General features: G+C 57.5%; 94 protein-coding genes, 1 other RNA gene and 12 pseudogenes (1 of these 107 running past the window's edge). 49 read left to right on the forward strand and 58 right to left on the reverse strand.

The window, feature by feature from the left end; genetic code table 11:
- Positions 1-33: 33 nt before the first annotated feature.
- Positions 34-159 carry a hypothetical protein gene (locus tag AC0L7S_RS05225; protein ID WP_473473386.1) on the forward strand — a complete coding sequence of 42 codons (126 nt, stop codon included), beginning with the start codon at positions 34-36 and terminating at the stop codon, positions 157-159.
- Between the two features lie 263 nt (positions 160-422).
- Positions 423-737, forward strand: coding sequence for a quaternary ammonium compound efflux SMR transporter SugE (sugE, locus tag AC0L7S_RS05230; RefSeq protein ID WP_473473387.1), 315 nt, complete (start codon positions 423-425; stop codon positions 735-737).
- 199 nt (positions 738-936) lie between these two features.
- On the opposite strand, the gene AC0L7S_RS05235 is transcribed toward sugE, so the two are convergent.
- Positions 937-1365 carry a DUF6481 family protein gene (locus AC0L7S_RS05235; RefSeq protein ID WP_473473388.1) on the reverse strand — a complete coding sequence of 143 codons (429 nt, stop codon included), beginning with the start codon at positions 1363-1365 and terminating at the stop codon, positions 937-939.
- 303 nt (positions 1366-1668) lie between these two features.
- On the opposite strand from AC0L7S_RS05235, the gene AC0L7S_RS05240 reads away from it, so the two are divergent.
- Both AC0L7S_RS05240 and AC0L7S_RS05245 read left to right on the forward strand, forming a co-directional pair.
- Positions 1669-2841, forward strand: a complete 1173-nt coding sequence (locus AC0L7S_RS05240) for an AI-2E family transporter (RefSeq protein WP_473473389.1) — start codon at positions 1669-1671, stop codon at positions 2839-2841.
- Positions 2842-2991: 150 nt separating this feature from the next.
- Positions 2992-3993 (forward strand): LLM class flavin-dependent oxidoreductase, encoded by a 1002-nt coding sequence (locus tag AC0L7S_RS05245; RefSeq protein WP_473473390.1) that lies wholly within the window; start codon positions 2992-2994, stop codon positions 3991-3993.
- 19 nt (positions 3994-4012) lie between these two features.
- Here the strand turns inward: AC0L7S_RS05245 and AC0L7S_RS05250 are convergent, their stop codons facing one another.
- The 5 genes from AC0L7S_RS05250 to merF form a co-directional block, all read right to left on the reverse strand.
- Positions 4013-5683, reverse strand: a complete 1671-nt coding sequence (locus AC0L7S_RS05250) for a phosphoethanolamine transferase (RefSeq protein WP_473473391.1) — start codon at positions 5681-5683, stop codon at positions 4013-4015.
- A 96-nt stretch (positions 5684-5779) separates the two neighbouring features.
- Positions 5780-7066, reverse strand: a complete 1287-nt coding sequence (locus AC0L7S_RS05255) for a lytic murein transglycosylase (protein WP_473473392.1) — start codon at positions 7064-7066, stop codon at positions 5780-5782.
- Between the two features lie 16 nt (positions 7067-7082).
- Positions 7083-7688: a recombination mediator RecR gene (recR, locus tag AC0L7S_RS05260; protein WP_473473393.1), complete on the reverse strand. Its 606-nt coding sequence runs from the start codon at positions 7686-7688 to the stop codon at positions 7083-7085.
- Positions 7689-7832: 144 nt separating this feature from the next.
- A complete protein-coding gene (locus AC0L7S_RS05265; protein WP_473473394.1) occupies positions 7833-8039 on the reverse strand; it encodes a GDCCVxC domain-containing (seleno)protein in 207 nt (68 codons plus the stop codon).
- On the reverse strand, positions 8036-8182 hold the full coding sequence (gene merF / locus AC0L7S_RS05270; protein ID WP_473473395.1) for a mercury resistance system transport protein MerF: 147 nt from the start codon (positions 8180-8182) through the stop codon (positions 8036-8038). The genes AC0L7S_RS05265 and merF overlap by 4 nt, the downstream gene beginning before the upstream one ends.
- A gap of 156 nt (positions 8183-8338) precedes the next feature.
- Between merF and AC0L7S_RS05275 the strand changes: the two genes are divergently transcribed.
- Complete coding sequence (locus AC0L7S_RS05275) at positions 8339-8731, forward strand: MerR family transcriptional regulator (RefSeq protein WP_473473396.1); 393 nt, start codon at positions 8339-8341, stop codon at positions 8729-8731.
- 69 nt (positions 8732-8800) lie between these two features.
- Here AC0L7S_RS05275 and AC0L7S_RS05280 read toward each other — a convergent pair whose 3' ends face one another.
- Entirely contained in the window at positions 8801-9823 is a 1023-nt protein-coding gene (locus AC0L7S_RS05280; protein ID WP_473473397.1) for a permease, read from the reverse strand.
- A gap of 90 nt (positions 9824-9913) precedes the next feature.
- Here AC0L7S_RS05280 and AC0L7S_RS05285 point away from each other — a divergent pair, with 90 nt between their 5' ends.
- The gene (locus AC0L7S_RS05285; protein WP_473473398.1) at positions 9914-10768 is read left to right on the forward strand and encodes a LysR family transcriptional regulator; all 855 of its coding nucleotides are present in this window, start codon (positions 9914-9916) and stop codon (positions 10766-10768) included.
- Between the two features lie 157 nt (positions 10769-10925).
- Here the strand turns inward: AC0L7S_RS05285 and AC0L7S_RS05290 are convergent, their stop codons facing one another.
- From AC0L7S_RS05290 to ffs, 4 genes are all read right to left on the reverse strand, one after another.
- On the reverse strand, positions 10926-11687 hold the full coding sequence (locus tag AC0L7S_RS05290) for a cell wall hydrolase (protein WP_473473399.1): 762 nt from the start codon (positions 11685-11687) through the stop codon (positions 10926-10928).
- A gap of 441 nt (positions 11688-12128) precedes the next feature.
- Positions 12129-12452: a YbaB/EbfC family nucleoid-associated protein gene (locus tag AC0L7S_RS05295; protein ID WP_473473400.1), complete on the reverse strand. Its 324-nt coding sequence runs from the start codon at positions 12450-12452 to the stop codon at positions 12129-12131.
- A 33-nt stretch (positions 12453-12485) separates the two neighbouring features.
- On the reverse strand, positions 12486-14297 hold the full coding sequence (locus AC0L7S_RS05300) for a DNA polymerase III subunit gamma/tau (protein WP_473473401.1): 1812 nt from the start codon (positions 14295-14297) through the stop codon (positions 12486-12488).
- Positions 14298-14505: 208 nt separating this feature from the next.
- Positions 14506-14602: signal recognition particle sRNA small type (gene ffs, locus AC0L7S_RS05305), an RNA gene on the reverse strand.
- 230 nt (positions 14603-14832) lie between these two features.
- Here ffs and AC0L7S_RS05310 point away from each other — a divergent pair.
- Positions 14833-15252 (forward strand): HIT domain-containing protein, encoded by a 420-nt coding sequence (locus tag AC0L7S_RS05310; RefSeq protein WP_473473402.1) that lies wholly within the window; start codon positions 14833-14835, stop codon positions 15250-15252.
- 36 nt (positions 15253-15288) lie between these two features.
- A complete protein-coding gene (nudC, locus tag AC0L7S_RS05315) occupies positions 15289-16230 on the forward strand; it encodes an NAD(+) diphosphatase (protein ID WP_473473403.1) in 942 nt (313 codons plus the stop codon).
- A 35-nt stretch (positions 16231-16265) separates the two neighbouring features.
- Here nudC and AC0L7S_RS05320 read toward each other — a convergent pair whose 3' ends face one another.
- Both AC0L7S_RS05320 and AC0L7S_RS05325 read right to left on the reverse strand, forming a co-directional pair.
- Complete coding sequence (locus AC0L7S_RS05320) at positions 16266-17132, reverse strand: prephenate dehydratase (protein ID WP_473473404.1); 867 nt, start codon at positions 17130-17132, stop codon at positions 16266-16268.
- Positions 17133-17146: 14 nt separating this feature from the next.
- A complete protein-coding gene (locus tag AC0L7S_RS05325; protein WP_473473405.1) occupies positions 17147-17875 on the reverse strand; it encodes a 3-deoxy-manno-octulosonate cytidylyltransferase in 729 nt (242 codons plus the stop codon).
- A gap of 189 nt (positions 17876-18064) precedes the next feature.
- On the opposite strand from AC0L7S_RS05325, the gene AC0L7S_RS05330 reads away from it, so the two are divergent.
- The 7 genes from AC0L7S_RS05330 to AC0L7S_RS05360 all read left to right on the forward strand — a co-directional run bounded on the left by AC0L7S_RS05330 (position 18065) and on the right by AC0L7S_RS05360 (position 27605).
- Positions 18065-18802, forward strand: a complete 738-nt coding sequence (locus tag AC0L7S_RS05330; protein ID WP_473473406.1) for a c-type cytochrome — start codon at positions 18065-18067, stop codon at positions 18800-18802.
- Positions 18803-18959: 157 nt separating this feature from the next.
- On the forward strand, positions 18960-20843 hold the full coding sequence (locus tag AC0L7S_RS05335; RefSeq protein ID WP_473473408.1) for an extracellular solute-binding protein: 1884 nt from the start codon (positions 18960-18962) through the stop codon (positions 20841-20843).
- Positions 20843-22711 (forward strand): extracellular solute-binding protein, encoded by a 1869-nt coding sequence (locus AC0L7S_RS05340; protein ID WP_473473409.1) that lies wholly within the window; start codon positions 20843-20845, stop codon positions 22709-22711. The genes AC0L7S_RS05335 and AC0L7S_RS05340 overlap by 1 nt, the downstream gene beginning before the upstream one ends.
- A gap of 30 nt (positions 22712-22741) precedes the next feature.
- Positions 22742-23845, forward strand: coding sequence for a microcin C ABC transporter permease YejB (locus AC0L7S_RS05345; RefSeq protein WP_473473410.1), 1104 nt, complete (start codon positions 22742-22744; stop codon positions 23843-23845).
- Positions 23845-24996, forward strand: coding sequence for an ABC transporter permease (locus tag AC0L7S_RS05350; RefSeq protein WP_473473411.1), 1152 nt, complete (start codon positions 23845-23847; stop codon positions 24994-24996). Before AC0L7S_RS05345 ends, AC0L7S_RS05350 begins: the two co-directional genes overlap by 1 nt.
- Entirely contained in the window at positions 24993-26621 is a 1629-nt protein-coding gene (locus tag AC0L7S_RS05355) for an ABC transporter ATP-binding protein (RefSeq protein ID WP_473473412.1), read from the forward strand. Before AC0L7S_RS05350 ends, AC0L7S_RS05355 begins: the two co-directional genes overlap by 4 nt.
- 42 nt (positions 26622-26663) lie before the next feature.
- Positions 26664-27605, forward strand: coding sequence for a 2-hydroxyacid dehydrogenase (locus AC0L7S_RS05360; protein ID WP_473474187.1), 942 nt, complete (start codon positions 26664-26666; stop codon positions 27603-27605).
- 2 nt (positions 27606-27607) lie between these two features.
- Here the strand turns inward: AC0L7S_RS05360 and AC0L7S_RS05365 are convergent, their stop codons facing one another.
- On the reverse strand, positions 27608-27919 hold the full coding sequence (locus AC0L7S_RS05365; protein ID WP_473473413.1) for a hypothetical protein: 312 nt from the start codon (positions 27917-27919) through the stop codon (positions 27608-27610).
- Between the two features lie 296 nt (positions 27920-28215).
- Here AC0L7S_RS05365 and rpe point away from each other — a divergent pair, with 296 nt between their 5' ends.
- Positions 28216-28896 carry a ribulose-phosphate 3-epimerase gene (gene rpe / locus AC0L7S_RS05370; RefSeq protein ID WP_473473414.1) on the forward strand — a complete coding sequence of 227 codons (681 nt, stop codon included), beginning with the start codon at positions 28216-28218 and terminating at the stop codon, positions 28894-28896.
- Positions 28897-28908: 12 nt separating this feature from the next.
- Here rpe and nagA read toward each other — a convergent pair whose 3' ends face one another.
- The 4 genes from nagA to AC0L7S_RS05390 are packed head-to-tail and all read right to left on the reverse strand — an operon-like array spanning position 28909 to position 32762.
- Complete coding sequence (gene nagA, locus AC0L7S_RS05375) at positions 28909-30072, reverse strand: N-acetylglucosamine-6-phosphate deacetylase (RefSeq protein WP_473473415.1); 1164 nt, start codon at positions 30070-30072, stop codon at positions 28909-28911.
- Positions 30069-31091 carry an SIS domain-containing protein gene (locus AC0L7S_RS05380; protein WP_473473416.1) on the reverse strand — a complete coding sequence of 341 codons (1023 nt, stop codon included), beginning with the start codon at positions 31089-31091 and terminating at the stop codon, positions 30069-30071. The genes nagA and AC0L7S_RS05380 overlap by 4 nt, the downstream gene beginning before the upstream one ends.
- Positions 31088-31885, reverse strand: coding sequence for a GntR family transcriptional regulator (locus tag AC0L7S_RS05385; protein WP_473473417.1), 798 nt, complete (start codon positions 31883-31885; stop codon positions 31088-31090). Before AC0L7S_RS05385 ends, AC0L7S_RS05380 begins: the two co-directional genes overlap by 4 nt.
- The gene (locus AC0L7S_RS05390) at positions 31878-32762 is read right to left on the reverse strand and encodes a glucosamine kinase nucleotide-binding domain-containing protein (RefSeq protein WP_473473418.1); all 885 of its coding nucleotides are present in this window, start codon (positions 32760-32762) and stop codon (positions 31878-31880) included. The genes AC0L7S_RS05385 and AC0L7S_RS05390 overlap by 8 nt, the downstream gene beginning before the upstream one ends.
- Before the next feature lie 199 nt (positions 32763-32961).
- Between AC0L7S_RS05390 and AC0L7S_RS05395 the strand changes: the two genes are divergently transcribed.
- From AC0L7S_RS05395 to AC0L7S_RS05420, 6 genes and pseudogenes are all read left to right on the forward strand, one after another.
- On the forward strand, positions 32962-33921 hold the full coding sequence (locus AC0L7S_RS05395) for an N-acetylmuramic acid 6-phosphate etherase (RefSeq protein WP_473473419.1): 960 nt from the start codon (positions 32962-32964) through the stop codon (positions 33919-33921).
- 2 nt (positions 33922-33923) lie between these two features.
- Positions 33924-35183 carry an ABC transporter substrate-binding protein gene (locus AC0L7S_RS05400; protein ID WP_473473420.1) on the forward strand — a complete coding sequence of 420 codons (1260 nt, stop codon included), beginning with the start codon at positions 33924-33926 and terminating at the stop codon, positions 35181-35183.
- 75 nt (positions 35184-35258) lie between these two features.
- Positions 35259-36187: pseudogene (locus AC0L7S_RS05405) on the forward strand (carbohydrate ABC transporter permease).
- Between the two features lie 11 nt (positions 36188-36198).
- Positions 36199-37038, forward strand: coding sequence for a carbohydrate ABC transporter permease (locus AC0L7S_RS05410; protein WP_473473421.1), 840 nt, complete (start codon positions 36199-36201; stop codon positions 37036-37038).
- Positions 37039-37048: 10 nt separating this feature from the next.
- The gene (locus tag AC0L7S_RS05415; RefSeq protein WP_473473422.1) at positions 37049-38116 is read left to right on the forward strand and encodes a Gfo/Idh/MocA family protein; all 1068 of its coding nucleotides are present in this window, start codon (positions 37049-37051) and stop codon (positions 38114-38116) included.
- A gap of 79 nt (positions 38117-38195) precedes the next feature.
- Positions 38196-39191 carry an ABC transporter ATP-binding protein gene (locus tag AC0L7S_RS05420; protein ID WP_473473423.1) on the forward strand — a complete coding sequence of 332 codons (996 nt, stop codon included), beginning with the start codon at positions 38196-38198 and terminating at the stop codon, positions 39189-39191.
- A gap of 25 nt (positions 39192-39216) precedes the next feature.
- Here the strand turns inward: AC0L7S_RS05420 and AC0L7S_RS05425 are convergent, their stop codons facing one another.
- The gene (locus AC0L7S_RS05425; RefSeq protein WP_473473424.1) at positions 39217-40044 is read right to left on the reverse strand and encodes a ferredoxin--NADP reductase; all 828 of its coding nucleotides are present in this window, start codon (positions 40042-40044) and stop codon (positions 39217-39219) included.
- 207 nt (positions 40045-40251) lie between these two features.
- On the opposite strand from AC0L7S_RS05425, the gene AC0L7S_RS05430 reads away from it, so the two are divergent.
- From AC0L7S_RS05430 to AC0L7S_RS05445, 4 genes and pseudogenes are all read left to right on the forward strand, one after another.
- Complete coding sequence (locus tag AC0L7S_RS05430) at positions 40252-42321, forward strand: hydantoinase/oxoprolinase family protein (protein WP_473473425.1); 2070 nt, start codon at positions 40252-40254, stop codon at positions 42319-42321.
- Between the two features lies 1 nt (position 42322).
- Positions 42323-44073: pseudogene (locus AC0L7S_RS05435) on the forward strand (hydantoinase B/oxoprolinase family protein).
- Positions 44074-44280: 207 nt separating this feature from the next.
- A complete protein-coding gene (locus AC0L7S_RS05440) occupies positions 44281-45753 on the forward strand; it encodes a beta-ketoacyl-ACP synthase II (protein ID WP_473473426.1) in 1473 nt (490 codons plus the stop codon).
- A gap of 45 nt (positions 45754-45798) precedes the next feature.
- A complete protein-coding gene (locus tag AC0L7S_RS05445) occupies positions 45799-46503 on the forward strand; it encodes a glutathione S-transferase family protein (protein ID WP_473473427.1) in 705 nt (234 codons plus the stop codon).
- A 114-nt stretch (positions 46504-46617) separates the two neighbouring features.
- Here AC0L7S_RS05445 and AC0L7S_RS05450 read toward each other — a convergent pair whose 3' ends face one another.
- A complete protein-coding gene (locus AC0L7S_RS05450) occupies positions 46618-47238 on the reverse strand; it encodes a nucleoside triphosphate hydrolase (RefSeq protein ID WP_473473428.1) in 621 nt (206 codons plus the stop codon).
- 217 nt (positions 47239-47455) lie between these two features.
- Here AC0L7S_RS05450 and AC0L7S_RS05455 point away from each other — a divergent pair, with 217 nt between their 5' ends.
- Positions 47456-48337: a D-alanyl-D-alanine carboxypeptidase family protein gene (locus AC0L7S_RS05455; protein ID WP_473473429.1), complete on the forward strand. Its 882-nt coding sequence runs from the start codon at positions 47456-47458 to the stop codon at positions 48335-48337.
- A gap of 112 nt (positions 48338-48449) precedes the next feature.
- Here the strand turns inward: AC0L7S_RS05455 and proC are convergent, their stop codons facing one another.
- From proC to AC0L7S_RS05470, 3 genes and pseudogenes are all read right to left on the reverse strand, one after another.
- A complete protein-coding gene (proC, locus tag AC0L7S_RS05460; RefSeq protein WP_473473430.1) occupies positions 48450-49265 on the reverse strand; it encodes a pyrroline-5-carboxylate reductase in 816 nt (271 codons plus the stop codon).
- A 74-nt stretch (positions 49266-49339) separates the two neighbouring features.
- Positions 49340-50656, reverse strand: coding sequence for an O-antigen ligase family protein (locus AC0L7S_RS05465; RefSeq protein ID WP_473473431.1), 1317 nt, complete (start codon positions 50654-50656; stop codon positions 49340-49342).
- A pseudogene (locus AC0L7S_RS05470) lies at positions 50625-51622 on the reverse strand (glycosyltransferase family 2 protein). Before AC0L7S_RS05470 ends, AC0L7S_RS05465 begins: the two are co-directional and overlap by 32 nt.
- 163 nt (positions 51623-51785) lie before the next feature.
- Between AC0L7S_RS05470 and AC0L7S_RS05475 the strand changes: the two are divergent.
- From AC0L7S_RS05475 to AC0L7S_RS05485, 3 genes are read left to right on the forward strand one after another with little or no spacing between them, the layout of a single operon-like run.
- On the forward strand, positions 51786-52958 hold the full coding sequence (locus tag AC0L7S_RS05475) for a glycosyltransferase (RefSeq protein ID WP_473473432.1): 1173 nt from the start codon (positions 51786-51788) through the stop codon (positions 52956-52958).
- A complete protein-coding gene (locus AC0L7S_RS05480) occupies positions 52955-53749 on the forward strand; it encodes a WecB/TagA/CpsF family glycosyltransferase (protein WP_473473433.1) in 795 nt (264 codons plus the stop codon). The genes AC0L7S_RS05475 and AC0L7S_RS05480 overlap by 4 nt, the downstream gene beginning before the upstream one ends.
- Positions 53746-54672, forward strand: a complete 927-nt coding sequence (locus AC0L7S_RS05485) for a DUF6492 family protein (protein WP_473473434.1) — start codon at positions 53746-53748, stop codon at positions 54670-54672. The genes AC0L7S_RS05480 and AC0L7S_RS05485 overlap by 4 nt, the downstream gene beginning before the upstream one ends.
- Before the next feature lie 27 nt (positions 54673-54699).
- On the opposite strand, the gene AC0L7S_RS05490 is transcribed toward AC0L7S_RS05485, so the two are convergent.
- On the reverse strand, positions 54700-55995 hold the full coding sequence (locus AC0L7S_RS05490) for a lipopolysaccharide biosynthesis protein (protein ID WP_473473435.1): 1296 nt from the start codon (positions 55993-55995) through the stop codon (positions 54700-54702).
- A 251-nt stretch (positions 55996-56246) separates the two neighbouring features.
- On the opposite strand from AC0L7S_RS05490, the gene AC0L7S_RS05495 reads away from it, so the two are divergent.
- From AC0L7S_RS05495 to AC0L7S_RS05510, 4 genes are all read left to right on the forward strand, one after another.
- On the forward strand, positions 56247-58421 hold the full coding sequence (locus AC0L7S_RS05495) for a GumC family protein (protein ID WP_473473436.1): 2175 nt from the start codon (positions 56247-56249) through the stop codon (positions 58419-58421).
- A gap of 113 nt (positions 58422-58534) precedes the next feature.
- A complete protein-coding gene (folD, locus tag AC0L7S_RS05500; RefSeq protein ID WP_473473437.1) occupies positions 58535-59434 on the forward strand; it encodes a bifunctional methylenetetrahydrofolate dehydrogenase/methenyltetrahydrofolate cyclohydrolase FolD in 900 nt (299 codons plus the stop codon).
- 58 nt (positions 59435-59492) lie between these two features.
- Positions 59493-60461, forward strand: coding sequence for a GlxA family transcriptional regulator (locus tag AC0L7S_RS05505; protein ID WP_473474188.1), 969 nt, complete (start codon positions 59493-59495; stop codon positions 60459-60461).
- A gap of 362 nt (positions 60462-60823) precedes the next feature.
- Entirely contained in the window at positions 60824-62485 is a 1662-nt protein-coding gene (locus AC0L7S_RS05510; protein ID WP_473473438.1) for a vWA domain-containing protein, read from the forward strand.
- Positions 62486-62569: 84 nt separating this feature from the next.
- Here the strand turns inward: AC0L7S_RS05510 and edd are convergent, their stop codons facing one another.
- The 3 genes from edd to zwf (AC0L7S_RS05525) all read right to left on the reverse strand — a co-directional run bounded on the left by edd (position 62570) and on the right by zwf (AC0L7S_RS05525) (position 66686).
- Positions 62570-64393, reverse strand: coding sequence for a phosphogluconate dehydratase (gene edd, locus AC0L7S_RS05515; RefSeq protein ID WP_473474189.1), 1824 nt, complete (start codon positions 64391-64393; stop codon positions 62570-62572).
- Positions 64394-64515: 122 nt separating this feature from the next.
- Positions 64516-65214: a 6-phosphogluconolactonase gene (gene pgl, locus AC0L7S_RS05520; RefSeq protein WP_473473439.1), complete on the reverse strand. Its 699-nt coding sequence runs from the start codon at positions 65212-65214 to the stop codon at positions 64516-64518.
- 2 nt (positions 65215-65216) lie between these two features.
- Positions 65217-66686 (reverse strand): glucose-6-phosphate dehydrogenase, encoded by a 1470-nt coding sequence (zwf, locus tag AC0L7S_RS05525; protein WP_473473440.1) that lies wholly within the window; start codon positions 66684-66686, stop codon positions 65217-65219.
- A gap of 199 nt (positions 66687-66885) precedes the next feature.
- Here zwf (AC0L7S_RS05525) and AC0L7S_RS05530 point away from each other — a divergent pair.
- Both AC0L7S_RS05530 and AC0L7S_RS05535 read left to right on the forward strand, forming a co-directional pair.
- A pseudogene (locus AC0L7S_RS05530) lies at positions 66886-68360 on the forward strand (aldehyde dehydrogenase family protein).
- 41 nt (positions 68361-68401) lie between these two features.
- Positions 68402-69148, forward strand: a complete 747-nt coding sequence (locus AC0L7S_RS05535; protein WP_473473441.1) for an SDR family oxidoreductase — start codon at positions 68402-68404, stop codon at positions 69146-69148.
- 45 nt (positions 69149-69193) lie between these two features.
- Here AC0L7S_RS05535 and AC0L7S_RS05540 read toward each other — a convergent pair whose 3' ends face one another.
- Positions 69194-69862, reverse strand: a complete 669-nt coding sequence (locus AC0L7S_RS05540; protein ID WP_473473442.1) for an SH3 domain-containing protein — start codon at positions 69860-69862, stop codon at positions 69194-69196.
- 367 nt (positions 69863-70229) lie between these two features.
- Here AC0L7S_RS05540 and AC0L7S_RS05545 point away from each other — a divergent pair, with 367 nt between their 5' ends.
- Complete coding sequence (locus AC0L7S_RS05545) at positions 70230-71027, forward strand: transporter substrate-binding domain-containing protein (protein ID WP_473474190.1); 798 nt, start codon at positions 70230-70232, stop codon at positions 71025-71027.
- A 53-nt stretch (positions 71028-71080) separates the two neighbouring features.
- Here the strand turns inward: AC0L7S_RS05545 and AC0L7S_RS05550 are convergent, their stop codons facing one another.
- Positions 71081-72883, reverse strand: coding sequence for an IlvD/Edd family dehydratase (locus tag AC0L7S_RS05550; RefSeq protein WP_473473443.1), 1803 nt, complete (start codon positions 72881-72883; stop codon positions 71081-71083).
- A gap of 147 nt (positions 72884-73030) precedes the next feature.
- On the opposite strand from AC0L7S_RS05550, the gene AC0L7S_RS05555 reads away from it, so the two are divergent.
- Positions 73031-73480: an SRPBCC family protein gene (locus tag AC0L7S_RS05555; RefSeq protein ID WP_473473444.1), complete on the forward strand. Its 450-nt coding sequence runs from the start codon at positions 73031-73033 to the stop codon at positions 73478-73480.
- An 86-nt stretch (positions 73481-73566) separates the two neighbouring features.
- Here AC0L7S_RS05555 and AC0L7S_RS05560 read toward each other — a convergent pair.
- From AC0L7S_RS05560 to AC0L7S_RS05575, 4 genes and pseudogenes are all read right to left on the reverse strand, one after another.
- Positions 73567-74732, reverse strand: a pseudogene (locus AC0L7S_RS05560) (Mrp/NBP35 family ATP-binding protein).
- A gap of 194 nt (positions 74733-74926) precedes the next feature.
- A protein-coding gene (locus AC0L7S_RS05565; RefSeq protein ID WP_473473445.1) for an IS630 family transposase occupies positions 74927-75995 on the reverse strand; the annotation gives its coding sequence in 2 pieces (ribosomal slippage) (positions 74927-75509 and positions 75508-75995; 1071 coding nt in all).
- Positions 75952-76263, reverse strand: a pseudogene (locus AC0L7S_RS05570) (MAPEG family protein); the annotation flags it as partial. The gene AC0L7S_RS05565 and the pseudogene AC0L7S_RS05570, both read right to left, overlap by 44 nt.
- Before the next feature lie 82 nt (positions 76264-76345).
- Positions 76346-76819, reverse strand: a complete 474-nt coding sequence (locus tag AC0L7S_RS05575) for a VOC family protein (RefSeq protein ID WP_473473446.1) — start codon at positions 76817-76819, stop codon at positions 76346-76348.
- Positions 76820-77057: 238 nt separating this feature from the next.
- Between AC0L7S_RS05575 and ilvD the strand changes: the two genes are divergently transcribed.
- Together ilvD and AC0L7S_RS05585 are read left to right on the forward strand one after the other, a co-directional pair.
- Positions 77058-78893, forward strand: coding sequence for a dihydroxy-acid dehydratase (gene ilvD, locus AC0L7S_RS05580; RefSeq protein WP_473473447.1), 1836 nt, complete (start codon positions 77058-77060; stop codon positions 78891-78893).
- 127 nt (positions 78894-79020) lie between these two features.
- On the forward strand, positions 79021-80301 hold the full coding sequence (locus tag AC0L7S_RS05585) for an amidohydrolase family protein (RefSeq protein WP_473473448.1): 1281 nt from the start codon (positions 79021-79023) through the stop codon (positions 80299-80301).
- 263 nt (positions 80302-80564) lie between these two features.
- Here the strand turns inward: AC0L7S_RS05585 and AC0L7S_RS05590 are convergent, their stop codons facing one another.
- Both AC0L7S_RS05590 and AC0L7S_RS05595 read right to left on the reverse strand, forming a co-directional pair.
- A complete protein-coding gene (locus AC0L7S_RS05590; protein WP_473473449.1) occupies positions 80565-81500 on the reverse strand; it encodes a LysR family transcriptional regulator in 936 nt (311 codons plus the stop codon).
- 10 nt (positions 81501-81510) lie between these two features.
- A pseudogene (locus AC0L7S_RS05595) lies at positions 81511-82577 on the reverse strand (YeiH family protein).
- 201 nt (positions 82578-82778) lie between these two features.
- Here AC0L7S_RS05595 and AC0L7S_RS05600 point away from each other — a divergent pair.
- Positions 82779-83237 carry a DUF6314 family protein gene (locus AC0L7S_RS05600; protein ID WP_473474191.1) on the forward strand — a complete coding sequence of 153 codons (459 nt, stop codon included), beginning with the start codon at positions 82779-82781 and terminating at the stop codon, positions 83235-83237.
- A gap of 92 nt (positions 83238-83329) precedes the next feature.
- On the opposite strand, the gene AC0L7S_RS05605 is transcribed toward AC0L7S_RS05600, so the two are convergent.
- The 6 genes and pseudogenes from AC0L7S_RS05605 to AC0L7S_RS05630 form a co-directional block, all read right to left on the reverse strand.
- Entirely contained in the window at positions 83330-85063 is a 1734-nt protein-coding gene (locus tag AC0L7S_RS05605; protein ID WP_473474192.1) for an NADPH-dependent assimilatory sulfite reductase hemoprotein subunit, read from the reverse strand.
- A 9-nt stretch (positions 85064-85072) separates the two neighbouring features.
- Positions 85073-86323, reverse strand: a complete 1251-nt coding sequence (locus tag AC0L7S_RS05610; RefSeq protein WP_473474193.1) for a diflavin oxidoreductase — start codon at positions 86321-86323, stop codon at positions 85073-85075.
- 39 nt (positions 86324-86362) lie between these two features.
- Positions 86363-86901, reverse strand: a pseudogene (locus AC0L7S_RS05615) (flavodoxin domain-containing protein); the annotation flags it as partial.
- A 698-nt stretch (positions 86902-87599) separates the two neighbouring features.
- Complete coding sequence (locus tag AC0L7S_RS05620) at positions 87600-87914, reverse strand: cupredoxin domain-containing protein (protein ID WP_473473450.1); 315 nt, start codon at positions 87912-87914, stop codon at positions 87600-87602.
- A gap of 230 nt (positions 87915-88144) precedes the next feature.
- Positions 88145-88837 carry an RNA polymerase sigma factor gene (locus tag AC0L7S_RS05625; protein ID WP_473473451.1) on the reverse strand — a complete coding sequence of 231 codons (693 nt, stop codon included), beginning with the start codon at positions 88835-88837 and terminating at the stop codon, positions 88145-88147.
- A 154-nt stretch (positions 88838-88991) separates the two neighbouring features.
- Positions 88992-91008 (reverse strand): annotated as a pseudogene (locus AC0L7S_RS05630) (hydantoinase/oxoprolinase N-terminal domain-containing protein).
- 436 nt (positions 91009-91444) lie between these two features.
- On the opposite strand from AC0L7S_RS05630, the gene AC0L7S_RS05635 reads away from it, so the two are divergent.
- On the forward strand, positions 91445-91660 hold the full coding sequence (locus AC0L7S_RS05635) for a hypothetical protein (RefSeq protein WP_473473452.1): 216 nt from the start codon (positions 91445-91447) through the stop codon (positions 91658-91660).
- Positions 91661-91695: 35 nt separating this feature from the next.
- On the opposite strand, the gene AC0L7S_RS05640 is transcribed toward AC0L7S_RS05635, so the two are convergent.
- Entirely contained in the window at positions 91696-92547 is an 852-nt protein-coding gene (locus AC0L7S_RS05640) for a LysR family transcriptional regulator (RefSeq protein ID WP_473473453.1), read from the reverse strand.
- 238 nt (positions 92548-92785) lie between these two features.
- Between AC0L7S_RS05640 and AC0L7S_RS05645 the strand changes: the two genes are divergently transcribed.
- Positions 92786-93346, forward strand: coding sequence for a 5-formyltetrahydrofolate cyclo-ligase (locus tag AC0L7S_RS05645; protein ID WP_473473454.1), 561 nt, complete (start codon positions 92786-92788; stop codon positions 93344-93346).
- Here the strand turns inward: AC0L7S_RS05645 and AC0L7S_RS05650 are convergent.
- Genes AC0L7S_RS05650 through AC0L7S_RS05665 form a run of 4 tightly spaced genes read right to left on the reverse strand, consistent with a single transcriptional unit; the run spans position 93333 to position 94927 of the window.
- The gene (locus AC0L7S_RS05650) at positions 93333-93941 is read right to left on the reverse strand and encodes a putative glycolipid-binding domain-containing protein (protein ID WP_473473455.1); all 609 of its coding nucleotides are present in this window, start codon (positions 93939-93941) and stop codon (positions 93333-93335) included. The two genes, AC0L7S_RS05645 and AC0L7S_RS05650, sit on opposite strands and share 14 nt — an antisense overlap.
- Positions 93886-94077, reverse strand: coding sequence for a hypothetical protein (locus tag AC0L7S_RS05655; protein ID WP_473474388.1), 192 nt, complete (start codon positions 94075-94077; stop codon positions 93886-93888). Before AC0L7S_RS05655 ends, AC0L7S_RS05650 begins: the two co-directional genes overlap by 56 nt.
- A gap of 24 nt (positions 94078-94101) precedes the next feature.
- Positions 94102-94533, reverse strand: coding sequence for a DUF1801 domain-containing protein (locus AC0L7S_RS05660; protein WP_473473456.1), 432 nt, complete (start codon positions 94531-94533; stop codon positions 94102-94104).
- Positions 94534-94543: 10 nt separating this feature from the next.
- On the reverse strand, positions 94544-94927 hold the full coding sequence (locus AC0L7S_RS05665; RefSeq protein ID WP_473473457.1) for a GFA family protein: 384 nt from the start codon (positions 94925-94927) through the stop codon (positions 94544-94546).
- Positions 94928-95101: 174 nt separating this feature from the next.
- On the opposite strand from AC0L7S_RS05665, the gene AC0L7S_RS05670 reads away from it, so the two are divergent.
- Together AC0L7S_RS05670 and AC0L7S_RS05675 are read left to right on the forward strand one after the other, a co-directional pair.
- Positions 95102-96523 carry a glutamine synthetase family protein gene (locus AC0L7S_RS05670; RefSeq protein WP_473473458.1) on the forward strand — a complete coding sequence of 474 codons (1422 nt, stop codon included), beginning with the start codon at positions 95102-95104 and terminating at the stop codon, positions 96521-96523.
- 4 nt (positions 96524-96527) lie between these two features.
- Positions 96528-97814, forward strand: coding sequence for an NAD(P)/FAD-dependent oxidoreductase (locus tag AC0L7S_RS05675; RefSeq protein WP_473473459.1), 1287 nt, complete (start codon positions 96528-96530; stop codon positions 97812-97814).
- Between the two features lie 39 nt (positions 97815-97853).
- Here the strand turns inward: AC0L7S_RS05675 and zwf (AC0L7S_RS05680) are convergent, their stop codons facing one another.
- The 4 genes and pseudogenes from zwf (AC0L7S_RS05680) to AC0L7S_RS05695 all read right to left on the reverse strand — a co-directional run bounded on the left by zwf (AC0L7S_RS05680) (position 97854) and on the right by AC0L7S_RS05695 (position 104118).
- Complete coding sequence (gene zwf, locus AC0L7S_RS05680; RefSeq protein ID WP_473474194.1) at positions 97854-99230, reverse strand: glucose-6-phosphate dehydrogenase; 1377 nt, start codon at positions 99228-99230, stop codon at positions 97854-97856.
- Between the two features lie 20 nt (positions 99231-99250).
- Positions 99251-100267 carry a phosphogluconate dehydrogenase (NAD(+)-dependent, decarboxylating) gene (gnd, locus tag AC0L7S_RS05685; RefSeq protein ID WP_473473460.1) on the reverse strand — a complete coding sequence of 339 codons (1017 nt, stop codon included), beginning with the start codon at positions 100265-100267 and terminating at the stop codon, positions 99251-99253.
- A gap of 143 nt (positions 100268-100410) precedes the next feature.
- Positions 100411-102734, reverse strand: a pseudogene (locus AC0L7S_RS05690) (Tex family protein).
- Between the two features lie 95 nt (positions 102735-102829).
- Positions 102830-104118 (reverse strand): annotated as a pseudogene (locus tag AC0L7S_RS05695) (RsmB/NOP family class I SAM-dependent RNA methyltransferase).
- Positions 104119-104290: 172 nt separating this feature from the next.
- Between AC0L7S_RS05695 and AC0L7S_RS05700 the strand changes: the two are divergent.
- The gene (locus AC0L7S_RS05700; RefSeq protein ID WP_473473461.1) at positions 104291-104968 is read left to right on the forward strand and encodes an MIP family channel protein; all 678 of its coding nucleotides are present in this window, start codon (positions 104291-104293) and stop codon (positions 104966-104968) included.
- Between the two features lie 78 nt (positions 104969-105046).
- Here AC0L7S_RS05700 and AC0L7S_RS05705 read toward each other — a convergent pair whose 3' ends face one another.
- The 4 genes and pseudogenes from AC0L7S_RS05705 to hisS form a co-directional block, all read right to left on the reverse strand.
- Positions 105047-106807: an AMP-binding protein gene (locus tag AC0L7S_RS05705; protein ID WP_473473462.1), complete on the reverse strand. Its 1761-nt coding sequence runs from the start codon at positions 106805-106807 to the stop codon at positions 105047-105049.
- Positions 106808-106882: 75 nt separating this feature from the next.
- Positions 106883-107588: pseudogene (hisG, locus tag AC0L7S_RS05710) on the reverse strand (ATP phosphoribosyltransferase).
- Entirely contained in the window at positions 107585-108703 is a 1119-nt protein-coding gene (locus AC0L7S_RS05715) for an ATP phosphoribosyltransferase regulatory subunit (RefSeq protein ID WP_473473463.1), read from the reverse strand. The pseudogene hisG and the gene AC0L7S_RS05715 overlap by 4 nt, the downstream one beginning before the upstream one ends.
- Before the next feature lie 148 nt (positions 108704-108851).
- Positions 108852-110429 carry a histidine--tRNA ligase gene (gene hisS, locus AC0L7S_RS05720; RefSeq protein ID WP_473473464.1) on the reverse strand — a complete coding sequence of 526 codons (1578 nt, stop codon included), beginning with the start codon at positions 110427-110429 and terminating at the stop codon, positions 108852-108854.
- 236 nt (positions 110430-110665) lie between these two features.
- Here hisS and AC0L7S_RS05725 point away from each other — a divergent pair, with 236 nt between their 5' ends.
- Positions 110666-110926 carry a hypothetical protein gene (locus tag AC0L7S_RS05725; RefSeq protein WP_473473465.1) on the forward strand — a complete coding sequence of 87 codons (261 nt, stop codon included), beginning with the start codon at positions 110666-110668 and terminating at the stop codon, positions 110924-110926.
- A gap of 264 nt (positions 110927-111190) precedes the next feature.
- On the opposite strand, the gene AC0L7S_RS05730 is transcribed toward AC0L7S_RS05725, so the two are convergent.
- Positions 111191-111826 (reverse strand): DNA-3-methyladenine glycosylase I, encoded by a 636-nt coding sequence (locus AC0L7S_RS05730; RefSeq protein ID WP_473473466.1) that lies wholly within the window; start codon positions 111824-111826, stop codon positions 111191-111193.
- A gap of 35 nt (positions 111827-111861) precedes the next feature.
- Entirely contained in the window at positions 111862-112002 is a 141-nt protein-coding gene (locus AC0L7S_RS05735; RefSeq protein WP_473473467.1) for a hypothetical protein, read from the reverse strand.
- Between the two features lie 45 nt (positions 112003-112047).
- Between AC0L7S_RS05735 and AC0L7S_RS05740 the strand changes: the two genes are divergently transcribed.
- Positions 112048-112812: a L,D-transpeptidase gene (locus AC0L7S_RS05740; protein ID WP_473473468.1), complete on the forward strand. Its 765-nt coding sequence runs from the start codon at positions 112048-112050 to the stop codon at positions 112810-112812.
- Between the two features lie 235 nt (positions 112813-113047).
- Positions 113048-113968: a bifunctional 5,10-methylenetetrahydrofolate dehydrogenase/5,10-methenyltetrahydrofolate cyclohydrolase gene (locus AC0L7S_RS05745; RefSeq protein ID WP_473473469.1), complete on the forward strand. Its 921-nt coding sequence runs from the start codon at positions 113048-113050 to the stop codon at positions 113966-113968.
- A 34-nt stretch (positions 113969-114002) separates the two neighbouring features.
- On the opposite strand, the gene glcF is transcribed toward AC0L7S_RS05745, so the two are convergent.
- Both glcF and AC0L7S_RS05755 read right to left on the reverse strand, forming a co-directional pair.
- On the reverse strand, positions 114003-115298 hold the full coding sequence (gene glcF, locus AC0L7S_RS05750; protein ID WP_473473470.1) for a glycolate oxidase subunit GlcF: 1296 nt from the start codon (positions 115296-115298) through the stop codon (positions 114003-114005).
- A gap of 24 nt (positions 115299-115322) precedes the next feature.
- Positions 115323-115343, reverse strand: the final stretch of a protein-coding gene (locus AC0L7S_RS05755; protein ID WP_473473471.1) for a DUF4870 family protein. It continues 366 nt past the right edge of the window; only the last 21 of its 387 coding nucleotides appear in the window; its start codon lies off the right edge, out of view; its stop codon occupies positions 115323-115325.

Here is a 115343-nt window from a genome sequence, read left to right on the forward strand (position 1 = left end):
CACTCGCATTGTCACTCACTGGAGAAGTTCGCCATGGCCAAAGGTCAAATGAAAGCGGCAAAGGAAGCTCGCAAACCGAAGAAGGACGCCAAGAAACCGGCTGCCGCACCGACGCTGCAAGCCCCACCAGTCAAGGCAACCCGCCTCAAAGACAAATAAGAGCGACCGCTACTGCGTGGAATGCGATGACAAGCTGTGCATGTCCGCCTTTGCCTGATCGGCAAAAGATGGGAATGGTGCGTTTTGTTGATAGTCGTTTCGGCTCCGTCGCTGTCATTCCGTGCAGTTGGAGGTGGAGCATTGGCTTCAAGAGCGCTGTATGAACCTCATCAGGCACAACGCGCTTCAAGTGGTGAAGTGAGGACGACCTCGCTATTTTCTATAACCGGACGGGACGACCCGTCCTGCCATTGGAGATTTCGATGTCGTGGACATTACTGTTTTTTGCCGGCCTGCTTGAGATCGGCTGGGCAATCGGCCTCAAATACACTGATGGCTTCTCAAAGCCGCTGCCAACAATATTGACCAGTGCGTCGATGATTGCGAGTGTCATCTTGCTGGGACTGGCCTTGAAAACATTGCCTGTAGGCACCGCTTACGCCGTCTGGACCGGCATTGGCACCGTCGGCACGGCAATTTTGGGTATCTGGTTGCTCGGGGAACCTGCGACCGCGACGCGGCTTGCCTGCATCGCCCTTATCGTCGCCGGTATAGCCGGATTGAAATTTTCGGCCTGACGAAACGCGGGCGCAAAATGGAAAAAGGCCGTCCTGGCGGCGGCCTTTCGGTTAAAAGAGTTGCAGCGTTCTTTGCGTATCCCAAAAGATGCGCTGCGTCGTAAACGGTTCAGCTTTTGATAAAATCGCTGAGCCGCTCTAAGCATCTGTATTTTCGAAACACCTAGCGAAACCACAGTTCCGCCGTTTCAGCATTTCTTTATCGCGAAACGAAGCCCGGCGGGGTTCTGCCGGTACGTGCCTTGCGCGCGGCATAGCGCGCATCGCGCTTGGCTTTGCGTTCTGCCTCGTCGGCGAGAAGGCGAGAAATCCGCTCGTTTTCTTCTGCTTCGCGCAGCTTGGCCTCGGCGGCGGCTGCCGCTTCGGCTTCCAGTCGCGCCTTTTCTTCTTCTGCTTCGCGCGCAGCCTTCTCGGCCGCTTCGCGCGCCAGGCGCTCCTGCTTCAGCCTCAGCTTCTCGGCTTCACGCTCTGCGCGTGCCTCAAGAATTGCCTTGCGTTCTGCCTGACGTGCCAGCACTTTCGGATCGTCCGCTGCCGGTCTTGCCTTGAAGCGCTCGAGAAGCGCCTTCTTTGCCTCGTTTGCGGTATTACGCCGCTCGAAAATGTCTTTTTCCCTGTAGATAGCCAATTCGTTTCCCTAAAAGTCAATTTGCGTCGCTTACATACGCGTCGAACCACAGAGTTCAAGCGCCAAAACAGCATGTCGGCCATGAAAATCGTCGCTGTTGCAGTTGAACTACACCGATTCGAGCCTAATTTGACATTCACCGTTCACATTTTGCGCCATGAAACACAAAAGCTAGCCGCTGCGGTCTGCACCTGACTGACCCGCGAACATCCCTATTGAACAGTTGCTCGGAACTTTACCCGCAAACCGGCGTTTAAGTCGTTGCCGATGCCTTTTTTCAGGCACAGGCGGCGGGGGAGCTGTATGAAATCCGAAAATGCCAGCGCGGCCAGACAGGAACCGGTAGCTAAACAGGAGCCGGATGACCGGCCTATCGACCTGCTTGGCGACGGCAATCGACTGACGCGCCTGTTGTTGATGGGTATTTTCATGCTCATGGCAATCTCGGCGCTGTATTTTGCCCGCGCTTTTTTCATGCCTGTCATTCTTGCTTTTCTTCTGGCTCTTACACTCACGCCTATCGTGCGGCTGCTGCGCAAGCAAGGTATTCCAGAAGCCATGTCGGCAACTTTGCTGGTGCTGATATCCGGTGTCGTTATCGGTAGCGCCGGATATTTTTTGAGCGGCCCGGTCATCGACCTCATCAACAACGCACCCTCGATCGGCTACCAACTTGGTGAGCGGCTGGACGATTTTCGCCGCCCACTCGACAAGGTCGTCGATGTAACGGAACAATTCGAAGCCCTCAGCAAACCCTCTGGTGACACGGAAATCCAGAAGGTCACGCTGGCGCAGTCCGGAATCCTGTCTCAGGCAGCCGGAAACCTTTTGTCGGCAGGAACCAGCATCACCATCATTTTCGTGCTGTCCTTGTTCCTTCTGGCATCGGGCACGATGTTTTATGAAAAGATCGTTCAATGCTTCACCAGCATGAGCGAAAAGAAGCGGGCGCTGCGTCTGGTCTATGACGTCGAGCGGGAAATCTCGCGCTATTTGCTCACCGTCGCCATCATCAATACGGGTCTTGGCGTTGTCATCGCTTGCGGCCTGTGGGCGCTGGGAATGCCCAATCCACTGGTTTGGGGAGCGGTTGCCACTCTGCTCAACTTCCTTCCCTATGTCGGTGCGTTTGCCACCGTCGCACTTGTCGCGGTCATCGCAACCATCAGTTTTGACAGCATTTCCTATGCTCTTCTGGCTCCGGCATTCGTGCTTTTGTGCGACATTATCGAAGGCCAGTTCGTGACACCGATGGTCGTGGGGCGGCGTCTGGAGATCAATGCCGTCGCCGTCTTTATCGCCATTGCTTTCTGGTCATGGCTCTGGGGTTTCGTCGGCGCTCTCCTTGCCGTTCCTTTACTGGTTGTCATCAAGGTATTTTGCGACAATTTCGACGGCATGCGCCATATCGGCAATTTTCTTGCCGCCCAGCAATCCATGTCCATTGAAGACGATAGCGCGGAACAGGAAACCTAGAGCCTCAAGCATCGGGCTGGAAAGTGGTTGCCGGTTTTCCGCCCGTCTGCTCGATCGTAACGTGGTTCCAACCTCATTTTCGAGATCATCGGGTTTGCGGCCCCAGTTATGGCCTCCTATATCCGCACAAGTAGAATCTGGAACCTCTTCATGCCCCCATTATCAGTGCTCGATCTGTCGCCCATAGTTGAAGATGGAAGCGCCGCGCAATCGCTCGCCAATTCGCTCGACCTTGCACGACACGCAGAAAAGCTGGGCTATAAGCGCTATTGGCTGGCCGAGCATCACAACATGCCGGGGATCGCCAGTGCGGCCACTTCCGTGGTCATTGCCCATATTGCTGCTGGCACCAGCCACATTCGCGTCGGCGCGGGCGGCGTCATGCTGCCCAATCATGCGCCGCTGATCATTGCCGAACAATTCGGAACTCTGGCAGCACTGCATCCGGGGCGTATCGACCTTGGCCTTGGTCGCGCGCCGGGCACAGACATGCTCACTGCGCGCGCCCTTCGGCGAAATCTGGACGCCAGCGTCGACGATTTTCCAAGAGATGTCGTTGAACTCATGGGTTATTTCGAACCCGCTCAGGAGGGCCAGCGCGTTCACGCGATACCGGGTGAAGGAGAAACCGTTCCGGTCTGGATTCTCGGGTCCAGCCTCTATGGCGCACAACTGGCGGCCATGCTTGGCCTGCCCTATGCATTTGCCTCGCATTTTGCACCGGCGGAACTCGACCAGGCGCTGGAAATCTACCGCTCACGCTTCCAGCCTTCGCAACATCTGGCAAAGCCTCGGGTGATGCTTGGGCTTAATGTGATCGTTGCGCCGACAGATGAGGAAGCCGCGTTTCTTTTTACGTCGCTTCAGCAAGCCTTCGTCAATCTGAGAAGCGGACGCCCCGGTAAATTGCCGCGACCGCTCGAAGGTTTTGATGAAAATCTCGAGCCTGCGGCCCGCGCCATTCTCAATCAGGCGCTTTCCTGCGCCGTTGTCGGCTCGCCCGAAAAAGTGCGCTCTGGCGTCAAGGCATTCATTGATCGCACCGGCGCCGATGAGCTGATGATCACCGCGCAGGTGTTCGATCATGGCGCACGGCTGCGCTCCTTCGAGATGCTGGCAGATATCCAGAAATCCCTGTCAACAGCGGCGTGAGGCTCCCCCAAAACACCCATTATTGCAGGGCGGACCCTGCCAGAACGGGTTTTGCAGCATTCCCTTGCGAAACTGCGCTGCCGCGGCACTTGGCGAAGATATCAAGCTTCGGGTTATAAATCTTCGTTTCGACATCCATCATCCCAAGCACCGTGTCGAACATATTGTCATGCGAAGCGCTTTCACCCGTCTTTGTGCGCGCACAAGACAGGTCGATCCCGGTCGTCGACGCGAAATCATTAGACAACCACGTAATGAAAGGAATGTGCGTCTGGGTGTCGGGGGCGAGAAAATACGGCGCGCCGTGGAGATAGACGCCATCCTCGCCGAGCGACTCGCCATGGTCGGACATGTAGTACATCGCCGACGCGAAATCACCGCTGCGTTCCTTGAGGACGTCGATGATTGAGGCCAAGATGTGATCGGTATAAAGGATCGTGTTGTCGTAGACGTTGACAAGTTCCTGTTGCGAACAACTTGCCAGATCCGCTTTACGGCAGGCCGGTTTGAAGTGCTCGAATTCCTTCGGGTAGCGCTGATAATAGGCGGGTCCGTGACTGCCCATGGTGTGCAGAACCAGCACCGCGTTGCCGTTCAGTGTGTCCAGGCGGGCACGTAACTTGTCGACCAGAACCTGATCCAGACATTCACCGTTCTCGCATAGTTCAGGGTTCGGCTTCGCCGTCATCGCAGTGACAGGTATCCGGTCTGCAATGCTCTTGGTGCCAGTGTTGTTTTCCCACCATTCCACCGTCAAACCGGCATGCTGGAGAACGTCAACGAGGTTTTCAGAACTGAGTGCTGCGCGCTTGGAATAATTGTCGTGACCAAGATGAGAGAACATGCACGGCATCGACACGGCGGTCGCCGTGCCGCAACTCGTCACATTGGTGAAGGCGATCACATTGCGCGCTTCCAGTTCGGGATTGGTGTCGCGCTTATAGCCGTCAAGGCTGAAATCCTGTGCCCGCGCTGTTTCGCCGATGACCAGAACCAGCAACATCTTCTTGTGCGCTGCAGCCAGTTGCGGACCGGGTTTGGCATCCACGCCGTAGGGTTTGGCGACAATATTGACGTCGCGCATCTGGCGTAGCCCGTAGTCGACTGAAGCCACCAGCGCCATGGCAGGGTTGAGATAGGTCATGGTTACTTCGCGCTGGCGCTGCCAGAACGGCACATAAGTGCGCAAATTGGTGGCGATCAGAACTACGCACAGCGTAACCAGCCCGAAGCCCAGCATCGTGTTGGTCCTGACCTTGCGCCAGAAGGGTTTATGCGCAATCCGCACCCAGACGATGAGCAGGCTGGGTATGACCCCGTAAATCAGCATATGCAGCAAATATGATGCGGTAATGAGATGGCGCGATTCCGGGCCGGTGGTCTGGGCGATGTTCTGGATCATCTCGCGATCCATGATCGTGCCGAACGTGTCGGTGAAATACGCCACGCTGGCCGAGATCAATACGATCGCGATGAAGACCGGCTTGATGACATAGGGTGCGGAAAAAATAATCAGGAAGACAAAATAAAGCAGAAACAACACCACGCCCAGTATGGCGAGGCTGACCGGATGGCCGACAAACTGATCCGACAGTTTGCTCCAGAAGGTAGCGTTGGTGAGGAAAAGTACATAGGCGGCAACGAAGGCCGAAAGAACACTGCTGCCGATTGCAGGACGATAAGAATTCATGTGGGCCTGATCCTGTTCAATCTTTTCTCAAATCGCGCAAATTGTGGTGAGGATATGGCATTTGCCTGCACCGTACTCTTCATGCGTCCTTTGGACCTATTTCAAGTTGCGTACCAGTTCCGCATCGGGAAAACAGGTCGCGGCCCGGCCATTACTGGCCTGCCATTTTCCGATCGAACGGCGCGTCTTGAAGCCCGGCAAGCCATCTGCACCACCGACATCATAGCCCTTCGTTTCAAGCGCCCTTTGCAAAGAGGCGACATCGGAGCGGTAAAGTCTATCGACGCGTCCCCATCGGCCCGAAAACGATTTATCGCCATAGGCGATACGATCCGCCGCATGCCCGATGAACAGGGCATAGAGATCGCTCATATTGTAGGCCTTGAGGACGTAGAAATTGGGCGTCACGACAAAGGCGGGACCATTGCGGCCTGCCGGCATCAGCAAAAAACCTTGCGCGTTCACCTCGTTGACCGGAAAGGGTTTTGCGCTGACCCGCTGGATTCCCATTGCCGCCCACTGGCTGATTTTCTTTCCCCGGTCCGGCCCTTCCAGCGAACAGGGAACATTTTTCGGAACCGTAACCTCAAACCCCCAATCGCGACCTTTCACCCAGCCATAGTGGGCGAGATAATTGGCAATCGAGGCGAGTGTGTCGGGCGCGGAATTCCAGATATCGGGATGTCCATCGCCATTGAAACTGACGGCGTGTTTCAGGAACGAGGTGGGCATGAATTGCGGTTGGCCGAGTGCACCCGCCCATGACGCTCTCATTGCAGCGCGCGGCGCCAGTCCACGCTCGACGATTTCGAGTGCCGCAAGCACCTCTTGGCGAAACATATCCTTGCGCGTCGCCATGAACGCCTTGGTGCCCAACACCTCGAACGCATCATAAGGGATACGGGCCGCACCAAAGCCGGATTCGCGCCCCCATATCGCCAGGACGACGCTGCCGGGCACGCCGGTACGGCGCTCGATTGCGGCGAGTGTCCTTGCATATTTTGCGGCGCGCGCCCGACCACCGCGGGTGACGGCACCAATCACTTTTTCAGAGAAATAATTGCCTGGCGAACCGAATTCCGCCTGATGCTGCTTCTTTGGCGTTTTCGGCTTCTGGCCCGGGCGCACCAGATCGGGAAGCTTGAGATTGAGCTTCACGCCGTTGAATGCAGCGGCAAATGTCTTTCTGGAAATGCCCTTGCTTTTCGCCTCCGGCCACAGGTCATTTTGCAGCCATGTGCTGAATTGGTCGTCAATTTTGGCGGCAGATGCCGGAAAAATGCAGAAAATCGTGAGAAAAACGGCGGCAAAAAAGACCGAAACCGATCGAAATGGCCGAAAACCCGGCAATTTTCCTGCCAAAACCCGGCCCATATTCATCATATGCCCGCCTGCTCTTTCAAAATACGGTACGCGATTTCAGCGCCGCAGTCAGCGTCCCATCGTCAAGATAATCGAGTTCGCCGCCAACCGGCACACCATGAGCGAGGCGGGTGACGCTGACCTCCAAACCGGCAAGCTGATCGGTCAGATAATGCGCTGTCGTCTGCCCCTCGACAGTGGCGTTGACGGCCAAAATCACTTCCTTCACCTCGCCGCTGGCCACACGATCAACAAGGGAGCGGATATTGAGTTGTTCCGGCCCGATACCGTCCAGCGGCGACAAGGTTCCGCCAAGTACATGGTAGCGCACATTCATCGCCGCAGCGCGTTCAAGCGCCCACAGGTCGGAGACATCTTCGACAACAATCAGGCTGGCGGGGTCGCGGCGCGGATCTGTGCAGATCATGCAGGGATCGGACGTATCGACATTGCCGCACGATGAGCAGATGCGCACCTTTTCCACCGCCTCGCCCATGGCGAGCGCAAGCGGTGCAAGCAGTTGATCTTTTTTCTTGATGAGATGAAGGGCGGCACGGCGCGCCGAACGTGGCCCAAGCCCCGGCACCTTGGCCAGAAGCTGAATCAGTCGTTCGATCTCGGGGCCGGCGATTCGCTTGGACATTGCGCGGTTTTATGATCTTTCCGCGGCGTTGCAAATATCTGCGTGGTACGTGAGTTTGAAATCGCCCGCTACAGGCGGCCACGTGGTCATGCAAGCCTGTGTTTTTTGCTCGTTTGGCGCTGAAAAAGAAGCTTTATGCGACGGTCATCCGCAACAAGACTTGCCTTCCTGCTTTGGAGGGCATGCAACCGTTGCGTAGGAGCAATAAACGCAGCAATCCCCTTGTTTGGGCTTTAGCAACACACCGCAGCCCTTACACTCATAGAACCACTGGCAAGCGTCAATCGGCATTGTTTCCATTTCCGAATGCCCACAATCCGGGCAGGTAATGGTCGAAACTGTGACAGTCATGCAATGGCTCGCTTCCAGATTGCGTAAATGGTGATGAGCAGGAAAACGCCAAGAGCAGGCAGCAGTACATAATCGAGATATCCGACGATTGCAGACAGGCCGAGCGCTCCCAGCAGAATGACCAGAACAGGGTGAAACAGCACAGAGCAGCAATGGTCGTGCCAACAAGACCTGATGCAAGCAATTTGTTGTTGTTCATGTTTATTGCCTCAGCCACTTTATGTCGGGCTGCCAATTGGTGATTTCATATTCTTATTGATCGTTTATAAAACCTGTAGGAACTACAGGAGCAACAACAAATGGGTTGGCCGATCAGCAAGGCATCGCAAATAAGCGGCGTGAGTATCGAAACCATTCGCTATTATGAGCGCGAAGGCATCACGCCCAAGCCCGACAGAACAATGGCAGGCAGACGAGACTACGATACAGAATCGATTGCCAGGCTTCGTTTTGTGAAACGTTGTCGGGATTTGGGCTTTTCCATTGCCGACATTGTGGCTTTGCTAAAACTTTCCCATTCCGATGAGGGAACATGCGAGGAAGCCGGTGCCATCGGCGCGAACAACCTCAAATTGGTGCGGAGCAAAATTGCTGATCTTAAACGCATGGAAATTGCGCTGACAGAACTGGTCGCTTCATGTCATCAAGGGCGGAAAGAATGCCCGATGCTGCAAGAACTGTTTGCCAATTGAGCATCTAAAACCTTCTCTGCGCGACTGGGGACGCTGGAAAATCAGCCTGATCGGTCATTGATGCTGCGATCACGCAACCCAATCGAATATGTAACCTGCGATCAGTGACCCGGAAACCGCAAGGGCAAGATATAGAATAAACGGTTTAAGCCTGAGAACAGGAAAGATCGCCATTGCCCCCCAAATGCTGACGACACCCCCTGAGACCAGAAAAGCCATCGCCGCCCCCGGCGACATGCCGTGGTCCATCAACCCGCGTGTCAGCGGCAGCGCCGCGTATCCGTCGAGATAGGCAGGCGCGCCGACAAAGACGGCAAAGGGGATGGCCCACCATACATCAGATCCCACATAGGCCGACAGCGCGTCGGGCTGCAAGACGGCGTTCAGCGCATATTCCGCGGCAAAAGCAGGGATGAGGCAAATCAGGATCAAGCGGGTCGTCGCGGCGAAATTCTGACGAAAGACCTCTCGTCGCTCCGCGCCTTTCCATACCCTTGCATCAAAAGACAATGGTGCTCCGCAACCGCATTGCGACAAGGTGCCAACGATCCCGTTGCGGCGCAGGGGCGAGATGGCCCAGCCGCGTTTCGACAAGATCGACGTGATCGCCCCACCCCATATGCCGAGACCAAAGGCGGCAATCGTCTTGCCGAGCGCGAAACCGACCCCGAGGGTGGCAGCAGTCGTCGCCAACATCGCCGGATCGGTAATTGGTGATGACAGCCAGAAAGCCATGACGGGCGCCAGCGGAATGCCGGCCGCCAGCAATCCGGCCATCAATGGCAGAACGGTTACCCCGCAAACCGGCGTGATCGCCCCGATCACTGACGCCGCGATGATGGCGTAAACAGTGCGCCCTTCAAAAGCCTGGGCGATATGGGCATCCGCGCCGCTGGCCATGATCCAGGCGACCAGAAAGATGCCCGGAATGACGAGCGGGGCGACAGAGACAAGACCCAAGGCCACGAACTGAACCATGTCCCAAGCCTGACGAGGCCAGATCAGCGACCCAGCGATAGCCAATCCAAGCAAACCGAGAACCAGGATCAGTTTGAAATTCCGAGGGTTGGTGCTTTGGATTTGTTCGGACATTGCGGTCTCTTTGGAACGGCGCTTTGAACATGGGGGTAGTTCTGCCATATGTGAAACGGATTATTAGAAATTCAGCTATGAGGATTTCCGATGGCTTATCTGAACAGCGAGCTTCTTCGTTCATTTCTGACGGTCGCCGACGCCGGGAGTGTCACCGAAGGTGCCGCACGTATCCACAAGTCTCAATCGGCCGTCAGCCTGCAGATCAGGAAGCTGGAAAATATACTGGGTCGACCGGTTTTCGACAGACACGGGCGCGGCGTTGTACTGAGCGACGTGGGCGAGAGGCTGTTGCCAGTGGCGCGCGAGGTCAGTCGCACGCTGGATGCGACATTGCGCGATCTCACCTCGGACGATCTGCATGGCAAACTGCGCCTTGGCATCCCCGATGAGCAGAGCAAGGACAGGCTCTCCAAGATCGTGGGGGAGTTTGCGCAATCCCATCCGCTTGTCGATCTCGATGTCACTTGCGCCTTGAGTTCGGGGTTTCCCGATGCACTCGCGTCAGGGGCATTGGACCTTGCTATTTATGAAGTACAACATTCGCATCCCGGACTTGATGTTCTGCTTCAGGAACGAACCTGCTGGATGGTGTCACGCCATCACGATCTTCTGTCACGCGACCCTTTGCCGATTGCCCTGTTCGACCGAGACTGCTGGTGGCGTGACGCAGCTTTGGAGGCGCTGCGAGCGACGGCGCGTCCCTTTCGAATCGCCTATTCCAGTCAAAGCGTTGCAGGCGTTACCGCCGCACTGGAAGCTGGCATCGCGGTTGGATTGTTGGGTGAAACGAGCATAACCGACAATTTACGCCGGCTTGGACCCGACGATGGATTCGGTGACATGCCCGTCTCCAATCTTGTACTGGGTTTATGCCCGGACGCCACCACGCCCCCAATCCACGCATTGAAAATGGCGATACGAAGGGCATTTGGGGTGGCGTAGTGCATGTCGCCCAAAAGTGTGCAGCGGTTTTTCAGACAACGACATGCACAAAAACAAAGGCCGTTTACGAACAGTGCGCCAAGGCAATGCAGCTCTAACTATTTGTTTTTTCGCAATCCCGGACAGAAAATCGCTGCACACTTTTCCTGGAATTGCTCTATTGCAAGGCTTGCCCCTGCCCGACGATCAACGCTCCGATTGCGCTTGTATTGTCCGGCGTTTCTTCGAACGACATGAGCGTCGATGCGTTATCGGGAATGGCTGCAACCAGAGTATCGCTGCTTGCCGACGCGCCAGATGCCGTTACCGGCGTTGCCGGTTGCACGGCGGCAATCGTAATGGATGGCGTGGCCATAGCCACGGTTGTCTCGGTTTCGGGTGGTAGCGGCTTCCATCTACGGCCGCGCTTTTCATAAAAGGCGTTGCCGCCGGCCACCGCCACATAGTGCATATTCTTGTAGGGGAATTTCAGCCCGGCCGTGTGGAAAAACATCGCGTTCTTTATTTTCGGATGCCGTTCACCCTTCAAAACGGCAACTGCCGCCGCCTCGACGTCAGGCATGGCTTTCGAGTTCATGGGTCTTGTCATGACGCCGGGCGCGAATTGCCCCCGTTCGCCAACTACGCCGCAAATGCTGTTGCCATGCTTGCCCGATCTGAGGCGGTTCATGACAACGGTGCCAACACCGATCATGCCCTCACGGCTCGAACGCCGGGACTCAAAGAACATGGCCCGTTCCAGACAGGCCTTGTCCCTGGCTGTGTAGGAATAGGCGTTCGCCTTGGTCGAGGTGAGCGTGATGGCATCAGGCAGGCTGGCGACGGACAGGCCATCTGTCGTCTGGCTGCATCCGGCTACAATGACGAGGGAGAACAGGGCACCCAGAGTATAGGGTGCACTCAATTGCTTGGCAGCCAACAAACATCCCTCTTCACTTAGCACCGCCCCCGCAGTTATGGCCAGAATGAGATATTTTCAGGCAAAATAATGGCAAAGGCCCAAGAAAGCGCAAACGCCCTGCCTAAAACTGCTCAGATTATTGGGTACCATGCTTTCGTTTTACAGTAGCATTTGGGTTTGCGTTGTTTCGCTCCCCCTCTGTCCTGCCGAGTCGGTCAAGAAGTGGCATCTCCCCCTCAAGTGGGGAGATCAGCTTTCATTGCGGCTTTTGCTCATCACCAGCGTTACGTAACAAATGCACGCATGTCGTTGTCCCAAAGCCGCACCACACTTTTGGGCGACATCGTTTTCCTTGACGCATGTCGTTGTCCCAAAACCGCACCACACTTTTGGGCGACATCGTTTTCCTTGACGCATGTCGTCATCCCAAAACCGCACCACACTTTTGGGCGACATGCGTTAGAAAGGCAGCTTCATACCGGGAGGAATAGGCATTCCAGCCGTCAGCGCCTTGGTCTTTTCCTGCATTTCGGCCTCAACCTTGACCTTTGCGTCATTGTGAGCGGCAAGGATCAAATCTTCGAGGATTTCAACGTCGTCTTCCTTGAACAGCGACGGGTCGATCTTCAGAGATTTCATTTCGAACTTGCCGCTCAATGTGACATTGACCAAACCGCCACCGGCCTGTCCAGATGCCTCAAGCTCCGCGATTTCGCCCTGCATGGCCTCAAATTTGGCCTGCATTTCCTTGGCTTTTCCCATCAGGCCGAGAAGATCCTTCATCACGCATCCTTTACGGTTCGATCGTTTGACATGTCAGTTTTCGTCGTCATCGTCTGCCAATTGTTCATCGGTCAGATCATTATTGGCGTCATCTGCATCCCCCGCATCAGGGATACGCACGTCTATAACTTTGGAGCCCGGAAAACGGGAGAGTATGGCCGCAACCGTCGGATCGCTTTTTGCATCGAGAATGGCATTGTCGCGCTTGGCCGTTTCCATTTCCGTCAAAGTCTGCCCACCCTCATCCTTCGACAAGGAGACAAGCCAGTTGCGGCCCGTCCAGTTGCGCAGTTTGGTGGTCATATCGTTGAGCAATAATTTTGGTGCGTCGTCCGTCAAATTGACATCAATGCGTCCGGGTTCAAGGTGAACCAGCCTGACACAGCGCTTCAACAACACCTTGAAGGCCATATCGCGATGGGTGTCGGCGAGTGCGGCAATGTCAGCGAGCGACTTCACCTGAACCGCCGCTTTTTCCTCGAAAGCAGGTTTTGGTGAGGGCTGAAATATTTCAGCCGCGGGTTCTGCCTCGACCAATCTCATTGTCTGGGTGCCGCCAGTTCCCCCTGACATTCTGGTCTGGGCCACGGCACTGGCTTTGGCGGAACTGCCAGATGAGGCGGAACTGCTGCTCGAAGCCGCCGTGGCGGGTGATGCCGGTGTCTCGCCTTCCAGTGTTTTCAACGCTTCATCCAGCGTCGGCATATCCGCGGCATATGCCAAGCGAATCATGACCATTTCGGCGGCGCTCACCGGGCGGTTCGAGCTTTGAACCTCGGGGATGCCTTTCAACAGCATCTGCCAGCTACGCGACAGCACTTTGACCGAAAGTTTTGCGGCAAATTCGGCACCTCGGCTGCGCTCATCTTCGGAAAGCGAAGCGTCCTCAAGTGCGGACGGCACGAAGCGCAACCGGGTGACGAGATGGTTGAACTCGGCAAGATCGGTCAGGACGGAAGCCGGGTCGGCACCCGTATCATATTGGGCGCGGAACTCTGAAAGAGCGGCGGCAACGTCACCTTTCATCAAATGCTCGAAAAGATCGACAATGCGTGTGCGGTCGGCCAGACCAAGCATCGCCCGTACCGCATCCGCCGAGACACCCTCGCCGCCATGTGCGATCGCCTGATCGAGGATAGATAGTGAATCACGGGCCGACCCCTCGGCAGCGCGGGCGATCATCGCCAAGGCTTCGTCATCGACGGAAATGCCTTCTTTCTGGGCGATGGACGCAAGGTGCGCAACGAGCACACCTGCATCAATGCGTCTTAGATCGAAGCGCTGGCAGCGCGACAACACCGTGATCGGCACTTTCCTGATCTCGGTAGTGGCAAAGATGAACTTGACGTGCGGCGGTGGTTCCTCAAGCGTCTTGAGCAGGCCGTTGAACGCCTGCGTCGACAGCATATGCACCTCGTCGATGATATAGACCTTGTAACGGGCCGAAACCGGCGCATAGCGGACACGCTCGATAATATCGCGAATGTCGTCAATGCCGGTGTGCGAGGCGGCGTCCATCTCGATGACATCGACATGACGCCCTTCCATGATCGCCTTGCAATGCTCACCCAATACGGCCAGATCGACGCTTGGCTGATCGATGGTGTCGGTCTTGTAGTTCAAGGCGCGCGCCAATATCCGCGCCGTCGTTGTCTTGCCAACACCGCGGACACCGGTAAGCATCCATGCCTGGGCAATACGGCCGGAGGCAAAGGCGTTGGTCAATGTGCGCACCATCGGCTCCTGGCCGATCAATTCGGAGAAATTTGCCGGACGGTATTTGCGCGCCAGCACACGATAGACGCCTGCGGCTTTATCCGTTTCGAGATTTCCGGCTTCGCTCATCGGCCGCAGTGCTCCCCAGTAAATCTCCAGAGCGGTTCAGCGCTTGATAAAATCACCGCGCCGCTCCCAAATATTTGTTGTTACGCAATCGCGGACAGAAAACCGTTGCACACTTTTCTCAGGATTGCTCCAGTGTCACAACTGGAGCGGCCTGATCCTCGAATTCAGTTTTGCCCGCGCAGCGGCGCACCGTCAATGTCGGGAAGAGGTGGGAGGCTGGAACAATGACCCGTTCCGGGCTCGTTAGGGCTGCTTCCTTCCGGATCTGACCCGGTTGGCGAGTGGATCGTCCACCACCAACCTCCCACTCTCCATATCGTCAATTCGGCAATGAAATGCAAGTGACGAGGAAAATTCGATCTCACAATCGGTCCACGCGGCAAAAACAGGGCAACCGCGTAGCCCGACGAGCCGCTTCAGGAATAGCTGTGCTGGCACAGCGGATATGATATTGTCACGAGGTTGGATTTCGTGGGCTTGGTGGCAAATCGCTGCGGCTCATGACGGTACGTGGTGGAATTGAGGGGAAACGCCGATGCTGCCAGGCCCGAAGGCCGGTTTCACGCTTGATGCGCGTCTGGAGGCGGACAGCGAACAAGTGATGTGGCTGGGGTTGTGTGAACTGAGGGTCATGAATGACAGCCGCTGGCCTTGGCTGATACTGGTGCCTCGGCGCCCCGGCGCGGAAGAAATTCACGATATGGCACCGCTCGATCAGGCAATGCTGACCTTCGAGATAAACATGGTCGCGCAAGCCCTGAAGAATGCCACCGGCTGCACCAAGATCAACACTGCCGCACTTGGCAACATCGTGCGCCAGTTGCATGTCCACATCATCGCGCGCTCGGAAAATGACGCGGCGTGGCCCGGACCGGTGTGGGGGCATGGCATGCGCGAACCTTATGAACGCATTGCGCTTCACCAATTTGCCGAAACGATCAAGGCAGCGTTATAAGGGCGGCTTGATCCATTTATCCTTTTTCGAGACTCAATGACGTTTCACCTTTTTGACGCGCCGCCAGTCGAAGCCAGTCATTTCGTTGGCTTTTCGGCAAACGATATCGACCGGCAATCGGAAAATCGCGCTGACGATTGCCTCGAAACGGCGCTTGCCAACCCCTCGGCCCGGTTTCTCGCCATGCGCGATGGCCGGATTTTCATCAAGCAGAGCGGCGATGTTTTCAACGCTTGGTTCAGCCTGGCGGAATGCGGCAATCTTCAAGCCAAGCTCGAGGATGCCATTTTACTCGGATATTCAAAGGCAATCCCAGTTCTTGCCGTGCCGGTGGAGCTTGATCCAGAACAATTGCCGGAAACGACCAAGGCCGTCGATTATCGCTCGGCCTATATGCAGGGTCTTGTCGACGAGGCGACGCTTGGCGCGCTGGCGCAAGGCTCCGCCCTTCTCGCATGGCATGTCAGCCATCGCTTTTGCGGCAAATGCGGGGCACAAACATTGCCAACTGTCGGCGGATATCGGCGCCATTGCGGCACATGCGGCACCGATCATTTTCCGCGCACCGACCCGGTGGCGATCATGCTGACGGCGACGCGGGAAAAATGCCTGCTTGGCCGGAGCCGTCATTTCATCGAGGGCATGTATTCAGCACTTGCCGGTTTCATTGAACCGGGCGAGACGATTGAAAACGCGGTGCGCCGCGAAACGCTCGAAGAGGCTGGCATCAGGCTTGGCCGCGTCGTCTATCATGCCAGCCAACCGTGGCCTTTTCCCTATTCGCTGATGATCGGCTGCTTTGGCGAACCGCTCAATGAAGACATACAGGCAGATCTGACCGAGTTGGAGGATTGCCGCTGGTTTGTGCGCGACGAGGTGCGCCTGATGCTGGCGCGGACGCATCCCGACAATCTGATTACGCCGCCGAGGGGCGCAATTGCCCACCATCTCATCCGCGCATGGGTCGACAGCGAATAGGCGACCGTCGCGACGCCTATTCGCTTTTGTTCGCCTCAGTAATGGACGCCTTGGGAAGCCCGGTATTCGTTGGCCTCATAGACGCCAAGAATGCGCACTTCGCGTGAGAAAAAGCGCAATTCTTCCAACGCCAACGCCACATTTGCATCGTCTGGATGGCCTTCAATGTCGGCATAGAACTGGGTGGCGGTGAACCCACCGCCCAATTGGTAGCTTTCCAGCTTGGTCATGTTGACGCCATTGGTGGCAAAGCCGCCCATTGCCTTGTAAAGAGCCGCCGGAACGTTGCGAACACGAAAGACGAAAGTCGTCATCATCGCCGCGTCGTTGCCTGCCCGTTCGGCCCAGTTCTTTCCCCTGGACAAGACGACAAAGCGCGTGATGTTCTTTTCCGTGTCTTCGACGTTTTTTTCCAGCACATCCAGATTGTAGAGGCTTGACGCCAGAGACGGTGCCAATGCGGCCATCGTCCGGTCCTGCTTTTCAGCGACCAGCTTGGCAGCCCCTGCCGTGTCGCCCGCAACCATCGGCTTCCAGCCATTTTTGCGGATGTATTTGCGGCATTGGCCAAGCGCATGGATGTGGCTGTGAACCGACTTGATTTCCTCGCGCTTCACGCCCGGCAGCACCATCAACTGGAAATGGATCGGCAAAAAATACTCGCCAACCACGTGCAATTTCGATTCTGGCAGGAGGTAGTGAATGTCGGCGACCCGCCCGGCGATCGTGTTTTCGATCGGGATCATCGCAAGATCGGCCTTACCGGTCTCCACCGCGTTGAAGGCATCTTCGAAAGTCGGGCGCGGCAGCGGTTCCATCGTGGGAAAGACATTGCGGCACGCCGTATCGGAATTCGCACCCGGCTCGCCCTGGAAGGCGATTTTGTTTGTTTTTTCTGGCATTTTCGGGTCCTGCACTATCTGGAAAGAATTTTTCTGGCGCGTTCTAGATCATCCGGCGTATCGACGCCAAGCGGCACGGATTCAACGATCTCGGCATCAATGCGCATGCCAGCTTCCAGCGCGCGCAATTGTTCGAGCCGCTCGCGGCGCTCCAGAACCGAGGGCTTCAAGCCAACGAAGCGTTCAAGCGCGGCCCTGCGATACGCGTAGAGCCCGACGTGATGGTAGAGCGGGCCATCTCCCCACGGAGCGGTGGCGCGGGTGAAATAGAGTGCTTTCAATCGTGTCTGCGATCGCGGCGACCCGACAATCTTGACGACATTCGGATTTGATTTTTCTTCGTCACGGACAATTTCGACACCCAGTGTTGCGATATCGACGAGCGGATCTTCAAAGGGCCGCAGCGCCGAATTTATGCTTTGCGGGTCGAGCGTTGGCAGGTCGCCCTGCACGTTGACGACCGTTTCGACCCGGTGGTCGGGGTCCAGCGCGGTCAACGCTTCGAAAATTCGATCCGAGCCCGTTTCATGATCCATACGGGTCATTACGGCATCGAAACCATGCGCGCGCACGGCCTCGGCCACGCTTGGCGTATCGGTGGCGACGGCGACGCGCCCGACACCGCTTTCAGCAGCGCGGCGCGCAACATGCACGATCATCGGCGCGCCAGCCATGTCGGCAAGGGGTTTGCCCGGCAGTCGGGTGGAGGCCATACGGGCCGGAATCAGGATCAGCGTTGACATGAGGTGGCAGTGGTTCCGAAAATCGAGAGACCAAAAGTGTCAAAAGGTCTCACTGGTAGCGTCCTTATAGGTGTTGCAAGAGCAGAGCAAAAGACCTAGTTTCCGCGCGATTTGGCTGTTCGCGTTGAACGGCCTCGTACCGATGACCGATAGACGGATCAGTCAGCCGGAAAAGGGAGCTTGGGGCACATGGACTCATTCGAAATCAACAAGCTGCTCGGCGGATTGCTTGGAACAGTATTCATCGTATTTTCTGTCGGCATCATATCGGATGCCCTGTTCGCATCGCCAAACCCTGACAAGCCTGGTTTCATCATCGAGGCGAGCGAAGCGCCGACAGATGCATCGGCCTCTGAGGCCAAGGCAGAAACACCCATTGCAAACCTGTTGGTCAGCGCCGATCCCGATAAGGGTGCTGCCATTTTCAAGAAATGCCAAGCCTGCCATTCCGGCGAGAAGGGCGGCCCCAACAAGGTTGGCCCCGACCTGTGGAATATCATTGATCGCCCCGTCGGCGAACATGAGGGCTTTTCCTATTCGTCGGGCATGAGAGGATTCTCCAATGACGGCGCGGAAAAATGGACTTACGACAATCTCAACCATTTCCTCACGTCGCCCAGGAAATTCGTAAAAGGCACGGCAATGGGCTTTGCAGGTCTGAAGAAAGAGGAAGATCGCGCCGATCTCATTGCCTTCTTGCGCACACTGGCAGACACGCCCGAACCATTGCCTGAGCCCGCAGCAGCGCCTGCGGCCGAGCCCGCAGCAGCGCCTGCGGCCGAGCCAGCCGCGGCGACAGGTGACGCGCCAGCCGCAGAACCGACAAAAGATGCAGCGCCAGCGACCGAGCCAGCACCGGCGACAGATGAAGCGCCAGCCGCAGAACCCGCAAAGGACGCGGCACCAGCCACAGAACCGGCACAATAATTCTTCAACACTACATAGACTCATGAAAAGGCCGGGTTATTCCCGGCTTTTTTGCTGAAAATCACGCATATGTGCTGGCAAAGGCGCCAAGCACGGTTTCCATGCGCAACGAATGCTCTAGTTTGTTGATGGAAATCATCCGAACTGGGGAATGTGTATGCAGGTTTGCCTGACCACCAGCGTTTTGAGAGCCGCGCTGATAAGTGTGCTATTGTGGTGTGGATGCGCTTTTGCGGCAGCGGACGAATGGCACACAACATCGTCGCTGACCGGCCCGTCCAAATATGGCGACGACTTCCAGCACTACGACTATGTCAACCCGGATGCACCCAAAGGCGGGACGCTGAATTCGACGGTGCTTGGCACGTTCGACAGTTTCAATCCCTATATTGTCCAGGGAACGCCGGCAGCAGGGTTTGCCGCATTCGGCGGCGGGTTGCTCTATGATACGTTGATGGAGCAGGCAACGGATGAAGGCAGTGTCAGCCATCCGCTGATTGCCGATGCCTATAAATATCCGGACGATTTTTCTTCAGCCACGTATCGGCTCGATCCGCGTGCAAAATGGCATGACGGGCAGCCGATAACCGTCGATGACGTGATCTGGTCGTTCAATGTGCTGAAGGAAAACAGCCCGCTCTATAATCGCTATTTCGAGAATGTCACCGATGCGATTGCCGTGTCTGATCGTGAGGTGAAATTCCAGTTCGACCAGAAAGGCAACCGCGAACTGCCAAAGATACTGGGCGACCTCGTGGTTCTGCCCAAGCATTGGTGGGAAGGAACGGACGCCAACGGCAAGAAGCGCGACATCACCAGACCAACCCTGGAAGCGCCGCTCGGCTCGGCAGCCTACAAGGTCGTCGATTTCAAACCGGGCACCGAAATCGAATGGCAACGCGTTCCCGACTATTGGGCCGCAAAATTGCCAGTGAAGATCGGCCGCGAAAACTTCGACACACGCCGCTACAGCTACATTCTCGATGATAACGCGGCGTGGCTTGCCTTTACCAAGGGCGGCCTCGAAGACATCAACCGCGAATCGAGTTCACGGCGCTGGGCAACTTTCTACAATTTTCCGGCGCTGAAGGCGGGCGACGTCATCAAGAAAGAGTTCAAGACGCAATCGCCGGAGCCGATGCAGGCGTTTGTACTGAACCAACGCCGGGCGCAATTTCAGGACCGCCTTGTGCGTGAAGCACTGACCTATGCGTTCGACTTCGAAAGCATGAACCGCACCTTGTTTTATGGCTTCAACACCCGGACAAAGAGTTATTTCCAAGGCACCGACCTGGCTTCGAGCGGCCTGCCATCGGCCAAGGAACTGGCAATCCTGGAACCTTACCGCGATCAATTGCCGCCTGAATTGTTCACGCAGGAATTCACATTGCCGGTCTATGATTCGCCACAGGCGGAACGCAAGAACCTGAAGATGGCTGTCGATCTGTTCGCCAAGGCCGGATGGGTCATCAAAGGCGGCAAGATGGTCAACTCGAAAACCGGCGAGCCCTTCAATTTCGAAATTCTCGGCTGGAACGACACCGACCAGATCATCGCCAATCCGTTCATCGCCAATCTGCGCAAGATTGGCGTCGGTGCCACGCTGCGCATCATCGACCAGACCCAATATATCAACCGGGTCAACACGTTCGATTTCGACGTGGTGACCGGGCAATTCGGCCAGTCGAGTTCTCCCGGCAACGAGCAGCGCGATTTCTGGAGTTCAAAAGCCGCGGACACACCGGGTTCACGCAATCTGATCGGCATAAAGAACCCGGTCGTCGATGCTCTGGTGAACCGAATCATCTTTGCAACGGATCGCGATGATCTGGTCGCGGCAACCCATGCACTCGATCGGGTGCTGTTGTGGAACTATTATGTGGTGCCGCAATGGTATCGGTCTGTCGTCTGGCTGGCCTACTGGAACAAATTCGGCATTCCTGACAAGCAGCCTGCCTATATCGGTGCGGATATCGACTCCTGGTGGATCGACCCGGACAAGGAAAAATCGCTGGCCTCCAAATATAAGAGCGTCAATTGATGGCGTCCCTGCGGCGGCGCGAATTTCTGGCATTGAGTGGCGCGGCAGCCAGTGCGGCGTTGCTGCCAAACACCGCATTCGCCAACAGTCCGACGGGCCAAAAGCTGCACGGACTTTCCGCCTTCGGCAACTTGAAATACGCCGCCGATTTTGCGCGGTTCGACTATGTGAACGTCGATGCGCCAAAGGGCGGCGTGATGAATTTTTCACCGCCGAACTGGAACTTCAACCAAAGCGTATTGACCTTCAACACATTGAATTCCTTTGCGCTGAAAGGGGAAGCCCCACCGCGCATGGAGATGTGTTTCGATTCATTGATGGTGCGCGCACTCGATGAGCCGGACGCCATCTATGGGCTTCTGGCTGAAAGCGTCACGATCTCCGATGATCGCAACAGCTATGACTTCACGATCCGGCCAGAGGCGCGCTGGCACGATGGGACACCGCTGAGCGCACAAGATGTGGCCTTTGCCCTGATGCTCTACAAGGAAAAGGGGCATCCAAGCCTTTTATTGCCGCTAAGCGAACTGGTTGACGCCAAGGCGAGCGATGCCCGGACAGTCAGGCTGGAATTTAGCGGCCAGCAGTCGTCGCAGACTATTTTGACCGTCGCCACCATGCCCATCGTCTCGAAAGCCTATTACAGCGAGACCGATTTTGAAGCGTCGCAAATGACCCCGCCACTCAGTTCCGGCCCTTACAAAGTCGGGCGCGTTTCGGCTGGCCGAACCATCGAATATGAGCGTGTTGATGATTATTGGGGGCGCGATCTGCCGGTCAATCGAGGGCAGAATAATTTTGACCGCATCCGCATCGACTTCTATCTCGACCGACAGGCAAGCTTCGAGGCCTTCAAGAAGGGCGATACAACCTTCCGGCAGGAATTCATCGCCCGCGTCTGGACGACCGGCTACGACTTTCCTTCACTTGAGGAAGGCAAGGTCATAAAGCGCGAATTCGAGGGCGAGAAATGGCCGGTCATGCAGTCTGTGGCGCTCAACCAGCGCCGAGAACACTTCAAAGATGTGCGGGTGAGGCGTGCAATTGCTCTGTGCTTCGATTTCGAGTGGACCAGAAGGACGCTGTTTTCCGGCTCGTATGAGCGATCTCAATCCAATTTCGAGAATTCTGACTTTCGGGCCGATGGCCTGCCTTCACCTGAGGAACTGGCGCTTCTGGAACCATTTCGGGGCGAATTGCCGCCCGAAGTGTTCGGGCAAGCCGTCATGCAGCCTGTTTCCGATGGCTCGGGGCGCGACCGGAAACTGCTTGGAGAAGCATCCAAACTCCTTGCCGATGCCGGGTGGACACGCTCCGGCTCATTTCTCGTGGATGGAAAAGGCGAGCGCCTGCGCGCCGAAATGCTGGCGAATGATGAAGCACTTTCGCGCATCTATCTGCCGTGGGCAAAAAACATGAAAACGATTGGCATCGACGCGTCGGTGCGGGTCGTCGATGGCAGTCAGTACGAAACGCGGCAAAGCAGCTTCGATTTCGATCTCGACATGCTTAACGCTTCGATCGGGGCGACGCCAACACTCGACAGCCTTGAATCGCTTTATCATTCACGGGCGGCAAGACGGCCGGGCACGCGCAATTATCCGGGAACCGAAAGTGCTGTTGTCGATGCATTGGTGGCAGTGGCGGGCAAGGCGACAGACCGGGATGAACTGATAATTGCGCTGCGCGCACTCGACCGGGTCTTGCGCGCGCGCCTCGACTGGATTCCAACATACTATCTGGCGAATCACCGCGCTGCCTTTTGGGACATATTTGGCTTCAAGGAGCCAAAACCCGATTTCGGCTTTCCGGTGGAGACGCTGTGGTGGTTTGACAAGGACAAGGCGGCAAAGATTGGCAAGGCCTGACAGTTCGATACAGACGGGATCAGCTAGCTGATGGGTGCTTATATCCTGCGGCGTGTGCTTTTGATGATCCCGACATTGCTGGGCATCATGGCGATTTCATTTGCCGTCATCCAGTTCGCGCCCGGCGGACCGGTGGAACAGGTAATCGCCAAGCTGACCGGTCAGGGTGGCGATGCAGCCGACCGCCTCGGCAGCGGCGCTGGCAATGACAGCGGTGCCAGCAATTTCGACGTGGGCGGCGACGTCAATTCAAAATATCGCGGCGCACAGGGGCTCGATCCCGAATTCATCGCCAAGCTGGAAAAGCAGTTCGGCTTCGACAAGCCGCCGCTCGAACGCTTTGGCAAGATGATCTGGGATTATTCCCGTTTCGATTTCGGCGACAGTTATTTCCGCGATATTTCGGTGGTCGACCTGATCCTCGAAAAAATGCCGGTGTCAATTTCGCTGGGCCTTTGGATTACGCTGATTTCCTACCTGATCTCGATCCCGCTCGGTATCAGAAAAGCCGTCAATGACGGCTCGGCATTCGATGTCTGGACGAGCGGTGTCGTCATTATCGCCTATGCCATTCCGGGTTTTCTTTTCGCCATTCTCCTGATGATCCTGTTTGCTGGCGGCTCGTTTTACGACTGGTTTCCGTTGCGCGGCCTGACATCCGACAATTGGGAGCAATTGTCGTGGCCAGCACGCATTCTCGACTATTTCTGGCATCTTGCCTTGCCGCTGACGGCAATGGTGTTGTCGGCATTTGCAACGACGACCTTGCTGACGAAAAACTCGTTCCTCGATGAAATCCGCAAGCAATATGTCGTCACAGCACGGGCCAAGGGCCTGTCACAACGCCAAGTGCTCTATGGTCATGTGTTCCGAAATGCCATGCTGATCGTCATCGCCGGATTTCCCGGCGCTTTCATTTCGGCGTTTTTTACCGGCTCCCTGCTGATCGAGAACATTTTCTCGCTCGACGGGCTTGGCCTGCTCGGTTTCCGCTCGGTGATCGAGCGCGACTACCCGGTGGTTTTCGCCAATCTCTACATCTTCTCGCTCATCGGCCTGTTTATCAGCCTGATCTCCGACCTCACCTATACGTGGATCGACCCGCGTATCGACTTTGAGCGCAGAGACGTGTGATGGCGACCGCTGAACCGAAAGCCGAAACCGGCACGCTGACGGAACGCCCGCCCCGGCCCTGGCTGTCACCGCTCAACCAGCGGCGCTGGGCCAGTTTCAAGGCCAACAGGCGCGGCTACTGGTCGCTGTGGATTTTCCTCGTCCTGTTCATCCTGTCGCTTTTTGCCGAGTTCATTGCCAACGACAAACCGGTCATCGTTTCCTACAAGGGCGAAATTCTGGTTCCGGTTCTGGTTGCCTACCCGGAAGAGAAATTCGGCGGCTTTTATGCGGTGACCGACTATCGCGATCCGGTTATCCAGGATGAGATCAATGCCCATGGCTGGATGATCTGGCCGCCGATCCGTTATTCCTACCAGACCGTCAACAACGCCATTCCCGAAGCGGCGCCCGCCAAGCCTTCCTGGCAATATGACATCGAGACACGCTGCAACCAGTATCCGCAAGGAGCGGCAGACCCCAATTGCAATAGAGGCAACTGGAACTGGCTGGGCACCGACGACCAGGCGCGCGACGTGTTGGCACGGGCCATATATGGCTTTCGCGTTTCCGTGCTGTTTGGCCTGATCCTGACATTAGGATCGGCGGTGATCGGGGTTTCGGCCGGGGCTGTTCAGGGCTATTTCGGCGGCTGGACCGATCTGATTTTCCAACGCTTCATCGAAATATGGTCGGCAATCCCGGTGCTTTACCTGCTGCTGATTATCGCTGCTATCCTGCCGCCCGGCTTTTTCATCCTGCTTGGCCTGATGCTTTTGTTCAGCTGGGTCGCCTTTGTCGGCGTGGTGCGGGCCGAATTTTTGCGCGCCCGCAATTTTGAATATGTCAACGCGGCGCGCGCGCTCGGCGTGCCCAACCGCACCATCATGTTTCGCCATCTTCTGCCCAATGCAATGGTGGCGACGCTGACCTTCCTGCCCTTCATTCTCAACGGCTCGATTTCAACCTTGACCTCGCTCGACTTTCTCGGTTTCGGCCTGCCGCCGGGTTCGGCATCACTTGGCGAATTGCTGAAACAGGGCCAGCGCAATCTCAACGCTCCGTGGCTTGGCATTACCGGCTTTGCCACCTTGTCGATCATGCTGTCGCTGCTGATCTTCATTGGCGAGGCAACGCGCGACGCCTTCGATCCAAGAAAGACGTTCAAGTGAGCGCCCCGCTTCTCTCGGTTCGAAAACTGTCCGTCGCCTTTAGCCAAGGCGGGCGGCAATCAGTGGCGGTCGATGGCATTTCGTTCGACATTGCCAAGGGCGAGACGGTGGCGCTGGTCGGTGAATCCGGCTCAGGTAAATCGGTGTCAGCGCTGTCGGTGCTGAAACTGCTGCCCTACCCCAGCGCCAGCCATCCTTCCGGCGAGATTCAGTTTGACGGCAAGAACCTTCTCGGCCTTGACGAAAAGGGATTGCGCCAGGTCCGTGGCAACAAGATCACGATGATCTTTCAAGAGCCGATGACATCGCTCAACCCGCTGCACACAATCGAACAGCAGATTGTCGAAGTGCTGAAGCTGCATCAGGGCATGGGCGTTCGCCAGGCGCAGGAGCGAACGCTCGAATTGTTGAACGAAGTTGGCATCCGTGATCCGCAAAAGCGGCTCAACGCCTATCCCCACCAACTTTCCGGCGGCCAGCGCCAACGCGTCATGATTGCCATGGCGCTTGCCAACGAACCCGAATTGCTGATCGCTGACGAACCGACCACGGCGCTCGATGTGACCGTGCAGGCGCAAATTCTCGAACTGCTCGCAGGTTTGAAAGCCCGCCAAGGCATGTCGATGCTGTTCATTACACATGATCTGGGTATCGTCAGGAAGATTGCCGACCGGGTCTGCGTCATGACGGAAGGCAAGATCGTCGAAACCGGGGCAACGCGCGAAATCTTCGACAATCCGCAGCACGCCTATACGCGCCATCTGCTTGCCGCCGAACCCAAAGGACAGCCACCTGCCGCCGACGATAACGCCGCACCAGTGATGACAGGCGAGGACGTCAAGGTCTGGTTCCCGATCAAGCAGGGCTTTTTTCGCAAGACGGTCGACCACGTCAAGGCGGTTGACGGCATCAATGTGACCGTGCGCGCCGGCCAGACGCTCGGTGTCGTGGGCGAATCGGGATCTGGCAAGACGACGCTCGGCCTTGCGCTTGCCCGGATGATTTCCTCGACAGGCTCAATTCAGTTCAACGGGCGCGACATCAACAGCCTGTCGTTCAATGACATGCGCCCGCTGCGGCGGGAGTTGCAGATCGTTTTCCAGGACCCTTACGGATCGCTCAGCCCGCGCATGTCCGTGTCGGAGATCATCGAGGAAGGGTTGAAAATCCATGAGTCGAAACTATCGGCTGAACAGCGTGACCAGCGTGTCGTCGATGTGCTGACCGAAGTTGGCCTCGACCACGCCACGCGCTTTCGCTATCCGCATGAATTCTCCGGCGGTCAGCGCCAGCGCATCGCCATTGCACGCGCCATGGTGCTCAAACCGCGTTTCGTCATGCTCGACGAACCTACCTCGGCGCTGGACATGAGCGTGCAGGCGCAGGTGGTCGACCTTTTGCGTGACCTTCAAACCCGGCACAATCTTGCCTATCTGTTCATCAGCCATGACCTGAAAGTGGTTCGGGCGCTCGCCAACCATGTTATTGTCATGCGCAACGGAAAGATCGTCGAGGCTGGCCCTTCCGAGCAGATTTTTGAAACGCCGCAATCCGACTACACGCGGGCACTTATATCGGCGGCATTCAAGATCGAGACGGCACCGGCTGGTGTGGTCAGCGATTAGGGTCCGAGACTGGCATAGAGGAACGTAATAATCATGCCCACCATGGAAAAAGGCCGCGTATTGCTTGCGGTGACCGGCTTCCACCCGCAACGCTGGCATGAACTGCTTTCAGCCGAGCGCGACGTCGTGTTGGAGCCGGATGGGCCGAATGACCCGTCGATAAATTATGCCGTTGTCTGGAAACAGAAACCCAACCTTCTCTCAGGTCTGCCGAACCTGCGCGCAATTTTCTCGATCGGCGCAGGCGTCGATCATGTTTTCGCCGACCCCAGCGTGCCGGATGTGCCGATTGTCAAAGTGGTGGCCGACAATTTGACGCAACATATGACCGAGTTCGTGGTGTGGCGCGTCATCGACCATCACCGACAGGCCATGCTTTACCAACACCAGCAACGCAAGAAAATCTGGCACGAAGCGCCGCAACGGCCTTCGAGCGATATTTCGGTCGGCATTATGGGCTTTGGCAGCCTTGGCCGTTCAGCGGCAAGCGCCCTGCTTTCGCTTGGCTTTTGCGTCAATGGCTGGTCGCGTTCGGGTCAGTCGATGGCGGGTGTCTCTACATTCGCCGGCGACAGCGGCTTGATCCCGTTCCTCAACGCCACGGATATTCTGGTGGTGCTTTTGCCGCTGACACCGGCAACGAAGGGTATCGTCAATTACGGATTGCTCAAGGAACTGCGGAAACGCAACGGCCTCGGCGGTTCGATCCTGATCAATGCCGGGCGTGGCCTGTTACAGAAAGATGCGGATATTTTACGGGCGCTGGATGATGGCACATTGAAGGAAGCAAGCCTTGATGTGTTCGAGGTCGAGCCATTGCCCAGAACCAGTCCGATATGGAACCATCCGAAAATATTCATCACCCCGCATGCGGCGGCGACATCCGACCCCGCTCATCTCGTTCCGTCGATGCTTGAGCAAATGTCCGCCTTTGAGCGCGGCGAGCCGTTGCAGAATCTCGTGGACCGGAGTGCGGGGTATTAGGGTCAGGACCCCTTTTCATCAACGCATCTGCGTCGCGTGAGCGAGCGGTTCATGGCGTCGATCTCTCCGCGTGCTTTTTCCACCTCGCGCCGACGCTTTGAACGAATATCGGGGACCAATGGCGCTACATCATCGGGAAGTTTCATGAAGACCGGCTTGGCGTCGGTGGGCAGGTCAAATTGCTGCGACAGTCCATCTCGCTGCGCCAGAAGATCGGCGCAGGCGACGCTGTCATATGGAAGAGACGATTCCACATTGCGGTCCTGATTTTCCACCAGCGAGTTGGCGCAGCCTGACACCAGCAAGCTAAGCAACAGCGCTCCCATGCATTTGTGCATGTTTCCCCTTTCAATCCGGCGCACGAAACATTCGTTTCAATCGTACAGAAATTTGGCATTGTAGTGGCTGGAACATTTGCTGGCAGCGCGCCTCAAGCGGCGCACTCGACAAGCGTCCCCGCGGCCATTAAAGCACGTCGTGTTTGAAGAGATCATGCAGCGCGCTTCAAACCTTTGTTTTCATGCTTGTTGCCCCAAAAGTGCTGCACAATTTCGGGACGACAGGTAGCAAGCCAGCGTCGCAGACAGACACACCATCGAAAGGCCGTCTCATGAGTGGAAAGACCCTGATTGCACCATCGGTATTGGCGTCGGACTTCTCAAAGCTGGGCGACGAAGTGGAAACAGTGGTGGCTGCGGGCGCCGACTGGATCCATCTCGACGTCATGGATGGTCATTTTGTGCCAAACATTACCTTCGGACCAGCGGTGATAAAGGCAATCCGCAACCGCACGAAAGCATATTTCGATTGCCATTTGATGATCGCGCCAGCCGATCCTTATCTCGCCGCTTTTGCCGATGCCGGTTGCGACGGGCTGACGGTTCATGCGGAGGCCGGTCCACATCTCGACCGCTCGCTGCAAACCATCCGCAATCTCGGCAAGAAGGCTGGCGTATCGCTCAATCCGGCGACACCGGAAAGTGCCATTGAACATGTGCTGGACCGGCTCGACCTGGTCCTGATCATGACGGTCAATCCCGGCTTTGGCGGGCAGGCTTTTATTCCTGCAATGGTGGAAAAGGTGAAGCGCGTGAAAGCGCTTATCGGTGAGCGGCCTATTCGCATCGAGATTGATGGCGGCGTTTCGCCGGAAACCGCTCCGCTGGTTACAGCGGCAGGAGCGGACGTGCTTGTCGCCGGGGCTGCGATTTTCAAGGGCAACAGCGTGGAAAGCTACCGCGCCAACATAGATGCCATCCGCAAAGCGGGCGACGCCGCTGCAAAACGGTAGTTGCGAGGCGTATCAATTGGGTTGAAATACCTGCTCACCTTCAATCCAGACAGTTTTGACCGTCAGGTCATCGGAAAGTGCGACGATATTTGCCGCCATGCCCGCATCAAACCGGCCAAACCTATGGGATTGGCCGACTATTTGTGCCGGATAGGTTGAGGCCATACGTAGCGCCTCGCCAAGTTCCAGACCGATTGTGGTGTGCATGAAACGAACCGCCGAGATCATGTCGAGATCGGCACCGGCGAGCGTTCCATCGGCAAGCCGCAAACTGCCATCCTTGCGATAGATCGTGCGGCCATTGAGTGAAAACGACATCATGTCCGTGCCGATTGTTGCCATCGCATCGGTGACGAGGACCACCTTTGCAGGACCATTCTTGGCGCGCAACGCAATGGCGATTGTTGCTGGATCGACGTGGATACCGTCCGCAATCAGACCTGCGGCGAACGTGCCGACATCAATGGCCGCACCTGCCAGCCCCGGCTCGCGATTGCCGATTTGGCTCATGGCGTTAAACAGATGCGTGACCATCGACGCGCCGGCCTCGGCATAGAGGCAGGCTGTTGCATAGGCGGCATCGGAGTGGCCAAGGCTGACGACGATGCCTGCTTTTACCAAAGCTTCCACCTGCTTTGCCGCAACCGATTCAGGTGCGATTGTCGTCAACAGAACCGGGAGTTGTTGGCGTGCTGCAATCAGCAATGCCTGATCGGCATCTGTCATGGGGCGGATGAGCGCCGGGTCATGTGCGCCTTTGCGGGCCAGCGACAGATGCGGGCCTTCCAGATGCAATCCGAGGAAGCCTTTGACGTGCTGACGCGAAGCCTCAGCGCCTGCGGACACCGCTGCGGCCGTGATTTCAGGCGTATCGGTAATCAATGTCGGCAACAGCGCTGTCGTGCCAAACGGCGCGTGGGCGGCACATATTGTGCGAATGGAAGCGAGATCGGGATGGTCGTTCAACATGACGCCGCCGCCGCCATTGACCTGAAGATCAATGAAACCGGGCGCAACAATGCCGCCTTGCAGATCAATGACACTGGCTCCGGCGATATCCACCCCAAGAGGGACAATTGCCTCGACAAGACCGTCTTGCACGACGAGGCTGCACTTGTCGTGCCACTGGTTGCCATCGAAAATGCGGGCACCCGATAATGCATAGTGCCCGTTCATAGCGTTTCCGTCACCTTGTGAAGGTTGGGCGGCGCATCGGGGTCAAGGCCACGGTGACGCGCAAAAGCTTCGACAAATGCATAGAAAGAAACGATCAACGCCAGAGGATCGGTGAGCGGATGGCCGGTTGCGACGAAAGGCAAGATTTTTGCATTTTTGACAAGATCGCTGGTGGCAAAGACCGCTGCTGCCTTTAGCGCCAGTGCATCGGCGGTTTCGGCAACGGATTGCTGCGAGGCATCACGTGCCGCCAAGGCCAGAACCGGGAAACTCGGCCCGACCAGTGCGAGCGGCCCGTGCATGACTTCCGCCGCGCTGTAAGCTTCAGCGTGCATGGCGCAGGTTTCTTTGAATTTCAGGGCTGCCTCACTGGCCATTGCAAATGAGGGGCCGCGTCCAAGAATGAACAAGGAGCCCTGTGTTTCAAGCGCCCCTGCCAGCATCATCCAGTCGCAATCAATTGCCGTGGCCAAATGGCCGGGCAATCGCTGAAGAGCGGCGAGCAATGCATCGTCGCCGGTGCAATGCGCCATCAAGGCCAGCCCCGCCACGGCTGAGTTGACGAAGGTCTTGGTCGCGGCAACGCTGAGTTCAGGCCCGGCGTGAATGTCGATTGCATGGTCGGATACGCTTGCCAGCGGCGAGCCGGTGGCGTTGGTCAGGGCGATGGTGAGTGCGCCGCGCTCGCGCGCGCTTTCAGCCATGGCAACGATGTCCGGGCTTTTTCCTGATTGCGAAATGGCCAGACAGGCGGAGCCGTCCAGCCTGAGTTTCGCACCGTAAATTGAAGCCACCGATGGTCCCACCGACGCCACGGCAAGCCCGGCGGTCAATTCGACAGCATATTTCAGGAAGGTGGCGGCATGATCAGACGAACCGCGCGCCACGGTGACGATGAAATTCGGATCACGGTCGCGAATGCCGCGCCCTGCGTCAATCAAGGCCGGTCCTGAACGCTCGAGCAGGCGCGCAACTGCTTGCGGGATTTCCTCCACTTCGCGGCGCATATGTGTCTTCATGGCACTGATGATCCGTGTTTAAGGGTGTGTGCGGGACCGCCAAGGGTCAACTCCGCGACGAAATCATATGTATCTCCCCGGTAGATCGAGCGTGTAAACTCGACCACCTTGCCGCTGGCCAGATAAGAGATACGCTCAATATGCAAACCGGCAACACCCACTGGCACTTCAAGTAGTCGCGCATCGGACTCATTGAGGTTGGAAGCGGAAATGCGCTGAACGGCCCGGACAGGACGGTTGCCCGTTTTTTCCAGAGCCGCATAGAGTGAAGAACCAATCGAATTGGGGTCAGGCAAGACGCTGGCCGAAAGCGAAGCCCGCTCAATAGCCAAGGGCGTCTCACCGGCAATGCGCAGCCGCGCCACGCGCGATACCAGTTCTTTCGAGGACAAGCCGAGAACCATCATCTCGTCCGGCGACGGTGCAAAAATGCCCCGATCAAGCCATGTGGAATGGACCGTCATGCCACGCCGGGCCATATCCTCGGTGAAAGAGGTGAGCCTCGACAAGGACTGCTCGACGCGCTCCATGCGCGGGGCCACGAATGTCCCCGAACCGTGACGCTGGACAAGGACACCGCCCCTGACGAGATCTTGCACCGCCTTGCGCACAGTGACACGCGAAATATCGGCCTGGGTCGCGATATCACGTTCGGATGGCAAAGCGTCGCCCGGGCCAATCAGACCGCGATTGACGGCGTCCTCAATGGTCTTGCGCAATTGCAGGTAGAGCGGCGTTCCACTCTGGCCCGACTGCTTAAGACTGGCGAATATCCGGTCGGTGGCTTCAACCATGAGCGCTCTCCGGCGGTCTGGCGAAGAGACGTTGAGCCATTCGCACCGCACCGCCAAGTGCATCGTCCTGAGGTGGGCGAAGACGTGCTTTGTGTCCGGGCGCCAGCCGTTGTGCATAGAGCGGAGCCAATCCACCAAGCAGGCACAGTGCGTCGGCAGCTTCGAGATGAAGGATGGCAAGCGACGCTTCGACCTCGTTGACCGCCTTGTCGATGATGGCGACAGCATTGGTGTCACCCTTTGCGGCATGATCGAAAACCTTCGGCGCAAAGCCGCCGAAATCGCCGGGAGTCGCGTTGGTTGTGAACTCCACGACATCCTGCGGCTGGCCACGAAACACCTGAAGAATTTCATTGGTCAAAGGCGACGAAGGGCAAATGCCGTCATGTGCCAGCAAGGTTTTTTCCAGAAGGTCGCGACCGATACGCGCGCCGCCGCCCTGATCACCAATGAGAAACCCCCAGCCACCGACGGCACGGGTTTTTCCGTTATTGCGCACCATATAGGCAGTACCGGTGCCGAGCACGGCAATCGCTCCATCGCCAGCACCAATAGCGCCTTCAAGCGCAATTTCCGCATCCGTCACGACCCGGCTGTCGCCAAAAGGCAGTATGGCTTGCAGTTGCTGGCGATAGGTGCCTACATTGGCACCGGCCAGACCAAGTACGGCTGGTGTCTGCGCGATCAAGGCCGGGTCCAGCGCCGCATCGACAAACGCCAGACGTGCGGCTTCGGCGATGTTTGTTCTGGCACCGGTCAAATCGGTGCGAATGTTGGCCGCGCCGCTTTTTGCCCGGCCGATCACGGTGCCGTCCAACGCCGCAAGCGCGGCCCTGCAACTTGTACCGCCACCATCTATGCCGAGCACGAAGTCCAACTTTGTTTCTCCTCTTATTTTAGAATACCAATAAAATACCAATATCCAAGGCTTAATTTTTATGAAGATGTAATTAAGCTGTAATTTATTGATAATGCTGCCTATTTTACCGACTGTGCCATTTACGCGAAATGAATTCGTTAATGGATATAGACAAGTGGTATTTTTTTGGTATGGTTTTTGTGTTGGAGGAAAATGAATGGCTGAAACGCGCACCGAAGCGCATCACCGCAATGCAGAGGGATTGGATAGCCGATCCCCGCACGCCATTTTATCTTCACTCGCCGATGCCCAGATCGAAGCTGCCGGGGTTGTCAAAGGCGCCATCCAATCCATAGCGCTTGCTGCTGAACTTGTTGCCGACCGATTGACCGGTGGTGGCAGGCTCATCTACGCGGCTGCCGGCAGTTCGGCACTGATGGCGCTTGCCGACGCGCTGGAATTGCCGGGTACATTCGGTATCGCGCGTGATCGGATTTCAATCCTGATTGCCGGGGGTGATGATGCCTTGCACGCGCTTGCTGGCGGCCCCGAAGACGACATGAACGAAGCGGAGGAAGCCGTCGCAGCGTCAGGGCTCGGCCCTGCGGATTGCCTCATTGCGGTTTCCGCCAGCGGGGCCACGCCTTATGCGCTGCGCGCTGTCGAACAGGCGAAGAAGCTTGGGGCTTCGACGATTGGTCTTGCCAACAACAGGCACGCGCCGCTTCTCGAACTAACTGATGTGGCCATCCTTCTCGAAACACCGCCGGAACTGATTGCCGGTTCAACCCGCATGGGTGCCGGAACGGCCCAGAAAATCGCCCTCAATATGCTGTCGACACTGGCAGCCATTCACCTTGGCCATGTGCATGACGGCTACATGGTCAATGTCGTGGCCGACAATGTGAAACTGCGCGAACGCGCCGAGCGTATGGTCGCTGCCATCAGCGGGTGCAGCCTGGCGGATGCACGGGCACGGCTCGAACAAAGCGGTGGCGCGGTCAAGCCGGCCATCCTGCTCGCGGCAGGTGCGGCCAGTTCCAATGCCGCGCTACAATTACTGGACAGGACCGGCCAAAAATTGAGGCCGGCACTTTCCGCAATCGAGGCGAGCCGGGGAGACAACACCTCCGGCCTCGCCAAAATCGAACCTGAAAAAGGTCAACAGGGAGACTGAGCATGAACACGAAACTTCTGACAGCACTTCTGCTGGGTTCCAGCATTCTTGGTTCCGCCGGGATTGCTTACGCGCAGGACACAACGCTAACCATCGAAAGCTGGCGCAATGACGATCTCGCCATCTGGCAAGACAAGCTGATCCCGGCCTTCGAGGCGAAGAACCCCGGCATCAAGGTGGTATTCGCGCCCTCCGCGCCTACCGAATATAACGCGGCCCTCAATGCAAAGCTCGATGCAGGCTCTGCCGGCGATCTCATCACCTGCCGCCCTTTCGACGCATCGCTTGATCTCTACAGCAAGGGCAAGCTTGCCGATCTGACCAGCCTGCCGGGCATGGAAAACTTTTCCGACGTCGCCAAATCCGCGTGGACAACCGACGACGGCAAGGCGACGTTTTGCGTGCCGATGGCATCGGTCATCCACGGCTTCATCTACAACAAGGACGCCTTTGACGAGTTGGGCATTTCCGTTCCAACAACGCAGGACGAGTTTTTTGCCGCGCTTGATAAGATCAAGGCCGATGGCACCTATATTCCAATGGCAATGGGCACCAAGGACCTTTGGGAAGCCGCAACCATGGGCTACCAGAATATCGGCCCGAACTACTGGCATGGCGAAGAAGGCCGTCTGGCCCTGCTGAAGGGCGAGCAGAAGCTGACCGATCCGCAGTGGGTGGAACCATTCGCTGAACTGGCAAAGTGGAAGCCATATCTCGGCGACGGCTTCGAGGCGCAGACCTACCCAGACAGCCAGAACCTGTTCACGCTTGGCCGCGCCGCCATCTATCCGGCCGGTTCATGGGAAATTTCGGGCTTCAATACGCAGGCGCAATTCAAGATGGGAGCATTCCCGCCGCCTGTGAAAAATGCGGGCGATACCTGCTACATCTCCGATCACACGGATATCGGCATCGGCCTCAATGCGGCTTCGGGGAATGCCGATGCGGCCAAGACCTTCCTGTCATGGGTCGCCTCGCCGGAATTTGCGACCATCTACGCCAATGCTTTGCCCGGCTTCTTCAGCCTGAACTCGGCACCGGTAAAGATGGAAGATCCGCTGGCACAGGAATTCGTCTCATGGCGTGACAAGTGCAAATCGACGATCCGCTCAACCTATCAAATCCTGTCGCGCGGCACGCCAAATCTCGAAAACGAGACCTGGGTGGAATCGGCCAATGTCATCAACGGCACCGACACACCCGAAGTTGCGGCCAAGAAGCTGCAGGATGGCCTCGACAGCTGGTATAAGCCAGCGAACTAACATCAAGACGATCTCCGCCCGGTCACTTTGTCCGGGCGGAAATTACTAGAATAGGACATGACGAGGACCGGGCGCATGGCCGCACACAGAGCATCCAGACGACCGATGCGTTGGCATATCGGCGTTTTTCTCGCGCCGGCCGTGCTGGTCTACACGGCCATCATGATCCTGCCATTGTTTGGCACGCTCCAGCTTTCGCTGTTTCGCAGCATCGAGCAGGTACAGGTATTCGTCGGGCTGGAAAATTTCAGAACCTTGTTCGGCGATCCGAACTGGTCGGTGAATTTCTGGAATGCACTGCGCAACAACACCTGGTTCTTCATCATTCATATGCTGGTGCAAAACCCGATCGGCGTCTTGCTTGCGGCGCTGCTTTCCAGCCCGCGCCTGCGCTTTGCATCGCTCTATCGCACGGCAATCTTCGTGCCGACCATCCTGTCGTTTGTCATTGTCGGCTTTGCCTGGAAACTGATCCTGTCGCCGCTCTGGGGGTTGCGCCTCATCTTCTCGACATGGTTGGCTTGAAAAGCCTTTTCGCGCCGTGGCTTGGCAAGGAAGCCTATGCACTGACGACGCTTGGCCTGATCTCGGTCTGGCAGTTCATCGGCATTCCGATGATGCTGATCTATGCAGCCCTTCTGATGATCCCAGAGGAAGTGATCGAAGCCGCCGAATGCGATGGCGTGACCGGCATGGCGCAATTCTGGAAGATCAAGCTGCCGCTGATCCTGCCGTCCATCGGCATCATTTCGATCCTGACCTTCGTCGGCAATTTTAATGCTTTCGACCTGATCTACACAGCGCAAGGGGCCCTGGCCGGACCCAATTATTCGACCGATATTCTGGGGACGTTCCTTTACCGGGCCTTCTTCGGCTTTCAGCTGCAGGTCGGTGATCGCAATATGGGCGCGGCAATCGCCACCATGATGTTCCTGATCATCCTGGCAGGCATTTCCATCTACCTGTTCCTCATCCAGAAGCGGCTACGCCGCTACCAATTCTAGAGGCGCGCATCATGAGCAAAGCCACCGCCTCCCTGCCGCGCGCCTTCGGTGCCCATGCAATCCTTTTGACCTACACGGTGATTGCGCTTTTCCCGGTCGTCATCGTCATCATCAACTCGTTCAAGGCGCGCAACGCCATCTTCAGGGCACCCATGTCGCTGCCAACGTCCGAGACGTTCGATCTGGTTGGCTACACCACCGTTCTGGCACAGGGGGATTTCATCCACTATTTCCAGAACAGCTTCGTGGTGACGGTGGCATCCCTGTTTTTCGTGCTGTTATTCGGCGCAATGGCGGCCTTTGCCCTGTCGGAATACCGTTTCCGGGGCAACAGCATGATGGGGCTTTACCTGGCGCTGGGGATCATGATCCCGATACGTCTCGGCACCGTCGCCATTCTGCAATTGATGGTGGCAAGCGGGCTGGTCAACACGCTGACGGCGTTGATCCTTGTCTACACCGCGCAAGGCTTGCCACTGGCGATCTTCATTCTGGCGGAGTTCATGAACAGTGTTTCGGACGACCTGAAAAATGCAGGGCGCATTGACGGCCTGTCCGAATACACGATCTTCTTCCGGCTGGTATTGCCGTTGGTACGGCCATCCATGGCAACGGTTGCGGTGTTCACCATGATCCCGATCTGGAACGATCTGTGGTTCCCGCTGATCCTTGCGCCATCGGAAGCAACCAAGACGGTGACGCTGGGCGCGCAGATGTTCATCGGCCAGTATGTGACAAACTGGAACGCCGTTCTGGCCGCGCTTTCACTGGCAATCCTGCCAGTGCTGATCCTCTATCTCATCTTCTCGCGGCAGTTGATCCGCGGCATCACTTCGGGAGCGGTAAAATGACCAACGGTGCATGCAAGTGAACCGCGAACAGCCCATTCGTGTCGTCGTTGCCGGGCTTGGCAATATGGGCCGCAGTCATGCGCTTGCCTATCATAACAATCCGGGTTTCGAGATCGCGGCGCTCGTCAACCGCTCAGATGTGGCGCTTGGCGATGAACTGAATGGCTACGAAATCCACCGTTCATTTGAAGAGGTTTTGCACGACGAAAAGCCGGATCTGGCGTGCATCGCCACCTATTCCGACAGCCATGCCGACTATGCCGTTGATGCGTTTGAAGCCGGTTGTCATGTGTTTGTCGAAAAGCCGCTGGCAACAACGGTCGCGGACGCGCGCCGTGTCGTGGATGCCGCCAGGGCCAATGGCAAGAAGCTGGTGATCGGCTATATTTTGCGCCACCATCCGTCATGGATGCGGCTGATCGGTGAAGCACGTAAGCTGGGCGGGCCTTATGTCTTTCGCATGAACCTCAACCAGCAATCATCGGGACATAGCTGGCAAACGCACAAGCAACTGATGCAGACGACCTCACCCATTGTCGATTGCGGTGTGCACTATCTCGACGTGATGCTTCAGATCACCGATGCAAAGCCTGTGGAAGTGCGCGGCATGGGCCTACGGCTGAGCGACGAGATCGACCCGGCCATGTATAATTACGGCCATTTGCAGGTGCTGTTCGATGACGGTTCGGTGGGCTGGTACGAGGCCGGTTGGGGGCCGATGATTTCCGAGACGGCGTTTTTCGTCAAAGATGTCATCTCGCCCAAGGGCTGCGTTTCTATCGTCATGAATGAGGGTGCCAAGTCCGACGACATCGACACGCACACCAAGACATCGACCATTCGCCTGCACAATGCAGCCACCGGTACCGACGGCAAATTCATCCATGAAGACGAAATATTGTCGATGCAGGGCGAACCCGGACATCAGGATTTGTGCAATCTGGAGCAGGCATTCGTGCTGAAAGCCATCCGTGAGGATCTCGATCTGACGCGCCACATGGATGATGCGGTCAGGTCACTGGCTGTTTGCCTTGCCGCGGATGAAAGTGTGCACACAGGCAAGGCGGTGCGACTATGACGGCCAAGGATTTCGGGAGCGAGAACAAGGGTCGTTTCACCCTGCTTTGGCCCAAGGCCGCAACGAATGGAGATGCGCCATGGGTTCGCTGACAATCGAGAATGTGCGCAAGGCCTTTGGGCCGGTCGAGGTGTTGAAAGGCATCAATCTCGAGGTCGCCGATGGCGAGTTCGTGGTGTTTGTCGGGCCTTCGGGCTGCGGCAAGTCCACCTTGTTGCGGGTCATCGCCGGGCTGGAAGATTCAAGCTCGGGCCGCGTGGTCATCGACGGCGAAGATGTCAGTTCGACGCCTCCGGCAAAGCGCGGCATCGCCATGGTTTTCCAGACCTATGCGCTTTATCCGCATCTTTCGGTCAAGAACAATATGGGCCTTGGCCTGAAACAGGCGGGCACAGCGGCAGAAGAGATCGACCGGCGCATCGGCATCGCGTCTTCCATGCTCTCGCTCGAACCCTATCTCGAGCGCCGTCCAGCCGAGCTTTCCGGCGGCCAACGCCAGCGTGTAGCCATCGGCCGTGCGGTGGTGCGCGAACCAAAACTGTTCCTCTTCGACGAGCCGCTCTCCAATCTGGATGCCGCGCTTCGGGTCAACACGCGCCTGGAGATTGCGCAACTGCACCGGCGCCTGAAAGCAACGATGGTTTATGTCACGCACGATCAGGTCGAAGCGATGACGCTGGCCGACAAGATCGTCGTGCTCAATGCCGGGAAGATCGAGCAGATCGGTGGGCCTATGGACCTTTACAATTCGCCTGCCAACGAATTCGTTGCCGGTTTTATCGGTTCGCCAAAGATGAATTTCATCGAAGGCGCGCGCCTTGGCGAAAGCGTCAAGACAATTGGCGTTCGCCCCGAACATCTGACCGTCGATGCGCAATCCGGCACGTGGAAGGGAACCGTCATCCATGCCGAGCATCTGGGTGCGGACACCAATCTTTATCTTGATTGCGAGAAGGCCGGGCTGATTACCGTTCGCCTGTTCGGCGTTTTCAATGCCGAGCCGGGGGCGACACTTTATGCCACGCCCGAGCCGGAACGGACGTACCGGTTCGATGGGGATGGAAAGGCTGTTTGAGCTGAAACGCCCTTGAGAGAGCCCGTCAGCCTACGAAAGCGCGCTCAACGACAAACTGGGCAGGAGAACTGAGCGAGCCCTCATTGAAGCCGAGGCGTTCAGCCAGTTGCTTGACGTCCTTGAGCATATGCATGGAGCCGCAAATCATGATGCGGTCGGTTTCAGGGTTGAGCTGATAGATCGCGAGATCGGAATAGAACTGGCCGGATTCAATCAACGCCGTAATACGCCCCATCCGGCCCGATTCTTCGCGTGTGGTCGAATTGTAGAGCGTGACGCGGCCAGAGGTCATCTCGCCGATCAACGGATCGTCTTGCAAACCGGCAACCAGATCCTGACTGTAAACCAGTTCGGCACTGTCGCGGCAGGTATGCGTCAGCGTCATCTGTTCGAATTTTTCATAGGTATCGGGATCGCGCAACAGGCTGGCGAAGGGTGCGATGCCGGTGCCAGTCGAAATCATGAACAGCCGCTTGGCCGGTGTCAGTGCATCAAGCACCAGCGTTCCAGTTGATTTCTGGCGCATGAGCACCGTGTCGCCAACTTCGATCATCTGAAGGTGCGAGGTCAGCGGGCCGTCGGGAACCTTGATCGAGAAAAACTCGATTTCATCGTCCCAGGCCGGGCTGGCAATGGAATAGGCACGAAACACGGGCTTTTCCGCATTGGGCAGGCCGATCATCACAAATTCACCGGCGCGAAACCGCAGGGATTGCGGGCGGGTTATGCGAAACGAAAACAGCCGGTCGGTGTAGTGCTTCACCGACACCACGGATTCGGCGTAAACATTGGCCGGGATCGGAAATTGGAGCGGTTTAGCATCGAGCGTGCTTACCGAAGTGACGGTATTCATCAAGACAGCCTTTTGCAAAGGGGTAGCGCAAAACGCATCATGCGCGCCTGATCCTGTTGGGGTCCGACACGCCAGCGCGCATCAATGATGGAATTTCTTGTGCCTGAGAATTATTAGTATACAAACGATATTTGGGTCAAGATACGGTTGTAAAACGCCTTTCCATTCTGAGACATATCCGTAGTTCGTGCATTTCGGGTTTTGCCAATGACAGAGAAAGTTTCGGCGCAAGCAGGTAGCGTCGTTGCTGGCATCGACGTCGGGGGAACTTTCACGGATCTCCTGCTGGTTGATGGGCGCGATGGCAAAGTCCACATCGCCAAGACACCGACGACCATCGACAATCAGGCTTTCGGGGTTGTATCCGCCCTTGGCGCAACCGGTTTTCCCGTTGAGCATATCGACCTCATCGTTCACGGCACGACGACGACGACGAACGCCGTGCTTGAACGGCGGCTGGCAAAGACCGGCATGATTACCACACGCGGCTTTCGCGATATTCTGGAACTCGGGCGACGGACAAGGCCGCAGGCTTACGGCATGACGGGGATATTCGTACCTGTGATCGCACGCAATCTGCGGCTGGAAGTGACTGAGCGCGTCGAAGCGTCAGGCAAGGTTCGTATAGTGCTGGACGAAAGCGAGATGCGCCAGGCCGTGGCCAAGCTGATTGAGGCTGGCTGCGAATCTCTGGTGATCCACTTCCTGCATTCCTATGCCAATCCGGGGCATGAACTGAGAGCCGCCGAAATCGCCGCCGAATCCTGGCCGAACGGCTACATCACCGTTGGCCATTCGCTCTTGTCGGAAGCGCGCGAATTCGAGCGCGGGGTGACGGCAGCAGTCAACGCTTCGGTTCAACCCATTCTGCAACGCTATGTCGAAAAACTGCGTGAAGAACTGGCGCGAAAGGGATATGCGCGCGATTTCCTGATGATGAATGGCAATGGTGGCATGATCTCGGCGCGGTTTGTCACGCAAGAAGCGGCCAAGACGGTGATGTCGGGGCCAGCCTCCGGTGTCATTGCCGCAGCCTATAGCGGCAAGCGCGCCGGCTACGGCAATCTCGTCACCTATGACATGGGTGGCACTTCGACCGATGTTTCACTCATTCGCAATGCCGAGCCCGCCGTCTCGAACGAGATCGAGGTCGAATATGCGATGCCGATCCATGTGCCGATGGTTGCGGTTCATACGGTCGGTGCCGGGGGCGGCTCAATCGCGCGGGTCGATGCAGCGGGCCTCATTCAGGTCGGGCCTGAAAGTGCGGGCGCCAATCCCGGCCCCATCTGCTATGGAAGGGGTGGCGATGAGCCGACGCTGACCGACGCCAATCTGGTGCTTGGCCGCTTGTCGCCCAAAAGGCTTCTCGCCGTCGACACGCCCGTTACCGTGGACGATGTTGCCCGCATCTTCGAGGAAAAGATTGGCCGCACTACTGGCCTTTCCGGCGTTGAAGCTGCCGGAGCCGTGCTGCAACTCGGCAATTTGAAGATGGCCGGAGCGATCCGCATGGTGTCGGTGTCTCGCGGCCACGATCCGCGCGATTTCGCGCTGTTTGCCTTTGGTGGCGCAGGCCCCCTACACGCCACCGCACTGGCGCGCGAACTTGGCCTGCCGAAAGTGTTGATCCCCGCCAGACCCGGCATCACCAATGCGCTCGGTTGCGTTGTCGCGGATCTGCGCCACGACTTCGTCAACACGGTCAACGTTCCGGTCGGCGATGTCGATGAAGCACAAATACGCGGCGTTCTGGAAAACCAGCGTTCAGAAGGACAACACCTCATCGCAAAAGAAGCGATCAGGCCGGAAACGATCCGCGTTACCCATTCCGCCGACATGCAGTTCGTCGGCCAGACCCATATCATCAATGTGTCGCTGCCGTCAGCCGAGGTGACGCGGGAGATGCTGCAACAGCTTTTCGAGCGGGCCTATTTTGCGCGCTTCAAGGTCGAACTTCCGGAAATCCGCGCCAATCTCGTCAATCTCAACACATCGGTCACCGGTGTGCGGCCTGCAGTTGACCTGGCGCATCTGATTGATCCGGCTGGCCGGGCCACCACGATCGAGCAAGCGCGGCGCGAAGTTCGAGCTGTCTGGTTCAACGATGCATGGCACCAGACACCTGTTTACGAGCGCGAGAAACTGCCGCTCGACGCAACCATCGAAGGCCCTGCGATCCTTGAACAGATGGACGCCACCACGGTGCTTGAGCCGGGCGACAGCGCTGTCTCCGACAGCGACAGCAATCTCATCGTCAATATTGCGGTGGCCTGAGATGGAAAAACTTGACGCCATTACACTTTCGGTCATCAACGCGGCCTTGCAGCAAACCTGCGACGAGATGGATATGACCTTCTCGCGGGCGGCATTCTCGCCGGTCATTGCCGAGGCCAATGACCGCTCCGATGGCATTTATTCAGCAAAAGATGGCGCGCTGATCGCACAAGGCAGTCAGGGTCTCCCGGTGTTTGTCGGCGTCATGCAATACTCGACCGGCACCGTCATTGAGATGATCGCCGAAGGGCGCTGCCTTTCGCCCCAACCGGGCGACATCTATATCGTCAACGACCCCTATCTCGGCGGCACGCATTTGATGGATGTGCGTTTCCTGATGCCGGTCTATCGGGGTGGGCGCATTTTCTGCTGGCTGTCCAACACGGGCCATTGGCCGGACATTGGCGGGGCTGTTCCGGGGGATTTTCCGCGTCGGCAACCGCAGTTGAACAGGAGGGCCTGCGCCTGCCGCCGGTCAAGCTGTTCAAGCAAGGCGTGATGGACCCGGAAATTTACGCCATCATCTGCTCGAACATACGCGTTGCCGACCAACGCATCGGAGACATCAAGGCACAGGCCGCAGCCCTTATGGTCGGTCAGGACCGGTTGAACGAAATTCTGGACCGCTATGGCGACGACACAGTCGTCGAAGCCATAGCCGAGTTGCGCAAACGTGCAGCAGACCAAATGCGGGCAAACATCCGGGCCATCCCCGACGGCACTTACCATTCCCGCGCTTTTGTCGATTCAGATGGCGTTGTTGACGCGCCACTCACCATCGCGCTGGCTGTTGAAAAGAAGGGCGAGACGCTTACCTTCGATTTCAATGGCTCGTCCAAGCCATGCACCGGCCCGATGAACAGCGTTCTGGCAACCACACTCTCCTCGGTTTATCTGGCCATGCGCCATATCTTCCCCGACGTTCCAATCAGTGCCGGAGCCTTCGAGCCGCTGATTGTCAAGCGACCGGAAGGAACATTTCTCGATGCGCGCTATCCACGCCCGGTTTCCGGTTGTGCGGCGGAAGTATCGCAGCGCATCGCCGAAGCCGTGTTTGCGGCGATGGTGCAGGCGCTGCCGGAGAAAGTGACGGCCGCGCCGGCTGGCTCAAGCGGCAACTTCGCATTGGGCGGTGATGACCCGGCGCGGGGCCGCGCCTATGTGATGTACCAGATTTCCGGTGGCGGCTATGGCGGCAATTTTGGCCATGACGGGCTCACCAATGGCTGTTCGACCATCGGAATTTCCAAGTCGCCACCCGTCGAAATCATGGAACAGGCGTTTCCGGTGCTTTATCGGCACTATGCGCTGCGTGAAGGGTCCGGCGGAGCGGGAAAGCAGCGCGGGGGCTTCGGCCTTGCCTATGAGGTGGAAATTCTGCGCGGTCAAGCACGTGCCTCGTTCGTCATGGATCACGGTCGCGTCGGCCCGCAAGGCGTGCTTGGCGGCAAAGACGGCGCGGTAAATTCGGTGACCGTCTTTCGCGGTGGCGAAACGCATGTGCCACCCCATCTTTCAAAGGAGCAGGACATAGCGCTCACAGCCGGCGACAGGGTGCGTGTCGGTACGCCGGGCGGTGGCGGCTATGGCAATCCGTTGGCGCGCAAGCCTGAAAGCGTGCTTAAAGACGTTGCACTTGGCTATTACACGCCAGGAGAAGCCGCGGAGAAATTCGGCGTCGTTTTATCCAACAACGGATCAACCATTGATTTCACGGCTACGGAAAAACTCAGAGCGGCGGGCCGTTCTTGATTTTTCCAAGCACATCAGAACAAAGTGAGCGCCTTTGGCAGCACCGCCAAAGCCTGTCCACATACACGGCTTTGTCGATATCGGTGTTGCCTACCAACGTTTCGGTTTCTATAGAGAACATAATATACCTGCCACTATACGAAAGTGATGGCAGGTTTGGGCAAAGAGGCGCTACAGCTTCACGTCGGGAAATGCGAAGGGAACCGAATGGCTGACCAGTTGGCAAAAGATATCATCGACAAGATCAAGGCTCATGCAGAGCCTGGCGATGAGGAAATCACAGTCACAACCGAATTGACGGCACTGGGCATTCATTCGCTGGAATTGACGGAGATCATCTTCGATCTCGAAGAGCAATATGGCATAGAAATCGAAATGAATACGGTCGATGCCTGGAGCAATTTGAAGAATGTCGGCGATATGGTCGATGCTGTTCGTGACCTGATCGAAAAAGGGCCTGATCCGAGGCATATGCGCCAGCGCGTCGTCATCACCGGTATTGGTGGAATTTGTGGTCTTGGCACCGATGCGGCTGCCATTTGGGCGGAGATGCGTGCCGGCCGCTCGGCCATCGGACCGATTTCCAATTCGCAACTGCACGAACTGAAAGTGCGGATAGGTTGCGAGATAAAGCAACTTCCCGAACATGGGATCGAGCGCAAACAGCTTGTTTCAATGGATCGCTTCAGCCTGCTTGCGGTTATCGCGGCGCGCCAAGCCATGCAGCAGGCCGGGTTAAGCGTCAACGAGCAAAACACTCACCGGGTCGGTGCCACGGTCGGCGTCGGCGTCTGCGGCTGGGAGGCCATTGAAGAAAATTACCGTGCGATCCTGCTGGAAGGCAAGAATCGCGCTGGCATCTTTACCGTTCCAAAAGTGATGCCGGGGGCGGCGGCGGGTCAGGTCAGCATGAATCTGGGCCTGCGCGGGCCGGTTTTCGGCGTGACCTCCGCATGTGCCTCGTCAAACCATGCAATCGCCTCCGCCGTTGACCAGATCCGGCTGGGACGTGCCGATGTGATGGTAACCGGCGGAACCGATGCGCCGCTGGTCTGGGGCATCCTTAAAGGTTGGGAGGCGCTTCGCGTCCTGTCGCCAGATACATGCCGGCCTTTTTCAGCCGACCGGCAGGGGCTTGTTGTTGGCGAAGGTGCTGGCATGGTTGTTCTGGAAAGCTATGAACATGCGAGCGCTCGCGGTGCAGATATCCTCGGCGAAATTTCAGGCGTCGGCTTTTCCGCCGATGCATCCGATATCGTTGCACCCACCATCGATGGGCCAGAAAGCGCGATGCGTGCCTGTCTTGCCGATGCAGGCTTAAATCCCGAGGACGTCGATTATCTCAATGCTCATGGCACCGGCACGAAAGCCAACGATCAGATCGAAACATCGGCTATAAAGCGCGTCTTCGGCGATCATGCCTATAATCTGTCCGTCTCCTCGACCAAGTCAATGCACGCCCATTGCTTCGGTGCATCGGGGGCGCTGGAAATGATTGCCTGCGTCATGGCGATCCGCGAGGGCATCGTGCCGCCGACCGCCAATTTCCGCGAGCCGGACCCTGAGTGCGATCTCGATGTAACACCGAACGTCCCGCGCGAGCGCAAAGTGCGTGCGGCAATCAGCAATGCTTTCGCCTTTGGCGGCACCAATGCCGTTCTGGCCTTCAAGGCACCCTGATAGTTCGACCGTTTTGCGCGCAACGCCTTTATCCTGGAGCATTCCATGACCGATCTGTCAGCCTTTCCGATTGCCACACGCTGGCCGGCCAAACACCCCGAACGCCTGCAACTTTATTCGTCGCCGACACCGAATGGCGTCAAGGTTTCGATTGCCTTGGAAGAAATCGGCCTTGCCTATGAGCCGCATTATATCGACATCGGCAAGGACGAAACCTGGACGCCGGAGTTCCTTTCGCTCAACCCCAATGGCAAGATACCCTCCATTATCGACCCCGACGGCCCCGGCGGCGAACCGCTGGCACTGTTCGAATCGGGAGCCATCTTGCTCTATCTCGCCGAGAAATCGGGAATACTGATGTCCAGCGACCCGATACAGCGCTACGAGACGATCCAGTGGGTGTTCTTCCAGATGGGGGCGATCGGGCCAATTTTCGGCCAACTCGGCTTTTTCCACAAATTCGCTGGCAAGGCGATTTCCGACAAGCGCCCGCTGGAACGCTACCGCGATGAATCGCGGCGGCTGGTCGGCGTCCTTGAGACAAGGCTGGCGGAACGCGAGTGGATCATGGGCAAGGATTATTCCATTGCAGACATTTCGATGTTGGGGTGGGTGCGCAACCTCATCGGCTTTTATGAAGCGCGCGAACTGGTTGGCTTTGACGATTTTCCTGCCGTTGCAGCGTGGCTTGAAAGAGGGCTTGCCCGACCGGCGGTACAAAAGGGCTTGACCATACCAGCACGTGCGTAGTGCGTTTTTGGTGCTTTGGCGGTCATCGATTCCAATAAGTTAGAGCGGGATGCGGGCGGAAAACCGGTACCCACTTTTCCTCATCCCGCTCCAAGCATGAGCCATAGCCCCGGTCTACCCCGGATCGCCGACAACCAGATCGGCCCGGCGACGGCGCGCCAGCACGCGTTCAATGTTGGGCAGATCGTTCGTTTCGATCCAGGAGCGCGCCTCTTCATCCGAGCGTCCATGTTCATGCCAGCGCGCCACGAGGCGTCGTTCAAGCTCGCCGCGCGCCACATCGACAAAGATCGTAAAATCAAACAACGGTGCGAGACCGGACCACGGCATCTCGTCAAGCAGGAGATAATTGCCTTCGACCAGAACGAATTTGACGTCGCTCGAGATGAGCGCGGCGGCGGCGCGCGACAGTTCAATGCTGCGGTCGAACACGGGAATCGCAATATCCGGCTCACCTGTTCTGATCCGTTTCAAGAGCGTTTCGAAACCGGCAAAATCGAAGGTCTCCGGTGCGCCTTTGCGCGCCCGCAGGCCGCGCAGATCAAGCACGGCATCATCATAGTGAAAGCCATCCATCGGCACCACTTCGGCTGCGCCTTCAGGCAACAAGCCGCGCAATTCAGCCGACAAAGTGGATTTGCCAGAAGCGGGTGGTCCGGCGATGGCGACGACAAACCGTTGAGCCTTGGCCGCTTTCTTGAAGATCGTCGCGGCGATAGTTGCGAGTTCAGACATCAATCTCCTTCCGAGTTTTCTGCATCATGATGGCTGCCTGAGTGAACACCAGAACCGACATTCTCTTCAAGCCTTTGCAAAAGCCCGATTTGTTGCTTGCCCACAGCAAATCCTTCTTTTGTGTACGAATGTAACACTCGCCAAATGGACGCGGCTTGCCGCTTCAGGTAGGTTCGCGCCGTCTCAGCAACACTAGCATGTCAGAATAGCCTCAATCTTGCACATATCCCGCTTGCCCCTCGTCATCCAGAAGCTTGCAGCGATAGCCGCCATTTTGGCGCTTGTCGCCGGCTGCACGACCACGACCTCGCCCGAACAGGTGCTGGCTGTACCAGCGCCGCCGCAAAAATACGCCGCGATCGTTGTCGATGCCAGAACCGGCAAGCAAATATTCGCGATGCACTCGACGGCCCCGCGCTACCCGGCTTCGCTCACCAAGATGATGACGCTATATCTGCTGTTCGAGGCATTGGATCAGGGCCGCCTGACCAAGGAAACGCAGATCCCCGTTTCGGCAAATGCCGCTTCACAACCGCCGACCAAATTGCGTTTCAGGCGCGGCGAAACAATCGACACGGAGACGGCGATCAAGGCGCTTGCCATCAAATCCGCGAATGATGTGGCTGTGGCCGTTGGCGAATATCTTGGCGGAAGCGAAGCGGCTTTTGCGAGTATGATGACGTCGAAAGCGCGCCAGATCGGGATGCGCAATACGGTGTTTCGCAATGCATCGGGCCTGCCTGACAGCGAGCAGCACACCACCGCGCGCGACATGGCGGTTCTGGGTATGGCGCTGCGAAAGCGGTTCCCTCAATATTACCACTATTTCTCGGCCACCGATTTCACGTTTCGCGGCAAACGTATTCGTGGTCACAATGATATGCTTGGCCGGGTTCGCGGCGTCGATGGCATCAAGACCGGCTACATTCGCGCATCAGGCTTCAACATCGTGACATCCTACGATGCGGATGGACGCCGCCTTATCGTGGTGGTGATGGGTGCGACCAGCGCACGGGCACGCAACGCTCATGCCGAGGCGCTGTTAAAACGCGCCTTGTCAGGCAAGTCGGGCGAGCCAAGCCTCGCCTTCGCCAACTGAAGTACGCCGCGCCCAAAGGGCTTCATGCAGCGCGCTTCAAGCCTTTGTTTTTGTGCATGTCGTTGCCCCAAAACCGCTACACACTTTTGGGCGACATGCAGTGGCCAAGCGATTATTTTCCCAGTTCGATCGAGCGCAAACGGGCGGCCTCGACAGCCTCACCGAGCAGGTTTTTCAGGCGATCTTTCCCCATCAATATATCGAGGGCGGCTGCGGTCGTGCCTTTCAGACTTGTCACCTGCTCGCGCAAGGTGCCCGGCTGCTCATTGCTTTGGGCAGCCAGAAACGCCGAGCCATAAACGGTCTGTTTGGCAAGCAGGCTGGCTGTCTCAGCCGGCAGGCCGGCTTTCTCGCCCGCCGCCGTCAGCGCTTCAATGAAATGGAAGACATAGCCCGGACCCGAACCCGATACAGCCGTCACCGCATCCATCTGGCTCTCGTCGTCGATGCTGGCCACCTCGCCATTCGCCGACAACAGGTCGGTCACGAAACGCTTGGTCACATCGGAAACATAACCATTGGAAAAGACGACCATCATGCCTTGGCCAACCGATGCCGGGAGATTGGGCATGCAGCGCACAACCGGCGTGCGCTTACCGAGAATGCTTTCAAAAGTTTCAATGGCGGTTCCGGCGGCAATGCTTAGGAAAGCCGTCGTCCCATCGCCAAAGCGAGAATAGGCGGCCGTGACATCCCGAATGACTTGCGGCTTGACCGCGATGACGATCAATTGCGGGACAACGCCATCTGCAATTTCGCTGATATCGGCAGCCACCTGACAACCAAGGGTGCCGGCGCGAGTGCGCAGATCGCCATTGGGTTCGATAACCATGACTTCTGCGGGTTCGATCTTGCCGGATTTGAGCCAGCCCGCCAGCATCGCGTAACCCATATTGCCGCAACCGGCGAGAACCAATTTGATCGTCATTTCATGCCTCCGAGAAAGGTCTTCCATAGCCGCTCGTCCCGCATCGGGAAAGACCTGTCAGCGCGATTTCCGGCTTATCTGGGTCCAGACCCCAGTGGTCGCCGCGCGGCTTGCCTGAGCCCGAAAACGCCCAGAAGGAAGAAAAGCCAAACCGGATCGGCACGATGAAAGAAGAAGCTTTCAAGGAACGCATTGAGGGCCGTAAACAGGAGGACCATCATAAAGAAGTCAGCGAGATAGATGTTTTCCTTGCGCAATGGAGTGCGCATATAATCGCGTAATGGCGCAATGAGAAACGTATAGACCGCGACACAAAGCGTGGGGATTCCCATCAACACCGCAATATCGAGATAGCCATTATGGCCATGCACGATGGTGCGTATATCCCATGCCCGATCGAAAGGCTGGTCCTGATTCAAAAGCAGCGGCGTGCCCCAGAAACTCTCATAGCCATAGCCGGTCCACGGATGCTTTGCCAGCATTTCGCCGGCAAACTGCCACAAGGTCGTGCGCCCCGTATAGGTGAGGGTGGGAAAATACAGCGCCGCCAGTTCCTTCATTGGCTCCAGGAAAACAATACCGAGCGTGCCAAGTGCGGTTGCACTCACGGCAAATATGAAGAAGAGCGGCGTTCCCAAGCGCATTCCAAACAGACTTGGCACGACGACAATCAGAATGGAAAACGGAACCAGACCGGCGGTCGTCTTGGACCCCGTGTGCAGCATGAAGTTCATGGCTGCGATGAAAATGATGGCACCCCAGACACGCCTTCCACGCCGAAATAAGTAAAGGCCGGCGAAACTGAAGCAGGCCATGACCGGACCGGCGATGTTCTTGTGGGTAAACACGCCTCGCCACAGGCCCGCATGTTCAGGTTCCTGCGAAGCGGCGGTGTGCAGCGCCTCGTTGGGAAACACGTAGAGGCCAACATAGGATACCGCCATGACTGTGACGGTAGTGAAGATGAGAATCGTCGAAAAAGCATCGGCATCCCGCGCCAACGCAAGAATGGTTGCCACGCTCATCATGCCGATCAGCGTAAAGAACGCCGTGCGCATGGCAGAACCCGGGTCGGTCGCCATCATGACCGAGGCCATGAACAGGCCGAGCAACACGATCCACGAAGGACTGAGAAGCGAACGAACAACGCGTGGATCGGCAAGCGTCACCAATGAAAACAGCGACACGGCACCGAGTACCCCAAAGCCCAACTGGTTGACGATATCGCCGCCATCGCCACCACCTGCTGCCCCGCCGGGCTGAAAAGGGCGGAAGGAGATAAGAAGGACCGTAAACAACAGCGCCGCCACGGTCGTCGCCACACCTTCGCACGTAAAGGCCGCGCCAAGTGGGGCGCGCTCAGTTTTTCTCAGGCTGGCGATACTGCTCATTGGCGTATCCGAATTCAGCGAGCACGCGCCCGAGAGCGACGTGAACGGGATAGATGGCAATTGCCAGGGAACCGGTTTTCATCAATCGCGACAGGCCACGAAATGGCGAGGCTCCAAGCAGGGCAAGACTTTTCAAAAAACCCTGGGACCGGCGAATGGCGTTGCGGCGCGCTTCTTCTTTTCCACCCATGTCGAGATAACGCCGTTGCGCAATGAGCGTGCACGAACCCAGCCCGCTTCGGCGCGCCGGGCAGGCACCGTTTCGCGCACTTGTGCCTCGCTGCACCAACCCAGAACGAACCCTTTTTGCGCCGCCCGGCTGAGGAAATCGGAATCACCACCGCCCATGAAGTTGAATTTCAAATCGAGATAGGGCGACCCCATCGCGGCAAGTACGGAGCGGCTGACCAGAAGATTGCCGGAGGAATAAAGGGCTGCGACCTTCCCCGTTTCGCGGTATGGCGGCGCAAAGACTGGATGAGTGCCCCATTTCGCATGGGAGGGGTCGCTGAACACCGGGATTTGCGGGCCACCAACAATATCGGCTGGTAAGGTTTCGGCAGCGCTACATGACTGCTCAAGCCATTGCGGATCGGCAATCTCGTCATCGTCGATGACCAACAGGAATTTGAAATCTGGAAAGTTCACAACCGCTGTCTGCCAACCGGCATTATAGGCGCTGCAATTGCCGCGCTCATGAGCAATGATGACCAGACCATCCATCGCGCCGTTTTCAAACAATGGTGCAGCGGCGATGGCACCCTCACGCGCATCAGCCTCGTTTTCCATGACGATAACAGCGAAATGGCGCTTGGTTTGTTGGGCCTTGAGCGATGCAAGGGTCGCAAGGAGCTGTTGCGGGCGCTTGAAGGTCGGCAGCGTCACCACAATTTCAATGGCCCCCGCATCCAGTGTGGGAGATCGCGCCGCTATCGAAATGGAACCGTCCAGGGGCATGGGGTGCATCGCACTGATCTGCAAGAGAATTATGCTGCAGTCGATAGCATCGCGATGATAACGCTTCGTTAATCACCTTCGACGGCAATGACGCCGATCCTGCCAAATTCCGGCATTGTAGCCTCCTGTTTAATCAAGGCTTCACCCGACCTTTGCTAGATGCCAAGGTAACATGAACCTGCTATTCGTCACATCAATCGTGCCAGACGGCGCCCTTGCCTCAGGATACGAAATCGCCAATGCGGCAATCATTGCCGCGTTGCGGCGAGCGGGTGCGAACGTCACGGTGATCGGTTTTACCTGGCCCGGCAAGCCCGCCATCGACCCGGATAACACCATCGTCCTGGGCAGCGTCGATGTGCGCACCGAAAGTGCGTCAAGCGTTCAAAAACTTGCGTGGATCGCCAATGCCATTCTCTCAGGGCTTACATTCACGTCAGTGAAACTGCGGGTGATCGCCGATGAGGACGTCAAATCAACCATTCAACGCGCCGGTCCTTTCGACGCCTACGTGCTGAATTCGGTCCAGTTCGCCGGTGCGTTCGAAGGGCTTTTCAATGACAAGCCGACAATCTTTGTCGCGCACAATGTCGAGCATCGCTCCGCGCTCGAAAATGCGGCTTCTACCCGAAACCCATTGCTGCGCATGGTGTATCGGCGCGAAGCACGGCTTGTGAAGCGCGTTGAAGAGCGCCTGTGCGCCAAGGCCAATTTCGTCTTTACGCTGGCTCAGGAAGACAGCGTGGCACTCGGCGTCGCCTCCAATCAGAAATCGCACGTCTTGCCGTTGGTGACGACATCGACTGTGCCCAGAAAAACGCCACGCCATGTCGATTGCGATGCCGCGCTGATCGGCACATGGACCTGGCAACCCAACCGCATTGGGCTTGACTGGTTCCTCAACAATGTCGTTGCGCATCTACCGGCAAGTTTTCGGCTAAAAATTGCGGGTCGTGCGCCTGCCGGGCTCTCATCATCACATCCCGGCGTCGAATTTGTCGGCCGAGTGCCTGATGCCCGAGAATTCGTGCGCAGCGCTCGCGTCATTCCGCTCATCAGCACCGCCGGCAGCGGCGTGCAGTTGAAAACCATCGAGACATTCGAACTTGGCCTGCCCTCGGTCGCGACCAGCCGTTCGTTGCGCGGCATCGACTACCGACCGGAAAATTGCGTGGTTACTGATGATCCTGTCGCCTTTGCAAATGCCTTGATTGCGGCTTCATCAGGCGCGGTTGGTGACGTTGACGGCACCGCCTTTCACATGCGCCAGCTCAAGGCGCTGGACGACGCGATAATTGACGGCCTGCGAACGATCAGTTGCTCAAGGCAGGAGGTGTTCGCATGAATGTGCATGCAGCACGCGCGGCGTTCGGCCTCAATGCCTGGAAATCGATCCTTGGCATTCCCGTCGTCAGTGTCGGTTGGCATCAGGCAATTTCGCTTTTGACGCGGATGCTGGACGACCGGCGCTTTACAAAAGTGAGTTTTCTGAACGCCCACAACGCCAATATCGCCTACACCGATGCAACATTCGCCAATGCTCTTGACGATTTTCTCATCCTGCCTGACGGCATCGGCGTCGATATTGCAGCCAAAATGCTCTATGGCGCACCCTTCCCCGCCAATCTCAATGGGACCGATTTTGTGCCCGCTTTCCTGCAAGCCTCGATCCGTCCCTTGACGATCGGCTTGCTTGGCACGACCAGGGCCAATGCGGAGGCCGCGTCAGACAAGCTGCACGCATTGTCGCCCCAGCATAGTTTCGCTGTCATTCACGACGGCTTTTTCTCGGCCAATGAAGAGCCGGAAATCATCAACCGGATTGCCACCTTGCGCCCGGATATCCTGCTGGTCGCCATGGGCGTGCCACGTCAGGAATTATGGATTGCGCGCAATATCGATGAACGCCATTGCACGCTGCCAATCGCTGTGGGTGCGCTGCTTGATTTCATGAGCGGATCAGTACCGCGTGCGCCGCTGTGGATGCGCCGCCTTCGCCTCGAATGGGTTTTCAGACTGTTGTTGGAGCCGGGCCGCATGTGGCGACGCTATATTGTCGGCAATCCGCTGTTTTTATGGCGCGTCGCGCGCCAGAAGCTTTCGCGGCGGCCGGAGCCGGTTGGAGAGCCGCGGTGAACAACCGGTTCGATCCGAAGGAAGCCACTAAACTGGCTCCGCTTTTGCCCGCGCCAACATTTGCTTTTGTAACGGCGAGCTACGCACCCGACTTCGAGCGGTGCCGCCTGCTATGTGAAACACTTGACCGCTACGTGACCGGTGTTGGCCAACATTATATTCTCGTTGAACATCGAGACGTGGCCTTGTTTCGCCAGTTGGAGGGGCCACGTCGGACTGTCGTCGATGAACGGGATCTGCTGCCGCGCTGGCTACACGCGCTGGACGACCCGGCCAGCCTGTTTCGCCGCCGCATCTGGCTGAGTTTCAAGACAAAGCCTTTGCGTGGCTGGCATGTGCAGCAACTTCGGCGCATCGCCATTGCTCACCATGCGCGCGAGGACGTCCTGATTTACTGCGATTCCGATGTCACATTTTTGAAAGCCTTCGACAGCAGCGTTTTCTGGCGGGACGGAAAGGTTCGCCTTTTTCGACGCGACGACGCATTGGCCACCGGACCGCAAGGCGATCATCACGTCTGGTCACGCAATGCCGGTAAAGTGCTTGGCATTGCCACGCCGTCATTGTCGCCACACGACTATATCTCGACACTGATCGCGTGGCGCACAGATACCGTATTGGCAATGTGTGCCCGCATCGAGGAGACACATGGCCATGGCTGGGTCGAAACGATCGGGAAAAATCGAAAATTCTCGGAATGCATGATCTATGGCCGGTTTGTGGATGAAGTGCTGAACGACCAGGGGCATTTCCATGATGGGGAGGAGTTCTGTCGTGTCCATTGGACCGGCGAGGCGCTCTCGGACGACGCATTTCGCGCTTTCATCAATGCCATGACGCCGCAACAGGTGGCGATCGGCATGCAATCCTTCATCGGAACCGATGTCGGCCGCATTCGCCGCCTGCTCGACTCAAAAATCTGAAATTTATACGCTGGAGAGGATTGCGGATCAGACCGGCTTGGGTGGTTGGCGCATCGCTGAATAGGTGAGGAGCGCCGAGGCCAGATAAAGCAGGAGGAAGACGATATTCAGCGACACGACAAGATCAGGTGTTGCGCTGAACCATATCAGGATGGTGCACAGCAAAACCGCTTTCAAGCCGGCGAGCAAGGCGAGATTGAGCGCCCTGACCAAGGTCTGGCCGCGCGCGAACAAGAGTTCTGCCTGATATTCGACCAAATTGCGCAAGCCCGGTACGCAAAGCGCCAGAAGGACCAATGGCGCGGCTTGCGCGACATTTTTGCCAAGCGCATTGGGAAAGAAATGCAGGACACCGCCCAGCCCGACCAGAGCTAGTGTTGATACCGCAAAAATGCCGCCTTCTATGCCAATTCTGACAATCATGCGCGACAGCATCTGCGGTGCGCGCATCATTCGTTGCACCAGCATCATGGAAAATGTGCGTATCGGGATCGCCGTCAGGTCGACGAGGCGCATGACGATGGCGTAAATGCCAGCAAGATGCGCGCCGCCAATCGCCAACACCAGCAATTTGTCGAACTCCATCTGTAGATAGAACAGAACCTCAGCACCGGCGACATAGACGGAATCGGCGATGCGACGCCGGTAGAGCGCCCATCTCATGCGCAGCCTCTGTCTGGGATAGAAAAAGACGCCTGCGACAAGCAGCGACGCTCCATTTGCCCCGATGTAGAACCATGCCCACGCCTGCAACGAATGCGCCGCCGACAGCATGAACAAAACCGCACCAAGTGCTCTCAAGGCTGTTGCCAAAATAGCCAATAGTGCTGCGCGGCCGAATTTTCCAAGCCCGTTGTTGACGATCATCACGACCTCGACAGGACGCCACAACAAGGCTTCGGCGGTGACAATCATGGCGAAAACCGGAAGTGCTACGATGCCCATGAAGAAGGCCAGATACACTGCAAAGGCAACGGCGGCTAAAAGTGGCAGCGACAGGAAACCGAGAAGGCCAAAGCCGACGGTGAATGTCCCGATCAGGTTCGGACGGATCGTGGCTGTCCGATAAAGCGCGGAAATGAAGCCGAATGCGAGGATGCGCGACAACATGACGCCTGCGGCCGACGCGGTGGCAAACATGCCAAATTCTGCAATCGAAAGCGTGTTGGCTAAAACGACGAAATAGACAAGCGAGAAGACCAACCGGCCGCCAGCGCCGCTGATTGCCGAAAGATAGTCGCGAACGACCCCCCGGCGATCGGCAATGAACATGCCAAGCCGGACAAGCGTTCCCCGTCGGGATATATCGCTGGTCTGCGTCATTATCGTCCAAGGCTAAACATCAATGTTTAATGTGCCGTTCTGGATGGGGCGACAAGGTCGAATAAATTTCATCAAACGGCGAGCCAGGAGGTGCAAAACCAGACAAAATTAACGTTTTGTTTTCCATGCCTGTTTAGGGTCTGTTGAGCATCAGCACACCCGGCTTCGTATGTTGATGCTCAACAGACTCTAGCCTGACTTAACGAACGTTGGCAGCCGTTCGCCGGCGACCAAAGGTGATACCCAAAGCAATGGACGACAGATCGGATCGCGAAGACAGGAATCGTGAGCGTTCGCTGCTGGCACTGGGGCGCGCCATGCGCGGCGATGATCCGAACGCACCCGCCGTTTCTTTGCTTTCCATTGCCCCGCGCTCCACTTCGGCGACGCGTGAGCGAGCCATTCTCCGGCAAGAAGCCAATTCCAACCATCCGTCGGCAGCATCGGTCGGTGAGGCAGACGCTGAACATGAAAAACCCGACACCGAAGAGTTCCAGCAGTCTGGCGAACATGAGGATAGCGGCAAGCAGGCCTTATTTGCCGGACTGGTGCCGAAATGGGCACGGCTGAAACGGGCGCGGGATGTGTCGGCCAAACCCAACAAATTGGAAACGCCGGAAACCGGGCAGGTTGAGAGGTTAGAAGCCGCACCATCGGCCCAATTACCGCTCGAGCCGTCATCTTCGCGTATTCGAACTGCCCAGACCGATGCCGGTTTTGAGCATCATTCGGCTGATGCGCCGCAGGACCAATGGAAACCGCTTATCGACCCTATGCTGGTGATTGGCGGCATTGGGCGCTCAAAAATGCTGATCGTGGCCATGACCATATTGGGGGCGGTAATCGGTGTGTCGATAGCCCTGTCGACGCCGAAGAAATATGAGGCCTCAACCGAACTGATTGTCGATCCGCGCGACCTCAAATTGACGGAGCGTGACCTTACCCAATCCGTCATCGCCTCGGATGCGACGCTTGCACTTGTCGAAAACCAGATGCGTGTGCTCACTTCGGGGACCGTGTTGAACAAGGTTGTCGACAAGCTCAACCTCGTCAACGATCCCGAATTCAATGGCGAAGGGGGCAGTCCCGGCACGCTATCTCTGATCCGCTCGCTGTTGTCGGGCAATGACGGCCCCGCCAGCGTCGACAAGGTTCGGCGTCGAGCACTTGCCGTCAGCAATCTGGCAGAGCGCGTCAGCGTTGACCGCAGCGGTAAAACTTTCGTCATCACGGTCAGTGCGATCACCGAAAATGGCGAGAAGTCGGCGCTCATCGCCAATACGATGACCGATGTGTTCCTGCAGACCTACGGCCAGATCCAGTCCAATACGGCCGGGCGCGCAACCGACGAATTGACGGCCCGCCTTGATGAACTGCGCAGCAATGTCGAGGCCGCCGAACGCAAGGTGGAAAACTTCCGGGCTTCACACGACTTGATCGACGCGCAGGGGCGTTTGATTTCCGACGACGAACTCCTGAAACTCAACGAGCAGCTTTCTATCGCGCGCGCCCGGACACTGGAATTGAATGCCCGCGCAGCTTCGGCGCGCAACGTCAGCGTCGATTCGGTGCTGGGCGGCACTTTGCCAGAGGAAGTCAATTCCAACGCCATGTCCGACTTGCGTTCGCAATATGCAACGCTCAAGCAGGAGGCCGACCGCGCTGCCGTACGGCTAGGTCCGCGCCACCCTGAACGCCGTGCGCTCGACGCCCAGTTGGCCGGGGCGCGGGACCGGATAGCTGGAGAACTGCGCCGCATCGCGTCCTCGTTGCAGGTCGATCTCAAGCGCGCTGTTCAGCTCGAACAGGAACTCTCGGCGCGCCTTGCACAGTTGAAAGTGCGAAGCGGCAACGTCAACAACGATCTGGTTACGCTGAGAGAATTCGAGCGTGAAGCCAGCGCCAAGCGCTCCGTCTATGAAGCCTATCTTCTGCGTTCCAAGGAAACCGGCGAGCAACGCGATATCAACACCGCCAATGTCAACGTCATTTCCAAGGCATTCGCACCGCTTGAACCCAACGGCCCATCGCGGGCAATCGTGGCGCTTGCCGGATTGTTGCTGGGATTTGCAGCGGGCGTTGGCCTGGGCGCCATGCGCGGGGCTTATGAAAGCCTGCGCAACACCGCTGGAATGCGCGAGCGCAAACGTAAGCCGCAACCCGATGACCGGCCAATTCGCAGGAAAGACGCCGACGATCGCTCGCCATATATGGCATCCCCGAGCGCGCATCATGCGCTGGACAGTGGCGATCATGGGCGGCAGGTGGAAGCAAAAACGTGGCAATCGCAGATAGATGATGGTGAGCGCGACCGGCCTTTCGTGGATCAACAAGCCTCGATCGACGAAATACGCGCCAGTCTGCGTGAATTTCGTGATGAGGTGCGCGAATTGAGCGCAAGCCGCACCCGCCGCCGCTATTTTTAAGACAAAACCGCCGACCTTTGGAGTTTACGGCATAAGACGGCGCATTGTCGGGATTGCGCCGACGATCATTCATGCATATGCCACACCAAGCAGCATGTTTTTGGGAGTGAGACGTGGCGGAAGTTATTGATGGCAAGAAAGTGGCTGGCGATGTCGTCGCCAAGGTCACGACGCTGACCGCAGAACTTACGGAATCGGGCAAGAAACAGCCCGGTCTTGCCGTGGTTATCGTTGGAGAAGACCCTGCAAGCCAGGTCTATGTTGCCTCGAAATCACGGACAGCCAAGGCGTGCGGCTTTCTTTCCGTCCAGCACACCCTGCCAGCCGACACGGTTGAGCCTGCGCTGCTGGGGTTGATTGACGACCTCAATAACGACCCCAACATTCATGGAATTCTGGTGCAGTTGCCGCTCCCAGCCCACATAGATGCCGGTAAGGTCATCCAATCCATTGCCCCGGACAAGGATGTCGATGGATTTCATTTCATCAATGTCGGCAAGCTTGGCACTGGTGAAACCGAAACGGCCTTCGTGCCCTGTACGCCCGCCGGTTCGATGCTGTTGATCGAGCGGGTGCGTGGCAAGGATCTTTCCGGCCTTAGCGCGGTGGTGCTTGGCCGCTCCAACATCGTTGGAAAGCCGATGGCCAATCTTCTCCTGGCAGCCAATTGCACCGTTACCATCGCACATAGCCGCACACGCGACCTGCCCGCACTTGCCCGCACCGCCGATATTCTCGTTGCCGCAGTCGGGCGGCCTGAAATGGTCAAGGGCGACTGGGTAAAGCCAGGCGCAACGATCATCGACGTGGGAATCAACCGCATCCCGGCACCAGAAAAAGGCGAAGGCAAAACACGCCTTGTCGGCGATGTCGCCTATGAGGAAGCCGCTGCGGTTGCGGGGGCGATTACGCCTGTTCCGGGAGGCGTTGGCCCGATGACCATTGCCATGCTAATGGCAAATACCGTCGTTTCGGCCTATCTTGCAGCCGGACTGAAACGGCCATCCTTCTGAATTTCTCCAACCGCAGAAAGCATATCTCTTGCCGACGACGCCAATTCCTGTTGAACCAATGGCGAGCGAAGACCTCGTTCAAACTGGCCGTCAGTTCGCGTTTTTGCTCGTTGACAAATTTTCGATGTTCTCGCTCGCGGCAGCGATAGATACGTTTCGATCGGCAAACCGTATCGCCGGGCATGACTTTTACGGCTGGACGACAGTTTCGGCGGACGGTGATCCGGTCATTGCCTCGAACGGCCTGCCAATCAAGATCGACTACAGCGTGGCCGACATGCCGCCGGTCGATATCGTCTTCGTTGCTGTCGGGCTGAACACGGAATTTCCCGGCAAGAGCAAGGTTTTGGGCGCATTACGCAGTTGGGGCCGGCGCGGCGGCGCGCTCGGGGCGCTGTCGGTTGGCTCTTATCTTCTTGCCGAGGCAGGCCAGCTTGACGGTTATCGTTGCACGATCCACTGGGAAAACCGCGCCGGTTTCGTTGAACGCTTCCCTGACATCGATTGCACAGGCAATGTTTTCGAGATCGACCGCAAGCGCTACACATGTGCAGGCGGCACGACCTCCATCGACCTGATGCTCGAAATCGTGCGTACCGACTTCGGTGCGAATGTCGCCAATGGCGTGGCCAACCAGTTCCAGCATGAGCGCATTCGTTCCGCCGTGGACCGCCAGCGCGTCGGGCCCGAGCGCGATCTCACCGGCAAATCAGAGAAGCTGCGCCGCATCGTCGAACTGATGGCCGACCATCTCGACGAACCGTTGTCAGCCGTGCAATTGGCGAAATCGGTGGGAATATCGGTTCGCCAGGTCGAACGTCTTTTCCTGCGTCATCTCAGCGTCACTCCAGGCCGCTATTACATGCGCCTGAGGCTGGAACGGGCGCGCGAACTGCTGCGCCAGACCAATTTGCCCATCCTTGATGTGGCCATCGTCACAGGGTTCACTTCACACTCATATTTCGCGCAGAGTTACCGCCTCCTGTTTGGCCGCCCGCCTTCCGAGGAGCGCCGAACAACCTATTAGAGCATCGGGTGCGCTGATTTCTCACTACCGGGGTGGCTTGTCAGCCATCAGCGGCTTCGCTAGTGTCGCGAATCTGAAATTCACTTCATTGTTCGAGGGGCGCTGTACGGATCTCGGATTCGACAAGGACACTGGTAAACTCATGATTCCAGTGTGGTTTTTGGATTCAAAATTCGCATCAATGACCTCGAAATAAAATGTAGAGAACTTCAAATCCACCACTAGAGCGTTTCGGTTTTGATGGAACCGTCGAGATGCTCCAAGTATCTGTTATACGCAATTCCAGACGGAAAACCGCACGACACTTTTCCTGGAATTGCTCTAGCTTGCCACCTCAACGCACCGAAAAAGGGTAACTGGCGATGGCGCTTCTACGCAACATGCTTGGCCTTCTCATGCTTCTGGCAACTGCCATGCCGTCTGTGGCGGCGCAGCGCACCATCATCATTCTGGATGCGTCCGGCTCCATGTGGGGCCAGATCGACGGCAAGCCAAAACAGGAGATTGCCCGCACATCGCTGAAGGCCGTGCTTCAAACGATTCCTGCCAGCCAGGAGATCGGCTTCATGGCCTATGGTCATCGCGAGAAGGGCAGTTGCGAAGACATCGAGTTGATCGTGCCGCCGCAATCCGGTTCTGCCGATGCCATTTCAACGGCTACCGAGAACCTGAAATTCCTGGGCAAGACGCCATTGACCGCCGCCGTCCGCCAGGCCGCCGAGGCACTGAAATACACGCAAGACAAAGCGAAAGTCATTCTCATCACCGACGGGCTTGAAACCTGCGAGGCCGATCCGTGCGCGCTTGGCAAGGAACTTGCGGCGAAAGGCATCGACTTTACGGTGGATGTGGTCGGTTTCGGACTGACTGCGGATGAAGGCAAACAAGTCGCTTGTCTGGCTGAAAATACCGGCGGAAAATATATTCAGGCATCGGACGAGAATGCCTTGAAGAACGCATTGACCGAGACGGTGGTTGCCGCCCCTGAGCCTGAACCCGCGCCCGCCCCTGAACCGGAACCCGTGCCTGCACCGCAACCCGCCAAACCGGAGTTCAATTTCACGCCGAGCCTTGCGCTGACAACCGGTGGCGATCTCGTCAAAGAGGGAAATAGCTGGGAGATTTACAAGGCCGATGCGGATGGCTCACGCGGCGAACGGCTGGACACGCATTACGATGATTACAAGGGTTCGCTCGAACCGGGTTCCTATGTCGTCGTTGCACGCCTTGGCGAAGCTCAGGCCGAACAGAAACTCGTGATCGAGGACGGTCAAACCTATGATCCGGCTTTCGTTCTCAATGCTGGCACGGTGATCATTCATCCACGCCCGAGTGCGGACGGCGATATCGATGCCGGTGCACGGGTCGACCTTGCCTATCCCGGCGGGAACGCAACCAACTATGGCAACGTCAAACTGGTTGTGCCGGCAGGCGAACAGAAGATCACGGTCAGCATTGGCACGGGAAGCGCAAGCGAAACCGTTCAACTGAATGCTGGCCAGACGATCGAGAAAGACATGGTTGTCGGCGTCGGCCATGTTGTCGTCAACGCACTCTACGCCGAAGACGGAGAACGCGTGGAAGCTTCGGGCATCAGCTTCCGCATCCTCAAGGCAAAGAAGAAGATTGACGGCTCGCGCGACGATGTCGAGCGCGCCTATGGTCCCGACAGCAAATTCGATCTTCCGCCCGGAGACTATGTTGCCGTGGCTGAACTGGATCAGGCGATTGTGGAACAACCCTTCACGGTGAAAGCCGGTGAGACCGGCAATGTCACGGCAATCCTCAATGGCGGCGTTCTGGCAATGAACGCACCCGGTGCCCACAGCATCGAACTGTTCTCAGCCAAGAAAGATGTTCAGGGCAAGAGGCAAGCCTTCGGCCTCAATTACGGCGATAGCTGGCAGCAAACGATGCCCGCCGGCGACTATGTGGTCGTAAAGAACCTGCCAGACGATGGCGGCACAACTGAGGCAACCGCAACCGTTACGGCTGGTGAACGGACAGAGGTTACCGTTCCCTGATCAAAAGCCGCATCATTGATGGCAAGAAGGGGCGGTTTGAGCCGCCCTTTTTCATTGAAGCAAGTTTCGTTGAAACGCTGGCGATCACGCAGTTCCAAAAGCGCTGGCACCGTGGTCGGCATGCGCGACGAGTTGCCTGAAGCCGACGAACAGTTCGCGGCCAAAGCCGAATTCGTTAGCCGAGAGATCGACTTCGGCGAGCGGCCTCAGTGCCAGATCACCGGCAGGCACCAGAATTTCCAGCGTTCCCGCCGCCGCGTCCAGACGAATAATGTCTCCGTCGACGATCTTGCCAATCGGCCCGCCTTCCAATGCTTCGGGGGTCACATGGATGGCGGCAGGCACCTTGCCGGACGCGCCCGACATGCGCCCATCTGTTACCAATGCCACATGCTGGCCGCGATCCTGCAACACGCCAAGCACAGTGGTCAGCTTGTGTAATTCAGGCATGCCATTGGCTTTCGGCCCCTGAAAACGGATGACGGCAATGAAATCGCCTTCAAGCCGGCCTGCCTGAAACGCCTCGTTCAACTCATGCTGGCTATCGAAAACCCTGGCTGGAGCCTCGATCACCCGCCGCTCCTCCTTGACCGCCGATGTCTTGATGATGGCATGGCCGATATTTCCCGAAAGCACTCTCAAGCCGCCTGTCGGCTGAAACGCCTTGGAAAATGGCGCGAGCACATTCTCATTTCCGCTTTCGCGCGGTGATGGCTCTCGCACCACGGAACCATCGCTACCCAGACGAGCCTCGACGGTGAAGCGCCGCAAGCCATCGCCCCACACGGTCTGCACGTCTTCATGTAATAAACCGGCATCGAGCAATTCGCGAATGAGAAAGCCTATGCCGCCTGCCGCATTGAAATGGTTCACATCTGCGAGGCCATTGGGATAAACGCGCGCCAGCAGCGGGACGTGATCGGAAAGATCGGAAATGTCCTGCCATGTAATGCTTATTCCCGCTGCCGCGGCCATGGCGATGAGATGAATGGTGTGATTGGTGGAGCCACCGGTAGCAAGCAGGCCGACGATGCCGTTGACGATGGCGCGCTCGTCGATCATGCGGCCAACCGGCGTGTAGGCATTGCCAAGCGCCGTAATCGCCAATGCACGCTTGGCTGCTTCTCTGGTCAACGCGTCGCGCAACGGTGTGCCGGGATTGACGAAGGAAGCGCCGGGCGTATGCAGACCCATGACCTCCATCAACATCTGGTTGGAGTTTGCCGTACCGTAAAAGGTGCAGGTGCCCGGCCCGTGATAGGATTTCGATTCCGCCTCAAGCAGCTCAGGGCGTCCCACCTTGCCCTCGGCATAGAGTTGACGCACCTTCGCCTTTTCGTCATTGGGCATACCGCTGGCCATTGGCCCGGCGGGAATGAATATAGCCGGCAAATGACCGAAGCTTAGCGCGGCAATCACCAGACCCGGCACGATCTTGTCGCACACGCCGAGAAAGACCGCCGCATCGAACATATTGTGCGACAGACCGACCGCCGCCGCCATGGCAATCACGTCGCGCGAGAACAGCGACAATTCCATGCCCGGCTGGCCTTGCGTGACACCGTCGCACATGGCCGGCACTCCACCGGCCACCTGGGCAATGCCGCCAACTTCTGTTGCCGCCTGCTTTATCAGCGCGGGGAATGTCTCGAATGGCTGGTGGGCCGACAGCATGTCGTTATAGGCGGTGATGATGCCGAGATTGGGCACCCGGTCGCCGCCAAGCGCGATCTTTTCCGAAGGGCTGCAAACGGCAAAACCATGCGCAAGATTGCCACAGGAAAGCACACCGCGATTGGCGCCCCGGCTTGCCGCTTCAGTGATCCGGCCAAGATAAGTCTCACGTCCGGTTTTCGAGCGCTCGCAAATGCGGTCAGTTATAGCTTGAATATCTCGTCTGGCTGTCATCTTCGTCATTCCTTCTAGCCATATTCGAAGTCCCAAAACCGCTCTACACTTTTGGGCGACATGCGTCTTGCTTCATGCATGCCGGTGTCCCAAAACCGCTGCACACTTTTGGGCGACATGCATTAATCCGCCCAGAATACCTCGACGGGCTTTGGCAAGGCTTCGATCACGGCACGCACAGGCTTGGACGCGCCTGCTGCCATGACCTGCTCGAAAGCCGCACGTTTGTTCTCGCCCTCGATATGCAGCGCCACAAAACGCGCCTCGGCAATGCGCGCTGCCGCCAGCGTCAACCTTGGTTCGCCCGCACTTGGCGCATTTACAGGCAGCACGATCTTGGTCGATGCGGGATCGAGCAAAGTGTCGAGATTATCCGCGTCGGGAAAGAACGACGCCGTGTGGCCGTCGGTTCCCATGCCGAGGATGACAACATCAAGCGGCCATGACAGCGAGCGCAATTGCGCATCATCGCAGATGGCGGCATCTGCGACGCTTTCCGCTTTTTGGTAAAGCGGCACAAAGTGAGCAGTTGCAGCCTCGTTTTGCAGAAGCCTGGCCTTGATAAGCCCGGCATTCGAACGCGGCGATGAAGCTGGCACGAAACGCTCATCGACAAGCGTGACAATCACCTTGTCCCACGCCATTTTCTTTCGCGAAAGTGCGGCGAGAAATTCAGCCGGTGTGGTACCGCCCGATACAGCCAGAAAGGCCGTTCCACGCTTCTCAATCGCAGCCGCCAACAGGTCGGAAACCTTCGTGGCCAAGGCTTGCGCCAATTCGGCGCGGCTGGAAAACGCATTCCAATGGTAGTTTGCGCCCATACCTAATTGCTCTCGTGCCAGGTGCGCCCGTCACGCTCGATCAAGGCAATCGAAGCCGAAGGGCCCCATGTTCCTGCCGTATAGCCTTGCGCTTCCTGACGGGCATTTTCCCAGGCGTTCTGGATCGGGTCTATCCAGTTCCACGCTGCCTCAACCTCGTCGCGGCGCATGAACAATGTCTGGTTGCCACGCACCACATCCATGATCAACCGCTCATAGGCATCGGGTGCGCGCCCGTCGAACGATTGCGCAAAGCTCATGTCGAGCGGGATCTGGCGAAGCCGCATCCCTCCCGGCCCCGGGTCCTTGATCATGATATATTGTTTGACGCCCTCATCGGGTTGCAGGCGGATAACCAGTTGGTTGGCGAAAATCGGACCGGCGCCGTCACCAAAAATCGAGTGCGGTATAGGCTTGAACTCGATGACGATTTCCGAAACGCGCGATGCCAGTCGCTTGCCGGTCCTCAGATAGAAAGGCACCCCAGCCCAGCGCCAATTGGCGATTTCCGCCTTGATGGCGACGAAGGTTTCGGTGCCGCTTTCCTTGCCGAGTTCGTCGACATAGCCTTTGACAGCGCCATTGGCGGAGGCACCGGCGCGGTACTGGCCGCGCACTGTCTGTTTGGGCGCTTCGTTGCCGTTGACGCGTTTGAGCGCATGCAGCACCTTGAGTTTTTCGTCACGCACCGCATCGGCATCCATTGAAGACGGCGCTTCCATGGCAACCAGGCAGAGAAGTTGCAGCATGTGGTTTTGCACCATATCGCGCAGCGCACCGGCCTTGTCGTAATAGGTAACGCGGTCTTCCAGCCCCACGGTTTCGGCAACCGTGATCTGGACATGGTCGATATGCGCCGAATTCCACAATGGCTCATAGAGCGCATTGGCAAAACGCAACGCCATCAGGTTTTGCACCGTTTCCTTGCCGAGATAATGGTCGATGCGGAAAATCTGGCTTTCGTTAAAGTCGTCCCCGACGAGATCATTCAATGCGCGCGCCGATGCAAGATCGCGGCCAATCGGCTTTTCCAGCACGATGCGCGAGGTGGGCGTGATGAGCTTGTGCTCTTTCAGCTTGTGCGAAATGTCGCCGAACAGAGCAGGCGCAACCGCCAGATAAAAGGCGCGGATGCTGTCGCTGTTGCCGATGGCCTTTTTCAACTTGTCAAAACCGGTCCCGCTTGTCGCATCGGCTGAAACGTAGGACAGGCGTGACAGAAAGGTTTTCAGTTCCTTGTCATCGATATCGGACGCCGCGACATGGTCGGTGATCGCCTGCTTGGCGAAGTTCTGAAATTCCTTATCGGTCATCTTCGACCGCGAAGTGCCGATGATACGGGTCGGTTCGGAAAACTGGTGGTCACATTGGCGATAATAGAGCGATGGCAGAAGCTTGCGCTCCGACAAATCGCCGGTGCCACCAAAGATGATGAAGTCGAATGGATCGACGGGGATGATCTGACTGGTCATGGTTCGTCCGTATTGCAACCGCTTTGCGTGACACGCCCGATATAATCTAATCGATTTAATTTTACCAGTGCCATCGTGTCACACATCAGGCATTGTTACTGGGCCAAGCCACCATGATGGCGACAGGCGATAGTTGCGAGAGACCTCGCAGTTGCACCATAGTGACGGTGTAGTGACAACGCCAAAGGAGATATTTGCGATGAATGAAGCTTTGGCGAAGACGACTGCCGGGGAGCAAAGCTTTCGGCAAATCATCGACGGCGAAGCGGTCGATGCCATTTCAGGCAAACGGATCGACGTGATTTGCCCATCGGATGGTGCGGTATTCGCCTCCATTCCAGCCTCGCAGGCCGTGGATGTCGATCAGGCGGTTCGTGCGGCGCGCAGCGCATTCGACGATGGCCCATGGGCAAGAATGAGCGCGGTTGAACGGGGGCGCCTGCTGACCAGACTTTCGGGGATCATCGAGGAAAATGGTGCTGAACTGGCCGCCCTCGAAGCCCGCGACACAGGAAAGCCGATCAGGCAGGGCCATGCCGATGTTGCTGCAACCGTGCGCTATTTTGAATTCTATGGCGGCGCGGGCGACAAGATTCACGGCGACACCATCCCCTTTCTCGATGGTTACACGGCGTTGACCTTGCGCGAACCGCATGGCGTGGTCGCCGGCATTATTCCGTGGAACTACCCGCTGCAAATTCTGGCGCGCGTTGCCGGGGCAGCCCTTGCCATGGGCAATACGCTGGTCGTCAAGCCTGCCGAAGACGCCTCGCTGACAGCCATCCGCATGGCGCAATTGGCGCTTGATGCGGGTTTTCCCAAGGGTGTTTTCAACGTCATCACCGGCTATGGCAACGAAGCGGGAGCAGCACTCTCGGCGCATGAAGGCGTCGACTACGTCACCTTCACCGGATCGCCGGCAACGGGCACGGCGATCCAGCAAGCGGCTGCGCGCAACAATCGCGGCGTTACCATGGAACTCGGCGGCAAGTCGCCGCAGATCGTCTTTTGCGATGCCGACCTCGACAAGGCGGTGCCAGTGCTGGTCAACGCGATCATTCAAAATGGCGGGCAGACCTGCTCCGCGGGAAGCCGTGTGCTGCTTGAACGGCCGATCTACAATGAAATCGCCGCAGCCCTTGCCCAACGCTTTTCCGCGCTGGTTGCCGGCCCGCACAATGCCGACCTCGACCTTGGCGCACTGATAAACCCGAAACAATTGCAGCGGGTTTCTTCGATGGTTGCGCAGGCTGAAGATGCCGGCGTAGCTGTACTGGCACATGGCACCATCCACCCCGACGCCCCGGCCAGCGGCTACTATTTCGCACCGGTCCTGTTTGGTCCGGTCGATGCAAATGCCGTGATCGCGCGTGAGGAGGTTTTGGGCCTGTTCTTGCGCTGTTTGCTTTCGACGACGAGGAAGAGGCTATTCGCCTGGCCAATGGCACGGATTTCGGGCTTGTCGCGAGCGTGTGGACAAGGGACGGCGCACGCCAGCATCGTGTGGCAAAGCGCGTTCGATCCGGTCAAGTCTACGTCAATGGCTATGGTGCGGGCGGCGGGATCGAGCTTCCATTTGGCGGCTTCAAGAGATCGGGGCATGGCCGTGAAAAAGGCTTCGATGCGCTCTACGACATGTCAGCCACGAAAACCATCGTGTTCAATCATGGATGAGATACGAAATTGAAATTACTGGATCAAGGGCAGGAAAGAGAATGAGACTGAAAGACAAGGTTGCCGTCATAACCGGAGCAGCATCCGGGTTTGGCCAAGGAATGGCCAAACGCTTTGCCGAGGAAGGCGCCAGCGTCGTGGTCGCCGATCTCAATGCGAAAAAGGCCGAACAGGTCGCCGCTGAAATCGGCAAGCGCGCGCTAGCCGTCACAACCGATGTTTCGCAACGCTCCGACGTCGAAGCGATGATCGATGCGGCCAAGAGCGCCTTCGGGCGTATCGATATCATGGTCAACAATGCCGGATACACGCACCGCAATGGCGATATGCTCGATGTCGATGAGAGCACGTTCGATCTCATCACCTCCGTCAATATGAAGGCGATCTATCACGCGGCACTTGCCGTTGTGCCAAGCATGCAACGCCAGGGTGGCGGCATCATCCTCAATACCGCCTCGACCGCGGGCTTGAGGCCCCGGCCCGGCCTTACCTGGTACAATGCCTCAAAGGGTTGGGCGATCACCGCGACCAAGTCGATGGCGGTGGAGCTTGCGCCTCACAATATACGCGTCAACTGCCTGTGCCCGGTTGCCGGTGAAACCGGGATGCTTGAAAAATTCATGGGAGCCGACACGCCCGAAATTCGCGAAAATTTTCGTGCATCCATCCCGCTTGGCCGCTTGTCTACACCGCTCGACATAGCCAATGCTGCGCTTTGGCTCTCCTCGGACGAGGCCGCGTTCATTACCGGTGTGGCATTGGAGGTGGATGGCGGCCGCTGCATTTGAGCGGTTACAGGTGCGCGGGGTTACAGGTGAGCGATCTCAGGGCTATCAGCCGCCGCGCTGCAAAAAGCTCTTATAGATGAAACCGCGCTTGTCTTTGTAGATAATCTGGCACCACTTGCTGCACGAAATCACCTGCACGGATGTCTTGGCGGGCACTGTGCCGATTGCCGATGCACTCTTCTTCGGGCCGGTGCGCATTGTTACCGCACGCAAGATGCGCCCCGTTTCTTGTCCGCTTTCTTCTTGTGCGCTGGCTATCGGTTGTTGCGACCGCTCTGGCCGCGTCGTGGGAATGGCGGCTGTTTTCGCGGGGTCCTGGGAAGCCCCTGCACTGCTCGTTGCAGACTTCACCGCCGGTACTGCAATCGCAGCCGCAGCCTCCGGGTCCATCTTCGGCACAACAGGCGTCTGGGGTTGGCCGTCGATTTCCGCTGTTGCTGATTGGGGCATGACCGCCACCGTCGAGGCGGGCGGCGTGGCAGACTCCGCTTGCACCGGCTTTTCGCTTCCGGCAAAAGCCGGTTGCTCCCCGGGCGGCATCGCCAGCCAAAATGCCATGGCGGCAACACCAATAAGCGACACGGTACCAATCCCGGCGATCACCAGATGAGCATGCATCTTCACTTCATGCCACATGGAACGGCGCGCGCTATATCCATACTGCATGGAAAAGCGTTGCTGTTTCGGTTTGCCGAAACCCGGGAACCCTCTCAACTTGTCACCTCCAAACGAGCCAACTTTCTATCGACCAAGGCCGGAATAACCCAACCTGATCCGCGTCGGTCTCGGCACTCTCAACTGGCAGTTTGGCAAATTTTTTCCGTACGCGCCATCTGCAACCCCTATTGTAGGACGAATTGTGGCATCACTGCGCCATTTTTGGAAAGGAAAATCGAGCGCGGCGCGCATCGAGGAATTCCTGCAACGCACTTCAGAGCATCGGGCGGCTTCGTGCTTTACGAGGAAACTTGTGATCTCGCCGATTTCGTACGACAAGACGTCTGAAATGAGAGGATGAGGAATGCGGTTCGTGCCATTGCGGAACCTGATCGCCTTGTCGGTCGTGCTGGCCGGCTTGTTGATGAGCGGCGTCAATTTGAACGCGGCGCAACCACAGGTGCCGATCTTCTGGGACGCAAAGGAGCGTTTGGCAAAGCCTGACCTTTCCGCATTGCCGCGCCTGAGGTTCTTGACCACCACCGACTTTGCGCCATTCAACTTTATCGATAACCGCGGCCGGCTTTCCGGCTTTCACATCGATCTTGCGCGCGCCATTTGCGCGGAACTCGGTATTTCGGACAAATGCCAGATTCAGGCGATGCCTTGGGCCGAACTTGGCGACGCGCTGGAAAAACGCGAGGGCGAAGCCATCATTGCGGGCATGGCGGTGTCGCAAGAATCAAGAAAGAAATTCGCATTTTCAAGACCTTATTTGCAATTTCCTGCACGCTTCGTCATGCCAAAGGCAAAAGCCCTGAAGGAGCCGATCTACGACAAATTGCGTGGCAAGCGCATCGGCGTTGTGGCTGGCTCTGCCCATGAACGGATGTTGCGCGACTATTTCAATTCAGTAAGCATCATCCCGTTTTCAACACCCGATAAGCTCTACGCGGAGCTGAAGTCCGGAAAGATCGATGCGGCGTTCGGCGACGGCATGCGCCTTTCCTTCTGGCTGGCAGGCGCGGATGCGGATGGTTGCTGCCGCTTTGCGGGCGGTCCCTACATTGCGCCCGAATATCTCGGGACCGGCATGACGGTGGCGACGAAAATCAGCGATCCCGATCTCGTCGCGGCGATCAATTACGCACTTCAGGAAATCTCGGCCAAGGGAACCTTCGCAGAGCTTTATCTGCGCTATTTTCCCGTCAGTTTCTACTGAATCGCTCCTATAATTGAGACCGACGACGGTCTGTCTGATGCCCCGCAATTGGTTTAGTGATTATCGCGGGGCGTGCCTCTGGTATGCGCCACATCCTGATATTTAGCCGCCGGTTTCAGCACCATCCCGGCGGAGAACTGGTCGACGATGCCGCGCTGAATTTCCTGCCAGGGCGTTTGATGCGCCGGGTAATCATAACCCCCAGCATTTTGCAATTCGGCGCGGCGGCGGGTGATTTCAGCATCGGTCACAAGAAGATCAACCGTGCCCTTGCGCAGATCGACACGCAAACGGTCGCCATTTTTCAGGAACGCCAAGCCGCCACCGACCGCCGCTTCCGGGGACGCGTTGAGGATGGAGGGTGTGCCGGACGTGCCCGACTGTCGGCCATCGCCAATGCAGGGCAAGGAATGAATGCCGCGTTTGATGAGATAAGCGGGCGGCTGCATGTTCACCACCTCGGCCCCGCCGGGATAGCCGACCGGACCGGCGCCGCGCATCACCAGGATCGTATATTCGTCAATATTTTCAGATGGATCGTCGATGCGGGCGTGATAATCTTCGGGGCCGTCGAAAACAACCGACTTGCCTTCAAAAGCCTCGGGATCGCGCGGGTTCGACAAATAACGGTCGCGAAATTCCCCGGAGATGACGCTGGTTTTCATGATCGCACTGTCGAACAGGTTGCCGCTGAGGTTGATAAAGCCTGCGTCCTGCAAAAGCGGCTCGCCCGCCTTGCAAATAACCTTGGTATCGAAATTTTGTGAGCCCGCGCAATTTTCACGCATCGTCTTGCCGTTGACTGTGATGGCGTCGGGATACGGGAGTAACTCTGCGTGCATAAGTTCGGCGATAACAGCCGGGACGCCGCCAGCATGGTGGTAGTCTTCACCGAGATACTCCCCGGCTGGCTGCAAATTGACCAGCAAAGGCACATGATGACCGATCTTTTGCCAGTCGTCATTGTCTAGCGGAACGCCAAGATGACGGGCGATGGCGTTCAGATGGATGGGCGCATTGGTTGAGCCGCCGATGGCGGAATTGACGACAATTGCGTTCTCGAACGCTTCGCGCGTCATGACATCGGACGGTTTCAAATCCTCATGAACCATCTCGACGATGCGTTTGCCGGTTTCATATGAAATCTGCCCGCGTTCGCGATAAGGCGCGGGAATTGCCGCCGAACCGGGCAGTTGCATTCCCAGAGCCTCGGCAAGGCTGTTCATGGTGGTCGCGGTTCCCATGGTGTTGCAATAGCCGACCGATGGTGCCGACGATGCAACAATATCCATGAATTCCTCATAGTCGATTTCACCAGCCGACAGGCGCTGGCGCGATTCCCACACTATGGTGCCCGAACCGGTGCGTTTACCCTTGTGCCAACCATTGAGCATCGGGCCGACCGAGAGCGCGATTGCGGGAATGTTGACCGTGGCAGCCGCCATCAGCAGTGCTGGCGTTGTCTTGTCGCACCCAATCGTCAGGACCACACCGTCAATCGGATACCCGTAGAGCACTTCGACCAAGGAGAGATAAGCGAGGTTGCGGTCAAGCGAGGCGGTCGGGCGTTTGCCTGTTTCCTGGATGGGATGGCACGGAAATTCGAATGGAATGCCACCTTTCGCGACAATCCCTTCGCGCACGCGTTTTGCCAGTTCGATATGATGACGATTGCAAGGCGACAAATCAGAACCGGTCTGGGCAATCCCGATCAAGGGTTTGCCGGACTGCAACTCCGCACGGGTCAAACCATAGTTGAGATAACGCTCCAGATAGAGCGCCGTCATACCCGGATTGTCTGGATTGTTGAACCACTCTTGCGAGCGGAATTTCTTGCCGGTGGGCGCGCCTGACATCATCCTCTCCGTATTTGTACGACAAATGGATATGGCAATGTTGACAGATGGGCAAGTGGCGACGGTTCACGATGTCCGATTTTCATGCGATAGACATTTCCCTAGGTGCAGGCTAGGGCATTGGGCGAGATCAAGATGGAGACGTAAATGGCATTGGCAATTGAAGGCGAAGAACGCATATCGGCTCCAATCGAGACGGTCTGGGCGGCTTTGAACGATCCGGAGATATTGAAGGCGAGCATTCCCGGCTGCCAGAGCCTCGAAAAGAAATCAGACAGGGAACTGGCTGCGACCGTTGTTCTGAAAATCGGTCCGATCAAGGCCACGTTCAATGGCGAGGTGACGTTGAAGAACCTCAAGCCGCCGCACTCCTACACAATTCAAGGCGAGGGCAAGGGCGGTATTGCGGGTTTCGCCAAAGGAGGCGCGGACGTTACGCTTACCCCGGATGGCGATGATGCAACCATCCTGAAATACGAAGCCAAAGCAGATGTGGGCGGCAAGATTGCTCAGCTTGGAAGCCGTTTGATCGCGTCGACATCCAAGAAGCTCGCAGGTCAGTTCTTCACGACTTTCAGCGAGAAAGTGGGAGGGTAAAAACCCCTCCCGTATTTTTCCTGGGATTGCTCTCTGCTTTACGCAATCCCGGACGGAAAACCGCAACACACTTTTCCTGGGATTGCTTATTCAAAAACAATTGCCGGCGTTGATGCCGCAGCCACGCCTTTTTCTTCCTGAAGGCGTTCCCACACTCTGGCGGCGATGTCGCGATAGATCATGGCTTCAGGTCCGTCGGGCTTGACGGCGACCACCGGGCGCCCCTCGTCGGAGCTTTCGCGGATACCCATTTCCAGCGGCACTTCACCGAGGAATGTAACGCCGAGACGCTCGGCCTCCTTTTTCGCCCCGCCATGACCGAAAATATCGTAGCGATTTCCGGTGTCGGGTGCGACGAAATAGCTCATGTTTTCAACGATGCCAAGAAGCGGCACATCGACTTTCTGGAACATGGCGAGCCCTTTGCGGGCGTCAATCAATGCCAGATCCTGCGGCGTCGAGACGATAATGGCACCGGCAAGCGGCACCTGTTGAGCCATGGTAAGCTGAGCGTCACCCGTGCCCGGAGGCATATCGACGACAAGCACATCCAATGGGCCCCACTCAACCTCACGCAACATTTGCGTCAAAGCTGATATCACCATTGGGCCGCGCCAGATCATCGGCGTATCCTCGTCGACGAGGAATCCCATCGACATGGCTTTCAAGCCGTAGTTTTCCATGGGTTTGAGAACCTTGCCGTCAACCGTTTGCGGGCGTCCCTTGATGCCGAGAAGCCTGGGCATGGAGGGGCCGTAAATGTCGGCATCAAGTATGGCGACCTTCAACCCGTTGGCTGCCAGACCGAGCGCAATATTGACCGCCGTTGTCGACTTTCCGACCCCGCCTTTGCCGGAAGCAACGGCAATGATCGCTTCGATACCCGGCACGCCACGTTTTCCCGAGGTGCGCGAAGCCGGTGCATGTGCGGCAGGCCGGGCGGCAGGAGGTGGCGCGGGTTTCGAGGTCGGACGGGGTTGCACGGGCGCTTCCATGCCACCACCTTTTTTTCAGCGGTCAATGCCACGACAGCACCCGCAACGTCGGGTATCTCCTTGACGGCACGTTCTGCGGCGGCTCGCAGTGGCTCCATTTGATCGGCGCGGGCGGCGGGCACTGTTATCGAGAAAAACACCTTGCCGCTGGCGATAAAAATTTCGGAAACCATCCCCAAATCGACAATGTTGCCGGAGAAATCCGGCCCACTCACCGTTTTCAGACGTTCAAGAACGATTTCGTTGGTAACAGACATAGTTCATTCCTCATTCCCTGGCCGTGTGATCGGCCAAGATTGAGATAGTGCAGATTTGCCTGCAGACCAAGCGCCAAGACCTCGTGTCAATGGGTCCTGACCCTAGATCAATGGCCACGCCATCATGAAGAGACTGCCAACCCCCGCAAACCAGACGAGTGACCGCAGCATGGGAATGCCGCTTATACCAAGGGTCATGACGTTTGACCGACATGAGCCCAACTACGCATTCCGATTGAAGTGATGGACTTCGGCTGGGCGAGGAGTTTTTGCCAAGCCTCGCACGCTGCATCGATGATGTCTTCATAGGTGTCGAAGACGCGATTGGAGAGCCAGTTAGCGCGCAGATATTGCCAGATGTTTTCGACCGGGTTCAATTCCGGTGCGCGCGAGGGCAGGAAGATCGGCGTGATATTCCTGGGCACGTTGAGCTTTGCTGTGGTGTGCCATCCGGCGCGATCCATGAGCAGCACCGCATGCGCACCTCTGGCGACGTGACGGCTGATCTCATCGATGTGCAACTGCATGGCGTCGGTGTCGGCAAACGGGAGGGCAAGGGCAGCGCCCTTGCCCCGTGCCGGGCAGATGGCGCCGAATAAATAGGCGTTCTTGTAGCGCTGGTCGGCGGGCTGGCGCGGCCTGGTGCCGCGTCTTGCCCATTGCCTAACGATGCCGTTTTTCTGGCCGATGCGGGCTTCGTCTTGCCACCAGATTTCGACGGGTTTGCCTTTGGGCAAGTCGGCCAGGTGCGCCTTCAGCGTGCGCGGGAAATTTTTTATAAGCCTCGATGATCTCGGCATCCTGTGCGGGATGACGTGGTCGAGCACTCATGTGGGAGAAGCCGAGTTCCTTCAAGAGCTTGCCGACATAGCGTTCGTGATAATCGACGCCGAAACGCCCCTTGATGACTTTCTGCAGGTCGATCCGACGCCAACGCACCACGCCGTCAATGGCACGGTCCGGGCCCTTCTCCACGAGAGCCGCCAGTTCCACCTTCTGCTCGGGCGACAGCCGCGATGACGGCCCCGGCGACCAGCGGTTGAGAAGTCCATCGGGCCCCGCTGTGTTGAACCGATGCACCCAGTCGCGCAGCGTCTGGCGGTCCATGCCTCCGACCCGCGCCGCATCGGATCGGCTCATCCCCTCAAGCAAAGCCGCAAGCGACAGAAGTCGCCGGCTTTGATTGGTGTTCTTCGAACTCTTCGCAAGCTGCCGAAGCTCAGCCGCAGAGTAGTCCGTTCGTATCGTTACCGCCGATCCCATCGCCAAATCTCCTTCGACAACATGGAATCATGGTTCCGCGACCCTCCAAAATCACGAAAGAGTCAGCACCCAAAACCGTTGGTATTACATAGGCAGGGACATATATAATGCGTGCGACGAGGAAGACCGATGCCGCACGGGCCACACCGCTCGTGTCACCACCTTTGACCAACGCCAGCAGCACGAGGGCAAAGAATACCGGGAGAGCCTCCAGCATGTTGTTCTTGGCGCGGTCCAGGCGGGCAGCGACAACAGACATTTGGGGCGGGTTGTCGCGGTTATCGCAACTCTGCGACGAAGGTCAGGACTTTCGCCTTGCACACCAGAATGTCCCGTTGGCGCTTTGCAGGTCAGCCTTTGGCAGCCTTTTCCAGCGCGGCAATATCGATCTTGACCATCTGCATCATCGCCTGCATGGCCCTGCTTGCCTTGGCCTTATCCGGGTCACGCAGAAGTTTCGGTAGCATATCGGGCACGACCTGCCATGACAGGCCAAACTTATCCTTGAGCCAGCCGCATGCGACCGGCTTGCCGCCACCTTCGAGCAATTTGCTCCAGTAATGATCGACTTCTTGTTGCGATTTGCAATCGATCGACAGTGAGATCGCTTCGTTGAACTTGAAATCCGGCCCGCCATTGAGAATCTGAAACGCGACTCCATCGAGTTCGAAATCCGCGACCAGAACGCAGCCTTCTGGGCCGGGTCCATCCTTGCCGTTGCGCAGCACGTTACTCATTTTCGCGTTCTTGAAAATGCCTGAATAAAATTCGATGGCGTCCTCACCATTGCCGTCGAACCACAGGCATGGGGTGATCTTCTGCATCATACGCTCCCTTGTGTTTGCGAGGTGTCGTGTCCGCCACCTTTCCAAGAACGATCCAGCCGGTCCGGTTCCGACAAACGGGAAAAATTCTCGGGGTGCGAGAATATAACCGCACCGAACAAAGCTGGCTCAGTGCAAAAATATGGCCAGAGGCAAACAGGACGTATATAAAGCCAAAGACCCATATTTTGACGATGCACCGTGCCTGCGGGCCGGTGCCGGAAGCAAGGACAGTTTCATGCCACCCTATCGCTCGCGAACAACGACCCACGGCCGCAACATGGCAGGCGCACGCGGCCTGTGGCGCGCCACGGGCATGAAGGACTCGGACTTTGGCAAACCGATCATTGCCGTGGTCAACTCCTTCACCCAGTTCGTGCCTGGCCATGTGCATCTGAAAGATCTCGGCCAACTCGTTGCCCGTGAGATCGAAAAGGCCGGAGGTGTGGCCAAGGAATTCAATACCATCGCTGTCGACGATGGCATCGCCATGGGCCATGACGGTATGCTTTATTCGCTGCCATCGCGCGAAATCATTGCCGATTCAGTCGAATATATGGTCAATGCGCATTGCGCCGACGCCATGGTCTGCATCTCCAATTGCGACAAGATCACGCCCGGCATGTTGTTGGCATCGCTGCGCCTCAACATCCCCACCGTGTTCGTGTCCGGCGGCCCCATGGAAGCCGGTAAAGTGGTGATTGAGGGCAAGGAGCATGCGCTCGACCTGGTGGACGCCATGGTGGCAGCCGCCGACGACAAGATGAGCGACGAAGACGTAAACGCCATTGAGCGCTCGGCCTGCCCGACCTGCGGCTCGTGCTCGGGCATGTTTACCGCCAATTCGATGAACTGTCTGACGGAAGCGCTTGGTCTTTCGTTGCCGGGCAATGGCTCAACCCTTGCCACGCACGCTGATCGCAAGCGCCTGTTTGTCGAAGCCGGTCACCTGATTGTCGATCTTGCGCAACGCTACTATCAGCAGGACGATGAAAGCGCCCTGCCGCGTAACATCGCCTCCAAGGGCGCGTTCGAAAATGCCATGACACTCGACATCGCCATGGGCGGCTCGACCAATACCGTGTTGCATATTCTGGCGGCGGCGCATGAAGGTGAAATCGACTTCACCATGGACGATATCGACAAGCTGTCGCGTCGCGTTCCCTGCCTTTGCAAGGTCGCGCCAGCCAAGGCCGACGTTCATATGGAAGACGTCCACCGTGCAGGTGGCATCATGGCCATTCTCGGTCAATTGGACCGGGCCGGCCTCATCAATCGCGACCTGCCCACCACGCATACCGCCACACTTGGACAGGCCATCGAGCATTGGGACATTTCCAGCACCAACAGCCAGAAAGTGCGCGATTTCTTCCTCGCAGCACCGGGCGGCGTGCCCACGCAAACTGCCTTCAGCCAGGAGCGGCGGTGGGCTGAACTCGATCTCGACCGCGAAAATGGCGTGATCCGCGACGCTGAACATCCGTTTTCCAAGGATGGCGGCCTTGCCGTGCTCAAGGGCAATGTCGCGCTCGACGGCTGCATCGTGAAAACAGCAGGCGTCGATGAAAAAATCCTGAAATTCACCGGCCCTGCCAAGGTTTTCGAAAGTCAGGACGCTGCGGTCAAAGGCATTCTTTCCAACGAGGTGAAGGAAGGCGACGTCGTGGTCATCCGCTATGAAGGCCCGCGTGGCGGCCCCGGTATGCAGGAAATGCTCTATCCGACCAGCTATCTGAAATCGAAGGGATTGGGCGCGGCTTGTGCGCTCATCACCGATGGTCGGTTTTCCGGTGGCACGTCGGGCTTGTCAATCGGCCACGTCTCGCCCGAAGCGGCGGAAGGCGGCTTGATCGGACTGGTGCGCGAGGGCGATAGCATCGAGATCGACATCCCCAACCGGACCATCCACCTCGCCGTGGACGATGGCGAACTTGCCAGCCGTCGCAGCGCGCAGGATGCGGCTGGATGGAAACCGGTGGAAAAGCGCAAGCGCAAGATCACCACGGCGCTGCGCGCCTATGCATCTATGGCGACCAGTGCGGCCAAGGGTGCAGTGCGTCACGTTCCCGACTAGAGCGGGATGAGGAAAAGTGGATACCGGTTTTGCGCCCGCATCCCGCTCAAACTTATTGGAATCGATCACGTTCATGATTTTGGATCGATTCGATCCTGAATCATCGTGATCTGGGGGCTGTGGCATAATGGCTTTCGATGTCATCATATGCGGCGGCACGTTGCCTGACGGCAGGGTCGCCGATATCGGCATCGAAGGCGAAACGATTGCTGCAATCGAGCCGAGGATCGAGGCAGAGGCGAAAACCGTCATCAATGCTTCCGGCAACCTCGTCTCGCCGCCCTTTGTCGATCCGCATTTCCACATGGATGCAACGCTTTCCTACGGGATACCGCGCATCAATGCGTCGGGAACGCTGCTTGAAGGCATCGCGCTTTGGGGAGAACTGAAACCGCTCCTGACCTTTGAAGCGGTGTGTGAACGGGCGCTCACCTATTGCGACTGGGCGGTGTCGATGGGATTGCTCGCCATTCGTTCCCATGTCGATGTCTGCGATGACCGATTACTGGCCGTCGATGCCCTGCTCGACGTCAAAAAGCAGGTCGCACCCTATATCGACCTGCAATTGGTCGCCTTTCCGCAAGACGGGTTCTACCGTTCGCCCCATGCGCGCGAGAACACTATCCGCGCCCTCGGCAAGGGTGTCGAGATTGTCGGTGGCATTCCCCATTTTGAGCGCACCATGATCGAAGGCACGCGCTCCGTCACCGAACTGTGCGAGATCGCTGCGGCACGCGGTCTGATGGTCGATATGCATTGCGACGAAAGCGACGATCCGAATTCGCGTCACATCGAACAACTGGCCTACGAGACGCAACGCCTGAACCTGCATGGCAGGGTCGCGGGCTCGCACCTCACATCCATGCATTCGATGGATAATTACTACGTATCCAAATTGTTGCCGCTGATTGGCGAAGCGCAGATCAGTGTCATTCCAAACCCCCTCATCAACATCATGCTGCAAGGGCGTCACGACACGTACCCCAAGCGCCGGGGCCTGACGCGGGTTCCCGAGATGCTGGCGCATGGCATTCGTGTTGGCTGGGGGCAGGATTGTGTGCTCGACCCCTGGTATTCACTAGGGACCGCAGACATGCTCGACGTGGCTTTCATGGGGTTGCATGTGGCCCAGATGTCGAGCCCTGCGGATGTGGCGCGCTGCTTCGACATGGTCACAAATGTCAACGCCGCCATTATGGGCCTTGACCATCTTGGGCTTGCAGTCGGCAAGCGGGCAAGCCTCGTCGTGCTCGACGCTGGCAACCCGGTCGAAGCCATTCGCCTTCGCGCTGAACGGCTTTGCGTGATTGCGCGTGGCAAAGTGGTTGCCGAGCGCGATCAACGCGAAACCAGGCTGTCCATCGCCAACCGTCCTGCTTCGGTAAATCGCCGACACGAAGCCGGTTAGCACGACAGTTGCGAATTCAATTCGCGGCCACTACCACCTATATTGACCTCCCTCTGTCCTGCCGGACATCTCCCCCTCAGGTGGGGAGATCAGCCTTCATTATTGTCTTTCATCAATCACCATCAGTGCGCAACAAGTGCGATCAATGGCGACTGGCCAATCTCTCCCCTCGAGGGGGAGAAGGAAGCAAACCAATATGCAACTGTAAACTTAGCGGTTCAATTTTTGATGGGTTCGCTGAATTGCTCTCAGGCAGGATTGAATCAGTCAGTGACCGACTTGCGACTGCGAGCCGTCTCTTCCTCAACCAGACGCACAAACTCCCGCTCTGCCGCCGTCACATGATGCTGGCTGTGACGCAGCATGAAAAACTGGCGACGTGGCACGATATAATCTACCGCTACGAGATTGCCGGTTCGCAATGCGTTTGCAGCGACGAGTTTCGACATGACCGTTGCGCCGGCACCTGATTCGACAGCAGCGCGAACCGCTTCGTTGGTCGGCAAAATAAGGCCGATATCAATGTCGGCAAAACGCAGACCGCGTTCGCGCAGCAATGTTTCGAGAATGGAACGCGTGCCAGAGCCCGGTTCACGCAAAACCCAGCGCGTCGATGTCAAATCAATGCTTGCCCCTGACCCTGCCCCTGAGCTTGCCCTTGGGCGAGGCTTCGTCCACGCATGGCCGGTGGGCACGATCAGCGTCAGCTCGTCGTCTGCAACTGCGGTAGATTGGAGCGCCGGCTCCGTCACACTTCCTTCCACGAAGCCGAGATTGGCGGCACCGTCGCGCACCAGTGCGGCAACCGTTTCGGTATTGCCCATGGTGAGCGTGACCGACAGGCCGGGATAGGTCGAGCGGAAGATATGGATCAGCTTTGGAAGCCAGTAATTTCCAACGGTCTGGCTGGCAGCAAGCGTCAGCGACCCGACCTTGAGCCCTGCCAGATCCGCCAGGACGAGTTCGGCTGTGGCGGCGCGCGCCAGAACCGCCTTTGCCTCGACCAGAAAGATACGTCCGGCATCGGTCAGCGCAATACGCCTGCCGACCCTGTCGAACAATTTCGTCGCGTAGCGGGCTTCGAGTGCAGCGACCGCGGCGCTTGTCGCCGACTGCGTGAGGTTGAGGTCAGCCGAGGCGCGGGTAACATGTTCGCGCTCGGCTACCGCAACAAATATCCGCAACTGCTCAAGCGTCATCCGGCCTCTTTCAACCCACCAGCTTTACAAGCAACAGGCTGAAGCAAGCGATAAACACAAACGCGGAAAGTGCAAGAAGCAGCGGGCGAAAGCCGCGTGAGCGGATTTCGGAAATATCGGTCTGCAACCCCATTGCCGCCAATCCCATCGACAACAGAACGGTCGTGACGAGCGACACCGTCGAGCGTGTTTCATCCGGGATGCTGACGACGCTGTTCAACGCCACCACGGCAATGAATGCAACAACGAACCAGGGCATTGGTGGCCGCGCCGATGACTCACCACCACTACGGCGGTGGGCAAAAACCCGAGCCCTATCACCACCGGCGCCAGCATCGCCACCCGTGAAAGCTTGGCAACGGTGCCGATCTCACCTGCCTGCGGTCCATTTTGGAAAGCCGCACCAATGACTTGCGCCACCTCATGGATGGACGAGCCGGCCCAAAGCCCGAAATGGGACTGATCAAGCCCCAGCAATGGCGCAAACAGCGGGTAGGCCAGCATGGCTATCGTGCCAAACAAGGTTATCGACGCGACCGCATAGGCAACATCTTCGTCGCGCGCCGCCGTAACCGCATTTGTGGCGACGATTGCCGATGCACCGCATATCGAAGTGCCCGCCGCAATCAGTTCGGCAAGTTTGCGTTCAACGCCGATGACACGCCCCAAGGCTACGGTGAAGACGAATGTCGCAACAAGGGTGAGCGCGACAATACCAAAGCCGGACCCGCCGATCGAAAGCACCTGGGTTGCCGTCAGCTGGAAGCCAAGAATAATGATGGCAAATCTCAGCAGGCGCTTTTGGCTGAATGCTATACCGCTCTTGGTATTTGCGGAAACACCAACGACATTGGCAAAGATCATGCCGATAATGACAGCCAAGATCATTGGACTGAAGATCGCAAGACCAGGCAATTCGCGTAGCGAAAAGGCCGCGCCAGCGACGATTGCAGTCAGGATGATCCCAGGCCACACACCCGACGATGGCGCACGTTCCTTTATCCCGCTAGCCAGCGTGTGCGCGGCGTTGGGTGAATATCCGTCCAAATTCGCGGATGTCGACGAGAGCGATGACATGCAATTCTCCAATATTTACTGCTCAGGGAATTGCATTCTTCTATTCACCATTCCAACGCATTATTCGTGTCGGATCGTTCGATTTTCGCGAACGATCACAAGACAGGCACATTATGCGGCCCGCTGGCAGGGATGACATGCTCGATCTGGCGTGCCGGTAGCGGCTCGTGTTATGGGAGCGGATTACTCGTATACGTGACGATGAAGTCAAACGAACCCATTCACCGCGAAGTGTCTTCCGCCCCGGCACATAGCTTGAGCGGCAGCCATTGCTTTGTCGGTGTTTGGGATGTGCGGCGAATTCTGGTCGATCACCTGACCCGGACCAAGCACCATTTTGTCGGCCTGGCTACCATAGATGAGGGCTCGTTTAGGGAACGGGGCGAGTTGTTTATTGGCCCGACAGCCAGCGAAGCGGTCAGGCGCTACAAGCTACGCATGAGCGAAGGCGGGGCCGCGATCATGTTTCCAGGTGGCGCTGAATTTATCCACCTTGATTTGAACGCCCAACAAAATGTGCGTCACCTGTGCGGTGATGATTTTTATGCCGGGCGGTTCTTTTTTCAAAATGCAGATGCGTGGGCAGAATATTGGCGCGTTCGCGGCCCGCGCAAGCGTTATGCGAGCCTGACACGCTATTCGCGGCGTCAACAAGCGTAACTAGCCAGGGCTTGTGAGGATAGCCGACGCTTGCCGGATGATGTCAGGCGGCTTCGGAATAGAGAATTCGAGTGCTGGCGGCCCTTCCGGCCTCAGTCGTTGAAGTGCTTTCCTGCCTTGACCTCGGCCACATAGCCAGCGCGGATTGCGAAATCGCCAAAGTGCTCACTTGGCTGGCGCTCGTTGGCAAAACGCTCCACCACCTCGCCAAGCAATTCGAGAATGGCTGCTTCTCCGACATTTTCCAGCACCATCTTGTTGAGGCGCTGGCCATGAAAACCGCCACCAAGGTAGAGATTGTATTTTCCCGGCGCGCGGCCCGTCAGCGCGATTTCTGCAATATAGGGTCGTGAACAGCCATTGGGGCATCCGGTCATGCGGATGGTGATCGGCTCCTCGCTCAAACCGTGACGGGCGAGAATGGCGTCTATCTTGCTAACGAGGTCAGGCAAATAGCGTTCGCTCTCGGCCATCGCCAACCCGCATGTCGGCAAGGCAACACACGCCATCGAATTAAGGCGCAACCCGCTTCCGGCGTTCAGCCCATCGAGTTTGAATTCTTTCAGTACCGCTTCGATAGCCGGACGGTCTTGAGGAGCAATATCGGCAATGATCAAATTCTGATTGGGGGTTACACGAAACATACCCTTGTGGATTTGCGCGACAGCACGCAAGCCATCGAGCAACGGCTTGTTTGGGAAATTGCTGACGCGTCCATTTTCGATGAACAGCGTGCAATGTTCGCGTCCGTCCTGTCCACGTGTCCAGCCGATCGGGTCGCCATTCGATGTAAATGCGTATGGCTGTGCAGGTGCCAGCCTAAAACCAAGCCGTTCTTCAATCTGGGCCTTGATCCAATCCAGGCCCTTGTCGTCGATCGTATATTTGAAACGCGCCCGGCCACGGTCAAGCCGGTCGCCATAATCGCGCTGTACCGCCATCACCGCATCGCACGTTTCCAACGCCTTGTCGGCGTCGATATAGCCGATCACGTCAGCCAATCGTGGATAGGTATGCGGGGCCTGATCGGTGCGCCCCATGCCGCCGCCGATTGCAATGTTGAAACCCTTTAGTTCACCGTTTTCCGCGATGGCGATGAAACCGAGGTCCTGCGCATAAACGTCGATATCGTTGATCGGCGGGATGACAAAACCGATCTTGAATTTGCGCGGCATATAGGTGCGCCCATAGAGCGGTTCCTCAGGCCCCGAAGTCGCTGTTCGTTCCTCGCCATACCAGATTTCGCGATAGGCACCCGTCTTGGGAATGGCGTGATCGCTGGCCTTTTGGGCGAGAGCGTGGATTTCGGCATGGAGCTTTGAAAGCTGCGGATTGATGGATGCCATGACGCCACGCGAATCGTCACCACAGGCAGCTTTGGTATCGAGCAGCACCTCGCGCAACCCCTGAATGACGGACCGCAAACTGCTTTTATGCAAGTGATGCAACTGGAAGGTCTGGCGTGTCGTCAAACGCAAGGATTCGCCGCCATGAGCACGCCCCAGTTCATCCAGTTTCAGCCATTGGCTCGGGCTGAGCACACCGCCGGGCAGGCGCACACGCGCCATGAAGCGAAAAGCCGGTTCGAGTTTCTGCCGACGCCGTTCATCGCGGATGTCGCGGTTGTCCTGCTGGTAAAGGCCGTGAAACTTCATCAGCTTGATGTCATCGCCGGGAACAGCGGCGGTCAGTTCAGCATCCAGCCCCGCAGCAATCGTGCCGCGCAACTGGTCGCTCCCATCCTTCAGCGTTTCATCGGGACCAAGCTTTTCGAGTTTTTGCGAAACGTCACGGCTGCGGTCTGTCTGCTTGTCGAGCAAAGTCATCATGCAACCTCAATAGACATCGATTTGATAACGGTGGGCGCTCTTCATGGCGTCGAGATATTCACCAGCGGCAGGCTTACTGTGGCCACCCTCCTTGCGGATAATTTCAGTGAGCGTGGCATGAACATCCGGCGCAAGACGGGCACCATCACCGCAGATGTAGATGTGTGCGCCTTGTTCGAGCCAAGCATAGACATCGCGCGCCTCTTCCAACAACCGGTGCTGGACATAGGTCTTGGTTTGGCTGTCGCGCGAAAAGGCGACATTCATGCGGGTCAGGGTCCCTTCTTTCAGGTGATCCTGCCATTCGGTCTGATAAAGAAAATCGCTATCGAAATTGCGCTCGCCGAAGAACAGCCATGATTTGCCCGCCGCTTCCGTTGCCTCGCGCTCCTGCAAGAATGCGCGGTAAGGAGCGACACCGGTGCCAGCCCCGATCATGATGATCGGCGCGTCATTCTTGGGCAGGCGAAAATGCGGATTTGCCTGAACATAGACAGGCAATGCGGTGTCCGGTTGCGCACGGTTGGAAAATTGCCCCGAAGCCACGCCAGACCTTGGCTCGCCGTTCAAATCATAACGCACCGTGCTGACGGTCACATGTACTTCGTCGGGAGCCAGCGAAAGGCTGGATGCTATGGAATAAAGTCTGGGCTGCAAGGGCCGCAAGCCGGCCGCGAACACCGAGGCATCGATGCCGCCAACAGGAAACCGCCTTACAATATCGATCACGTGATTGGCTCGAAGGAAGGCGGCGCGGGCCTCGAATGCGTTGTCTCCACGTAAATCCTGAAGCTCTTTTGCACCACTCAACTCGGCCCAATTGTCAATGAAGCGCGGTGTTGCCGCGGTGATCTCCAGCGTTTCGGACAGCGCCTTGCCAAGCGTCTTCTGCTCACCTTTAAGCGTTAACGGCGCATCGCTTGTAAGTGACAATTCGCCCAACAAGGATTCGACCAAGGCAGGCTCGTTGCACGGCACGACGCCCAGCGCATCACCCGGCTCAAAACTCAAGCCCGATCCCGCCAACGACAATTCGATATGGCGTGTCTCCTTGCTCGAGCCGCGCCCGGTCAGCGCCACATTGTCGATGACAGTAGCGGTAAAAGGAGCGCGCTTGTCATATGCGGGCGCTTCACTTGCACCCGATGTCGCGACAGATGCTGCGGTCTTTGCCTGCCCGGTCAATTCCGAAACGGAAGCTACCGCCTTGGCAATCCAGCTTGACGCCGGCTCATCATAATCGACGTCGCAATCCACGCGCTCGTGAAGACGGCTCGCCCCAAGCTCGGCCAGCCTTTGGTCGAGCCTCTTTCCGGCGCCGCAAAAATGCTCGTATGTGGAATCGCCAAGCGCCAGCACGGTGTAGCGCAAACCTTCGAGCCGGGGGCCTTGCGGCCCTCGACGAATTCGAAGAACCCAAGTGCCGACAAAGGCGGCTCACCTTCACCATGCGTGCTGGTGACGATCATAAGATCCTGCTCGTCCTTCAGCTTGCGAGGCTTGTAGTCGGCCATATCGACCAGAGTTGCCTTGGCTCCGCTCTTGCCCAGCGCCTCGTTCAACAATTTGGCGACGTCTGTGCTGTTGCCGGTTTCGCTGCCATAAAGGATGGTGATTGCGCGCACGTCTCCGCCACGCGCAGCTTGAGGCGGCAATCGGGGCTGGGGAAGGGTAAAACCGGCAGTATCGCCAAGCGCGCGGGCGCTGTGTTCAATGCCGGCAAAATAGCCGCTAAGCCAAAGAGCCTGACCCGGCTTCAGCGATACCGCCAAAGTGTTCAATCGCTCCCATTGTTCGGCCGAAAGGCCCGGTCCGGGAAACTCGTGTACGGTCATGGATTGCTCCCTGGGCAAACAAAAGCGGTGCACCCGCGCGCTCAAGAAAAGGCGTTCGGCGACGGCGGAAGCCACTGTAATCAAGGCATTTTTCAAGACTGCCAAGGTCACATTTGCCGTGCCATTCGCGTCGGCACAAATGAATGATATTGCTGATAAGCCACAAGAAAATTGCTGGAAACTTTTCTTGGAATGCGCATCCTAACAGGCGACCCGGTGGCAAATCGTTCCTTCTAGGCGGACGCGGATTCGTGGTTCAAACGTGCAAATAATTCTGCAAACTTTTTTCGCGCGCTCATGAAAAATCGGTGAATTCTCTCGCACACAGCGCGGTAACAGGACACAAACCTGCATATCGCGGCAACAGGGCGCTAGGATTATTCGTCATTGTTGCCGGAAAACCGCTACACACTTTTCCTGGAATTGAATGCTTTCTCTTACGCAATTCCGGGCGGAAAACCGCTACACACTTTTCCTGGAATTGCTTTAAAGGCGGCGAGGAGGTGCACCGTGAAGGGGGTACGGCGCACCTGTGGGAAACCAACCTGCGGCGGCTTTCGAAGATTTCCCATCGCCTGCCCCGCGTCGCAATGGACGCGTGGCTCTTTCAAGCTGTCTGCACCGGGTCAACGGCCGGTTTACAGCCAGCAGGTACTGACGGCCGTTAGCAAACAGGCGTAACGGCGAACCCGATCTCGTTAGTCGGATACGGTAATGCGTCCCTTCATGTTTGGATGAAAGCGGCAGTAATAATCGATAGTTCCGGCTTCCTTGACGACGTAACTGCCCGATTTCTTGGGTGGCAGCATCACTTCCCAAGCGCCTTTGACGGTGGCGGTATGGGCAAAAACATCATTGTTGACCCACTCAATCGTATCGCCAACCTTTGCCTGAATGTCCAACGGTGAAAAGACGAGTTTGTTGATCGTAACCTTGATGGTTTCGGCGTTTACCGCCGTGCTTGAGATGAGCAGCGCCAAGGCTGCAATCATGAGCGAGGATTGTTTCAGCATCGTATTTCCTGTCCTTGTCTAAAGCGCATGCGTCCAACTGAACGCACAAAGGCCGCTCCATCACTTTGATCGAGCATCTGGGCATTATGAAAACCGGCAACCACTTTTCGGTCCGATGCTTCAGACGGATGCAATGCTGCTGCGTGATTGACCCGTCTGCTATTTGATACGCGAGATGCCGATATGTTCCCGAATAATTGCCGATGCGCTGCAATCGGGCGGGCAATATCTCACTTCAGGCCAAGCCGGTTCATCACGGCGACGGTCAGGCGTTCGCAGCGCTTTCCTGCAAACGGAAACGCGTCCATGAGGACAGGCCCGATTTGCGCATCCAATTCCTTGCGCACCATAGTTCGGGCGCGATGCAGCCGCGTCTTGACGGTTTCGGGGCGCACGTCCAGCAATTCGGAAGTTTCCTCTATACTCAAACCTTCAATCACGCGCGCAATGAATACCGTGCGGTAAATGTCGGGGAGATTGTCGGTCGCTTTTTCAACAAGGTCGAGTATCTGCCTTTGTGCCATGGTCCGCTCTGGATCTTCATTGCTTGCACTGGCAGGGAACTGAATGACGTTGGCCTGCACCCGCTCATTGCTTGCTTCAGGAATTTCCATGGTCCGATGTTTCTTGCGCAGGCGCCCGAGAGCTTCATTGATGACAATACGCGACAGCCAGGTCGCCAGAGACGAATCGCCACGAAATTTTTCGAGATTTGTGAAGGCGCGAACATAACCTTCCTGGACAACATCTTCCGCTTCGCTGTCATTGCGGACAATGCCTCTGGCCAGACGATAAAGGCGTTGATTGTATGTTTTGATGATCAGGCGGAAAGCATCACCGTCGCGCGCAATTGACCGGCGCACCAACTCGGTATCGTCGGGCGACTTCGTCGCCTGGATCATACTCTTTACGACCGGCGTCATTTCAACACTCCTCGTTTTGAGTATTAGATGGAACCCGCGCGAAAAGGTTCCCACCTTTTTCAACTCCCCGTCAAATGCCGTTCAATCGACCGTTTCGGGGCACAATCGTGCGTAGACTTCACCATCTGCTCGCGCTGCGGACGGACACGCTGCATCAACTCGCGACGCGGGGCCTGCCGGTTGCCGTTGCAACAACGAAGGCTTCAACAAAACTGCGCTCTCCCTCGACCGTCGCAACCTTGATATCGCGTTCGATCTCGATGCGGGCCTGATCGGTTCCGGCGCGCTCCGCCAAAAGGCCCGCCAACTCGCGAATGTGGATTTCCGCCGCGCGCATTGCTTCTTCCTCGGTGTCGAAATCGTCGAGCCTGTCCCCGGCATTGACGCGGAAAAGACCAATCTCGGGCTGGCTGACACGCGCTTCAGCCGACATCCGCACCTGACCAACCACCGCACCGAGCGCATTGGCAACATCGGCATCTTCGGCAATCCGGCATTCATTGCCGATCAACGGCGGCAAGCCAGCATAATGTAGATAAGCCGAAGCACCCAGTCCGATAACGGGCCGGTCAAGCGCAATTGTCAGCCGCACCATTCCATCTCGCCGGTTGATTGCGCGTTGCACCAACTCATTGTTGATCGACACATCTGCCGCCAGGCCGTCCTCGGCAAAAACCGTCTCAATCATGGTCTCAGCCGAGCGCCGGGTGACTGCCGCAAGCACCATTTCGCAAAATGCATCGGCGTCGGGCGCGATGGTCTGTCCCTGTCCGTTGCGGCGGCGCGCGAACAGTTCAGCCCCTTGCCGTGCGGCGGATGCGTTCCAATTGTTTTGCCGACCAAGCGCGTGGGCCGCGTCAGACGGGGTGAAGCCGATTATATGAGCAAGGCCGCGCCGAACGAGCCGGTTGAGGGTCGCTATCTGCGATGTCGAGACAAGCAGCCGGTCAAGTGCGGCGGGAACCGAAGTCAGATCGTTGTAGAGGCGCGTTTCTGTTACAGACAAACCCGATGCCAATCGTTCAGGGACACCGGTTCGCATGGCGAAACGACCATCCAGCCGGCTGGTGGTCGTGCTGAGCAATTGCCGGTTCAAGGCCTTGTCAATAACGTCTCCATGCTCGACCGCTGCCAGCGACAATGGCACCAGCCGCCGCGGCCCGAGAACAATGGCCGAGGTGAGCGAATGGTCTTTCAGCGCGACTTCCGAATCGCCGCCAAGGCCGAACGTGCGCATGGCGACGGCTTCAACCATTGTGCGCATGCCGCCAACGGTTGCGCCGTCCGGATCGAGCCGCAGGCGGCCATTGTCGAGCACGGCAATATCGGTAGTCGTACCACCGATATCCGACACCACAGCATTGTCCAGCCCGGTCATGTGGCGCGCACCAACAAGGCTGGCAGCAGGGCCCGACAATATGGTTTCGATGGGGCGGGCGCGGGCAAATTCCGCCGTTATCAGCGCCCCGTCACCACGCACCACCATCAGGGGTGCGGATATCCCCCGTTTTTCCAGGAAGCCGGCTGTGGCATCGACAAGCCTGTCGATCATTGAAATCAGGCGTGCGTTCAGCAGCGTGGTCAATGCCCTGCGCGGCCCCCAAGCTTGGAGGTCAGTTCGTGCGAACAGGTAACGGGCAGGCGTGTGCGCTGCCGGATAAGATGACGCGCCGCGATTTCGTGTTCGGGATTGCGAACCGCGAAATAGCCGGCCACAGCCACCCCTGATACGGTTTCGTCCAATTGAGGCAAGGCGGCTTCCAGCGCCTCAAGCGACAAATCAGTTGCATTGCCATGGACATCATGTCCGCCCGTGCAAAAGATCACCGGATCGGTGCCGAGTGCGCCAGCAAGGCCGTTGCGGGCGAGATCGTCTTGCCCGAACCCGATCATCACCAGCGCCACGCGCCCCCTTGGCCTTCTACCAATGCGTTGGTAGCAAGCGTGGTCGACATCGAGACCAATTTGATGACGCTTGGCTGAACACCTGCCTGTGCAAGAACGGCATCGACGGCACCGGCAATGCCTTTTGCGAGATCATAGCGCGTCGTGAGCGACTTTGCCTTGGCAACGATCCCGGTATTTTCCGACCAAAGCACGGCATCGGTATACGTGCCGCCCGTGTCGATACCGAGGTAGAGCGCGCAAGCCTGTTTCGCAGATGTCGTCATATCCACCCTACCCTCAATGCCCGCCGGTCCTCAACATTCCGCACATTGTTCAAAACGGCAATGAAGCCGCGACACCGTTTATCGGATTTCACCATAGTCGGCGGCGCGGTCTGTCTACTTTTCTGCACCTCGTAGCGGACGGGTTCATGCTACGAGAGTGAACCTGTTGGCGTGACCAATTGCTTGCGTATAAAAATAAAGCAAGCGAAATTTATTGCCCCTTTGATGCAAGATTCTTGCGCTCAAAAATCGCCATATCACGTCGCATAAGGAGCATCCGAGCGCCCGGTTTTGTGACTTTCTAGAGTATCGGGCCGAAAAGTGGTTGCCGGTTTTCGGAATGTCCCGATGCCTTATCAAGGTGAACGAGCGATTTGGGCTACTCGGTCGCGTAGTCTATAGACTGGGGTCTCATGAATATCGGCAGAAAGCTAAGATGAACTGGAACGACCTGACAAAAGACGAGCAAACGGCACTCAAGCGTATGAATCGCGGCCCCTATCCCGAACTGGAGAAGGATCTGGCGGAGCGCCTGATTTCGCTTGGCCTGGCAGACGACAGGCCGCGCGGCGTCGGCATTAACAGAGCCGGGCGGGACCTCGTCATAACGACGTTGCTCGCCGCGCGTGAAAGCGTCGGGGATGGCCGATAGGCTTGGGCCAAGCAACGCTGCGCTCTCTCCAGCATCTATTTGCCTGACTCATCCACCACATGTTTCAGACCGACCAGGGCGTCTTGAACGTCCGGGCGCGATTCGCTTGCCTCCGGATAGATGGCATAGGCCGGATAGGTGAACTCAGGCGCTCCGTCGACCACCTCCAGTTTGCCAGCTTCGATATAGGGCGCGACCACGCCTTTTCGGAAATAACCCGTTCCACCCGCCCGTAAAATGTAGCTCAAACCCAGTGGCCCAAGACCGACAAGCAGGTCCGGTTCACCGAATGTCGCGGAGCCGGGGCCATGCTGGGCTGCAAAAATTGGTCCCCAATCAACATAGACATAATCGCTGGAAGCGACCTCACCGCTGTCCTTTGTGCGCACCAGCACCAGTTGTTCTTCTTGCACCAGTTCAACCTTGAAGCCGGGCAGCAGTTTCGGCGCATATAATACGGCAATGTCGATAGCGCCGGTTCGCAATTGCTCGACCAATTGATCTGGAACACCGACATGGGCATGGATGGCGATTTCGGGCTTGGCTTTTTTCATCCAGACCAGCCAGTCGAGCAGAAGCGGGTTCCACAGATTTAGCTCGCCGCCAATCGCCACAAGGCTTGTGCGTCCGGTCGGGATGGCAAGTTGATGGCGCGCGCGCTCCCATATCTGCACAAATGACTGGGCAAATCGCTCGAATTCCCTGCCCGCCGGCGTCAGATGCGCACCGTTGCGGTTGCGAATGAACAGTTGGCGTCCCAACTCTTCTTCCAGCGTGCGGATGCGCGCGCTGACAGTGGTTTGCGTCACATGGAGCCGATCCGCTGCACGCAGGAAACTGCCGGAATGGACGATCTCCAGAAAGGTTCGTGCGCGGTCAATATCCAAGATGCCTCCCATTAGTGCAATTTATTTGCATCAATACAGCATTTAATTCCGTTTGTATTCCGTTTTCAAGCAGGAGACGATGCGCAGAGTGGAGCCGCGCAAAACTTTTGAAGGCGCAAGTGAGATGTCTGCAGAGGAAAAACCAAAACGGCCAGCAGGAAGACCAGCGGGAAGAATTGCATCTCCCGAGCATGCCGGCCACGATTTGAAGCCTAAAGGCGGCGAAGAGCAGTGCGGCATGGACCAATGGGCAAACATCGCCCAATGGCGCGCGACGGAGCGCAAACGCCTGATAGATGAACGGCTTGCGCTCAGCTCACAGGACCGGCAAGCCAGCGCCGAACGAATCGCTGCCAGGCTTGACCGGATCATCAGCAGGATCAGTGGACGTATCGTCAGCAGCTATTGGCCGGTTCGGGGTGAACCCGATCTGCGCAACTGGTCGATCCGGGTGATCGAACGTGGCGGACGCATTGCGCTTCCCGTTGCCATTCGCAAAGGCTGGCCGCTCGAATTTCGCTTGTGGTCGCCGGGCGACCCGCTGGAACGCAGCATTGGCGATATTCTCGTGCCGTCGCGTGGCCCACCGGTTCGGCCCGATATCGTGATTGCGCCCGTCGTCGGCTTCGATGCAAGCAACTACAGGCTTGGCTATGGCGGCGGCTTTTTCGACAGAACACTTGCAGCAATGCGGCAATCCGTATTCGCCATCGGTGTCGGCTACGGCACCAGCAGGATCGAGACGATCCGCCCCCAGCCCCACGACGTGGCGTTGGATGCCATCGTCACGGACGAGTGAGCGCCAAACAGCCATTCCCGTCAGGTATTGCTTCCCAAAGCTGCGGATATGACTGAATGATTCCAAACTCATCTACTTGCAATTCAGCCTGATAGTCATGCGAAGGTGACGCGTAGCCAAGCAGAGTTTTTGAAAGGCGCTGGTAGCTCTGCACCAATGGTTTGAACGTCCAGTCGTCTACATCAAGCCAAACCGCCGTCATTTCGACCGACACACCGATCTCAAGCCCCAGTCGGTTTATGGCATTCGTATTGGTGGAAGGTGTGAAGCCGAGGTCTATGTCCACAAGACCATCGACACCCTCAATATGCTTCCCATTCACAGCCCAAGAGCCATCTGAAGATCGTAAAAGATCAAGCGATTTGACCTCGGTTCCAACCCAACCTCGTAATCTGGCTGAGTGGCTGCACCACTCGGCATCGCAAATCACTTGATACTCCATTTTCACGGGGCAATTATTGGCGAGGTAGATTGCCGTGCCCGAGATAGCGTAGCCGTCATCGTTCCGATCGATACGGCATGCATCCATACCGACCAGATCAATTCGCCGCCAAATCACGGTGCGAAAATTTGCGTTGTTTTGAAGCGGCAACATAGGGAAATTTTAACAGCCAACGACCCGCGAGAATACCCTCTAAACACAGGATAGCAGCGTCCGCGCCGCAAGGGATCACAGCTAAAGCTGCGTCGCGTTTAAAGAGATTCATGTTGCGCGCTTCAAGTCCCAGCATGAATCCCTTTAGACGCGATATGCATCAGTGCCCCAAACGGGAGTTGGCTCGGCCGCGATGGTAGGTCAGTGCCGCACGCAGGCACAGCGACAGAAGGTCTTTCGGCAACGGGCCTGTGGCGGGCAGCACAAGCGCTCGGTTGCCCTCGAATGTGAAATCATTGGAAAAGTGGCTGCGGAATGTTTCAACAAGCGTCGTCTTGCAGTTGAAGAATAGCGCGCATTGGTCAGGTGCCGATCTTGGCACTCCCAGCCTTATAGTTGTGCCGGATTTACTCGCTTCGGTGAGATAGGCCGGTTCGCCCCATTTGAGCGTTTCGGTGAGCAGGCCAACGCCATCGGTCTCAGCGGCCACTGCAAAAATCAGCTTGCGAATTTCCAGGAGCCGCGCCCGTACAGATGCAGGGTAGCGCGCAAATACTTCGGCGACAGATTCAGGGATTGATGGGTACGTCATTGTGCACTCTTCAGTGGCCAGCGTCATCGCGATCCCTCTCATATCGTCTTTCAAGCGGAAACGCCGGCAACCATGACTCGCGGCGAACGATCCAGCTTTCATAGGTTGGCATTAGTCGATCAGGAGCATCCAGCGATCCCAGATGCACTTCAATTTCGCCGCCGGTGCGTGCGAAAACGGACGAACCGCAGCGAGGGCAGAAAAACCGACCGGCGTAGTCGCGCGTCTCGCCTTTGATCGCCACCGCATCGTCGGGAAATATCGCGGCAGCATAAAAAAGAGCCCCATGATGCTTGCGGCAGTCGAGGCAGTGACAAATGCCGACCCTGTTTGGGGAGCCTGAAGCTTCAATTCGTACGCCGCCGCAAAGGCAACCGCCCCGGTATCCATCCATACTGCGTATCCTCTCAAACTCGCACTGAACATAGTCGACGGATGAAGAATAGCTACACCAACATATTGGTGTCAGTCCGGCTTCATGCCCCGTTTATCAATCGCTTGGTCCAGCCCTTCCCTTCCGCCAAATGAAACGGCATAATCTCGACATTGCAACCAAGACTGGTGATTGATGCCGCCCGCCAAAAAGGACGTCCGCCCCAAGCGAACCCGTATTCCAGCATTCGTCAAAAACCGACGCGGTGTGAAAAGTTGGAAGGAAGCTGCCAGTTGGCTTGAATGGCGCGGCATTGAAGACATCGAATGCATTACGCCCGATCAGGCGGGGGTGGCGCGCGGCAAGATGATGCCGTCCAGCAAATTCACCTCCAACACGTCGCTGGCGCTGCCTTCTGCCGTATTCATGGCAACGATTTCCGGCGGCTACCCGGAAAATGGCAATGGTTTCGTCTATCCTGAAGACGATGGCGACCTCAAGCTGATGCCGGACCTGTCGACGCTGACCGTCGTGCCGTGGGAAGACGACCCGACCGCCGCCGTCATCTGCGACCTCGTGCATCAAGATGGCCGTTCGGTCGAGTTCACGCCGCGCAACGTGCTCAAACGTGTTGTCGCCGCCTATGACAAGCGCGGGCTAAAGCCCGTGGTGGCACCCGAGATAGAGTTCTACCTCGTCCACAAGAACCCCGACCCGGATTATCCGCTGACGCCGCCCGTCGGGCGCTCCGGCCGTGCCATCGGCGGCGGGGCCGGCTATTCGATTGCCGGCGTCAACGAATTCGACGAACTGATCGACGACATCTATCATTTTTCCGAAAATCAGGGTTTGGAGATCGACACGCTGATCCATGAGGAGGGTGCTGGCCAACTCGAGATCAATCTGCGTCACGGCGATCCTGTCGAACTGGCCGATCAGGTGTTCATGTTCAAGCGCACGATCCGCGAGGCGGCGCTTAAACACGACATTTACGCCACCTTCATGGCCAAGCCAATTCAGGGTCAACCGGGGTCGGCGATGCATATCCATCAGTCGATCATCAACAAGAAAACCGGCAAGAACATTTTTTCGAACGAAGACGGCACGGAGACAGACGCGTTCTTCCATTTTATCGGCGGCATGCAAAAACATGTGCCGAATGCGCTGGCGATTTTCGCGCCTTACGTCAATTCCTACCGCCGTTTGACACAAGCCGCCTCGGCTCCCGTCAACAACAAATGGGGCTATGACAATCGCACAACGGCGTTTCGCGTTCCCCGCTCGGACCCCGGTGCGCGACGCGTCGAAAACCGCATTCCATCGTCGGATGCAAATCCTTATCTGGCGCTGGCTGCCTCGCTGGCCTGCGGCCTGGTCGGCCTGAACAGCAAGGTCAAGGCTGAATCGCCGATGCGCACCACGGCCAACGAGGATGAGATCGACCTGCCACGCGGGTTGCTCGAAGCCGTCGATCTGTTCGAGGGCGACGCGGCATTAAGCGAAATGCTCGGCAAGACCTTCACTTCGACCTATGCTGCCATCAAGCGGGCAGAGTTTGAAACCTTCATGGAGGTCATCAGCCCTTGGGAGCGGGAATACCTGCTCTTGAACGTCTGACATCATGAGCTACCAATCGCCCGTTTCTCCCGGCCGCTCGTGGTATGAAGACAGTTCGGGGCCTCGTCCCGATTACCCGGTGCTTGACGGTGACCGCCAGGCTGATGTTGTCATCATTGGCGGGGGCTTCACCGGCTTGTCGGCTGCCGCCCATCTCGCCAAGGCGGGGGTAAATGTCGTCTTGATCGAGGCACATCGCTTTGGCGACGGAGCGTCGGGCCGCAATGGCGGCCAACTCGGTACCGGCCAGCGTGCCTGGGCGGAAGAGATGGAAGGCGAATACGGCCTGACACGCGCCAAGGCGCTGTTCGATCTGGCCGAAGATGCCAAGGCCCAGCTTCTGGAGTTTGCCAACGCCAACAAGATCGACATCGACTTCGTGCCCGGCCAAATGTCGGTTGCGCACAAGAAGCGCTTCGTTGACGACTACAAGGCGCACGCCGAGATCATGGCCAGCCGCTTCGCCTACCCGCATATTTCCTTCATGGACGCCAAAGAGACGGCTGAACGGCTTGGCTCAACCCGCTATTTCGGCGGTACGCGCGATACGGCCACCGGCCATATCCATCCGCTCAAGCTGGTGATCGGCACGGCACGCGTTGCCGCTGAAGCCGGAGCCCAACTGTTCGAGAATACGCCATCCACCCGCATCGAGTCGGTCAGCGGCAAGGTTCGCGTGACGACGCCAAAGGGTGTGATCACGGCTGAAAAATGCCTCGTTGCGGTTAACGCCTATGGCGCAACGCTGGAGCCGGTCAGCGCGGCTCATATCATGCCGATCGGCTCATTCATCGGCGCGACGGTTCCGCTCGATGCGGAGCTGAATGTTCTACCGGGCGGTGAATCGGTCGACGATTCGCGCTTTGTGGTGCGCTATTTCCGCAAGACGAAAGACGGACGCCTTTTGTTTGGCGGGCGCGAAATTTACGGCGTCAACGATCCAAAAGACATTCATATCCATATCCGCAAGCAGATCGCAGAGCTTTATCCGGCGCTGAAGGATGTCGAGATCACGCATGGCTGGGGCGGCTATGTCGGCATTACCCTGCCGCGCAAGCCATTCGTTCGCGAGGTCATGCCAAATGTGATTTCAGCCGGTGGCTATTCCGGACACGGCGTCATGCTGTCGAATTTCGTCGGCAAACTTTATGCCGAAACGGTGGCCGGCAACCGCGACCGGCTGAAACTGATCGAAGACCTGAAAATACCGTCATTTCCCGGCGGCAGGCGTTTACGCACGCCGTTATTGTTTCTGGCACTCAATTGGTACGCGCTGCGCGACAGGTTCTGAGGCAGGAAAACTTCAACGCCGAGGCAGCCGAAACGGGCTTCATTTGACCGGATCAATCCAGCCGCTCGGTGGTCCAAAACCTGACATCGCATCGGTCGGCCCCCAGCTACCGGGTTTATAAGTGTGTGGCTGGGCCGTATTGTCGAGCACCGGGCCGACAATGCGCCATGCAATTTCGCTGGCGTCCTGACGGGTGAAAAGGCGCACGTCGCCATTCATGGCATCGCCGATCAGCCTCTCGTATGGTTCCATAGTGTCGGAATCGTCATCGACGGCGGCGAGTTCCACCTGCTCGCCGACCATCTCATCGCCAGCAGACTTGCGCCGCGCGCCGATCCCTATCGACACTTCAGGGGTGATGCGGAAGCGCACATAATTGGCGTCGTTATCGCTGATTTCATCGAAAACATTCAACGGGGGACGCTTGAGACGCACCACGACCTCGGTTGCGTGGGCGGGCAGGTTCTTGCCCGCGCGAATGAAAAACGGAACGCCCTGCCAGCGCCATGTATCGACATAAAACCGCACCGCAGCAAAGGTCTCGCGCGTCGAGTTCGAGGCAACCCCCGGCTCCTTCAGATAGCCGGCAAACTGACCACGCACCACATCATCGGTGGTCAGCGTGCGGATCGCCTTCAACACCTGCACCTTCTCATCAATCAGTTCATCAGCCGATTTTCCGGCGGGCGGTTCCATGGCCAGAAGCAACAGGATGTTGAGCAGGTGATTCTGGATCACATCGCGAATGCAACCGACCTCGTCATAGAACTTGCCGCGCCCCGCGACGCCGAAATCCTCGGCCATGGTGATCTGCACGCTCTCGATGAAATTGCGGTTCCAGATCGGCTCCAGAAACGAGTTGGCAAAGCGGAAATAAAGCAGGTTTTGGATTGCTTCCTTGCCGAGATAATGGTCGATGCGGAAAATCGCCTGTTCGTCGAAGACGATATGCAAGACGCGGTTCAGCCACCGGGCAGACTGAAGATCACGTCCGAACGGCTTTTCCACCATCAAGCGAGCGGTGCCAGCGCCGCCGGATTGCTCCAGACCTTGCACGACCGGCTCGAACATCGAGGGCGGCACGGCCAGATAATAAAGCGGGTGACGGTAATCTTCGAGCGCCTCTTTCAACGCATCGAATGTCGCCTGGTCGCGGTAATCGCCACTGACATAGCGCAGCAATCCGGCCAGTTTCCTGAAAACCGCCTCATCGACCTTGCCCAAGGCTTGTTCGATGCCGTCGCGCGCCCGCTCTGCGAGTTTGGCAGCGTCCCACTTTTCCAACGCAACGCCGATGACCGGTTCGCTCAGCGAGCCGCGCGCAACCATTGCGTAAAGGGCCGGGAAAATCTTCTTGTGTGCGAGATCGCCAGTCGCCCCGAACAGCACCAAAACGTCTGATCGATCCTGCGTCATCATTTTTCCCCCGGAAGCATTCAAGAATCCGATTTCGGCTTCTCGATATGACCGCCAAAGGCATAGCGCATGGCCGAAAGCAGTTTGTCGGCAAATTCCGACTCGCCTTGCGAAGAAAAACGATCAAACAGCGCCGACGACAAGACGGGCGCGGGCACGCCAGTCTCAATCGCCGCCTTCAGGGTCCAGCGTCCTTCGCCGGAATCAGATACCCGTCCGCCAAATTTCGCCAAATCCGGATCGGACTTCAATGCACCAGCAGTCAGGTCGAGCAGCCATGAACCAATGACGCTGCCATGACGCCACACTTCCGTAACCTGCGGCAGGTCGATGTCGAACTGGTAATATTGCGGGTCCGAAAGCGGGCTGGTCTCGGCGTCAGCCGAACGTTCGCGCGTCCCCGCATTCGCGGCTTTCAGAATATTGATGCCTTCCGCATAGGCCGCCATAACGCCGTATTCGATGCCGTTATGCACCATTTTGACAAAATGCCCGGCCCCGCTTTGCCCGCAATGCAGATAACCCTGTGGCGCAGTGCTCGTTGTTTTCTCAGCAGCAGCGGCATCCGAATTGCCGCTAGGTGCCAATGTCGCGAAAATCGTATCGAGATGGCGCACTGCCTCGTCCGGTCCGCCGATCATCAGGCAATAGCCTCTATCGAGCCCCCAGACCCCGCCGCTTGTGCCGACATCCACATAATTCAACCCTTTGGGCGCGAGCTTTACCGCCTGATCGACCGCATCGCGGTAGTTGGAATTGCCGCCATCAATGATGATGTCACCCGCTTCCATCAGTTCTGCAACCTGATCGGCGATCTTGACCGTAATGGCGGCTGGCAGCATGAGCCACGCACATCGTGGTTTGGCCAGCTTGCCGACGAATTCCTGCATCGAGGCCGCGCCGATGGCCCCCTCCTTCACCAGTGCAGAGACGGCTTCGGGATTAATGTCATAGACGACGCATTCATGGCCACCCTGCAACAGGCGTCGAACCATGTTGGCGCCCATCCGGCCCAGTCCCATCATTCCGATTTGCATCTTCATTTCCTGTGCGTTGTCGATTGAACTGGAATGCTACTCATAGTGGAGCACCAATTCCTACCCCTTCTTCGATATGCTTCAAGCAATTCCAGGAAAATTGTGCAGCGACTTTGTGTTCGTCAGGCTCTCTCAAGTTGCCGTCATTTGCGCTTGAACGCTTCGGCGAGTGCCGCACCAAAAGCGCCTTGTCCCTTGTCCGGCTCGCCATTGCCTCGCTGTGGCGGCCGGGGTGTCGGGCTGCGCTGCGGTTTTGCATCGCGCGGCGGCTTTGCTTGCACGGCGCCGCCACCATCCTTGCGCATGGTCAGGCCGATGCGCTTGCGCTTTATGTCCACATCAACGACCCGTACTTTGACAACGTCGCCAGCTTTCACAATTTCGTGAGGGTCTTTGACGAAGCGGTCGGCAAGCTGCGAAACGTGCACCAAGCCATCCTGATGCACGCCGATATCGACAAATGCGCCGAAGGCCGCGACATTGGTGACTGTGCCTTCCAGAAGCATACCTGGCTTCAAATCCTTCATGTCATCAACGCCATCGGCAAAGGTCGCGGTCTTGAAACCCGGACGCGGATCGCGCCCCGGCTTTTCCAGTTCCGCAATAATGTCGCGCACCGTCGGCAAGCCGAAACGCTCATCGACAAATACACGCGGGTCCAATCCCTTCAATGCTGCGCTATCGCTCATCAGCGAACGCACGTCGCGCCCGCAAGCGGCGACGATTTTCTTGGCCACGTCATAGGCTTCAGGGTGCACTGCCGAGGCATCAAGCGGTTCCCTGCCATCGCGAATGCGCAGGAACCCGGCACACTGCTCAAAGGCGCGCGGGCCAAGGCGTGCCACCTTCAGGAGATCGCGGCGCGCCGAAAACGGGCCGTTGGCGTCGCGGTGGACAATGATCGCTTCGGCCAATGAGCCGCCAAGGCCCGACACGCGCGCGAGAAGCGAAGCCGACGCGGTGTTGAGATCGACACCGACAGCATTGACGGCGTCCTCGACAACCGTCTCCAAGGCGCGCCCCAACCGATGCTGATCAACGTCATGCTGATACTGGCCAACGCCAATGGCCTTTGGCTCGATCTTGACGAGTTCCGCCAGAGGATCTTGCAAGCGGCGCGCAATCGACACGGCACCTCGCAATGATACATCGAGATCGGGAAATTCCGCCGCACCTGCTTGCGACGCCGAATAGACCGAAGCGCCGGCCTCGCTCACGATGACCTTCAGCGGCTTTGGCGCGGCTTTGTCCGATGCCAACCCTGACAGCATTTCGGCCACCAGTTTCTCGGTTTCGCGGCTGCCGGTGCCGTTGCCGATGGCAATCAGTTCGACGGCGTGCCTGCGCACAAGACCTGTCAACTCCAATAGTGTGCCACGCACATCGTTCTTCGGGGGAACGGATAGACCGTTGCTGCCTCGACGAGCTTGCCAGTGCCATCCACTACTGCGACCTTGACGCCGGTGCGAATGCCCGGATCGAGACCCATTGTCGAGCGCGACCCGGCCGGTGCGGCCAGCAACAGGTCTTTCAAATTGCGTCCGAAAACCTGTATTGCGCCTTCTTCGGCGCGCTCGCGCAAATCTCGCATCAGATCGAGCGTCAGATGCAGCGACAGCTTGACCCGCCACGTCCAACCGACCACCGTCATCAACCATTGATCGCCGGGTAATTGCCGGCCAATTTCGTAGGTGTCGGCAATCATGCGCTCAACCGGCTTGACCGGCGATGCGTCATCGGTATCGATCTCGATTTCGAGCGACAAGACATCCTCGTTGCGCCCTCGCAGCATGGCCAGCGCCCGGTGGCTCGGCGCGCCTGCCCAGCGTTCGACATGGTCGAAATAATCGGCAAATTTCGCGCCTGCTTCCTGCTTTCCATCGACCACGCGGGCGCGCAAAAAGGCGCGTTCCTTCATGTAATTTCGCAATTTCCCAACCAGACCGGCGTTTTCGGCAAACTGCTCGGCCAGAATATCGCGCGCCCCTTCAAGGGCGGCCTTTGCATCGACGATTTCCTCGTTCAGATAGCCAAGCGCCATGTCTGCTGGCACCGACGAGCGCTCGGCAAGTATCGCCTCGGCCAAGGGCCCGAGCCCGCGCTCGCGGGCAATTTCGGCCTTGGTGCGCCGCTTTACCTTGTAAGGCAGATAGATATCTTCCAGTTCCGCCTTGGTCGCCACATTGGCAATCCGGGCCTCAAGATCGGCGGTTAACTTGCCCTGTTCACGTATGGAGCCGAGGATGGTGTCGCGTCTTGCATCAAGTTCGCGCAAGTATGAAAGGCGCTCAGCCAGCGAGCGAAGCTGCGTGTCGTCCAGCCCACCCGTTGCTTCCTTGCGATAACGGGCGACAAACGGCACGGTTGCGCCTTCGTCCAGCAATGTGATCGCAGCGGTGGCCTGTTCGGGCCGAGCGTCAATTTCTGACGAAATAAGTGCCGCAATGCGCTTGATGTCAGTCGTCATGCCGGTTCCAGTCTGATGGGAAGGGTGGCGAACATAGGAACAATCGCAACGTTCGGCCAGCGCTGGTTTTCCACAGAAATGCAGAGATGCGTTCTTTAGACCATTCGCCGCAGAGCGCAAAAATAGAAGCCATCGGTTCCACTGCGGGCAGGCGACAGCGAAATCCCTGCCGCATCGCCAAAGCGCACTACTGCCTCATGGCCTGGAAAGTGAGCATTCCACAGTTCACGATGATCCATCGGCATGAAATCGGGGTTTCTGCCGCAAAATGCTGCAATCTGCTCACTGTTTTCCTCATCAAAAACAGAGCATGTGATGTAGGTCAGCAAGCCGCCCGGTTTCGTGAACCTTTTGGCCGTGTCGAGAATTGCCGCTTGCTCCGCCTTGCGCGCATCGAGTTGGTGGCGTGTCAGCCGCCATTTGGCGTCGGGTCTGCGCCGCCACGTTCCGCTGCCGGTGCACGGGGCATCTACCAGCGCAATGTCCATCTGTCCTTCGAGCGGGGCAAGATCGCCAGAGCGTGCGACAACCTGAATATTGCGGTTTTCAGCACGGCGTATGCGATCGAATATCGGTGCAAGCCGCGCCTTTTCAGCGTCATAGGCAAAAATCTGACCGTGATTTTCCATGGCCGCCGACAAAGCGAGCGTTTTACCGCCAGCACCGGCGCAAAATCGAGAACCTGCATGCCGGTTCGTGCGCCGGCGAGTTCCGAGACGATCTGTGAGCCTTCGTCCTGAACTTCAAACCAGCCCTTCTGGAAAGCAGGCTCTACCTGCACATTGGGATGCCTGCCATTGCCTTCGATGGGTGCTATTCGAATGCCCTGCTTGGCAAGGGTGGCCGTGTGTGCGCCAGTCTCGGCCAGTTCTTCCAGCACCTTGCTGCGACCTGCCTTCAAGGTGTTGGCTCTCATGTCGAGTGGTGGGCGAGCCGCGAGTGCTGCGGCCTCCTCGACCCAGCTTTCACCGAAAGCCGCCTCAATCAGCGGCGCGCACCAATCGGGACAATCTGCCCGTACAATCGATGGGGCGTTGGCGAGCTGCCTTCCAGAAATTGTCTTCAGTTCCGAAATGTCCAGAGGCGCGGGCGCGAACTTGTCGCCGTCAAGCGCCGCATTCAGCGATTCGGCACTCTGGTTGCCTTCCAGCAACACAGCGCCGAAGCCAATGGCACGCGGCGTATCGCCATCCAGAAGCCACCCGGCAGAGCGTTTACGGCGCAAGGCGTCATAGACGATATTGCCAATCGCGGCACGATCGCCACCACCGGCAAAACGGTGCGACAAACCCCAGTCCTTCAGCGCAGCAGCCACCGGCCGATGACGCCGGTGAATATCTTCCAGCACTTCGATGGCCGCAGCCAGTCGTCCACCCAGTCGCATCGGTCCTACCATTCATTGATCGTGGCCCTGCTCTAAAGTGCCAGGCGGATATGCACAAGCACAGCCGCCGCGACAAACGTTACAGCTTTTCAATGTCATGGCTTGTGAATATTCTCCGCCGGTGATTCGCGGCGCAATTGCGGCGAGACGTTCATTTTTGAGGGGATGAGCAATGAAGACTTTCATGGCCGAGGTACTCGGCACGTTTCTTCTGGTGTTTATCGGCACAGCCACAATTGTGACCGGCGGCTTCGGTGATGCATTGCCACTTGGGCAACTCGGCATCGGCCTGGCATTCGGCATCGGCCTGATTGCGGCAGCCTATGCGATTGGACCGATATCGGGGGCACATCTCAACCCAGCGGTGACGCTTGGCGTATTTCTGGCAGGGCGCATGCCGGCCAAGGACGTGATCCCCTACTGGATCGCGCAAATCATTGGCGCGATCATTGCATCGCTGGCATTGATGGTCATCGTTGCCGGTCAGGTTGGCGGCCATAACACCGGTTTTGGGCCGAACGGCTGGGACCCCGCAATCTATGGGGCATCGTCGGCGTTCCTGACCGAGGTCATCGCGACCTTCACCTTTGTCATCGTCATCCTTGGTGTGACAAGCGCCAAGCATACGACGGCCTTTGCCGGACTGGTGATCGGCCTGACACTGGCGGCGCTGCATTTCGCCTTCATCCCGGTTTCGGGAAACTCGCTCAATCCGGCGCGTTCCATCGCGCCGGCCCTGTTTTCAGGCAGTCTCGCCATGAGCCAGCTTTGGGTTTACATCGTCGCGCCGATGATCGGCGGGGCGATTGCCGGACTAGTCGCCAAGACCAATATTTTCGAGAAAGACTGAGTTTTTCTCGTCTTTTTCTGCAAATTTCCAGCAAAAAGGGCCCTTCCGGGCCCTTTTTTCCGCCAAAATGAATGATTTTCAGGCCGTTTTTGCCGTTGCCAGCCCCAATTCCTCAATCATGGCGTTGCGCATGATGAACTTCTGCGGCTTGCCGGTCACCGTCATTGGCAGGCTATCGTGGAAGCGGACATAACGCGGCACCTTGTAGTGTGCGATCTGGCCCATGCAAAACGCCATGACATCTTCGGCGCTCAAGATCTGATCCGGATAGGTCACAATCCAGGCCGCAAGTTCCTCGCCATATTTCGGATCGGGGACGCCGAAGACCTGAACTTCCTTGATCTTCGGGTGCTTGTATAAAAACTCCTCGACTTCGCGTGGATAGACGTTTTCGCCACCCCGGATGATCATGTCCTTCACCCGCCCGACGATGTTGCAATAGCCCTCGGCGTCGATTGTCGCGAGATCGCCAGTGTGCATCCAGCCCTCGGGGTCGATGGCCTCGCTGGTTTTTTCCTTGTCCTGCCAATAGCCTTTCATCACCGAATAGCCGCGCGTACAAAGTTCACCACTTTCATCAATGGCGGCTGTCTGGCCATTGGCATCGATGATCTTGACCTCAACATGCGGCTGGATGCGCCCGACCGTCGAGACACGTCTTTCCAGCGGATCGCTGACGCTGCTCTGGAACGAGACGGGGCTGGTTTCGGTCATGCCGTAAGCGATGGTCACTTCGGACATGTGCATCAGCGAAACAACCTTCTTCATGACCTCTATCGGGCATGGCGAACCAGCCATGATGCCGGTGCGCAGCGAGGAAAGATCGAAGGAGGTAAAATCCGGATGATCGAGCATGGCAACAAACATGGTGGGCACACCATAAAGGCCGGTGCAACGCTCGCTGGCAAGCGCGCCAAGCGTTGCGCCTGCATCGAACCCTTCACCGGGGAAGATCATGGTCGCGCCTTTGGTAACGCAGCCCATCGTGCCCATCGACATGCCGAAGCAATGATAAAGCGGCACCGGGATGCACAGACGATCCTCAGCGCTCAAGCTGATTGCAGCGGTGACGAAATTGCCATTATTGACGATGTTGTTGTGGGTGAGCGTCGCACCTTTTGGCGCGCCGGTTGTGCCTGAGGTGAACTGGATGTTGATGGCATCATCCGGCTTGAGGCTCTCGGAAATGGCATCGAGACGATCATGCTCATTGCGCCCGCCCATAGCCATGACATCGGCAAAATTATACATGCCGGGCGACGTCCCCTCACCCATGCGGATAACGGATTTCAATGAGGGAAATTTCGCGGCCTGCAATTTTCCCGGTTCTGCAGTTTCCAGTTCCGGGGCAAGTGTCTGCAACATGGCCAGATAGTCGGAAGTCTTGAACTGCGTGGCGGTAACGAGTGCCGCACAGCCGACCTTGTTGAGCGCATATTCCAGTTCCGAAAGGCGGTAGGCAGGGTTGATGTTGACGAGGATGAGGCCAATGCGGGCAGTGGCGAATTGCGTAACCAGCCATTCCCAGCGATTGGGCGACCAGATGCCGATGCGTTCCCCCTTCTCCAGCCCCAGCGACAACAGACCGGCGGCGAAAGCATCGATGGTCTCAGCCAGTTCCTCCCAGGAAAACCGCTTGTCCTGTCCAACGAAGATCGCTGCTTCATCGGAGCCGTAAAGGCGCGCGGTTTCTGCAAAAAGGGCCGGAATGGTCTTGTCCAGAAGCGCCATGCCGCGCTCACCCGAGACATGCGCCTTGCCGTCAGTGGGAGCGATGAACACGCCTTTGGCTTCACGCAGATAGGTCGCGTTCTTCAATTCATCGAGATTGATTGGCATGGTCGTCTCCTGCGCAATTCCATAAAGAGCCAGCCAGTTCCGCAGTTCTCGGCCAACCCCACACTGACAACACTATCAGCGTGCCAGCGCAGCGCCTACCCTTTTGGCGATGTCTTGCATTAATGCTTGATCGGTGGCGGTGCGTTCTTTTCGCGAAGCCACAAGGCAAGCCTGCGAGCGCAGGATGATGCCGTCGCCAAGTATCTTGAGGCGGTTGGCGCGCAGCGTCGAGCCGGTCGATGTGATGTCGACGATCATATCAGCCAGTCCAGCCGCCGGGGCACCTTCCGTCGCGCCAAGGCTTTCGACAATGCGGTAAACCTGAATGCCATGCTTGCCGGAGAAGAATTGTTGCGTGAGCCGCCAATATTTGGTGGCAATGCGCATACGCCTGCCGTGGCGATGGCGGAAATCGGCGGCGACATCGTCAAGATCGGCCATGGCATCGACATCGAGCCAGATATCGGGAACCGCCACCACCACATCGGCGTGGCCGAAACCGAGGCGCGCGACGATCTCGGCGCGCTGTTCCCACTCGGCAAGGTTTTCGCAGAACCAGATCCTCGCCCGTGACGCCAAGATCGACCGACCCTTGACCGATTTCACCGGAAATTTCGGAGGCTGACAAAAACGCCACTTCGATATCGTCACGGCCATCAACGCGGGCGCGATATTGGCGACTATCGTCGGGCAAGCTCACGGCAAGGCCAGCCGCCGCCATCACCTCAAGCGTCTGCTCTTTCAAACGGCCTTTTGAGGGAATTGCCAGTGTGACGCTCATTGTCCCACCCCACGCAGGGCTTCGACGCGATCCAGCCAGACCGAAAAGCCGACACCGGGAATTGGTGTCTTTGCTCCAAGCAAAGTCAACAGCCGGTCATAGCGGCCCCCGCCGACAAGCACCGGTGTGTCCGCCTGCGCGGCGATCTCGAAGACAAGCCCGGTATAGTAATCGAGCGGCCGCCCAAAGGCTGCGTCGTAGCGGATGGCATCGACATCGAGTCCATGTTCGGTAATTGCCGCAACACGAGCGGTAAAATTGTCCAGCGCATCGCCCAGCAACAGGTTAGCCGTGCTGGCAAATTGCTCCAATGCGGGTGCGGCTTCCAGCAACGGAACGTCGATGGCAAGAAAGGCTTTCAACGCGCCAAACGCCTCGTTCGACAAGCGCACGCTGCGCAGTTGCGTCTTCTCGATCAAACGGCGGGCAATATCTGAAGCCGAGCGGCCAGATGAAGCGGAAAGGCCAGCCTCCTCCATGCCTTCGGCAATCTTTTTTGCAAGGCCATCGGCATCGCCATCTGCCGCCAGCATAGCGACAGGAGCGGTGAGTTGGCCATTGCGCGGTGGATTGGCGAGATCGGCAAGGGCTGCTTCCAGCTTTGCCTGCGAGCCAAAGGCGCGGGCCAGACGCATGCGCCAACCGCGTGGCAGGCCGAGCGCCGCCAGCACTGCCTCGAACACCGCCTGATCGCCAAGCGTTATACGAAGCGTTTGATCTGGCAAAGCCAGTGCAAGCAGGGCATGGGCGTCGGCAATGCTGCGCGCATCTGCGCGTGCCAGATCACTATTGCCCAAATCCTCGATACCGGCTTGGAAAAACTCGTTGGCGCCTTCGCGCCGCTGACGGAAAACCTCGCCAAGATAGGCATAGCGGCGCGGCGTTCCGGCCTGCGAGGCAATGTGATCGAGACAGACGGGAATGGTAAATTCCGGGCGCAGGCACAAAGTGACGCCGGTTTCGCTTTCTGTGAGGAAAATGCGGCGGCGCAAATCCTCGCCCGCCATATCGAGAAATGGATCAGCCGGTTGCAGCACCGAGACATCGACCGGCGTTGCGCCACGCTCGGCGAACAGGTTTGCAATATCGAAGGCGATGGCAGGACGCGATGTCATGTGGCCGCCTTCAGAGACAGACCCCGCTTTTGCCTGCTGGCGCTCTCACCCACAAGGGTGGCGCTCAAGCTATCACCCCTCATCCGACCTCGCTGCGCTCGGCCACCTTCTCCCACAAGGAGCGAAGGGAAACGCGATGTCGTGCCGGTCATTGTGAACGATCCGCTGCTTGCGCATCGAGAATTTTGCGGACCTCAGCAACGAGATCGCTTTCCGCAACCGTGACCTGTGCGGGACGCGCGGCGCGCCATTCGGCATTGTCGGTGATTTCGGCTGACAGCCTGGCGCCCTCGATCAAATCCTTGATCTGGACCTCGCCCTTTTCGCGCTCGTCGCCGCCCTGAATGACGACGCAAGGGCTGCCGCGCCTGTCGGCATATTTCATCTGCGCCTTCATGCCGGAGCCGCCGAGATACATTTCGGCGCGAATTTTTTCCGCACGAAGGTCGGCCACCATTTTCTGGTAGCGACCGAGGCTTTCAGTATCGCGATCCATAACCAGCACGACGACTGGCGCAACGATATCGGAGGTATCCAGCTTGCCGAGGTTTTTCAGCGCCGTCATCAAGCGCGAGACGCCGATGGAAAAGCCGGTGGCCGGGACAGGCTCGCCACGAAAGCGCGACACCAACCCGTCATAGCGCCCGCCGCCGCCAACAGAGCCGAAGCGGACGATTTTTCCCTCATCATTGGGAATTTCGACCAGCAATTCGGCCTCGTAAACCGGGCCGGTGTAATATTCGAGGCCACGCACGACGGAGGCATCGACCATCACCCTATCAACGTCATAGCCCGCTGCCTGACATAGTGCAGAAAACTCCTCCAGTTCGGCAACACCTTCCTCCCCGCGTACTGAACCAGACACTGCTTGGTGCCAGAAATCGAAAGACATTTGGCCAGAACGAAAGGTTTCTTCCCCTGGAAAATTGGGAATGGGGGAAGTTGCGCCCGCTTCCTCCAAATCCACTCGGTTTTCCCTGAATGCAGTTCCCAAATAGCTACTGACTCGACTAATTTGGTTGTCCGTAAGCTCGGCACCCTTTGTAAAATCTCCGCTGTCGTCGAGACGCCCTTTTCCCAACAAACCCTGAACGCCATCAAGTCCAAGTTTATCCAGCTTGTCGATAGCGCGCAGGACCGTCAGGCGGCGTCCCGCATTTTCGTCACCACCAAGGCCGATTGCTTCCAGCACGCCATCCAGAACCTTGCGGTTGTTGACGCGGATGACGTAATCGCCGCGCTCGATGCCAAGTGCTTCCATGACATCGGCCATCATCATCGCCATTTCGGCGTCGGCGGCGACGCCCGGTGTGCCGACCGTATCGGCATCGAACTGCATGAACTGGCGAAAACGCCCCGGCCCCGGCTTTTCGTTGCGAAACACCCAGCCGGAGCGATAGCTGCGGAACGGCTTTGGCAGGCGATCATAATTTTCAGCAACGTAGCGCGCCATTGGCGCGGTCAGATCATAGCGCAGCGACAGCCATTGCTCGTCATCGTCCAGAAACGAAAACACGCCTTCGTTCGGCCGATCCTGATCCGGCAGGAACTTGCCCAGCGCGTCGGTATATTCAATCAATGGCTGGTCGGCGGGCTCGAAGCCATACAGCTCATAGACCTCGCGGATTGTCGCCACCATTTTCTCGACAGCACGAATGTCTTGCGCGCTGCGGTCAACGAGGCCGCGCGGCAACCGCGCTTTCATCTTTTCCGATTTGTCGGCCATGGATTGGGTACTCGGTGGTTGGTGACATTGCGCGCGCAGAAAAAGCCCCGCTGCGCAAGATGGGCGTTTCCTAACCGATGCCGCCCGGAGCGGCAAGGCTTTGGGCGCTGTTCGTTGCAGCAAATGCTGGTGCGGCATGTTGCGCGCACCTGCAACAATTCCGCCATTATGGAAGCATTGTGGCGACACAATCACTGGCAATACATGGCGTTCAAACGTAACGGTTGGCCAGAATCATGACCCGCGAGCAAGATTGCACCCTCACATCACGCAGCACCGAAAAGCAGCATCCAACGCTTGTTTCGCAGACTGGCCTGACGCGGAGCGAGCTTCCTGTCACCATTGAGGGATCAACAAGCCCGGCCAGCGTTGCCACTCAGCCCGAAATCAACGGGATGCGCGATACGCTGATCACTGGAATGCTGGTGATTTATCCGGTCGTCGCAACCGCTCTGGCAATCGCTGCCGGGTTGTTTCTGATCGGGCGCGGCGCTTGAGGTAAGCAGTGTCAGATGGGAGCACTAACTCTACAGTTGCGTTTTCAGTTCTGCGGTCATCACTGTGTATATTACCCCCCTCTGTCCTGCCGGACATCTCCCCCTCAAGGGGAGAGATTGGCCAATCCCGCCATTGATGGCACTTGTTGAGGAACGCTGGTGATTGGCGAAAGACAATAATGAAAGCTGTTCTCCCCACCTGAGGGGGAGATGTCCGGTAGGACAGAGGGGGCGGGGAACGCAAACCAATACGCAACTGTAAACTTAGGCGGGCCGTTTGAACGCCTTGCGCTGTGCCTCCACCTTTTCGCGGCAGATGCAACCTTCGATATGGTCGTTGACCAGACCCATTGCCTGCATGAATGCGTAGACGGTGGTGGGGCCAACGAAGCTCCAGCCGCGCTTCTTCAGTTCCTTTGAGACGCGCACGGAAACCGCCGTGGTCGGGTTGGCGCGCAAATGGGCGAGATCGACAATATTCGGGCGTTCGTCTGGACCCGGTTCAAACGCCCAGAACCAAGCGGCCAAAGATCCTGCCTCATTGATCATCTCGCGTGCACATTTGGCATTGTTGATGGTCGAAACGATCTTGCCGCGGTGGCGCACGATGCCCGCATCGCCAAGCAGCCGCTCTATATCGGTGTCGGTAAAGGCGGCCACACTATCAATGTCAAAGCCCGCAAAAGCATTGCGAAAATTCTCGCGCTTTCTCAAAATGGTCAACCAGGACAGGCCCGACTGGAAGCCTTCGAGGCAAATCTTTTCGAAAAGCCGCGTGTCGTCGGTGACCGGAAATCCCCATTCGTGATCGTGGTAATGGAGGTAATCAGGCAGGTTGCCATGCCAGAAACATCGTGTCGCGCCATCCGGCCCCGCGATCAGGCCCGTGTTCTCGTCCATGCAAATTCCGTTCGTTAATCGTTTCGAGCCGCGCTTTACCAGTGCTTTACCAGATTTCTCAACAGGCCGGTAACCACACCGGAAGGTTTACTGACAAACACGCATTTTATGCATTCCGATTCACGTTTCGGTTGCCGCTTGTCGCCAAGATTGACCTCGAAGCCGGATATTTTCATGATGTGTCCGGTAGGCCAAGACGATCCAGTCGAGAGTACGTCCTGATGAAAAGACTTTTCCTATCCTTCCTCGGTGTAGCGGCAGCTCTTGCCTTTGCTGCAACACCCTCCACTGCTGGCGAGCGCTATATCGAGCGCCCACCGGTCATGGTCAGCCCCGATCTTTCCGCGCCGTGGCTGTTGCAACTGGGCCAGGCGCCCGACGTGGTGCGAAATGATAGCCGCCGAGTTGTGAGGCGCCAGAAGCAGCGCGTTCGCCTTGTGGAACAGCCCGCACGCGTGCAGGTGCAGCCGGACCGGACACGCACGGCAGCCGTTGCACGGCCTGCCAAACGCACCAAGGCGCGGGCGATGAATCCGATCTACCTGCCGCAGGAAGTGGATTTTGATGGCAAGCAGAAGCCGGGCACCATCTTGATCGATACCACCCAGAATTTTCTTTATCTCGTCGAGAAGAACGGCAAGGCGCGGCGCTATGGTGTTGGCACCGGTAAACCGGGCTTCGAATGGGCCGGTACCCACAAGATCAGCCAAAAACGCGAATGGCCGGACTGGCGGCCACCATCCGAGATGATCCAGCGCGAGAAGGCCAAGGGCCGGTATCTGCCGACTTTCGTTGCCGGTGGCATAGAAAATCCGCTCGGGGCGCGCGCGCTTTACCTTGGTTCGACGCTCTATCGCATTCATGGCACCAACCAGCCCTGGACCATTGGCGGTTCGGTTTCGTCAGGTTGCATTCGTATGCGCAACCAGGATGTCGTCGATCTTTATGAACGGGTTCGCGTTGGCACCACTGTTGAGGTGATGTAAGTCTCGAAAAGCTACGGGGGACGGGCTGCTCAAACGAATGGCCGGTCGCAAAAGGGCAGCCGACAGTGTCGCGCTGCCCTTTTTGTTGCCAGTTTTCCGGTTTGTGCGCGAGAAAATGCGCCATTCTAGGCACAACGTCGCTCAAATATCGACTTTGTTCGCTTTCGCATTGCCGTTTGCGTGCTGGTCTTGCTATGTCGGCTGAAATTCGCCATTTCCGTGCAAAGGACCATCGATGACACTCTCCAATGACATGCGCTATCTGAAGGGTGGGCCGGTCGCCCAGCGCATTATCGCTTCCGTGCGCGAAGCCGCGAAAGTGGCAACCTCAGAAGGATTTCCGCCGAAACTGGTTTCAATTACTGTCGGCGACGTTGCTGCGGTCGGCGTTTATGTGCGCAACCAGCGCGCCAAGGCCGAACTGGCGGGAATAGACTTCGAAGAAAAGCGCTTTCCGGCAGACCTGACGGCAGCGGAACTTGAGGCGGCGATCCACGGCATGAATGCCGATCCGCGCATAACCGGCATCATCATCCAGCGTCCGGTGCCAGCGCATATCCCGATCAAGGCGCTACAGGCGGCAGTGCATCCGCTCAAGGATGTGGAAGGCATGCATCCGGCCTCTATCGGCAATATCGTCTATAACGAGCTTGACCTTGCACCTTGCACGGCAGCGGCGTCGGTCGAACTGTTGAAGGAAACCGGCCTCGACCTCAAGGGACTGGAAGTGGTGGTGGTCGGCCATTCCGAGATTGTCGGCAAACCGATTGCCTTCCTGCTGATGAGCGAAGGCGCAACGGTGACGGTGTGTCATCACATGACGCGTTCGGTCGCTGCCCATGCGCGCCGCGCCGATGCATTGTTCGTTGCAGTTGGAAAACCGCGGATGATCAAAGCCGACATGGTGAAACCGGGCGCTGCCGTCATCGACATCGGCATCAATGCGGAAATAGGGCCGGACGGCAAAAGCCGTATTGTCGGAGACGTGGACACAGAAAGCGTCAAGGATGTGGCCTCATGGATCACGCCGGTTCCGGGTGGCGTGGGGCCGATCACCGTTGCGATTTTATTGCGCAATACGATGGTGGCGCTTAGCCGCCAGCGCGCGCTCTATAAGGAAAGTTACGCGTCATCAAACAGGCTTGCAGCGGAATAGGCACGCGAGGATGCGCAATTAGAGCATCGGGCGACTAAATGCCTTCGGGCTTTGGGCCCCCATAGGCCCAGTCGAGCAGCTTGACGGTATGTACCACGGGCAGGTTTGCCGCCGAGGCGATCTGGGTGATGCAGCCGATATTGCCTGTGGCAACGACTTGCGCCCCTGTCGCTTCGATGTTCTTGACCTTGCGATCACGTAGCTGCGCCGAGATTTCGGGCTGCATGATGTTGTAGGTGCCGGCTGAACCGCAGCACAAATGCCCCTCACGCGGCTCCTTGATGACAAAGCCTGCCCTGGTCAGCAAATCCTTCGGCTGGCGCGTGATTTGTTGACCATGCTGCATGGAACATGCCGAATGGTAAGCGACGACAATTGCGGGTTTGTATATCGGCTCGGGCAGATCAAGCGTCACAAGATATTCTGTAATGTCCTTGGCCAAGGCCGACACCCGCGCAGCCTTTTGCGCGTAGGCCGGGTCAAGGCGCAGCATGAAGCCATAGTCCTTGATGGTCGTGCCGCAACCGGATGCGGTGATGACAATGGCGTCAAGTCCACCCTTGTCGATCTCGCGGGCCCATGCGTCAACATTGCGCCGTGCCTGATCGAGCGCGGTTTTCTCACGGCCCATGTGATGCACCAACGCGCCGCAACAGCCCTCGCCTTGAGACATCACCACTTCAATTCCAAGCCGCGTCAGCAGCGAGATCGTTGCTGCGTTGATACCGGGATCGAGAACCGGCTGGGCGCAGCCGGTCAATATGGCGACACGGCCCTTGCTTGCACCGTTTCCGGCAGGATGAACGCTGGGGCTGGTTGCGGGCGACGGCACCGAAGCCGGTGCCAGTTTCAACATGGCCGCAAGCGGTTTCAACGCCGGGACAGCATCAAACAGACTGATGAACGGCTTGCCAAGTTTTGCCAGTTTCAGTGCCGCACGAAAGCGGTTTGGATAGGGCAGCACAAATGCCAGCATTGCCCGGATTGCCCGATCTGCCAAAGGGCGACGATAGGTCTGTTCAATGTGAGAGCGGGCATGGTCGACGAGATGCATGTAATTGACGCCCGACGGACAGGTCGTCATGCAGGCGAGGCAAGACAGGCAGCGGTCGATATGGGTGACGATTTCCTTATCTGCGGGCCGGTCGTTCTCCAGCATGTCCTTGATGAGGTAAATGCGCCCGCGCGGGCTATCCAGTTCATTGCCAAGTGTCACATAGGTCGGGCAGGTGGCCGTGCAGAAGCCGCAATGCACGCATTTTCGCAAGATTGCCTCGGAGTCCGCGACATGAGGATCAGCGAGTTGCGCGAGTGTGAAATTGGTCTGCACGGCAGCTCCTGGATCGCTCTGATATCAGGTTCCGAGGAACCAGCT

This window comes from Mesorhizobium sp. G2-6-1, from assembly GCF_055809095.1.

Excerpts from the sequence above, each read along its gene's own strand:
- AC0L7S_RS05225 (WP_473473386.1), top strand. The coding sequence starts at position 34 with ATGGCCAAAGGTCAAATGAAAGCGGCAAAGGAAGCTCGCAAACCGAAG.
- sugE (WP_473473387.1), top strand. The coding sequence starts at position 423 with ATGTCGTGGACATTACTGTTTTTTGCCGGCCTGCTTGAGATCGGCTGG.
- AC0L7S_RS05240 (WP_473473389.1), top strand. The coding sequence starts at position 1,669 with ATGAAATCCGAAAATGCCAGCGCGGCCAGACAGGAACCGGTAGCTAAA.
- AC0L7S_RS05245 (WP_473473390.1), top strand. The coding sequence starts at position 2,992 with ATGCCCCCATTATCAGTGCTCGATCTGTCGCCCATAGTTGAAGATGGA.
- AC0L7S_RS05250 (WP_473473391.1), bottom strand. The coding sequence starts at position 5,683 with ATGAATTCTTATCGTCCTGCAATCGGCAGCAGTGTTCTTTCGGCCTTC.
- AC0L7S_RS05255 (WP_473473392.1), bottom strand. The coding sequence starts at position 7,066 with ATGATGAATATGGGCCGGGTTTTGGCAGGAAAATTGCCGGGTTTTCGG.
- recR (WP_473473393.1), bottom strand. The coding sequence starts at position 7,688 with ATGTCCAAGCGAATCGCCGGCCCCGAGATCGAACGACTGATTCAGCTT.
- AC0L7S_RS05265 (WP_473473394.1), bottom strand. The coding sequence starts at position 8,039 with ATGACTGTCACAGTTTCGACCATTACCTGCCCGGATTGTGGGCATTCG.
- AC0L7S_RS05275 (WP_473473396.1), top strand. The coding sequence starts at position 8,339 with ATGGGTTGGCCGATCAGCAAGGCATCGCAAATAAGCGGCGTGAGTATC.
- AC0L7S_RS05280 (WP_473473397.1), bottom strand. The coding sequence starts at position 9,823 with ATGTCCGAACAAATCCAAAGCACCAACCCTCGGAATTTCAAACTGATC.
- AC0L7S_RS05285 (WP_473473398.1), top strand. The coding sequence starts at position 9,914 with ATGGCTTATCTGAACAGCGAGCTTCTTCGTTCATTTCTGACGGTCGCC.
- AC0L7S_RS05295 (WP_473473400.1), bottom strand. The coding sequence starts at position 12,452 with ATGAAGGATCTTCTCGGCCTGATGGGAAAAGCCAAGGAAATGCAGGCC.
- AC0L7S_RS05300 (WP_473473401.1), bottom strand. The coding sequence starts at position 14,297 with ATGAGCGAAGCCGGAAATCTCGAAACGGATAAAGCCGCAGGCGTCTAT.
- AC0L7S_RS05310 (WP_473473402.1), top strand. The coding sequence starts at position 14,833 with ATGCTGCCAGGCCCGAAGGCCGGTTTCACGCTTGATGCGCGTCTGGAG.
- nudC (WP_473473403.1), top strand. The coding sequence starts at position 15,289 with ATGACGTTTCACCTTTTTGACGCGCCGCCAGTCGAAGCCAGTCATTTC.
- AC0L7S_RS05320 (WP_473473404.1), bottom strand. The coding sequence starts at position 17,132 with ATGCCAGAAAAAACAAACAAAATCGCCTTCCAGGGCGAGCCGGGTGCG.
- AC0L7S_RS05325 (WP_473473405.1), bottom strand. The coding sequence starts at position 17,875 with ATGTCAACGCTGATCCTGATTCCGGCCCGTATGGCCTCCACCCGACTG.
- AC0L7S_RS05330 (WP_473473406.1), top strand. The coding sequence starts at position 18,065 with ATGGACTCATTCGAAATCAACAAGCTGCTCGGCGGATTGCTTGGAACA.
- AC0L7S_RS05335 (WP_473473408.1), top strand. The coding sequence starts at position 18,960 with ATGCAGGTTTGCCTGACCACCAGCGTTTTGAGAGCCGCGCTGATAAGT.
- AC0L7S_RS05340 (WP_473473409.1), top strand. The coding sequence starts at position 20,843 with ATGGCGTCCCTGCGGCGGCGCGAATTTCTGGCATTGAGTGGCGCGGCA.
- AC0L7S_RS05345 (WP_473473410.1), top strand. The coding sequence starts at position 22,742 with ATGGGTGCTTATATCCTGCGGCGTGTGCTTTTGATGATCCCGACATTG.
- AC0L7S_RS05350 (WP_473473411.1), top strand. The coding sequence starts at position 23,845 with ATGGCGACCGCTGAACCGAAAGCCGAAACCGGCACGCTGACGGAACGC.
- AC0L7S_RS05360 (WP_473474187.1), top strand. The coding sequence starts at position 26,664 with ATGGAAAAAGGCCGCGTATTGCTTGCGGTGACCGGCTTCCACCCGCAA.
- rpe (WP_473473414.1), top strand. The coding sequence starts at position 28,216 with ATGAGTGGAAAGACCCTGATTGCACCATCGGTATTGGCGTCGGACTTC.
- nagA (WP_473473415.1), bottom strand. The coding sequence starts at position 30,072 with ATGAACGGGCACTATGCATTATCGGGTGCCCGCATTTTCGATGGCAAC.
- AC0L7S_RS05380 (WP_473473416.1), bottom strand. The coding sequence starts at position 31,091 with ATGAAGACACATATGCGCCGCGAAGTGGAGGAAATCCCGCAAGCAGTT.
- AC0L7S_RS05385 (WP_473473417.1), bottom strand. The coding sequence starts at position 31,885 with ATGGTTGAAGCCACCGACCGGATATTCGCCAGTCTTAAGCAGTCGGGC.
- AC0L7S_RS05395 (WP_473473419.1), top strand. The coding sequence starts at position 32,962 with ATGGCTGAAACGCGCACCGAAGCGCATCACCGCAATGCAGAGGGATTG.
- AC0L7S_RS05400 (WP_473473420.1), top strand. The coding sequence starts at position 33,924 with ATGAACACGAAACTTCTGACAGCACTTCTGCTGGGTTCCAGCATTCTT.
- AC0L7S_RS05410 (WP_473473421.1), top strand. The coding sequence starts at position 36,199 with ATGAGCAAAGCCACCGCCTCCCTGCCGCGCGCCTTCGGTGCCCATGCA.
- AC0L7S_RS05415 (WP_473473422.1), top strand. The coding sequence starts at position 37,049 with ATGCAAGTGAACCGCGAACAGCCCATTCGTGTCGTCGTTGCCGGGCTT.
- AC0L7S_RS05420 (WP_473473423.1), top strand. The coding sequence starts at position 38,196 with ATGGGTTCGCTGACAATCGAGAATGTGCGCAAGGCCTTTGGGCCGGTC.
- AC0L7S_RS05425 (WP_473473424.1), bottom strand. The coding sequence starts at position 40,044 with ATGAATACCGTCACTTCGGTAAGCACGCTCGATGCTAAACCGCTCCAA.
- AC0L7S_RS05430 (WP_473473425.1), top strand. The coding sequence starts at position 40,252 with ATGACAGAGAAAGTTTCGGCGCAAGCAGGTAGCGTCGTTGCTGGCATC.
- AC0L7S_RS05440 (WP_473473426.1), top strand. The coding sequence starts at position 44,281 with ATGGCTGACCAGTTGGCAAAAGATATCATCGACAAGATCAAGGCTCAT.
- AC0L7S_RS05445 (WP_473473427.1), top strand. The coding sequence starts at position 45,799 with ATGACCGATCTGTCAGCCTTTCCGATTGCCACACGCTGGCCGGCCAAA.
- AC0L7S_RS05450 (WP_473473428.1), bottom strand. The coding sequence starts at position 47,238 with ATGTCTGAACTCGCAACTATCGCCGCGACGATCTTCAAGAAAGCGGCC.
- proC (WP_473473430.1), bottom strand. The coding sequence starts at position 49,265 with ATGACGATCAAATTGGTTCTCGCCGGTTGCGGCAATATGGGTTACGCG.
- AC0L7S_RS05465 (WP_473473431.1), bottom strand. The coding sequence starts at position 50,656 with ATGAGCAGTATCGCCAGCCTGAGAAAAACTGAGCGCGCCCCACTTGGC.
- AC0L7S_RS05475 (WP_473473432.1), top strand. The coding sequence starts at position 51,786 with ATGAACCTGCTATTCGTCACATCAATCGTGCCAGACGGCGCCCTTGCC.
- AC0L7S_RS05480 (WP_473473433.1), top strand. The coding sequence starts at position 52,955 with ATGAATGTGCATGCAGCACGCGCGGCGTTCGGCCTCAATGCCTGGAAA.
- AC0L7S_RS05490 (WP_473473435.1), bottom strand. The coding sequence starts at position 55,995 with ATGACGCAGACCAGCGATATATCCCGACGGGGAACGCTTGTCCGGCTT.
- AC0L7S_RS05495 (WP_473473436.1), top strand. The coding sequence starts at position 56,247 with ATGGACGACAGATCGGATCGCGAAGACAGGAATCGTGAGCGTTCGCTG.
- AC0L7S_RS05505 (WP_473474188.1), top strand. The coding sequence starts at position 59,493 with ATGGCGAGCGAAGACCTCGTTCAAACTGGCCGTCAGTTCGCGTTTTTG.
- AC0L7S_RS05510 (WP_473473438.1), top strand. The coding sequence starts at position 60,824 with ATGGCGCTTCTACGCAACATGCTTGGCCTTCTCATGCTTCTGGCAACT.
- edd (WP_473474189.1), bottom strand. The coding sequence starts at position 64,393 with ATGACAGCCAGACGAGATATTCAAGCTATAACTGACCGCATTTGCGAG.
- pgl (WP_473473439.1), bottom strand. The coding sequence starts at position 65,214 with ATGGGCGCAAACTACCATTGGAATGCGTTTTCCAGCCGCGCCGAATTG.
- zwf (WP_473473440.1), bottom strand. The coding sequence starts at position 66,686 with ATGACCAGTCAGATCATCCCCGTCGATCCATTCGACTTCATCATCTTT.
- AC0L7S_RS05535 (WP_473473441.1), top strand. The coding sequence starts at position 68,402 with ATGAGACTGAAAGACAAGGTTGCCGTCATAACCGGAGCAGCATCCGGG.
- AC0L7S_RS05545 (WP_473474190.1), top strand. The coding sequence starts at position 70,230 with ATGAGCGGCGTCAATTTGAACGCGGCGCAACCACAGGTGCCGATCTTC.
- AC0L7S_RS05550 (WP_473473443.1), bottom strand. The coding sequence starts at position 72,883 with ATGTCAGGCGCGCCCACCGGCAAGAAATTCCGCTCGCAAGAGTGGTTC.
- AC0L7S_RS05555 (WP_473473444.1), top strand. The coding sequence starts at position 73,031 with ATGGCATTGGCAATTGAAGGCGAAGAACGCATATCGGCTCCAATCGAG.
- AC0L7S_RS05575 (WP_473473446.1), bottom strand. The coding sequence starts at position 76,819 with ATGCAGAAGATCACCCCATGCCTGTGGTTCGACGGCAATGGTGAGGAC.
- ilvD (WP_473473447.1), top strand. The coding sequence starts at position 77,058 with ATGCCACCCTATCGCTCGCGAACAACGACCCACGGCCGCAACATGGCA.
- AC0L7S_RS05585 (WP_473473448.1), top strand. The coding sequence starts at position 79,021 with ATGGCTTTCGATGTCATCATATGCGGCGGCACGTTGCCTGACGGCAGG.
- AC0L7S_RS05590 (WP_473473449.1), bottom strand. The coding sequence starts at position 81,500 with ATGACGCTTGAGCAGTTGCGGATATTTGTTGCGGTAGCCGAGCGCGAA.
- AC0L7S_RS05600 (WP_473474191.1), top strand. The coding sequence starts at position 82,779 with ATGAAGTCAAACGAACCCATTCACCGCGAAGTGTCTTCCGCCCCGGCA.
- AC0L7S_RS05605 (WP_473474192.1), bottom strand. The coding sequence starts at position 85,063 with ATGACTTTGCTCGACAAGCAGACAGACCGCAGCCGTGACGTTTCGCAA.
- AC0L7S_RS05620 (WP_473473450.1), bottom strand. The coding sequence starts at position 87,914 with ATGCTGAAACAATCCTCGCTCATGATTGCAGCCTTGGCGCTGCTCATC.
- AC0L7S_RS05625 (WP_473473451.1), bottom strand. The coding sequence starts at position 88,837 with ATGACGCCGGTCGTAAAGAGTATGATCCAGGCGACGAAGTCGCCCGAC.
- AC0L7S_RS05635 (WP_473473452.1), top strand. The coding sequence starts at position 91,445 with ATGAACTGGAACGACCTGACAAAAGACGAGCAAACGGCACTCAAGCGT.
- AC0L7S_RS05645 (WP_473473454.1), top strand. The coding sequence starts at position 92,786 with ATGGACCAATGGGCAAACATCGCCCAATGGCGCGCGACGGAGCGCAAA.
- AC0L7S_RS05650 (WP_473473455.1), bottom strand. The coding sequence starts at position 93,941 with ATGTTGCCGCTTCAAAACAACGCAAATTTTCGCACCGTGATTTGGCGG.
- AC0L7S_RS05655 (WP_473474388.1), bottom strand. The coding sequence starts at position 94,077 with ATGCTGGGACTTGAAGCGCGCAACATGAATCTCTTTAAACGCGACGCA.
- AC0L7S_RS05660 (WP_473473456.1), bottom strand. The coding sequence starts at position 94,533 with ATGACGTACCCATCAATCCCTGAATCTGTCGCCGAAGTATTTGCGCGC.
- AC0L7S_RS05665 (WP_473473457.1), bottom strand. The coding sequence starts at position 94,927 with ATGGATGGATACCGGGGCGGTTGCCTTTGCGGCGGCGTACGAATTGAA.
- AC0L7S_RS05670 (WP_473473458.1), top strand. The coding sequence starts at position 95,102 with ATGCCGCCCGCCAAAAAGGACGTCCGCCCCAAGCGAACCCGTATTCCA.
- AC0L7S_RS05675 (WP_473473459.1), top strand. The coding sequence starts at position 96,528 with ATGAGCTACCAATCGCCCGTTTCTCCCGGCCGCTCGTGGTATGAAGAC.
- zwf (WP_473474194.1), bottom strand. The coding sequence starts at position 99,230 with ATGACGCAGGATCGATCAGACGTTTTGGTGCTGTTCGGGGCGACTGGC.
- gnd (WP_473473460.1), bottom strand. The coding sequence starts at position 100,267 with ATGCAAATCGGAATGATGGGACTGGGCCGGATGGGCGCCAACATGGTT.
- AC0L7S_RS05700 (WP_473473461.1), top strand. The coding sequence starts at position 104,291 with ATGAAGACTTTCATGGCCGAGGTACTCGGCACGTTTCTTCTGGTGTTT.
- AC0L7S_RS05705 (WP_473473462.1), bottom strand. The coding sequence starts at position 106,807 with ATGCCAATCAATCTCGATGAATTGAAGAACGCGACCTATCTGCGTGAA.
- AC0L7S_RS05715 (WP_473473463.1), bottom strand. The coding sequence starts at position 108,703 with ATGACATCGCGTCCTGCCATCGCCTTCGATATTGCAAACCTGTTCGCC.
- hisS (WP_473473464.1), bottom strand. The coding sequence starts at position 110,429 with ATGGCCGACAAATCGGAAAAGATGAAAGCGCGGTTGCCGCGCGGCCTC.
- AC0L7S_RS05725 (WP_473473465.1), top strand. The coding sequence starts at position 110,666 with ATGACCCGCGAGCAAGATTGCACCCTCACATCACGCAGCACCGAAAAG.
- AC0L7S_RS05730 (WP_473473466.1), bottom strand. The coding sequence starts at position 111,826 with ATGGACGAGAACACGGGCCTGATCGCGGGGCCGGATGGCGCGACACGA.
- AC0L7S_RS05735 (WP_473473467.1), bottom strand. The coding sequence starts at position 112,002 with ATGAAAATATCCGGCTTCGAGGTCAATCTTGGCGACAAGCGGCAACCG.
- AC0L7S_RS05740 (WP_473473468.1), top strand. The coding sequence starts at position 112,048 with ATGAAAAGACTTTTCCTATCCTTCCTCGGTGTAGCGGCAGCTCTTGCC.
- AC0L7S_RS05745 (WP_473473469.1), top strand. The coding sequence starts at position 113,048 with ATGACACTCTCCAATGACATGCGCTATCTGAAGGGTGGGCCGGTCGCC.